The organism is Pseudoneobacillus rhizolycopersici, from assembly GCF_054786815.1.
In genome coordinates this window covers 115,344-230,686 of record NZ_JBTOOE010000005.1, presented here as the reverse complement: position 1 = coordinate 230,686, position 115,343 = coordinate 115,344, and the positions used below count along the sequence as shown (strand labels likewise).

121 protein-coding genes, 1 pseudogene and 1 riboswitch (2 of these 123 cut by a window edge) are annotated in these 115,343 nt (G+C 37.3%); of the genes and pseudogenes, 84 read left to right on the top strand and 38 right to left on the bottom strand.

The annotated features are described in order from the left end of the window. Positions 1 to 781, top strand: the 3' portion of a protein-coding gene (locus tag ACX9YW_RS08215) for a DUF6615 family protein (protein ID WP_460344617.1). Its footprint begins 146 nt before the window's first position; 781 of the gene's 927 nt are visible here — the last part of the coding sequence; its start codon lies off the left edge, out of view; it ends in the stop codon at positions 779 to 781. A 542-nt stretch (positions 782 to 1,323) separates the two neighbouring features. On the opposite strand, the gene ACX9YW_RS08210 is transcribed toward ACX9YW_RS08215, so the two are convergent. The 3 genes from ACX9YW_RS08210 to ACX9YW_RS08200 form a co-directional block, all read right to left on the bottom strand. Beyond that, positions 1,324 to 2,211, bottom strand: coding sequence for a hypothetical protein (locus ACX9YW_RS08210; protein WP_460344614.1), 888 nt, complete (start codon positions 2,209 to 2,211; stop codon positions 1,324 to 1,326). 671 nt (positions 2,212 to 2,882) lie between these two features. Beyond that, on the bottom strand, positions 2,883 to 3,155 hold the full coding sequence (locus tag ACX9YW_RS08205; RefSeq protein ID WP_460344611.1) for a hypothetical protein: 273 nt from the start codon (positions 3,153 to 3,155) through the stop codon (positions 2,883 to 2,885). Further along, positions 3,136 to 3,939: a ParA family protein gene (locus ACX9YW_RS08200; protein WP_460344608.1), complete on the bottom strand. Its 804-nt coding sequence runs from the start codon at positions 3,937 to 3,939 to the stop codon at positions 3,136 to 3,138. Before ACX9YW_RS08200 ends, ACX9YW_RS08205 begins: the two co-directional genes overlap by 20 nt. Before the next feature lie 309 nt (positions 3,940 to 4,248). Between ACX9YW_RS08200 and ACX9YW_RS08195 the strand changes: the two genes are divergently transcribed. Then, the gene (locus ACX9YW_RS08195) at positions 4,249 to 4,851 is read left to right on the top strand and encodes a hypothetical protein (protein WP_460344605.1); all 603 of its coding nucleotides are present in this window, start codon (positions 4,249 to 4,251) and stop codon (positions 4,849 to 4,851) included. 147 nt (positions 4,852 to 4,998) lie between these two features. Continuing rightward, positions 4,999 to 5,889, top strand: coding sequence for a hypothetical protein (locus ACX9YW_RS08190; RefSeq protein ID WP_460344602.1), 891 nt, complete (start codon positions 4,999 to 5,001; stop codon positions 5,887 to 5,889). A 325-nt stretch (positions 5,890 to 6,214) separates the two neighbouring features. Here ACX9YW_RS08190 and ACX9YW_RS08185 read toward each other — a convergent pair whose 3' ends face one another. Next, on the bottom strand, positions 6,215 to 6,598 hold the full coding sequence (locus tag ACX9YW_RS08185; RefSeq protein WP_460344599.1) for a PdaC/SigV domain-containing protein: 384 nt from the start codon (positions 6,596 to 6,598) through the stop codon (positions 6,215 to 6,217). Positions 6,599 to 6,975: 377 nt separating this feature from the next. Then, complete coding sequence (locus ACX9YW_RS08180; protein WP_460344596.1) at positions 6,976 to 7,107, bottom strand: hypothetical protein; 132 nt, start codon at positions 7,105 to 7,107, stop codon at positions 6,976 to 6,978. Positions 7,108 to 7,362: 255 nt separating this feature from the next. On the opposite strand from ACX9YW_RS08180, the gene ACX9YW_RS08175 reads away from it, so the two are divergent. The 12 genes and pseudogenes from ACX9YW_RS08175 (at position 7,363) to ACX9YW_RS08120 (ending at position 18,985) form a co-directional block, all read left to right on the top strand. After that, positions 7,363 to 8,157, top strand: a complete 795-nt coding sequence (locus tag ACX9YW_RS08175) for a hypothetical protein (RefSeq protein ID WP_460344593.1) — start codon at positions 7,363 to 7,365, stop codon at positions 8,155 to 8,157. Between the two features lie 73 nt (positions 8,158 to 8,230). Continuing rightward, positions 8,231 to 9,049, top strand: a complete 819-nt coding sequence (locus tag ACX9YW_RS08170) for a hypothetical protein (protein WP_460344590.1) — start codon at positions 8,231 to 8,233, stop codon at positions 9,047 to 9,049. A gap of 816 nt (positions 9,050 to 9,865) precedes the next feature. Then, positions 9,866 to 10,108, top strand: a complete 243-nt coding sequence (locus tag ACX9YW_RS08165) for a hypothetical protein (protein WP_460344587.1) — start codon at positions 9,866 to 9,868, stop codon at positions 10,106 to 10,108. A 992-nt stretch (positions 10,109 to 11,100) separates the two neighbouring features. Then, positions 11,101 to 11,265, top strand: a complete 165-nt coding sequence (locus ACX9YW_RS08160) for a hypothetical protein (protein WP_460344584.1) — start codon at positions 11,101 to 11,103, stop codon at positions 11,263 to 11,265. Positions 11,266 to 11,312: 47 nt separating this feature from the next. Further along, a pseudogene (locus tag ACX9YW_RS08155) lies at positions 11,313 to 12,365 on the top strand (protein prkA); the annotation flags it as partial. Between the two features lie 326 nt (positions 12,366 to 12,691). Then, entirely contained in the window at positions 12,692 to 13,861 is a 1,170-nt protein-coding gene (gene yhbH / locus ACX9YW_RS08150; protein ID WP_460344581.1) for a sporulation protein YhbH, read from the top strand. Between the two features lie 450 nt (positions 13,862 to 14,311). After that, positions 14,312 to 14,452 (top strand): BA3454 family stress response protein, encoded by a 141-nt coding sequence (locus tag ACX9YW_RS08145; protein ID WP_460344578.1) that lies wholly within the window; start codon positions 14,312 to 14,314, stop codon positions 14,450 to 14,452. A 629-nt stretch (positions 14,453 to 15,081) separates the two neighbouring features. Further along, on the top strand, positions 15,082 to 15,465 hold the full coding sequence (locus ACX9YW_RS08140) for a protease inhibitor I9 family protein (RefSeq protein WP_460344576.1): 384 nt from the start codon (positions 15,082 to 15,084) through the stop codon (positions 15,463 to 15,465). A 19-nt stretch (positions 15,466 to 15,484) separates the two neighbouring features. Further along, positions 15,485 to 15,802 carry an MGMT family protein gene (locus ACX9YW_RS08135; RefSeq protein WP_460344573.1) on the top strand — a complete coding sequence of 106 codons (318 nt, stop codon included), beginning with the start codon at positions 15,485 to 15,487 and terminating at the stop codon, positions 15,800 to 15,802. Positions 15,803 to 15,885: 83 nt separating this feature from the next. Then, positions 15,886 to 16,719, top strand: a complete 834-nt coding sequence (gene speD / locus ACX9YW_RS08130) for an adenosylmethionine decarboxylase (RefSeq protein ID WP_460344570.1) — start codon at positions 15,886 to 15,888, stop codon at positions 16,717 to 16,719. Positions 16,720 to 16,844: 125 nt separating this feature from the next. After that, a complete protein-coding gene (locus ACX9YW_RS08125; RefSeq protein WP_460344567.1) occupies positions 16,845 to 17,291 on the top strand; it encodes a DUF6376 family protein in 447 nt (148 codons plus the stop codon). 257 nt (positions 17,292 to 17,548) lie between these two features. Then, positions 17,549 to 18,985, top strand: a complete 1,437-nt coding sequence (locus ACX9YW_RS08120) for an amino acid permease (RefSeq protein WP_460344564.1) — start codon at positions 17,549 to 17,551, stop codon at positions 18,983 to 18,985. Between the two features lie 46 nt (positions 18,986 to 19,031). Here ACX9YW_RS08120 and ACX9YW_RS08115 read toward each other — a convergent pair whose 3' ends face one another. After that, positions 19,032 to 19,478 (bottom strand): Dps family protein, encoded by a 447-nt coding sequence (locus tag ACX9YW_RS08115; protein WP_460344561.1) that lies wholly within the window; start codon positions 19,476 to 19,478, stop codon positions 19,032 to 19,034. 297 nt (positions 19,479 to 19,775) lie between these two features. Between ACX9YW_RS08115 and ACX9YW_RS08110 the strand changes: the two genes are divergently transcribed. The 6 genes from ACX9YW_RS08110 to ACX9YW_RS08085 all read left to right on the top strand — a co-directional run bounded on the left by ACX9YW_RS08110 (position 19,776) and on the right by ACX9YW_RS08085 (position 23,673). Next, complete coding sequence (locus ACX9YW_RS08110; RefSeq protein ID WP_460344558.1) at positions 19,776 to 20,096, top strand: hypothetical protein; 321 nt, start codon at positions 19,776 to 19,778, stop codon at positions 20,094 to 20,096. A 209-nt stretch (positions 20,097 to 20,305) separates the two neighbouring features. Continuing rightward, a complete protein-coding gene (locus ACX9YW_RS08105; RefSeq protein WP_460344555.1) occupies positions 20,306 to 20,983 on the top strand; it encodes a P-loop NTPase family protein in 678 nt (225 codons plus the stop codon). Between the two features lie 64 nt (positions 20,984 to 21,047). Then, on the top strand, positions 21,048 to 21,281 hold the full coding sequence (locus ACX9YW_RS08100) for a 4Fe-4S binding protein (RefSeq protein ID WP_460344552.1): 234 nt from the start codon (positions 21,048 to 21,050) through the stop codon (positions 21,279 to 21,281). A gap of 33 nt (positions 21,282 to 21,314) precedes the next feature. Further along, entirely contained in the window at positions 21,315 to 22,379 is a 1,065-nt protein-coding gene (locus ACX9YW_RS08095; RefSeq protein ID WP_460344550.1) for a 3-methyl-2-oxobutanoate dehydrogenase subunit VorB, read from the top strand. Continuing rightward, positions 22,376 to 23,125: a thiamine pyrophosphate-dependent enzyme gene (locus ACX9YW_RS08090; protein ID WP_460344547.1), complete on the top strand. Its 750-nt coding sequence runs from the start codon at positions 22,376 to 22,378 to the stop codon at positions 23,123 to 23,125. Before ACX9YW_RS08095 ends, ACX9YW_RS08090 begins: the two co-directional genes overlap by 4 nt. Then, positions 23,125 to 23,673 carry a 2-oxoacid:ferredoxin oxidoreductase subunit gamma family protein gene (locus tag ACX9YW_RS08085; RefSeq protein WP_460344544.1) on the top strand — a complete coding sequence of 183 codons (549 nt, stop codon included), beginning with the start codon at positions 23,125 to 23,127 and terminating at the stop codon, positions 23,671 to 23,673. Before ACX9YW_RS08090 ends, ACX9YW_RS08085 begins: the two co-directional genes overlap by 1 nt. Positions 23,674 to 23,712: 39 nt before the next feature. Here ACX9YW_RS08085 and ACX9YW_RS08080 read toward each other — a convergent pair whose 3' ends face one another. Next, on the bottom strand, positions 23,713 to 25,386 hold the full coding sequence (locus tag ACX9YW_RS08080; RefSeq protein ID WP_460344541.1) for an ATP-binding protein: 1,674 nt from the start codon (positions 25,384 to 25,386) through the stop codon (positions 23,713 to 23,715). Positions 25,387 to 25,581: 195 nt separating this feature from the next. Between ACX9YW_RS08080 and map the strand changes: the two genes are divergently transcribed. The 11 genes from map (at position 25,582) to ACX9YW_RS08025 (ending at position 39,843) form a co-directional block, all read left to right on the top strand. Continuing rightward, positions 25,582 to 26,322 carry a type I methionyl aminopeptidase gene (gene map, locus ACX9YW_RS08075; protein WP_460344539.1) on the top strand — a complete coding sequence of 247 codons (741 nt, stop codon included), beginning with the start codon at positions 25,582 to 25,584 and terminating at the stop codon, positions 26,320 to 26,322. 466 nt (positions 26,323 to 26,788) lie between these two features. After that, positions 26,789 to 27,463 carry a deoxyribose-phosphate aldolase gene (gene deoC, locus ACX9YW_RS08070; protein WP_460344536.1) on the top strand — a complete coding sequence of 225 codons (675 nt, stop codon included), beginning with the start codon at positions 26,789 to 26,791 and terminating at the stop codon, positions 27,461 to 27,463. Between the two features lie 27 nt (positions 27,464 to 27,490). Then, positions 27,491 to 27,661 carry a XapX domain-containing protein gene (locus ACX9YW_RS08065; protein WP_460344533.1) on the top strand — a complete coding sequence of 57 codons (171 nt, stop codon included), beginning with the start codon at positions 27,491 to 27,493 and terminating at the stop codon, positions 27,659 to 27,661. 23 nt (positions 27,662 to 27,684) lie between these two features. Beyond that, positions 27,685 to 28,083, top strand: coding sequence for a cytidine deaminase (locus ACX9YW_RS08060; RefSeq protein WP_460344530.1), 399 nt, complete (start codon positions 27,685 to 27,687; stop codon positions 28,081 to 28,083). Positions 28,084 to 28,251: 168 nt separating this feature from the next. Then, positions 28,252 to 29,382: a response regulator gene (locus ACX9YW_RS08055; RefSeq protein ID WP_460344527.1), complete on the top strand. Its 1,131-nt coding sequence runs from the start codon at positions 28,252 to 28,254 to the stop codon at positions 29,380 to 29,382. A 1-nt stretch (position 29,383) separates the two neighbouring features. Further along, the gene (locus ACX9YW_RS08050) at positions 29,384 to 30,421 is read left to right on the top strand and encodes a HEAT repeat domain-containing protein (protein ID WP_460344523.1); all 1,038 of its coding nucleotides are present in this window, start codon (positions 29,384 to 29,386) and stop codon (positions 30,419 to 30,421) included. A 1-nt stretch (position 30,422) separates the two neighbouring features. Continuing rightward, positions 30,423 to 31,835, top strand: a complete 1,413-nt coding sequence (locus ACX9YW_RS08045) for a glycosyltransferase family 2 protein (protein ID WP_460344520.1) — start codon at positions 30,423 to 30,425, stop codon at positions 31,833 to 31,835. Then, positions 31,832 to 35,065 carry a hypothetical protein gene (locus ACX9YW_RS08040; RefSeq protein ID WP_460344517.1) on the top strand — a complete coding sequence of 1,078 codons (3,234 nt, stop codon included), beginning with the start codon at positions 31,832 to 31,834 and terminating at the stop codon, positions 35,063 to 35,065. The genes ACX9YW_RS08045 and ACX9YW_RS08040 overlap by 4 nt, the downstream gene beginning before the upstream one ends. Further along, a complete protein-coding gene (locus tag ACX9YW_RS08035) occupies positions 35,062 to 35,430 on the top strand; it encodes a response regulator transcription factor (RefSeq protein WP_460344514.1) in 369 nt (122 codons plus the stop codon). Before ACX9YW_RS08040 ends, ACX9YW_RS08035 begins: the two co-directional genes overlap by 4 nt. Next, positions 35,420 to 38,290: an ATP-binding protein gene (locus ACX9YW_RS08030; RefSeq protein WP_460344511.1), complete on the top strand. Its 2,871-nt coding sequence runs from the start codon at positions 35,420 to 35,422 to the stop codon at positions 38,288 to 38,290. Before ACX9YW_RS08035 ends, ACX9YW_RS08030 begins: the two co-directional genes overlap by 11 nt. A gap of 170 nt (positions 38,291 to 38,460) precedes the next feature. After that, positions 38,461 to 39,843: an L-cystine transporter gene (locus tag ACX9YW_RS08025; RefSeq protein ID WP_460344508.1), complete on the top strand. Its 1,383-nt coding sequence runs from the start codon at positions 38,461 to 38,463 to the stop codon at positions 39,841 to 39,843. 43 nt (positions 39,844 to 39,886) lie between these two features. Here ACX9YW_RS08025 and ACX9YW_RS08020 read toward each other — a convergent pair whose 3' ends face one another. From ACX9YW_RS08020 to ACX9YW_RS08010, 3 genes are all read right to left on the bottom strand, one after another. Continuing rightward, positions 39,887 to 42,922 (bottom strand): efflux RND transporter permease subunit, encoded by a 3,036-nt coding sequence (locus tag ACX9YW_RS08020; protein WP_460344505.1) that lies wholly within the window; start codon positions 42,920 to 42,922, stop codon positions 39,887 to 39,889. 165 nt (positions 42,923 to 43,087) lie between these two features. Beyond that, positions 43,088 to 44,389 (bottom strand): NCS2 family permease, encoded by a 1,302-nt coding sequence (locus ACX9YW_RS08015; RefSeq protein ID WP_460344502.1) that lies wholly within the window; start codon positions 44,387 to 44,389, stop codon positions 43,088 to 43,090. 101 nt (positions 44,390 to 44,490) lie between these two features. Further along, complete coding sequence (locus ACX9YW_RS08010) at positions 44,491 to 45,411, bottom strand: RluA family pseudouridine synthase (RefSeq protein WP_460344499.1); 921 nt, start codon at positions 45,409 to 45,411, stop codon at positions 44,491 to 44,493. A 99-nt stretch (positions 45,412 to 45,510) separates the two neighbouring features. Here ACX9YW_RS08010 and ACX9YW_RS08005 point away from each other — a divergent pair, with 99 nt between their 5' ends. Then, positions 45,511 to 45,909: a YhcU family protein gene (locus ACX9YW_RS08005; protein WP_460344496.1), complete on the top strand. Its 399-nt coding sequence runs from the start codon at positions 45,511 to 45,513 to the stop codon at positions 45,907 to 45,909. A 45-nt stretch (positions 45,910 to 45,954) separates the two neighbouring features. On the opposite strand, the gene ACX9YW_RS08000 is transcribed toward ACX9YW_RS08005, so the two are convergent. After that, positions 45,955 to 46,428 carry a thioredoxin family protein gene (locus ACX9YW_RS08000; protein ID WP_460344493.1) on the bottom strand — a complete coding sequence of 158 codons (474 nt, stop codon included), beginning with the start codon at positions 46,426 to 46,428 and terminating at the stop codon, positions 45,955 to 45,957. A 5-nt stretch (positions 46,429 to 46,433) separates the two neighbouring features. Continuing rightward, positions 46,434 to 46,853, bottom strand: coding sequence for a disulfide oxidoreductase (locus ACX9YW_RS07995; RefSeq protein WP_460344490.1), 420 nt, complete (start codon positions 46,851 to 46,853; stop codon positions 46,434 to 46,436). Between the two features lie 232 nt (positions 46,854 to 47,085). Here ACX9YW_RS07995 and ACX9YW_RS07990 point away from each other — a divergent pair, with 232 nt between their 5' ends. The 6 genes from ACX9YW_RS07990 to ACX9YW_RS07965 all read left to right on the top strand — a co-directional run bounded on the left by ACX9YW_RS07990 (position 47,086) and on the right by ACX9YW_RS07965 (position 53,450). Next, positions 47,086 to 48,831, top strand: a complete 1,746-nt coding sequence (locus tag ACX9YW_RS07990; protein WP_460344487.1) for a phospho-sugar mutase — start codon at positions 47,086 to 47,088, stop codon at positions 48,829 to 48,831. 22 nt (positions 48,832 to 48,853) lie between these two features. Beyond that, positions 48,854 to 49,576, top strand: coding sequence for an SDR family oxidoreductase (locus ACX9YW_RS07985; RefSeq protein WP_460344484.1), 723 nt, complete (start codon positions 48,854 to 48,856; stop codon positions 49,574 to 49,576). A gap of 199 nt (positions 49,577 to 49,775) precedes the next feature. Continuing rightward, positions 49,776 to 50,888 (top strand): GAF domain-containing sensor histidine kinase, encoded by a 1,113-nt coding sequence (locus tag ACX9YW_RS07980; protein WP_460344480.1) that lies wholly within the window; start codon positions 49,776 to 49,778, stop codon positions 50,886 to 50,888. Positions 50,889 to 50,900: 12 nt separating this feature from the next. Further along, positions 50,901 to 51,545 (top strand): response regulator, encoded by a 645-nt coding sequence (locus tag ACX9YW_RS07975; protein WP_460344477.1) that lies wholly within the window; start codon positions 50,901 to 50,903, stop codon positions 51,543 to 51,545. Positions 51,546 to 51,682: 137 nt separating this feature from the next. Further along, entirely contained in the window at positions 51,683 to 52,237 is a 555-nt protein-coding gene (locus ACX9YW_RS07970; protein WP_460344474.1) for an NADPH-dependent FMN reductase, read from the top strand. Further along, positions 52,221 to 53,450, top strand: coding sequence for an MFS transporter (locus ACX9YW_RS07965; protein ID WP_460344471.1), 1,230 nt, complete (start codon positions 52,221 to 52,223; stop codon positions 53,448 to 53,450). The genes ACX9YW_RS07970 and ACX9YW_RS07965 overlap by 17 nt, the downstream gene beginning before the upstream one ends. Before the next feature lie 13 nt (positions 53,451 to 53,463). On the opposite strand, the gene ACX9YW_RS07960 is transcribed toward ACX9YW_RS07965, so the two are convergent. Next, entirely contained in the window at positions 53,464 to 53,718 is a 255-nt protein-coding gene (locus tag ACX9YW_RS07960) for a YhdB family protein (RefSeq protein ID WP_460344468.1), read from the bottom strand. Positions 53,719 to 53,882: 164 nt separating this feature from the next. Here ACX9YW_RS07960 and ACX9YW_RS07955 point away from each other — a divergent pair, with 164 nt between their 5' ends. From ACX9YW_RS07955 to ACX9YW_RS07940, 4 genes are all read left to right on the top strand, one after another. Beyond that, a complete protein-coding gene (locus tag ACX9YW_RS07955) occupies positions 53,883 to 54,875 on the top strand; it encodes a M14 family metallopeptidase (protein ID WP_460344465.1) in 993 nt (330 codons plus the stop codon). 16 nt (positions 54,876 to 54,891) lie between these two features. Then, a complete protein-coding gene (locus tag ACX9YW_RS07950) occupies positions 54,892 to 55,206 on the top strand; it encodes a DUF3889 domain-containing protein (RefSeq protein WP_460344462.1) in 315 nt (104 codons plus the stop codon). 100 nt (positions 55,207 to 55,306) lie between these two features. Then, positions 55,307 to 56,722 (top strand): SpoVR family protein, encoded by a 1,416-nt coding sequence (locus tag ACX9YW_RS07945; protein ID WP_460344459.1) that lies wholly within the window; start codon positions 55,307 to 55,309, stop codon positions 56,720 to 56,722. A gap of 161 nt (positions 56,723 to 56,883) precedes the next feature. Continuing rightward, the gene (locus ACX9YW_RS07940) at positions 56,884 to 57,621 is read left to right on the top strand and encodes an urease accessory protein UreH domain-containing protein (RefSeq protein WP_460344456.1); all 738 of its coding nucleotides are present in this window, start codon (positions 56,884 to 56,886) and stop codon (positions 57,619 to 57,621) included. Positions 57,622 to 57,647: 26 nt separating this feature from the next. Here ACX9YW_RS07940 and ACX9YW_RS07935 read toward each other — a convergent pair whose 3' ends face one another. Genes ACX9YW_RS07935 through ACX9YW_RS07925 form a run of 3 tightly spaced genes read right to left on the bottom strand, consistent with a single transcriptional unit; the run spans position 57,648 to position 59,869 of the window. Further along, a complete protein-coding gene (locus ACX9YW_RS07935) occupies positions 57,648 to 58,394 on the bottom strand; it encodes an amino acid ABC transporter ATP-binding protein (protein WP_460344453.1) in 747 nt (248 codons plus the stop codon). A gap of 16 nt (positions 58,395 to 58,410) precedes the next feature. Continuing rightward, positions 58,411 to 59,070: an amino acid ABC transporter permease gene (locus ACX9YW_RS07930; RefSeq protein ID WP_460344450.1), complete on the bottom strand. Its 660-nt coding sequence runs from the start codon at positions 59,068 to 59,070 to the stop codon at positions 58,411 to 58,413. Positions 59,071 to 59,092: 22 nt separating this feature from the next. Beyond that, positions 59,093 to 59,869, bottom strand: a complete 777-nt coding sequence (locus ACX9YW_RS07925; protein ID WP_460344447.1) for an amino acid ABC transporter substrate-binding protein — start codon at positions 59,867 to 59,869, stop codon at positions 59,093 to 59,095. Positions 59,870 to 60,157: 288 nt separating this feature from the next. Here ACX9YW_RS07925 and ACX9YW_RS07920 point away from each other — a divergent pair, with 288 nt between their 5' ends. Continuing rightward, the gene (locus ACX9YW_RS07920) at positions 60,158 to 60,922 is read left to right on the top strand and encodes a FixH family protein (protein WP_460344444.1); all 765 of its coding nucleotides are present in this window, start codon (positions 60,158 to 60,160) and stop codon (positions 60,920 to 60,922) included. A gap of 20 nt (positions 60,923 to 60,942) precedes the next feature. On the opposite strand, the gene ACX9YW_RS07915 is transcribed toward ACX9YW_RS07920, so the two are convergent. Next, entirely contained in the window at positions 60,943 to 63,075 is a 2,133-nt protein-coding gene (locus ACX9YW_RS07915; protein ID WP_460344441.1) for a putative bifunctional diguanylate cyclase/phosphodiesterase, read from the bottom strand. Between the two features lie 490 nt (positions 63,076 to 63,565). Between ACX9YW_RS07915 and ACX9YW_RS07910 the strand changes: the two genes are divergently transcribed. Beyond that, the gene (locus tag ACX9YW_RS07910; protein ID WP_460344438.1) at positions 63,566 to 64,876 is read left to right on the top strand and encodes a hemolysin family protein; all 1,311 of its coding nucleotides are present in this window, start codon (positions 63,566 to 63,568) and stop codon (positions 64,874 to 64,876) included. 84 nt (positions 64,877 to 64,960) lie between these two features. Beyond that, positions 64,961 to 65,347 (top strand): YbaN family protein, encoded by a 387-nt coding sequence (locus tag ACX9YW_RS07905; protein ID WP_460344435.1) that lies wholly within the window; start codon positions 64,961 to 64,963, stop codon positions 65,345 to 65,347. A gap of 35 nt (positions 65,348 to 65,382) precedes the next feature. Here ACX9YW_RS07905 and ACX9YW_RS07900 read toward each other — a convergent pair whose 3' ends face one another. Beyond that, complete coding sequence (locus ACX9YW_RS07900) at positions 65,383 to 66,438, bottom strand: M42 family metallopeptidase (protein WP_460344432.1); 1,056 nt, start codon at positions 66,436 to 66,438, stop codon at positions 65,383 to 65,385. A gap of 131 nt (positions 66,439 to 66,569) precedes the next feature. Next, positions 66,570 to 67,601: a sporulation integral membrane protein YtvI gene (gene ytvI, locus ACX9YW_RS07895; protein WP_460344429.1), complete on the bottom strand. Its 1,032-nt coding sequence runs from the start codon at positions 67,599 to 67,601 to the stop codon at positions 66,570 to 66,572. 178 nt (positions 67,602 to 67,779) lie between these two features. Between ytvI and ACX9YW_RS07890 the strand changes: the two genes are divergently transcribed. Beyond that, entirely contained in the window at positions 67,780 to 68,088 is a 309-nt protein-coding gene (locus ACX9YW_RS07890; RefSeq protein ID WP_460344426.1) for a hypothetical protein, read from the top strand. Beyond that, on the top strand, positions 68,085 to 68,189 hold the full coding sequence (locus ACX9YW_RS23900) for a hypothetical protein (RefSeq protein WP_495994931.1): 105 nt from the start codon (positions 68,085 to 68,087) through the stop codon (positions 68,187 to 68,189). The genes ACX9YW_RS07890 and ACX9YW_RS23900 overlap by 4 nt, the downstream gene beginning before the upstream one ends. A gap of 33 nt (positions 68,190 to 68,222) precedes the next feature. Here ACX9YW_RS23900 and ACX9YW_RS07885 read toward each other — a convergent pair whose 3' ends face one another. From ACX9YW_RS07885 to ACX9YW_RS07875, 3 genes are all read right to left on the bottom strand, one after another. Beyond that, positions 68,223 to 68,765 (bottom strand): GNAT family N-acetyltransferase, encoded by a 543-nt coding sequence (locus ACX9YW_RS07885; protein WP_460344423.1) that lies wholly within the window; start codon positions 68,763 to 68,765, stop codon positions 68,223 to 68,225. Positions 68,766 to 68,791: 26 nt separating this feature from the next. Further along, positions 68,792 to 69,916, bottom strand: a complete 1,125-nt coding sequence (locus ACX9YW_RS07880) for a histidine kinase N-terminal domain-containing protein (protein WP_460344420.1) — start codon at positions 69,914 to 69,916, stop codon at positions 68,792 to 68,794. Between the two features lie 177 nt (positions 69,917 to 70,093). Further along, entirely contained in the window at positions 70,094 to 70,975 is an 882-nt protein-coding gene (locus ACX9YW_RS07875) for a cation diffusion facilitator family transporter (protein ID WP_460344417.1), read from the bottom strand. Positions 70,976 to 71,157: 182 nt separating this feature from the next. Then, positions 71,158 to 71,262, top strand: a riboswitch (TPP riboswitch). Between the two features lie 119 nt (positions 71,263 to 71,381). On the opposite strand from ACX9YW_RS07875, the gene thiT reads away from it, so the two are divergent. The 6 genes from thiT (at position 71,382) to ACX9YW_RS07845 (ending at position 75,364) form a co-directional block, all read left to right on the top strand. Beyond that, entirely contained in the window at positions 71,382 to 71,954 is a 573-nt protein-coding gene (thiT, locus tag ACX9YW_RS07870; protein WP_460344414.1) for an energy-coupled thiamine transporter ThiT, read from the top strand. 180 nt (positions 71,955 to 72,134) lie between these two features. After that, the gene (locus ACX9YW_RS07865; protein WP_460344411.1) at positions 72,135 to 72,359 is read left to right on the top strand and encodes a FeoA family protein; all 225 of its coding nucleotides are present in this window, start codon (positions 72,135 to 72,137) and stop codon (positions 72,357 to 72,359) included. Continuing rightward, entirely contained in the window at positions 72,359 to 74,365 is a 2,007-nt protein-coding gene (gene feoB, locus ACX9YW_RS07860; RefSeq protein WP_460344408.1) for a ferrous iron transport protein B, read from the top strand. The genes ACX9YW_RS07865 and feoB overlap by 1 nt, the downstream gene beginning before the upstream one ends. Positions 74,366 to 74,390: 25 nt before the next feature. Then, entirely contained in the window at positions 74,391 to 74,546 is a 156-nt protein-coding gene (locus ACX9YW_RS07855; protein WP_460344405.1) for a FeoB-associated Cys-rich membrane protein, read from the top strand. Positions 74,547 to 74,610: 64 nt separating this feature from the next. Continuing rightward, on the top strand, positions 74,611 to 75,063 hold the full coding sequence (locus tag ACX9YW_RS07850; RefSeq protein ID WP_460344402.1) for a helix-turn-helix transcriptional regulator: 453 nt from the start codon (positions 74,611 to 74,613) through the stop codon (positions 75,061 to 75,063). Between the two features lie 133 nt (positions 75,064 to 75,196). Further along, on the top strand, positions 75,197 to 75,364 hold the full coding sequence (locus ACX9YW_RS07845; protein WP_460344399.1) for a hypothetical protein: 168 nt from the start codon (positions 75,197 to 75,199) through the stop codon (positions 75,362 to 75,364). A 475-nt stretch (positions 75,365 to 75,839) separates the two neighbouring features. Here the strand turns inward: ACX9YW_RS07845 and ACX9YW_RS07840 are convergent, their stop codons facing one another. Continuing rightward, positions 75,840 to 76,721, bottom strand: a complete 882-nt coding sequence (locus tag ACX9YW_RS07840; protein WP_460344396.1) for a nuclease-related domain-containing protein — start codon at positions 76,719 to 76,721, stop codon at positions 75,840 to 75,842. A gap of 245 nt (positions 76,722 to 76,966) precedes the next feature. On the opposite strand from ACX9YW_RS07840, the gene ACX9YW_RS07835 reads away from it, so the two are divergent. From ACX9YW_RS07835 to ACX9YW_RS07800, 8 genes are all read left to right on the top strand, one after another. Then, a complete protein-coding gene (locus tag ACX9YW_RS07835) occupies positions 76,967 to 78,250 on the top strand; it encodes an MFS transporter (protein ID WP_460344393.1) in 1,284 nt (427 codons plus the stop codon). Positions 78,251 to 78,377: 127 nt separating this feature from the next. After that, complete coding sequence (sigY, locus tag ACX9YW_RS07830; protein WP_460344390.1) at positions 78,378 to 78,941, top strand: RNA polymerase sigma factor SigY; 564 nt, start codon at positions 78,378 to 78,380, stop codon at positions 78,939 to 78,941. Further along, positions 78,895 to 79,242, top strand: a complete 348-nt coding sequence (locus tag ACX9YW_RS07825; protein ID WP_460344388.1) for a YxlC family protein — start codon at positions 78,895 to 78,897, stop codon at positions 79,240 to 79,242. The genes sigY and ACX9YW_RS07825 overlap by 47 nt, the downstream gene beginning before the upstream one ends. Further along, positions 79,232 to 79,444 (top strand): sigma-Y antisigma factor component, encoded by a 213-nt coding sequence (locus ACX9YW_RS07820; RefSeq protein WP_460344385.1) that lies wholly within the window; start codon positions 79,232 to 79,234, stop codon positions 79,442 to 79,444. Before ACX9YW_RS07825 ends, ACX9YW_RS07820 begins: the two co-directional genes overlap by 11 nt. 18 nt (positions 79,445 to 79,462) lie before the next feature. Continuing rightward, complete coding sequence (locus ACX9YW_RS07815) at positions 79,463 to 79,666, top strand: hypothetical protein (protein ID WP_460344382.1); 204 nt, start codon at positions 79,463 to 79,465, stop codon at positions 79,664 to 79,666. Beyond that, complete coding sequence (locus ACX9YW_RS07810) at positions 79,647 to 79,961, top strand: YbjQ family protein (protein ID WP_460344379.1); 315 nt, start codon at positions 79,647 to 79,649, stop codon at positions 79,959 to 79,961. Before ACX9YW_RS07815 ends, ACX9YW_RS07810 begins: the two co-directional genes overlap by 20 nt. A 384-nt stretch (positions 79,962 to 80,345) precedes the next feature. Beyond that, positions 80,346 to 82,109 carry an ABC transporter ATP-binding protein gene (locus tag ACX9YW_RS07805; RefSeq protein ID WP_460344376.1) on the top strand — a complete coding sequence of 588 codons (1,764 nt, stop codon included), beginning with the start codon at positions 80,346 to 80,348 and terminating at the stop codon, positions 82,107 to 82,109. Further along, entirely contained in the window at positions 82,106 to 84,121 is a 2,016-nt protein-coding gene (locus ACX9YW_RS07800; protein WP_460344373.1) for an ABC transporter ATP-binding protein, read from the top strand. The genes ACX9YW_RS07805 and ACX9YW_RS07800 overlap by 4 nt, the downstream gene beginning before the upstream one ends. A 295-nt stretch (positions 84,122 to 84,416) precedes the next feature. Here ACX9YW_RS07800 and ACX9YW_RS07795 read toward each other — a convergent pair whose 3' ends face one another. Then, positions 84,417 to 84,620, bottom strand: coding sequence for an alpha/beta-type small acid-soluble spore protein (locus ACX9YW_RS07795; protein WP_460344370.1), 204 nt, complete (start codon positions 84,618 to 84,620; stop codon positions 84,417 to 84,419). A gap of 258 nt (positions 84,621 to 84,878) precedes the next feature. Between ACX9YW_RS07795 and ACX9YW_RS07790 the strand changes: the two genes are divergently transcribed. Further along, the gene (locus ACX9YW_RS07790; protein ID WP_460344367.1) at positions 84,879 to 85,118 is read left to right on the top strand and encodes a hypothetical protein; all 240 of its coding nucleotides are present in this window, start codon (positions 84,879 to 84,881) and stop codon (positions 85,116 to 85,118) included. A gap of 35 nt (positions 85,119 to 85,153) precedes the next feature. On the opposite strand, the gene ACX9YW_RS07785 is transcribed toward ACX9YW_RS07790, so the two are convergent. The 4 genes from ACX9YW_RS07785 to ACX9YW_RS07770 all read right to left on the bottom strand — a co-directional run bounded on the left by ACX9YW_RS07785 (position 85,154) and on the right by ACX9YW_RS07770 (position 89,010). Beyond that, positions 85,154 to 86,251, bottom strand: coding sequence for an ABC transporter ATP-binding protein (locus tag ACX9YW_RS07785; RefSeq protein ID WP_460344364.1), 1,098 nt, complete (start codon positions 86,249 to 86,251; stop codon positions 85,154 to 85,156). 110 nt (positions 86,252 to 86,361) lie between these two features. Further along, the gene (locus tag ACX9YW_RS07780; RefSeq protein ID WP_460344361.1) at positions 86,362 to 87,270 is read right to left on the bottom strand and encodes a PucR family transcriptional regulator; all 909 of its coding nucleotides are present in this window, start codon (positions 87,268 to 87,270) and stop codon (positions 86,362 to 86,364) included. Positions 87,271 to 87,360: 90 nt separating this feature from the next. Next, a complete protein-coding gene (locus ACX9YW_RS07775; RefSeq protein ID WP_460344358.1) occupies positions 87,361 to 87,543 on the bottom strand; it encodes a hypothetical protein in 183 nt (60 codons plus the stop codon). A 108-nt stretch (positions 87,544 to 87,651) separates the two neighbouring features. Then, on the bottom strand, positions 87,652 to 89,010 hold the full coding sequence (locus ACX9YW_RS07770; protein ID WP_460344355.1) for a YheC/YheD family endospore coat-associated protein: 1,359 nt from the start codon (positions 89,008 to 89,010) through the stop codon (positions 87,652 to 87,654). Positions 89,011 to 89,333: 323 nt separating this feature from the next. Between ACX9YW_RS07770 and ACX9YW_RS07765 the strand changes: the two genes are divergently transcribed. The 5 genes from ACX9YW_RS07765 (at position 89,334) to ACX9YW_RS07745 (ending at position 94,396) form a co-directional block, all read left to right on the top strand. Next, positions 89,334 to 89,684, top strand: coding sequence for a YlbF/YmcA family competence regulator (locus ACX9YW_RS07765; protein ID WP_460344352.1), 351 nt, complete (start codon positions 89,334 to 89,336; stop codon positions 89,682 to 89,684). A 130-nt stretch (positions 89,685 to 89,814) separates the two neighbouring features. Continuing rightward, positions 89,815 to 90,684 (top strand): Cof-type HAD-IIB family hydrolase, encoded by an 870-nt coding sequence (locus tag ACX9YW_RS07760; RefSeq protein WP_460344349.1) that lies wholly within the window; start codon positions 89,815 to 89,817, stop codon positions 90,682 to 90,684. A gap of 105 nt (positions 90,685 to 90,789) precedes the next feature. Then, positions 90,790 to 92,292, top strand: a complete 1,503-nt coding sequence (locus ACX9YW_RS07755) for a coproporphyrinogen III oxidase (RefSeq protein ID WP_460344655.1) — start codon at positions 90,790 to 90,792, stop codon at positions 92,290 to 92,292. Positions 92,293 to 92,502: 210 nt separating this feature from the next. Next, positions 92,503 to 93,909, top strand: coding sequence for a protoporphyrinogen oxidase (hemY, locus tag ACX9YW_RS07750; protein WP_460344346.1), 1,407 nt, complete (start codon positions 92,503 to 92,505; stop codon positions 93,907 to 93,909). Positions 93,910 to 93,994: 85 nt separating this feature from the next. After that, entirely contained in the window at positions 93,995 to 94,396 is a 402-nt protein-coding gene (locus ACX9YW_RS07745; protein ID WP_460344343.1) for a cytosolic protein, read from the top strand. 125 nt (positions 94,397 to 94,521) lie between these two features. Here ACX9YW_RS07745 and ACX9YW_RS07740 read toward each other — a convergent pair whose 3' ends face one another. Then, positions 94,522 to 94,707 carry a YhzD family protein gene (locus ACX9YW_RS07740; RefSeq protein ID WP_460344340.1) on the bottom strand — a complete coding sequence of 62 codons (186 nt, stop codon included), beginning with the start codon at positions 94,705 to 94,707 and terminating at the stop codon, positions 94,522 to 94,524. A gap of 169 nt (positions 94,708 to 94,876) precedes the next feature. On the opposite strand from ACX9YW_RS07740, the gene ACX9YW_RS07735 reads away from it, so the two are divergent. The 4 genes from ACX9YW_RS07735 to ACX9YW_RS07720 all read left to right on the top strand — a co-directional run bounded on the left by ACX9YW_RS07735 (position 94,877) and on the right by ACX9YW_RS07720 (position 98,522). Beyond that, entirely contained in the window at positions 94,877 to 95,938 is a 1,062-nt protein-coding gene (locus ACX9YW_RS07735; RefSeq protein ID WP_460344337.1) for a M42 family metallopeptidase, read from the top strand. A 168-nt stretch (positions 95,939 to 96,106) separates the two neighbouring features. Then, entirely contained in the window at positions 96,107 to 96,646 is a 540-nt protein-coding gene (locus ACX9YW_RS07730; RefSeq protein ID WP_460344334.1) for an NfeD family membrane protein, read from the top strand. A 12-nt stretch (positions 96,647 to 96,658) separates the two neighbouring features. Then, positions 96,659 to 98,197 (top strand): flotillin lipid rafts scaffold protein FloT, encoded by a 1,539-nt coding sequence (gene floT, locus ACX9YW_RS07725; protein ID WP_460344331.1) that lies wholly within the window; start codon positions 96,659 to 96,661, stop codon positions 98,195 to 98,197. 130 nt (positions 98,198 to 98,327) lie between these two features. Continuing rightward, positions 98,328 to 98,522 (top strand): sporulation YhaL family protein, encoded by a 195-nt coding sequence (locus ACX9YW_RS07720; RefSeq protein ID WP_460344329.1) that lies wholly within the window; start codon positions 98,328 to 98,330, stop codon positions 98,520 to 98,522. 38 nt (positions 98,523 to 98,560) lie between these two features. Here the strand turns inward: ACX9YW_RS07720 and ACX9YW_RS07715 are convergent, their stop codons facing one another. After that, positions 98,561 to 99,409 (bottom strand): peptidylprolyl isomerase, encoded by an 849-nt coding sequence (locus tag ACX9YW_RS07715; RefSeq protein ID WP_460344326.1) that lies wholly within the window; start codon positions 99,407 to 99,409, stop codon positions 98,561 to 98,563. Between the two features lie 364 nt (positions 99,410 to 99,773). Here ACX9YW_RS07715 and ACX9YW_RS07710 point away from each other — a divergent pair, with 364 nt between their 5' ends. Further along, positions 99,774 to 99,860, top strand: coding sequence for a YjcZ family sporulation protein (locus ACX9YW_RS07710; protein ID WP_460344652.1), 87 nt, complete (start codon positions 99,774 to 99,776; stop codon positions 99,858 to 99,860). A gap of 52 nt (positions 99,861 to 99,912) precedes the next feature. On the opposite strand, the gene ACX9YW_RS07705 is transcribed toward ACX9YW_RS07710, so the two are convergent. After that, the gene (locus tag ACX9YW_RS07705) at positions 99,913 to 100,098 is read right to left on the bottom strand and encodes a hypothetical protein (protein WP_460344323.1); all 186 of its coding nucleotides are present in this window, start codon (positions 100,096 to 100,098) and stop codon (positions 99,913 to 99,915) included. A 76-nt stretch (positions 100,099 to 100,174) separates the two neighbouring features. Beyond that, positions 100,175 to 100,720 carry a DUF3267 domain-containing protein gene (locus tag ACX9YW_RS07700; RefSeq protein WP_460344320.1) on the bottom strand — a complete coding sequence of 182 codons (546 nt, stop codon included), beginning with the start codon at positions 100,718 to 100,720 and terminating at the stop codon, positions 100,175 to 100,177. Positions 100,721 to 100,862: 142 nt separating this feature from the next. Here ACX9YW_RS07700 and ACX9YW_RS07695 point away from each other — a divergent pair, with 142 nt between their 5' ends. Continuing rightward, positions 100,863 to 101,198: a DUF1878 family protein gene (locus tag ACX9YW_RS07695; protein ID WP_460344317.1), complete on the top strand. Its 336-nt coding sequence runs from the start codon at positions 100,863 to 100,865 to the stop codon at positions 101,196 to 101,198. Position 101,199: 1 nt separating this feature from the next. On the opposite strand, the gene ACX9YW_RS07690 is transcribed toward ACX9YW_RS07695, so the two are convergent. Continuing rightward, positions 101,200 to 101,775, bottom strand: coding sequence for an HTH-type transcriptional regulator Hpr (locus tag ACX9YW_RS07690; protein ID WP_460344314.1), 576 nt, complete (start codon positions 101,773 to 101,775; stop codon positions 101,200 to 101,202). Positions 101,776 to 102,074: 299 nt separating this feature from the next. On the opposite strand from ACX9YW_RS07690, the gene yhzF reads away from it, so the two are divergent. After that, positions 102,075 to 102,266: a membrane protein YhzF gene (gene yhzF, locus ACX9YW_RS07685; RefSeq protein WP_460344312.1), complete on the top strand. Its 192-nt coding sequence runs from the start codon at positions 102,075 to 102,077 to the stop codon at positions 102,264 to 102,266. A 38-nt stretch (positions 102,267 to 102,304) separates the two neighbouring features. Here the strand turns inward: yhzF and ACX9YW_RS07680 are convergent, their stop codons facing one another. After that, positions 102,305 to 102,826, bottom strand: a complete 522-nt coding sequence (locus ACX9YW_RS07680; RefSeq protein ID WP_460344309.1) for a tryptophan transporter — start codon at positions 102,824 to 102,826, stop codon at positions 102,305 to 102,307. A 145-nt stretch (positions 102,827 to 102,971) separates the two neighbouring features. Next, positions 102,972 to 103,391, bottom strand: coding sequence for an HIT family protein (locus ACX9YW_RS07675; protein ID WP_460344306.1), 420 nt, complete (start codon positions 103,389 to 103,391; stop codon positions 102,972 to 102,974). Positions 103,392 to 103,987: 596 nt separating this feature from the next. On the opposite strand from ACX9YW_RS07675, the gene ACX9YW_RS07670 reads away from it, so the two are divergent. The 3 genes from ACX9YW_RS07670 to ACX9YW_RS07660 are packed head-to-tail and all read left to right on the top strand — an operon-like array spanning position 103,988 to position 106,657. Continuing rightward, positions 103,988 to 104,728, top strand: coding sequence for an ABC transporter ATP-binding protein (locus tag ACX9YW_RS07670; RefSeq protein ID WP_460344303.1), 741 nt, complete (start codon positions 103,988 to 103,990; stop codon positions 104,726 to 104,728). Beyond that, positions 104,721 to 105,926: an ABC transporter permease gene (locus ACX9YW_RS07665; protein WP_460344300.1), complete on the top strand. Its 1,206-nt coding sequence runs from the start codon at positions 104,721 to 104,723 to the stop codon at positions 105,924 to 105,926. The genes ACX9YW_RS07670 and ACX9YW_RS07665 overlap by 8 nt, the downstream gene beginning before the upstream one ends. An 8-nt stretch (positions 105,927 to 105,934) precedes the next feature. Then, positions 105,935 to 106,657 (top strand): EcsC family protein, encoded by a 723-nt coding sequence (locus tag ACX9YW_RS07660; RefSeq protein ID WP_460344297.1) that lies wholly within the window; start codon positions 105,935 to 105,937, stop codon positions 106,655 to 106,657. 48 nt (positions 106,658 to 106,705) lie between these two features. Here ACX9YW_RS07660 and ACX9YW_RS07655 read toward each other — a convergent pair whose 3' ends face one another. Further along, positions 106,706 to 107,908 carry a M20 family metallopeptidase gene (locus ACX9YW_RS07655; RefSeq protein ID WP_460344294.1) on the bottom strand — a complete coding sequence of 401 codons (1,203 nt, stop codon included), beginning with the start codon at positions 107,906 to 107,908 and terminating at the stop codon, positions 106,706 to 106,708. 99 nt (positions 107,909 to 108,007) lie between these two features. Here ACX9YW_RS07655 and ACX9YW_RS07650 point away from each other — a divergent pair, with 99 nt between their 5' ends. After that, the gene (locus tag ACX9YW_RS07650; protein ID WP_460344291.1) at positions 108,008 to 108,652 is read left to right on the top strand and encodes a phosphatase PAP2 family protein; all 645 of its coding nucleotides are present in this window, start codon (positions 108,008 to 108,010) and stop codon (positions 108,650 to 108,652) included. 34 nt (positions 108,653 to 108,686) lie between these two features. Here the strand turns inward: ACX9YW_RS07650 and ACX9YW_RS07645 are convergent, their stop codons facing one another. After that, positions 108,687 to 110,081: a hypothetical protein gene (locus tag ACX9YW_RS07645; protein ID WP_460344288.1), complete on the bottom strand. Its 1,395-nt coding sequence runs from the start codon at positions 110,079 to 110,081 to the stop codon at positions 108,687 to 108,689. 250 nt (positions 110,082 to 110,331) lie between these two features. Between ACX9YW_RS07645 and liaF the strand changes: the two genes are divergently transcribed. The 3 genes from liaF to ACX9YW_RS07630 are packed head-to-tail and all read left to right on the top strand — an operon-like array spanning position 110,332 to position 112,870. Next, a complete protein-coding gene (liaF, locus tag ACX9YW_RS07640) occupies positions 110,332 to 111,141 on the top strand; it encodes a cell wall-active antibiotics response protein LiaF (RefSeq protein ID WP_460344285.1) in 810 nt (269 codons plus the stop codon). Positions 111,142 to 111,151: 10 nt separating this feature from the next. Continuing rightward, on the top strand, positions 111,152 to 112,186 hold the full coding sequence (locus ACX9YW_RS07635) for a sensor histidine kinase (protein ID WP_460344282.1): 1,035 nt from the start codon (positions 111,152 to 111,154) through the stop codon (positions 112,184 to 112,186). A gap of 39 nt (positions 112,187 to 112,225) precedes the next feature. Then, positions 112,226 to 112,870: a response regulator gene (locus ACX9YW_RS07630; RefSeq protein ID WP_460344279.1), complete on the top strand. Its 645-nt coding sequence runs from the start codon at positions 112,226 to 112,228 to the stop codon at positions 112,868 to 112,870. An 18-nt stretch (positions 112,871 to 112,888) separates the two neighbouring features. On the opposite strand, the gene ACX9YW_RS07625 is transcribed toward ACX9YW_RS07630, so the two are convergent. Next, a complete protein-coding gene (locus tag ACX9YW_RS07625; RefSeq protein WP_460344276.1) occupies positions 112,889 to 113,389 on the bottom strand; it encodes an antibiotic biosynthesis monooxygenase family protein in 501 nt (166 codons plus the stop codon). Positions 113,390 to 113,589: 200 nt separating this feature from the next. Here ACX9YW_RS07625 and hemE point away from each other — a divergent pair, with 200 nt between their 5' ends. Next, positions 113,590 to 114,636 carry a uroporphyrinogen decarboxylase gene (gene hemE / locus ACX9YW_RS07620; RefSeq protein ID WP_460344273.1) on the top strand — a complete coding sequence of 349 codons (1,047 nt, stop codon included), beginning with the start codon at positions 113,590 to 113,592 and terminating at the stop codon, positions 114,634 to 114,636. A 14-nt stretch (positions 114,637 to 114,650) separates the two neighbouring features. Continuing rightward, positions 114,651 to 115,343, top strand: partial view of a ferrochelatase gene (hemH, locus tag ACX9YW_RS07615; protein WP_460344270.1) — the 5' portion only. Its footprint extends 237 nt past the window's final position; 693 of the gene's 930 nt are visible here — the first part of the coding sequence; its start codon is at positions 114,651 to 114,653; its stop codon lies off the right edge, out of view.

Below are 115,343 nucleotides of genomic sequence, written 5' to 3'. Positions count from 1 at the left end.
CAAAGGGGTGAATGAGGGGAAGATAGGAGCGGACATCGAATGGTGGATTGTTTTTCCTGGGAATGATGATTTTGAACTAGAAGCTGTACATATGAGGATCCAAGCAAAGCGGTTGCATAAAATGGATGATGAATACCGTTATAAGGATTTGGACCATAAAGATGGTAAACAGTTAGAAAACCTGATAAAGGAAGCTTCCATTGTAGGAGCTATTCCCCTTTATTGTTTTTATAATTATTATACAAAAGATGATTCCGCGTATGACAAGGTGCCTGTTGAAGTTGAGGATGGATGGCGTTATGCCTATGCTTCTGATATTAAAGAAGCCAGAAATAAAAACTTTTCGACATATAACCATTTAAGTACCATCGACCCATTGACCATTGCAATGTATGAATTAGCCATACTAGCAGAAAAGAATCCAAATGCGATTCTTTTGGAATATAAAGATCGTGATGGTAGCATCTCAATTTCTGAATTGGTGAAAAAGGAACTTCCTGAGTATGTATTCGATGAATTGGAAGATTATGAATATCCAAACGGAGCGTTCTTTAAGGATAGAAATTGGTTCCCTAAAATTACTAAGAGGAGAAGAAAAAATAAAACCGAGAAAAGTAATCGAACGATTAAGGGGAGGATAAGGCAATATCTTGATCAACTACTTTCCTACATGTCTTTCAATAAAGTCAACCGACCAAATTTAATTATCACGATTACGAGTGAGCCAATAGACCTAGACGGGAATAGACGGAAAAAAAATCACTCCAAGGATTGGGATTGATTTGCCAGATAAAAGATTCCCGTTAAATTTCGAATGGGAAAAGCGAATTATGATCGCAAACATGAATTCATCCCTTGTTTCAGAGTTTAGATATTTTTATGGTTTGCTCCTTTTTTTAACAAGTGACTTTTTTGTTCGGGATTATTTAAACTATGGTATAGAAGTTTATAAATAATCACAAGGGTCAGAAAATAGTGCTACATTATGGTTGAGAAAAGCATGGTAGCACCGTGCTTTTTTCTCTTATTAATTTCTGTCAAAAAAAATGCGAATTTTTATACTGTTTCTGGTGTCATTTAGTGTTTGCCATCTCTAAACCGAACTCGTTAATGGTTAACTATCCTTTTTTATACCTAAATAAAGTCAAACTATCCGTTTTGCACAAAATAAGTTATTCTCTAATAATTGTTAGTGCGATTGACTTCGTTGACCCGACCAATAGCATACAACAGTTCGTAAAAATTCACAATGAAGGAAAAGGATTCAAAAACAAACGAAAAAACACTTAGTTTCCCAAGTGTTCTCTTTTTTTGAAGACTATATTAATAATCATCTTCGATTTTATACTTATTAAGATATTCTTGTTCTAACATAATTTCTAAGATGTCTTTCGGTTCTATTTTCACTTTTGGATGTACATAAGAAAAGAGTTCATAAACCCCGTATCTCAAAATATTAAGACATTTTTGAATCAGCCATCTTTTTACTTTTACTTCAATTACATCATTAGGTAAATAATCCCGATTGTCTTTCGTAATTCCGTAATAACTATCCTCATATTCAACCTCAAATGTCCAATATTTATAATAATGAAGGGGTTGCATAAATTTTATAATATAATGTTCCTTGTTTTTATCTTTAACCCAATCACTCTCAATTGTAGCATCTTTTAGGAATTGGGCTAAATCAAGAAGTATCTCAGGTCTATCTCTAGTATAGCCTCCATATGAAACTACATTTGTATGGCATAAAAATGCATTAATTTGGAAATCTCCATAAAATTTATGTATTATACGATTTAGATACTCTTCAGCATCGGTTAAAGAAAAACCATGAGTTTTCTCACTAATATCAAGTTTGTTGCCTTTATATAAAATGTACTTATCCTTAATATTAATTTGGATTTCTTTTTTACTTAAATAATCCTTTAATGGTGTTTCATGTGATACTGCATCTTGCAAATTAATGATTCCTAACTCTGTAATGGATTTACAATTATCAAAACTGGTAGTGCTATGTAAACTAACAAGTTCAACATCCTTTTCTAACAAATGTTCATCTTCAATTTCGAATGATTCTAAAAAATCCTCTACATCTGTACTTTCAAGATAAACGAAGTCTATAATATTCTCTTTATCTTCTTCATTTAAGTTTAATAACTCTAATAGTGATTTTAATGTACTATCATAATCCGTCATATCAAATATCAAAATTAAACACCTCCGAATAAGATTTTACTAAATAGTAATAGTTTTTTATACACAAAAATATCCAAAAGTAGCCTTCAAAAATTACGGTGATGATTGTGTAAATAGGGGTACGAAGGGAGTAGCAAGGAACAACTATACCAAAAACTGATTGGACAAAACTAAATACTTTACAAGTAGCAAAATACTCAGAGTATATTGCAAAGATGGAGTTTGCATAATATGGATGCGATGTTTATACTTCAGAAGTGAATGATCATGGTATTGATTTTATTATAAAAGACAAAAATGGGCGCTTTTGTGAGATTCAAGTAAAATCTCCTAGAGGAACAGGCTATGTTTTTGTACCAAAAAGCATGCCATTACCAATAAAAATCTTTACCTTGTTCTTTTGGTTTTTGAAGTTGGCAGAAAACCAGATGTTTTCCTAATCCCAGCACAAGCATTGGAAATGCCTAATGAAGTATTTATTGACAGAATGTATGATAAACTAGGGCAAAAAAGTCCCTAGAATATGGAATAAATATACCAAAAAAGAATTACTCAATACTAGAAATCTTTAAATTTGAAGGTGCAATTAGAGATTTTTTTATTTCAAAATTATAGAATAAATAATGCCGTATCTTGCTTAATTTACTGTCTAGTGTCAATACTTAATCCAATTAATTTATTAACTACCCTTTTTTTATTTGTTCTAAATAATTTTTGATTGCATCTTCCAACATAATATAGATATTTATGCCTTTAATAGTCGAAAGGATTTTTAATTCTTTATGTAGGTCGGTTCTTAAATCAAATGAGACCCGTTTTCGTTCAAAACTTTCTTCCTTGCTTCCAACGTTTATTTCTTCATTTAATGGAACTAATTCCTCACTTATAGCAGTCAAAGGTGAGACAGTCCTACTTTTTTTTAAGTTTTTTATATCATCAATATTGTTTTTTGACACGATGCAACAACTCCTCATAAAACCCTTGAAAATGGCTTAATGCATGATTAAGCTCTTGGTTATTATTAAACCCAAACAATGAGATTCTCCCAATAGATGCTCTACGGTGAATAACTGTGCCAAAAACAACTTGGGGATAATCTTCTTCGATAAGCTGTTGAAATGCAATTGCATCCTTCCTCTTTACATCAGACATGAATCTTAATATTCCGATCACTTCAACGTTTCTATTTCCTACTTTTTTAGCCGCCTTAACGGAATCCATAAAATTTGGAATACATGAATAGCACCAACTGGAACAATCGAACATTAATATAACAAAATCACTAGAACATAAAGCATTTGTCGTTTGCTCAGAAAGAGAGGGTGGAGTGTCAATCAGAATAAAATCATATTTGTCCCTGACAGATTCTAACGCTTTGTTCAAAACTAAGCTAGGGTTTTTCAAACTCAAAGGTTTATGTTCTCCTAAGTATGTTTTGCCTGTATATATCCATCGACTGAAGGTAGCAAGAAAGTTATTTGCTGGGAGTAATTCAAGATTTTCCTTAATGGGATATACAAATTTTTCTATGTCGTTTTCCTGCATAGCTTCTAATACTGACTTACCGACGAATTCATTTGATATTTTTCCTGATAATAATTCTGTAATATTTCCTTGCGAGTCCATATCTATAACCAAAGTTCTATAACCTTCATTACTTAATAAATGAGCGAGAATGCCTGTGGTTGTTGATTTGCCACATCCGCCTTTTTGATTTCCAAATGTAATTGAAATTGCCAAATTGGTCACCTCCTAGTAAACGTTTTAACGAAAGTAGAAACGTTTATTACTTTATTGCGTGAAAAAATATTAAACCCTTCTAGAAATATTCTATTTTATTTACTTGAGAAAATATTAAAAATATTTTTCCTTGGTTTCTTTGAGATTCCATTTTTGTAGTGTATAAAAACAATAAGAAATAATTAGATAGTATTCTTGTTGAGGAGGGTAAAGATGAAAGAGATTATTATTTAGGAATATGATGGGAATCGATTTTTAATTGACCCAGAAGATATAAAAACAGAAGTTCAGCTGGGTGATGGGGAGCAATTGGTTATTAACGGTATTGATGTTAACAGCATTAATACAGAGAAGTTGAAAAAACAATTAGAAAAATACGGAGATTCACAAGAGGATTTTGATAAGGATACCTATTACGGTATTGAACAGTTTCTTCACCATTTAGGTTATAACGATTTAGAGATTCGGTATTCGAAAGAAACCATGCCATCCGACGATGTGCTAATGTACGATATGTATAATGATGAGTTTTATAATTTAAAAGACGGATATGAGGTTCGACTTTATCGGTGGATGAAAGGAACAAATCTTGAGGTGATTTATGATGAAGTAAGCATTGAAACGTCATTAATTGTTTCTGAAGAATCAGTCTGTTTAGATGTATGGGATGGACGGAATTATTCAACTGGTTCTCAATTTGAACATGAAAAAGTTTATAAAATATTTGAAGTCGATGGGATAAAAGTTGAGGATATGTATTTAGTTGAACATTGGTCACAATGGCAAGGTACCCATACAGAGGGCATCATCATGTCACGCAATGATTTAAATAATCATCTAAAATCCTTAGATTATGATGTAATAAAATATATGAATAAAATAGATAACACCTTTACTGATTCCAAATGGTAGCAAATTACGATGGTCTAAATGAACGTTTATTCAAAACAAGAAACGTTCATTCTTCGTACCGAATTAACTATCCTTAAAAAGGATTTATTATTTTTCTCAAAAATCTAAAAACTCAGATATAATAGATTAAATTTAGGGGGGATAAAAATGAAACAAATAATTAGTGAGAGATTAACAATAAAGGTGATTAAAAATAAGCCATATTTATACACTTGGTGGTATGATCCAACGGGTGTAAGAAATAAAAATGAAAAAGCAAGAAAATTACGTTCGCAAGGAGTTAAATCAAGAGAGGCATACGCTTCGCCATCATCAAAATTTAAATGGCTATATCTGGGGCCAATAGATTTTTTTAAGGAGTATTCGAATTCACCGACAGTATTACTAAAAGAAATTGAAATTAGATTTAATCGTGAACAAAATAGAATATTAGAAAAGTACATTTTTCAAAAAGACAAGATTATTGAAGAAATCAAATCAACATATACCTTAGATTCGATACAATCCAGGCTTGAAGAAGAAAAAAATAGAGTATTGAACGGGTTGGTAAATGACGAACAATTTACGGAACAAGCAGTGAGGGATATTATAAAGGGCTATAATAAAAAGTATAAAGAAATTCGAACCTTGGCTTTACAGGATAGAAGTAGTACGGAAGACATTGGTAAATTTGCATATTATAAAGAGAAATACGCAACTGATATTACGGATGAAGTAATAATGGTTGAGCTAGAAAATCAAAAATTAGAGGAATTAAAAGAGTTAGAGGTTACATTCACTATTATGGAAAATACTTTTAAGGAAAAGAGAAACTATTTACCCATACTTCAAGTAGTGAATGAATATGTAGATGCCTATAATCGTAGAAAAGAAATAGAATGGTACTTCATGGAAAATAAAACTAAAATTAAGGAAAATATTTTTCAAGAGTTAGTAAATAATTTGAACAATATTCCCACGGAAATTCAGTTAGAGGAACAATTCAACAAGCTGATGAAAGAGGAGATGGAAAAAATAAAAGTATATCGTGCTACATAAGTAAGAAATTTACAAACTTTTATTGTTCTTTTTCTAAAAGCTACTGTCAAGATATTAACAAAAAGACCTCAAAATTCATTTTGAGGTCTCTTTTTTCCATTAAAAATGCTGGATTTGTTTTTTAATTGCAGAATACGGAATATCAATATCAATTCCACCAGCAGCATGATCGTTACCTGGATAGTTAGGGCTAAAAAGGACAGTAAATCCATTCTTACAGTATACAAAATCTGTGTCTATATCTAATTGTAAATCTGTTATAAAAGCTTCATATCCTCGTTCTTTATTCTCTGCTTTAAGAATTTTGGATATGTAAGACTTTGCCTTACATTTTGGTTTTGGTATCTAATACGTTAGTTAAATAGATTCTTTTACCAGTTTTGAGATTTACGTTATAAGAATCATAATAATATTCTCTCTGAGCCCCACCTGTATACCAATTAATTACATACTTTAAAGATAAAATATTTTGGTTTAAAACCATTATTTTGTAAACAGATGTATTTCCACATTGCTTGCATTCAGGATCGTCTAACTTAATTTGTTTATCTTCTCGATCTATTTCTAATGCAAGTTGTTTTAAATATTTATTAACATCGTTCATGATTTTTTTATTCGATAAATTTACTAACTGAGGATACGAACTTGAACCTAATTTTACTTGTTTAATTGAAGGTGTGCTTTGAGTTGCTGCAAAGGAAATGGGCATTGAAAAACTTAATGTAAAAAAAAATATGGCTATGAAAAATAGAGTTTTTTTAGTTTCACGTATTTTCCCTCAGGTACTTATTACTTCGTTTGAGATAGTATAGTCTATTGGAATTTAACCTAATTTATGTATTCATTTACCTTTTGATAAAGGCAGCAGGGAGCAAGCTATGACCCTACCATTGAATTCTGTTGAACTGTTTTATTTGAGCAATTAAATAAAATGAAAGTACGTTAATACGAATCCTGCATAAAACAGGAAAGTGGCTACTTGGGTTTATGTACAAATAGACATAGTGGAAAAATAAGGAATAACCATTTGTAAGCCCCTATATGTAATGTTTTCAATTATCTCTGTATGGAAAACTAAGTCTACTTCTAAACTTTCCCTGACCCTTTACATTCCTCAAATGTTCTACTACCTCCACCTATCACGATGTCAAAGTAAACTCTTCCATCCCCGTCACATACAGGACAAGTTTCTTCTCTAGAAAGAATCGGTTTAATCATTTTTCAATCCTCCTTTTAAAAAAATTTGGTACAACCTACTATATGATTGGTATTTTTATTTCATTCATTTAGATTGATTTGTATGAGCACTTTCAGAAATATCTTGCTTTGTTAACAATGAATTTAACCATCCTTAAAAGGATTTATTAAAATTCCTTCTTGGTATAAAAGTTTTATATCGACGATTGTTTTCAGGAATATATACCAATTAAAGGGAATAATATCCACTATTGAATTTAGAAAGTGGGAAGATAGATGAAACTAAAATTAATTATTCTTACCTTATCAACTCTTATAGCAGTTACGGCAGGTTGCAGTGAAACCACTTCGAGAAAGTTAACAAAAAATCCAGAGGTACTTTCTAATGAAAGTAAGAAAGAATCAGAAGAGAAATTAAAGAGTCCTTATTCATATAAAGAATTGGGAAAATATGAGGATTTAATTGAATTGGGTATTCAATCTAACATCGGAAAACATCCAACAATTGGTAATAACTTTGATACATTCAGGCATTATTTTGGTGAAAAATTTGTTATTGATTATGGATACAAGAATAAAGCTTTAATGGGAAACGTAGAAGATTTTAATGGTTACAAAATCCATATAGGTGCAACAAATGGAGTAATTACAGCCATGAGAATTTCTAAACCTAATGAACAGTATTTTGATAATCCACAAGAGGTTTTAGCTCTTTTTGAAGATTTTTTACCTTCGGATTCAAAAATGCTACTAGAATACTATTATGATAAGCAAGATCAAATGGATGGGCAATATTACATATATAAAAGTGATAAAGTACAAGAACCGTTTCTAAAAGCTATTAAAAATGGAAAGGAGAATTTTTATGTAACTCAACATGAAAAGATTGGCAGCTCTTTTTCGTTTGAAAATTTCACAATAAGATTACATGACAATCCAAATGAAGAAGGTACTTTTTGGAATGAGATTACTGTTACATTAGGTAGTTCGTCACACCTTGATGATTTTCTTAATGGTTGGTTCGTTACACGTTTTGATAGTTGGATTTTTGAAGATGGTCATACTGAATAATTCATAATTCATATTAATCACTCATAATTATTAAGAAGAATAGTATTAGAGATTGTTAATTTGAGGTGAGAGAATGTTAAAAAAACTAAGTTTAATTATTTGTTTCTTAATGTTTGCTACATCCGTGCAAGTTCATGGAGCGGCACCAGATTTTAAAAAATACAAGGGTGACTGGTACACCGATGCTTATAGAGAAAAGTCTGGTTTAGGGTTAAAGCTTAATTTTAGTTCTACAACAAAGGGTAAAATAAAACTTTTCGCAGAAGTTCTTCAAGTCGGGGATCCTACCTTAACTACTAGGGTCTCAGATACACCAACATATAATATAACATTTGATAAAAACGGAATAGGGAAGTTTGGATTTACTGACGGAAATAGCGGTGAAAAAGGAACAGCGATAGTTTCATTAAAAGGCTTAAACATTAATTTAGAAATTAAATACCTGAAAAAGTTTGAAACAGCGCTATATCCTGGTAAGTATAATTTGGTCAGATCCGATTTTGTCACCTATAAAGGTACTAAAACAGGAATGAAGTTAACCTTACCAAAAGCGATTAGAAATCAATTGGTATTTAAGGAAGTCAAAAATAAAGAGTTTGAAACATATCAATTAATGGTCTATTTCCATGATACGCTATTCCTAAAAAAGGATTTATTTATCGGAGAAATAATAAAAATGCCATTAAAAGAATTTGAAAGTGAGGGATATTCAGATTGGTATAAAGAAATAGCAGTTGATCCTAAAAATACATATGTTTATGTATTTGCTGGTATAAGTGAGGGTCCATATGCAGAATACAATAGTGCTATTGCAAAGAAAGCTAATGACGCTTGTTCAAAAGTCCAAGAACATCTAGCAATATTTATGAAGAGAATATTTAATGTAAAATAGGTTTTTAAGAGCATTAATTTTTTAATTTAATCACCTTCATAGAAGTGTTTATTATTACCATGACTCAGTGGCATCTGTGACTTAGTTTAGTGACACTAGTGGTTTGAAGAGCCACCGAGAAAAAAACTTTCTCTAGTAGACAATGCAATTTATCACTTTACCAGGAGTCTCTACGTGTATAATAGCCTCCTGGTATAAAGAGCTAGTCGATTTTCCATTTTAAAGGGCTTTGTAAGGGGCAGTGGTTTCATTAACTTATGTCCTAAGTGTCACTACAATATGGCAGAGCTACCACTTTTTCATGGTTGTATTTAAAGGAGCTGAAGTGGATGATCATCAGTATTCTATTACAAACTTTGCTTATTGTTACATTACTGTTTTGGGGAAAAGAAAATAAATCAATTGTACATTTATTTATATTCCTAAATCTATTCTATGGAATGTTGAACAATTATACAGTTTATAAGAGAATTAAAGAAAATAAGCCAGAATTCTCACAAAATAAATTTATATTTACTAGGCTAAATTTCTTTTGTTTTGCTTTTGCTATTTTTGCAGCACTTTATTTGATTAAACCATGGATAGGATTTTTATTTATTCCCATTGGAATTTTATATTATTTAGGCTGGAGCTCAGGACAGAGCGAAAGAAGGAATAAACCCATTGAACTTCAAAAGTATATAAGTGATACTACGAATTATCGAACAGGCAACTATTCTTCAGTAATAGATACATCCGAATCAAATTCATATGAAGAAAGAATTCATTATTCAAAAAAATCGTCAAAAAAACATTATTCTTATGAAGATAATGACGATGATGTTAACTATAATAATTCGGATGAATGTAGTACGTGTGGAAGTTATCCGTGTAATTGTTGCAGTAGATGTGGATATTCAAGTTATGATTGTAGATGTTGTCCACATTGTCATCAATATTCCTGTATATGTTGCAACGGAAACGATCCTGACGATGAGTGTAAGGTATGTGGTTCACAAATCGGAACTTGTTATCATTAGAAATTATTTGTCAACAACCAAAGCCATCTATACTAGATAACTTAACAAATATATTATCTTTATTTTTGGTGCTAGAAAAAAGTCAGGATAGTTAACATAGCTAATGTTAACTATCCTGACTTTCTTTTTCTAAGGATAAATTAGTGAACTAAATTCGTGTCATTAATGAATAAGAGAATTATTTGTCAATTGTTCATCTTGAATTTTGAGTCTTAATATGTTTGAAAAAAATTAGTTACAAAATGACCACGCCTATTATTTGGTAGAGAGCCACCTGTCCTTTTGTAAATGGGAAAAGTTAAAGTTATTAGTTCATATAAATATAAGGATAGTTAACCGATACCTAGTTAACTATCCTTATATTTATTTTAGAAGTAATTGGAATTTATGTTGAAAAGGAAAAATACAAAATGGTTGGATTTTTTTCTAAAGATAACGATTTCCATTTATTAATGATCAAAACCCAATTAAATTCATTCTTGATTCATAAATCACCAATGGCGTTGAAGTGGTAACTTCAACCCCTTGAACGCAAATCACTATGATAAATATCAAATAATAACCCCTTTTCAATTAAATACATTCAAAACTCTTATAATAGGGTCATTTTTGCCTAAAAAGTGCAATTAAATCAAAATTCCCATAAACATAAAAAACACCTAAAAGGTGATGTTTAGGTGTCGGTTTGTGACCTTAGAGTACGAAGGAGGTGACCTAAGGTCTAGGTTTGTTAAAACCTATCTTTAAAAAAAGAAAGGGTGATCCGAATGGAATTGTAACCCAACCTAAGTTGTCTTACATTCCTATCTATATGTAATTGGTTCCATTTTATTCCAGTTAAATTTCCTCTTCTAAAAAAATTTCTCATTTTTCAAAAATAAATTTGGAAATCCCCTTTTTCGTGTGTATACTACTTGAGCCAATCGAAATGGCAGTAATGGATAAATATAGTAATCAATGAATCTATAAATTTATACATAGGACAAGCCAATACATACATAAAGATAAAATACAGAGATGGGGGAGAGGGACATGGAAATGAAAATAGAGAAAGGACAACAGATAGAGATTGAAAATGGTTGGATTACATTTTTAGCACCGACAGAGAAAAAGGAAAAGCCAATGGAAAGTCTTTCCCAATTACTAGCACGAATATATTTGCAAGATCTAGAACTTTCAACTCAAAAAACGGGTTGAGAGTTCTTTTTTGTTGTCAATAAATTTTTTTATCTGAATTTTTGAGTGCCTTTTTTATCGCTAGTGAACTGATTGTCGCGCATACGAACGAAACGGAGTACCGTTCGTTTATTTCCAATAAGAAGAACGAGGCGCTCCATTCGCGGATTATCGTTATGCCAATTCCTTATAACTTAAAGGTTTCACAGGAAGAGCGAATTTATGAAAAAATGATTCGTGAGAGTGATGTCGCCGATGTGCATATTGCTCCACATACGCTCCGTGTGGCTGCGATGTTCACTATATTGACGCGTTTGAAGGAGCCAAAAAAAGGCGATATTGATTTAGTGAAGAAAATGAGATTGTATGATGGTGAGGTTGTCGAGGGCTATAATTCCGCAGATGTCGATGAGTTGAAGAAGGAATATACGGATGAAGGAATGAGCGGAATCGATCCTCGCTATGTGATTAACCGAATCTCTTCAACGATTATTCGAAAAGAAATTCCATCAATTAATGCTTTGGATGTACTAAGATCGCTAAAGGAGGGTCTCGACCAGCATCCGTCCATTACGGCTGAGTTGCGGGAGCGTTATATGAATTACATTTCCTTGGCTCGCAAAGAATATGATAATATCGCCAAGAAAGAAGTTCAAAAGGCATTTGTGTACTCGTATGAAGAGTCTGCGAAGACATTAATGGATAATTACCTAGATAATGTTGAGGCGTACTGTAATAAGAATAAATTACGTGATCCGTTAACAGGTGAAGAAATCAATCCTGATGAAAAGCTAATGCGTTCCATCGAGGAGCAAATTGGCATTTCTGAAAATGCAAAGAAGGCATTCCGTGAAGAAATCTTAATTCGCATTTCTGCCTATGCACGAAAAGGGAAACGGTTCGATTATAATTCACATGATCGTTTACGCGAAGCCATTCAAAAGAAACTATTTGCTGACTTAAAAGACGTTGTCAAAATTACGACATCAACGAAAACACCAGACGAACAGCAATTAAAGAAAGTAAACGAAGTCGTAGCCAGACTCATCGACGAATATGGCTACAACTCCACATCCGCAAACGAACTCCTACGCTACGTAGGAAGCCTCCTAAACAGATAACAACAAAGGACTGACGAAACCCCATCGTCAGTCCTTTAACACTTTACAGCTTTAAATTAAATGGGGACAGTCCCGCACCCCTTTAATGCGTTAAAGCAGTCGGGGACTGTCCCCACTTGCTTTAAGGTGCTAAAGCATCACGCACTGCTTGTCCATCATTGGGCGAACGTACAATTATCGAAATTATTTGTAAATTATTTTGTATTTCTGCATAGGATAAAGTAATCCATTTTTTATTTTAGTCTATTAGCATTGTGTTATAGTATGTTTTATTTGTGAAAAGTGTGCTTGTCAACAATAATTTAATTGAATAGGAGGGTACAGAAATGACCGATGTGAACAATCATCAGTTTGTGATTTCCAAGGAAGATTGGTCCCTCCACCGTAAAGGCCACGATGACCAACAACGACATCAAGACAAAGTCCAAGAGGCAATTCGCAATAACCTACCCGACTTAGTAACTGAAGAGAACATTATTATGTCCAATGGTCGAGATGTGGTGAAAATTCCAATTCGCTCATTAGACGAATACAAAATCCGCTATAACTACGATAAAAACAAACATGTTGGCCAAGGAAACGGGGACAGTCAGATTGGGGATGTCGTTGCTCGTGATGGCTCAAGCGGCCAAAAGGGACCTGGAAAAGGTCAAGGTGCAGGAGATCAAGCCGGTGAAGATTACTTTGAAGCAGAAGTTTCGATAATGGAAATCGAAGAGGCGCTGTTTAAACAGTTAGAGCTTCCGAACCTTAAAAAGAAGGAACAGGCCGAAAATATTGTTGAAAACATAGAATTCAATGATATTCGCAAAACCGGTCTGATGGGAAATATCGATAAAAAGCGGACGATGATGACAGCATTCAAGCGTAATGCGATGACTGGTACTCCATCTTTTTATCCAATATATCCGGAGGATCTCAAGTTTAAAACCTGGAACGAAGTAAAGAAACCAGATTCGAAAGCCGTTGTGATTGCCATGATGGATACCAGCGGTTCGATGGGAATTTGGGAAAAGTACATGGCGCGCAGTTTCTTCTTCTGGATGACGCGTTTCCTCAGAACAAAATACGAAACAGTCGAAATTGAATTTATCGCCCATCATACCGAGGCAAAAGTCGTATCAGAAGAGGATTTCTTTTCAAAAGGTGAAAGCGGTGGAACTATTTGTTCTTCAGCCTACCGAAAAGCGTTAGACATCATCGATGCCAAATACGACCCAGTTCGTTTTAATATCTATCCATTTCATTTCTCTGACGGTGATAATCTTACATCAGATAACGCCAGATGTGTAAAATTAGTCGAAGAATTAATGAAAGTATCCAATATGTTTGGCTACGGAGAAGTAAACCAATACAACCGCCACTCGACCCTCATGTCCGCATACAAAAACATCAAAAATGAACAATTCCGCTATTACATCCTAAAACAAAAACCCGACGTCTTTCATGCGATGAAGAGCTTCTTTAAAAATGAAGAATCTAAAGTGTTGTCATAAAAAACGACAGGTGCATGGCACCTGTCGTCTTTTCATTTTAGTATACTATTCAAATATCGGATAATCTCTTCTGGCTTACCAGAAACTTTCTCTTCTCTATTCTTCCAAGAATTTTCTACTAAGTGACTATATATTCGATTTTAAAAACATATTATAAAAAGAAAATCGACAAGGTGCCAGGCATCTGTCGATTTTTTTCATTTCATCCTGTCATAGCCACAAACCACTTCTTAGCAGCCCACAACCAGAGTCAAATGGATGAATAAAATAATTTTACAAGAATATACTATTAATTCCTTAACAGGATGACAATGGATAAATTATGAATGTTTATCATCGACAAAAGGTCACAGCAGTTGTCGAAATATTGTGATTTTTATTTGTTCCATTAGAGCAAAATCAATTGTAAGATTATTAAATAACACTATTAATGAAAGGGTTATGTATTATATGTGTCAATATACGGTTTCCATCCTTTTTCAAGGAAAACAATATCAGACGAATGTCATTGCCGATAAAAGTATCTCTGAAGATGAAATTTATCAATTAGCCTTGGAACAAGTCCAAAAGCAATGGGGAGAAATATCATAAAACACGACAGGTAAATGTTACCTGTCGTGTTTTTTTGTTTGAGTTATCTTGGAGTTAGGTTACTTGCTTGTTATGTTGAGCTAGCTTAAAGTATATAGAAGAAATTGTATCTCGTTTAGACGATAAAAACGGGAAAAATAAGCGAGTACTTGCAAGCATTTTTAAAAGGAGGGATAGGCTTGGTAAAAGTAACCCACTCGGCAATTACAACGATTAAAAATGAAGTCCAGGACGTTATCGCTGAGGGAAAAAAGCCCCTTATCCGCCTCACAATGGGTATTGGTTGAGGTGGCCCAAAGCTGCACCTGGCTCTGGAAGAGTCAGCTTTAAAGAATGATGAAATCACCGAAATTGAGGACATTCAATTTCTAGTCAATGAGCGCGACAAGGTTTATTTTGATAATGTAAAGGTTGATTATACTCAATCACCTCTTGGTGGTGGACAGTTTACTTTATTGCGGGTATAACCTGTTGGAAAGGAAGAGAGGGGCTAGTTTTAGCCTCTTTCTTTTTTGTACTTGTTCTATTAGTTTTTCTCCATTTAGTCCATAGTAAGAAATTTTTTATAACGTCAACAAATAGACAGAAAATTCATGTAAAATAAAGAAAAGGGCGAGGAGGAAATTGATATGAAAAAAGATATTTTTGTTGACCCACTGATAAATATGAGCAGTTCGGACATGATTACGGTGATAATCCAGTTTAAGACTAAACCAGCCCAAGAGGCAATGGCCATTTCGCAGAAAAGTGGTCAACCAATCACATTAGAAAAAGCTAAATGGGCAGTGGAGCAAAGCCATCTGCGATTTCAGGAGGACGTAAAAAAACATCTTGTTTCAAAAAAAATTCCCTTTACAATTAATCATGTATATAAGTCTGCCCTAAATGGTGTATCTATGAGTCTTCCTGCTAATAATATCAATACCTTGCTCCTTTTTAATGAAATAGAATCCATCCATGCGAATCAGGAATACCATATAGACCCACCAAATATGAAAAAATTTTATCAGTAGTTTTTTGGAAGGAAAATACATGCAACCATTTACAGAGAGAGTCATAGAAATTATTAAAAATATACCTGAGGGAAAAGTGATGACATATGGACAAATTGCCGCTCAAGCGGGAAGCCCACGGGCTGCAAGGCAAGTAGTCCGGATCCTCCATTCCATGAGCCAAAAGCATCAATTACCTTGGCATCGGGTCATCAACTCCAAAGGAGAAATCGCCATCAGCGAACAAGAAATCTTCCAAGAGCAAGTCTTTGCACTCCAACAAGAAGGAGTAGTCGTCCAAAACAACCGTTTTGTTGATTTAAAGAAATACCAATGGTGCCTGTCACCGAACCACTAAATATTTCCATCAAGAATATCGAATATAATCCCTTCAATCTTACAACCCTAATTGTAAGATTGTAATATAAAGGGGACGATTTTATGACGATAACTCCAAAGCAGACCATTGAATTGCATGGGTTTAATAATCTAACTAAGTCCTTAAGCTTTAATATGTATGATGTTTGTTATACAAAGACGAAGGCTGAGAGGGAAGCTTATATTGATTATATTGATGAGCAGTATAATGCTGATCGGTTAACGCAGATTCTCACTTCGGTAACGGATATTATTGGTGCCCACATATTAAATATCGCGAAACAGGACTATGAACCCCAAGGGGCTAGTGTAACCATTTTAGTATCCGAAGGACCTGTTGGTGAAAAGCCGATTGAATCCTTTGAAGAGTCACCTGGTCCAGTACCGGTAGGAACTGGAGGGGCTGTAACAGCTGCATTGGATAAAAGTCATATCACCGTTCATACTTATCCGGAATACCATCCAGATGACGGGATTTGTACGTTTCGTGCAGATATCGATGTCTCCACCTGTGGTGAAATTTCTCCACTTAAAGCATTAAACTATTTAATTCATTCTTTTGAAACGGATGTAATGGTTATTGACTATCGCGTCCGAGGTTTCACAAGAGATGTCATAGGACATAAATTATTTATTGATCATGAAATCAGCTCTATTCAGAATTACATTCCTGAAGAAGTCCAAGAACTTTATGATATGATTGATGTCAATGTTTATCAGGAAAATATTTTTCATACTAAATGTAAGTTGAAACAATTCGACCTCGACAATTACTTGTTTGGTTATACGAAAGAAAAGCTAACGACGGAAGAACAAGCCCTCATTACCAAGGATTTGAAATTGGAAATGGACGAGATTTTTTATGGGAAAAATATCGTCCCAGCCATTCAAAAATAACCAGCAGGCAATGTTCCTGCTGGTTTTCTCATGGACGCCCCAGGTTAGAAAGGATTCATCATAAGAGTATTTTTTCTAAATTCCGATTATAATGGTATTATCACTGTAATCGGAGGTTTAATAGGATGAAAAAATGGTTTTCGGTTATCGCAGTCGGTCTCCTGCTTATGATAAGTGGCTGTTCCTTACTAAATGAAGCAACAAACACCGTTACATATATTAAAGAAGCAACCGAATTTCTAGGCAAAACGACGAAGTTTGCCAATGATGCCCCAAAGCTGGCTCAAAAAGCTGTAAACGACCCAAATGCAGCAAAAGAACTCGAAAAGATGTTGCTTGCTATGAAGGAAGATATGGATGCCTTTAACGGACTCACTGCACCGGAAGTTGCTGCTGATTTACATCAGCAAATTATTTCTAATAATACAACCATTGCACAAGGAATAGACCTATATTTAGCCAATATCAAAAACGGAAAACTAGACCCCAGCATCTTAGAAAACACGGAACTTTTCCAAACCGTCCAAGACATCTCAACCATCATCGACCAAATCAAACAACTTGGCCAATAAACTAAAAACAAAACCAACACACTTTAGCGCTTTAAAGCATGTATATTTTTTAAAGCACTAAAGCAATTTAACGCTTTAGTGCTTTAAAAAACTCGGGGACAGTCCCCACATGCTTTAAAGCGCTAAAGTTTTTAGTACGTGTGGATCGGCCATTTATTACCTTTGACACGTTTCGACATGGGTTGTATGATTATGAGCGTCGTTTATTAGATTTCAAGTAGTCCGATAATATCGACTTACAAGTGGAGGTTACAACTATGAGTCAAAACAACAAACTTGGATTCTGGATTTTAACGGCACTTGTTGTCGGAAATATGGTCGGATCAGGGATTTTCATGCTCCCACGTTCTTTGTCGGAAGCAGCAAGTCCTGGGGGAGTGATGGGTGCCTGGCTATTAACAGGTCTTGGTGTTCTTATGCTAGCATTGGTGTTTGGAAATCTAGCGATTCGTAAGCCAAATCTGTCAGGTGGACCACAAATCTACGCAAAAGAGTTATTTAAAAAAGACTCAAAAGCATCGATTCTTTCTGGATTTATGGCTTCTTGGGGATACTGGATTGGTACCTTCGCAGGAAATGTTGCCATTATTACAACGTTTGCTGGTTATTTATCAACATTCTTCCCAATTTTAACGAGCCAAGCAGAACTGCTAACAATCGGAACGTTTTCCCTAAAAGTAGGAAATGCTTTAACTTTTATCGTATGCACGATCCTTTTATGGGGAACTCATTTTATAATTCTTCGTGGCTTAAGCCAGGCTGGGAAATTAAACTTTTTAGCAACTGCTACAAAAGTCATCGGTTTTTTTCTCTTCATCGTTGTCGGTGTATTTGCATTCAATAAAGCGAATATCCTACCTTTTGTTGCACCAAGAGTCGACGAAACAGGGCAAACCTTCAGTATGTTTGGGCAGATCAATAATGCCGCATTAGCAACCCTTTGGGCATTTTGTGGTGTCGAATCGGCCATGATTTTTGCTTCAAGAGCTAAGAAGAAAACAGATGTTAAACGAGCTACAATCGTAGGAGTCATGATTACGTTGGCCATCTATATCGGAATTAGTACGCTAACAATGGGGATGCTCACCCAGGATGCCATTATTGCATCTGATAAACCTCTAATTGACGCGATTCAATCCGTTTTAGGTCCTGTTGGTGGTAAAATTTTAGCAGCAGTCGGATTAGTAAGCTTACTAGGTTCAACAATTGGCTGGGTTTTACTTGCCGGTGAAATTCCGTTCCAAGCCGCAAAACAAGGATTATTCTTAAAGTCCTTCGAAAAGGTAGACAAAGAAGGGACGCCGGTTTTTGCTTTAGTTGTGAGTAATGCCTTAGCGCAAGTTTTTATTTTCTCAACAATTTCAAGTTCAATTTCGGCAGCGTTCGATTTTGTTATTTATATTGCAACATTGTCTTACCTAGTCCCATATTTCATTTCAGCAGTTTACCAGCTAAAACTGGTTATAATAGGAGATACCTACTCATCAATGATGAAAGATCGCTGGGTTGACGGAATTATCGCATCACTATCAACCGCCTATTCTTCTTGGGTCATCATTGCCGGAACTTCTGACTTAAAAACATTTATTTTTGGGGTAGCTTTATTAGCAAGTGGAATTATCTTTTATAAACAAATCTTAGGAAATTCACAAAAAAAGCCTAAGAAATCAGCTTCTAAAGAAATTCCTGCTTAATGAACAAGGACTAGTTCAAAATATTTGAACTAGTCCTTACGTCTTTTTACACTGATCTTCCCAGGAATGCTTTTAACATCCACACATGTTTCTCAAGGCTTGAGTGAATAGCCAAAAGCATATCACCGGTAATTTCATCATTTTCCTGTTCAGCAATCGCCATTCCTTCTTTTAACTCACCTACTAAAATGGAAAAATCACTTGCAGTGGCTTGAACCATTTCCTCTGCCGTTTCATTTCCATTCGCCTCTTTGATTGAAGCCATTTGTAAGCAATCGTTCATGGTGGCAACAGGTTTTCCACCGATTGCAAGCAAGCGCTCTGCAATTTCATCAATATGTAAGCTTGCTTCATTGTAAAACTCTTCAAACTTTGTATGTAAGGTAAAAAATTGATTTCCTTTTACATACCAATGAAAATTGTGAAGCTTGATAAATAAAACAGACCAGTTTGCAATTTGCTTATTAAGAACTCCGGATAATTGATTCTCCATAATAGCCCTCCAATCCTTTTTACCAATTTCAGTTTACCCTAATCTACACTTTCCATTCTCACTACTTAAAATGGATAAATCGCTTTAGTACTTTAAAGCATGTGGGGACTGTCCCCACATGCTTTAAAGTACTAAAGTGTTTAGATGATTGTGTTGATGCTTTATGGTGTTCATTGTTTTTGCCACTTTGTTGTCATAAAGATTTGAAGATTAATTGAACTTCTGCCGAATTTGCGGTACGAGTTAAGGATATTTTTTATAATGGAAATATAAAAAAACCGAAAGGTGCGATATAGGATGAATGTGACAACTATTATTGAATTGGAAAATAAAGAGGTTGAGAGAATTACTGGAGCGAAGCTTGTTTTTACTCAAGAGCAAATTGAAGAAAATATTGTAGAAACCTGTGTGGAGTGCTTGAAAAAAGAAGGATCGGAAGAATGTCTGGATAACGACGAGGCGATGGAGCTTGTATTCCAGCAACTAAAAACAGAAGGCACAATTCCAGAGCATGTTGAGGATTACTCTTTCCAAATGCCTTCCTGTGAACGGATTAAAAAAGATGTTTACAAGGAAGAAGATATGCCCCAAAAGGTCATTATTACTTTCATGTCATAAAAAGTTCCCATGGGGAGCTTTTTTTTGTAAATTTGCCAATTTAGTGAACTGTGATTAATATCAACGCAATGGATTTAGTATGAACTATAAAATAAATAGGTATAGGAAAATCTAACCTTCTGTAAACGCTTACAACATGAAGCGCAATCAAACAAAGTCAAAAAATCAAACTCGACAAATTCAAACCCCCAACCAAAAGGAGGGTCAACGTGCAGACGAAAATTACCATCTTAACCGGCCATTTCGGCAGTGGTAAAACCGAAATCGCTATTAATCTTGCACTCCAAGAACGCAAACAACACATTAAAGTTGCTATCAATGATTTAGATATCGTTAACCCTTATTACCGCACACGAGATGTCCATCAGGAATTCATCAAACACGATATCGAATTAATCGCACCGAAAGGTCATCTGGCAACGGCTGATTTACCAATTGTGTCTGGAGAAATTTATCGGGTCCTTCACGACCCATCTTACCGAATTATCATTGATGCAGGTGGTGATAAAGACGGTGCAACAGCCTTAGGACAATACTACAATGAATGGATCAACATGAAGCCGGAAATGCTATTTGTTTTAAACGCTAACCGTCCATATGTAAGCACCCTAGAAGGGGCACTGGCAACGATGGAAAGAATTGAGGAGGCAGCGAGACTGAAAATTTCCGGAATCATTAATAATACTAACATCGGCTCTGCAACTACACTTATAGAGATTGAAAAAGGACTCAATCTTGCAAACCAAATTTCCATCAACACGAAAATACCATTACTCTGCACCACGATTGATCATCATTTGAAAGAGCAAACCGCTGAATTTGCCAATCACAATCGAGTTACTTATATCCAGCGCTACATGAAGCTACCGTGGGAAACAGTCATTTAGTAAAATATCAGTTTTACTAGAAAAATTGTAGCTTCTCTCAATCAATAAAAGGAGGAACCACCACATGGAAAAACGCGTTATCTTTAACGAAGATACTTGCAAGTCCTGTAGTCTCTGCATCAATGTATGCCCCACAAACGTCATTTTTCTAGCAGACTATTTAAACGGTAAAGGCTATCGTCCTGCCACCGTCATCGACCAAGAGAAATGCATCAGCTGTGCAAAATGTGCACAAATTTGCCCTGATTCCGTTATTACCGTATATCGTCCTGAAAAGAAAAAGACCACTGTGGTTTAAATGAAACCACAAACCAATAAGGAGTTGACTCAAATGGCAAAAGTTTTAATGAAAGGAAATGAAGTGATTGCAGAAGCGGCTGTCCATGCTGGTTGCAAATACTTCTTTGGCTATCCCATCACACCGCAAAGTGAATTAGTTGCCTATATGGCCAAACGTTTACCTGAGGTTGGAGGACTTTTCCTTCAAGCAGAAAGTGAAATAGCTGCCATCAATATGGTGTATGGCGCAGCGGGAACAGGTGTTAGAGTCATGACATCCTCCTCAAGTCCAGGTTTTAGCCTCAAGCAAGAAGGGATTTCCTTCTTAGTTGGTTCTGAGCTACCAGCGGTTATTTGTAATATCGTCCGTGGTGGACCTGGGCTTGGGAACATTCAACCGGCACAGTCTGACTATTTCCAAGTCACAAAAGGCGGTGGACACGGTGACTATCATATCCCGGTTCTTGCTCCCTCCTCACTACAGGAAATCGTGGACTTAACTCAGGATGCCTTTGACATTGCTGACAATTACCGAACACCGGTCATTCTAATGGGGGATGGCATGCTTGGACAGATGATGGAGCCCGTTGAATTCACGGAGCCAAAACCAAAACATCTGCCTAAAAAAGATTGGGCCACAACTGGGACACGTGGTGACGGTGGTCCAAAGATTATCACATCCTTAGAACTTGATGCCGAAAGCTTAGAAAAACGCAACGACCATCTTCAAGCTAAATTCCGTCAAATCAAGGAAAAAGAAGTCCGCTACGAAACTTTCCAGACAGAGGATGCCGATTATATCATCGTCGCTTTCGGTACAGTCGCAAGAATCGCCATGAATGCGATTTTAAAGGCACGCCAAGAAGGATTCAAAATCGGTCTCATCAGACCAATTACCTTATGGCCATTCCCGGTGAAACCGTTCCAGGACACTCGAGACAAAGTGAAGGCCTATATTACGGTGGAAATGAGCGCTGGACAAATGATTGAAGACGTGCGTCTCGCAGTAGACGGCCGTACACCTGTCGAATTTTATGGTCGAACTGGTGGCGTCGTGCCTACTCAAGAGGAGATTTATCAAAAAATCATTTCGGTTGTGGAGGGGGTGGAGGTATGATTACTGTTTATGAAAAAACTAAAGGCCTCACGGATAAACCGACCCACTATTGCCCAGGTTGTACTCACGGAATTATCCATCGTGTTGTTGGTGAAGTTTTAGAAGAAATGGGAATTTTAGAGGATACAATCGGTGTGGCTTCGGTGGGCTGCTCGGTGCTTTCCTATGAATATTTTAATTGCGATATGACCCAAGCAGCACATGGTCGCGCACCTGCTGTTGCTACCGGCATTAAGCGTGTACTACCAGATCGCTTTGTTTTTACTTACCAAGGAGATGGCGACCTAGCCTCTATTGGGATTAGCGAAGTCATCCATTCGGCAGCTAGAGGTGAGAACATTACGGTCATTTTCGTCAACAATGCCATATATGGCATGACTGGAGGGCAAATGGCTCCGACAACGTTAATTGGTCAAAAAACGGTCACATCGCCGCAAGGCCGTAATCCGAATATTCAAGGCCTACCAATCAGAATTAGTGAAATGATTGCTACTTTAGATGGGGCAGCATATATTGAGCGGGTTTCCTCTCATGATGTTCCCCATATCGCAAAAATGAAAAAGGCTATTCGAAAAGGGTTTGAAACACAGAAAAACGGTCTAGGTTTCTCGTTAATCGAAGTGCTATCAACCTGTCCAACTAACTGGGGTATTGACCCATATGAATCATTGGATTGGGTCAAGCACAATATGATTCCCGCCTATCCTCTAGGGGTTTATAAACAAAGAGAGGGGCGTGCTTTCTAATGCTAGAAGAAATGATTATCGCCGGTTTCGGAGGACAAGGCGTTATGTCGATGGGGCAGCTGCTAGCCTATGCAGGTATGTATGAAAGAAAACATGTATCCTGGCTGCCATCGTACGGACCGGAACAGCGTGGCGGTACAGCCAATTGTGCCGTTGTCATCAGTCATGATCCAGTTGGCTCTCCGCTCGTATCAAGGCCAACGACAGCTATTGTGTTAAACAACCCCTCGCTTGAAAAATTTGAGCCAAAGGTCAGAGCGGGAGGGTTACTAATCATTGATACGAGTCTGGTAACACTGGATTCTAACCGAGAAGACATTAATGTAATTAGAATGGATGCCACCCAATTGGCAATCGAACTAGGCAACAAGCGAATCGCAAATATGATTTTACTTGGAGCCTTTCTAGAAAAAACACAAATACTTGGCATGGAAGCGATCATGGAATCTTTGAAAAAAGTTCTTTCAGAAGATAAACACCATCTCCTAGAAATCAATCGACAAGCCTTGTTAAAAGGTACTACCATCATTCAAACACAGTCAAATTAAAAAATAAAGCCTGGTCTAAATGTTTAAAGACCAGGCTTTTTACTCACGTATTAACGGTAAAGTAATTTCAACTAAAGTTCCTTCATGGATCTTACTCTGATAGTTGATAGCTCCATGATGCTGTTTGATAATTTTATGACATATCATTAATCCTAGCCCAGTACCCTTTTCCTTTAAAGTGTAAAATGGCTCACCAAGTCGTGGAAGTAGGTCTTCTGGTATCCCACAGCCATAATCACGGATGGAAATAATACAGGCATTGTGATTATTTTTTCGTAGGCTGATTTCAATATTCCCGCCACTTGTCATAGCTTCCATTGCATTTTTTAAAATATTTAAGAAAACCTGTTTCAATTGATTTTTCTCACAAGTAATCATAAACTGGGAGGCATCATAGCTTAATTGAAACTGAATATTACTCATGTAGGCCTGGGGTCGCAGAAGCTCTAGCGTATTTTCGACAAGTTCAAGTAGGTTAGTCCGTGTTAATTGAATCGCTTGCGGTTTGCCAAGGGATAGAAGCTCACTAGTAATCGTTTCAATCCGTTCTAATTCATTTAAGAGCAAATCATTAAATTCAATTGAACTATTTTCTTTTTTATATAATTGTACGAAGCCTTTAATAGTCGTTAATGGATTTCTAATTTCATGGGCGACACCAGCTGCCAATTCCCCGACAATCGAAAGTTTTTCTGATTGTAGTAAAATTTCTTCGGCTTTTTTTCGTTCGGAGATGTCACGGCTGATGATAACGGAATGTTCAATTTGTCCGTTCTCACCCATTACAGGGACGCAGCGTGATTCAAATTCAATCCAACGGCCGCTCACATGCTTCAAACGGTACTCCATCGAGTGTAATTCTTGATTTTTGAAAATACGTTTAATTGTTTCGGTAAAAATCGGTACATCATTCGGGTGAATAAACTTGCATAGTTCAGCATTCTCCACTTCATCTTCCCGATAACCTAGGATATTCCGATGCGAAGGGGAGAAGTAACTTATCGAATAATCTTTTTCCATTACCATAATTAAATCAGAGGTATTTTCAGCAATTAAACGGTATTTCGCTTCACTTTCCTCCAACGTCACTAGCGTTTCCTTTAATTCCTGCTGATAATTAGCCATCATCTTATAAAGGTCTGCAAACTTTTTATTTAGACGGTGAAGTTTTTCGTAGGATTCAATGACTAATCCACCAATAATGACACCAAACATCACAAAAATGAGATACTGAAGGTGAAACACGGGATTATCTCGAAATACATTAAAAATAATCGGGACGGTAATGATATAGATAAAAACATAACTAACAAAGTAAATCATGACTTTAGGCACATAGGTGAGGCGTGTTTTTAAACAAGAATGAATGATTAAAAACACTATCAAAATGATCAGCCAGCCAGTTATTGCCGGAAACCAGTTCCCAGCTTCAACTAATCTTGCGATAAGTGCAATACTTCCAGTGAGAAAACCTGCTAAAGGTCCGAGATAAACAAATGATAAAATAACAGGGGCATAACGGATATCATAACTATAGTCGTTGACATGAAAGGATATGTTTACAAGAATAACTGAAATCACACCGCCGTAGATACCACCCCAAAAGCGAAAATGCTTAGGAATGCGAAAGTTATAAAAGGAGCGGACGATTAAAGGGATACTTACTAATAGCGAAAATATTGAAAGATTGATAATATATTCTAGTAAATTCAAAAATCTCCCACCTAAACATATTCTATTTCTATAATCATAAACCAGATAACCACTTATTTCCATAGATAATTTTTAGTAAACAAGACTAAAACATTCCAATAGTTACCGTTACATGAAAATGTCGCTCTAGATTTTTCTAACCAATAAAGTGTACAATTTATTTCGTGAGAATAAAATTTCGGTGGTGTATAAATCATGATTGCAAAAACAGAAGAGGATTTTCAAGGTTTAAAAGAGATAGGCAGGATCGTCGCGTCTATTCGAGATAAAATGGTCGCAAAAACGACACCGGGGGTAACAACGAAAGAACTGGATGAATATGCAGCAATGCTATTTGAAGAAGCTGGAGCGATTTCCGCCCCTAAAGGGGTATATGACTTTCCAGGATACACTTGTATTAGTGTTAATGAGGAGGTTGCCCATGGTATTCCAGGTAACCGCGTGATAGCTGAAGGGGATCTTGTGAATATTGATGTTTCCGGTTCGAAAAATGGTTATTTTGCTGATACAGGCATTAGTTTTGTTGTTGGCAATGGCGATGAAATTCTGACAAAGGTTTGTCAGGTAGCCAAGGAAGCCTTTGATGCCGGCGTGAAAAAAATTAAGCCAGGAGCGAAAAAGAGTAATATTAGTAAAGCGGTGTTTCAAACAGCCAAAAAACACGGACTAACTGTGATTAAAAACTTAACTGGGCATGGAGTAGGCCGCTCTATTCACGAAGAACCAAATCATATTTATAATTACTATGAGCCATGGGATGATGAGTTATTAAAAGAGGGAATGGTTATTGCGTTTGAACCATTCATTTCCTCTAAGGAAGAAGAAGTCCTCCAATTGGATGATGGCTGGACATTTGTTACAAAAAGAAGCGCCGTTGCCCAGGTGGAACACACGATTATCATTACTAAAGATGGTCCCATTCTAATTACAGTATAAGCAAAAGCAGGTAAAGTTCTACCTGCTTTTTTTTATTAAAAAACCTTTCTCCTGAATAATTGCCTCTTTTGCTTTTCTTGTTGTCCCTCAGGGATAAATTTCTCCTTATTCTTTATGAGAACAATTCTGGATTCATAAAACTTTTTTTATTGATGTCATCTTTAATGTGTCCGTAAACGTATGTATTTATTTTTTTACAAATGTTAAATAATTGTTTTACAAAATTTCAACGTACGAGTAAAATGAATAGTGATAAAGACAAATAATATGACAATATTGTGAATGTACGCTAAGTTTATTTACAGATTGTAAAATATTTCTGTTACAAATGTTCAGTTTTTCTGTTATAGTTAATATAGCTAAACTAAGAAGATATTGACACTGGTTTAAAAGTGATTTTTAGTGAAAGACGGAAACAATAAAGTGGAGGATAGTAATTCTCTCAATGGAAAGGAATAGATTAAAAATGACGACACGAATCGCTAATATGATTGATCATACAGCCTTAGCTGCAACTACTTCGAAAGAAGATATTATAAAATTGACTCAAGAAGCAAAAGAATTTCAATTTGCCTCTGTTTGTGTGAATCCCACGTGGGTAAAGCTTGCAGCGGAACAATTAAAAGATGCAAAAGATGTGAAGGTATGTACAGTTATTGGGTTTCCATTAGGAGCCAATACACCTGAAGTGAAAGCTTTTGAAACAGTCAATGCTATTGAAAACGGAGCGACTGAAGTGGATATGGTAGTGAATATCGGCGCTCTAAAAGATGGCGATGACGAGTTGGTAGAACGTGACATTCGCGCTGTTGTTGATGCGGCGAAAGGAAAAGCCTTAACAAAGGTCATCATTGAAACTTCCTTATTAACAGATGAGGAAAAAATTCGCGCTTGCCAACTTTCAGTGAAGGCTGGAGCAGATTTTGTGAAGACCTCTACTGGATTCTCAACAGGTGGAGCGCTCGTTTCTGATGTCGCACTTATGCGTAAAATTGTTGGTCCTGACATTGGTGTCAAAGCATCTGGTGGAGTCAGAAGCCTTGAAGATGCTCAAGCAATGATTGAAGCAGGGGCAACAAGAATTGGGGCGAGTTCAGGAGTATCTATCGTAAAAGGTGAAATCTCGCTTGCTTCGTATTAAAATAAAGATAAAAGAGGTAATACTATTATGAAGGAAATTTTATTAGCGACTGTAGCTGGTTTTTTAGTTGGTGTTTTATTTAAATTCTTAAAGCTACCTCTTCCTGCTCCACCAGTTCTTTCGGCTGTGATGGGTGTGTTCGGAGTTTGGTTAGGTGGAGCTGTTTTTGAATACATCATGAAAATGCTACAGCAATAACGTAATCTTGGGAGGTTGAACCGATGGAAGAAACTCAATTAATTAAAGAAGCGATTACAGCCATGCAAAGAGCCTATGTCCCTTACTCCAATTTTAAGGTTGGCGCGGCCCTGCTAGCGAAAGATGGTACCGTTTATCATGGCTGTAATATAGAAAACGCAGGTTATAGTATGACCAACTGTGCGGAACGAACCGCTTTTTTCAATGCCATTTCGGAAGGTGTAAAAGATTTCGAAAAATTAGTGGTCGTTGCTGATACAGAGGGTCCTTGTTCTCCATGTGGTGCCTGCCGCCAAGTAATCTCCGAATTCTGTGACCCAAGTATGGAAGTAATCCTAACTAATTTAAAAGGGGATACCACACATACAACGGTAGCTGAGCTGTTGCCATTTGCCTTTTCTCCAAAGGATTTAAATAAGTAAGAAGAGTGAGTCTAAATTGGCTCACTCTTTTTTTTAGAAATGCAACAATGTTTGCCAAAATACCCTTATATAAACAAAATTGTATAGTCTGTATAATAAAACCATGATTTAATTAAAAACATATATATAATCTACTCGTATTTATGTAACCTTGATGAGGTGGTATTCATGCAATTTGATCAATATAAAAATTTGTTAATTGAAAAAATAAGAAAGCAATTAAGCGATTGGTTTGATAACCGTTTAGAGGAACAAGTGCCGCGCGAAGAGTTATATCGTTTTCTTCATTCTATAAAAGGTACTGCAGGTACGATTCAGCTAGGCGGTATCCTACAAATTACTGCTGAGCTTTTAGATAGATTAGATCAAAACAGTGATCCATACTGGTCCAAAAGTGACCTAAGAGATTTTCTGTATCATTTACTAAGGGTATCATACGAATACGAACACTACAAAGAAGAGTCTGGCAAAACTTCGAAACTGCCAAGAGAAGGAAAAGTGCCTTTAATTCAAATTATCGATGAAGATGTTTCGATGTTAATCTTGTTAAGAGAAGCTCTAGGGGATAAAGGTTGGTTGGTTATTGTCCATAACGATTTCAAAAAAGGAAAAGAACAGTTTCTAGAATTAAAGCCGGATTGTCTTATTATCGATCGTCCATTTACTAAATCTAATGAATTTGATTCTTTCGTACAATTCCAAAAAACATCCTTTGTTCCTTTAGTAGTGACAAGTATAGATCAAGATAGAAAGTCAAGAATGGAAGCGTACCAAAAAGGGGCGGATGATTATATAGAAAAGCCTCTAAATCTGGAAGAACTAGTCATACGAATTGAAAGACTCTTACAACGTAAAGAGTTATTTGATCAAAACTTTACGTCAATAAGCAAATTAACTCAACCAGTTCAAAAAAGGTTAAATGTGTCTGTATTAGATGATGATCCTATTATTCGTACTATGCTCATAAAGGTTCTTCAATCCATCCGCATCGACCACATTGAATTAAATATACAAGCATTTGATGATGGAAAAAAATTCTTGGAATCAAATTGGTTAAAGGAGCAAGGAGAGCACTTTATTGTTTTGGATGGTGTGATGCCGGTTATGGATGGGATTGAGGTTTTACAAAAAGTAAAGCAAAGAAAAGAGAAGGTATCTGTCTTAATGCTGACAGCTAGAAAATCAGAGCATGATATCGCCCGAGCATTACAGCTTGGTGCAGATGATTATGTAACGAAACCATTTAGTATTTTAGAGCTTCAGGCAAGGATGGAGAGATTAATCCAGAGGATGTTTTAATATGTGGAGCAAGGAATTATTTTATTTGGCTATTATGACTGGTGGAATTGTTAGTTTATTATTTATCATTTTATTTTATCTAATCATTAGAAAAGCCATTGAAAACAATCGAAATAATAAGATTAATCAACAAAAAGAAAAATATCGTGAACCGTTGCTTTCTTATATATTAGATCCCACATTATCAAGAAAATTAAGACCAAACACATCTATAAAAAAACAGGCCATTGAAGAATTGCTCGATAGGTATATTGATGTACTGGAAGGGAATCAAGAAAAACAAAATGTCTATTATTTGGCCGAACTATATTTGGCTGATTACTACAAAAAAATCCTTCACAGCCGAAAATGGAGTAGGAGATTTAATACTCTTCATCATATTGAAGATTTTTACGTCCGTTCATTACTGCCCAATATTGTCTTCTTAGTTAAAAACGAAAAAGTAACAAGAGAAGAAAAAATATTGGCCTTAAGAATATTGGCCCTATTTGAATATCCAGATTTAGTAAGAGAATTACTCTCTAATCATTCAAATTTATCGGAGTTCGAATACCGTGGGATATTTATGAAAGCATCTGGAAAGTTGTTAGATTTATTTATATTGCACTTCCAGCAAAGCCCTACTAATATGCAATTAGCCTTGATTGATAGCCTGGCAAATAACCGCGAATTAAGATATGTTTCCTTTATTGAATCTGTGTTTCAAACTTATCGGGGAGAAATTCGAATTAGGGCCCTTAAAGCATTGGGAACGATTGGCTATGTCAATAATATCGATACCTATTTGCCGCTTTGTCAATCACCCCATTGGGAAGAAAGAGTGATGATTGCCCGGTTGTTGGGGATTATACAGGTCGATGAAGGGACTAACTGTCTAGAAGAATTGCTCCAAGATCAAAGTTGGTGGGTAAGGTACCAAGCTGGCTTATCATTAAAACGATATCCTAACGGAATTGACATCCTTAAGAAGGTTTTTCAGACATCAAAAGATCCATTTGCTCAAGATATGGCTTGGGAATGGTTAAATAAAGGGGATTAACATGTTAATGTCTTTATACAGTAGTGTCATGATAGGCTATGGCTGGTTTATTACCATTTTTATGGTCGTCGTCATTGCCTTTTATTCGATTATCCTTTTGATCTCAGCCTTCCAGCTAAGAAAGGAATATCGTTTGGATAGAAAACAAACTTATGATGATTATCTTAATGAATTTAATAGCAAACCCATTTCAATCATTGTTCCTGCGTACAATGAGGAGGCAGGAATTATTCCAAGTATTCGCTCTCTCCTAAGTATCAATTACCCAGTATATGAGATTATTGTCGTCAATGATGGATCGAAAGATGACACATTAAAAAAAGTAATTGAGCAATACGAGATGGTGGAAATTCAGAAAGTAGTACGAAAGCAACTTTCTACAAAAGCGATTAAGAAAATTTACCAATCGAAACTCCTGTCACATTTATACTTGATTGACAAAGATAATGGTGGCAAGGCAGATGCTCTAAATGTCGGTTTGAATTTTTCCCATTTTCCTTACGTTTGTTCACTGGATGGAGATTCGGTTTTAGAAAGTGACGCCTTCTTAAAAGTAATGAGGCCTATCATTGACTCGAATGAACAGGTGATTGCTTCTGGCGGTAGTATTCGGATTGCAAACGGTTGCCATATTGAAAATGGTACCCTTATGAAGGTTGGCCTGGCGCAAAATCCTCTCGTCATTATGCAAATAATTGAGTATTTACGCGCTTTTCTCATGGGAAGAGTTGGCTTAAGTCGCCACAATCTATTATTAATTATTTCAGGAGCCTTTGGAGTATTTTCAAAACATTGGATTTTGGAAGCAGGTGGATATAAGACTGATACCGTTGGTGAGGATATGGAATTAGTTGTTCGAATTCACCGAATTCTTAAGGAAAGAAAAGCTAACAAAAAGATTGTCTATGTCCCTGACCCTGTTTGCTGGACTGAGGTCCCGGAACAAATGAAGTACTTAAGGAGGCAAAGAAGTCGCTGGCATCGCGGATTATTTGAGAGTCTTTGGACACACCGTAAGCTCACCTTTAATCCAAAATATGGTTCGATTGGTTTTATTTCGTTTCCTTATTTTTGGGTGGTCGAATTTTTCGGTCCAGTAGTTGAATTATCAGGATATTTATATTCAATTCTATCTATATTCCTAGGCGGAATCTATATTGAATTTGCGATATTGTTTTTTTTCTTATCTTGCTTATATGGTTCTTTCTTCTCTATGGCAGCTGTCCTATTGGAGGAATGGAGCTTACGACGTTATCCTCGAATTGGACAAATCATTAAGCTGTTTCTATACTCATTAACGGAAACTTTATGGTATCGCCCGCTAACTGTGTTTTGGAGATGTGAAGGAATATGGCAAACCATAAAAGGGGAGAAAAGTTGGGGAGAAATGAAAAGAAAAGGTGTATCACAATGATCAAATGGTTAATAGGTAAGAGTGGATACTTATTATTTGTCTATATCCTTGGTTTGCTTATCGTCATTCTCAGTCCTTTTTGGTTATGGACGTTAAAAGAGAGCAGGCCATTAGATGTTTTAATCGTTGATAAAACAGTACCTGATGAAACTTATCGTGAGCATAAGGGGTTAGTTTGGCTGCTAAATAATGAGAAAGTTGTCAAGTCAAATAAAGAGTCATACTCCTTAAATAAAGATTATATTGGATTTTTTCCGAAGAAAAATGAAAAATTTGAAATCAAAAGTTTTCCGGAAAATTTAGAGGATTATCAGGTTATCTATCTAGCTGATCAATATGGGGTTTATCAAGAAGAGTTTTATGGGAAGAACCCGTTGGGTAAACGTTCGGAAAGCATCTATGGAGGTCTCCAGCAGTCCGAGGTAGAGCAACTAGAGGATACTCTTTTCAAAAGCCCAGGTAAAACGTTGATTGCTGAATTTAACACGTTTGGAAGTCCCACGACCATTGAGGCTAGAACAAAGATTTCAAATCTCCTAAATGTGAATTGGACAGGGTGGATCGGTCGTTATTTCCCTAATCTTGCTACCAATGAAGTCCCCGTTTGGGTAAAAGAAAGTTATGAGGGAAAATGGGATTTTCATGGTGGAGGCATCATTTTTGTCAATGAGAATGATTATGTTTATGTCATCCAAGAAAAAGACCTTACTCAAAAAGGAATTCCCATCAAGTTTACAGAACGAGGAAATGATTACTTTAGGCAAGAATTAGATTCAAACTATCAATATTGGTTTGATATTCTTGAACCGCGCAACGACGATGAGGTTTTAGCCACTTTTCATCTCCCGGTTAAAAAAAATATAGGTGAACAGCTTGCGGAGATTGGGATTCCTTTGACCTTTCCAGCTATAAATCTTCATCAAAATGCCCAATATACTTCCTATTACTTTTCGGGCGATTTTGCAGATGAAGAGGAGGTTCCTGGTATTTACCAAACTAGGGGTTTATCACTATGGAAGCAATATGTTAGCGGGAGAGATTCTTTCTATTGGAAAACGTACGTTCCAATGATGAGATATATACTTAAATATGGTCTGCATAAAGAAGTTGAGCGGGAAAATGTTGAACTCTTTCAACAAAATGGTATTACTTATAACAGTCAAACGGGAGACCAATTTATTCAAATTCTAAAGGATGGTAAATGGGAGAACATCATTATTAAAGGTGTTAATATGGGTATTGCGAAGCCGGGATATTTTCCAGGGGAAGCAGCGATTACAAAAGATGAGTACCTTCGTTGGTTTCGTGCAATTGGAGACATGAATGCAAATACATTCCGTGTATATACATTACACCCTCCCGCATTCTATGAGGCATTGTATGAATATAATCAAACCGCCAAAAAACCATTATATTTATTCCATGGTGCTTGGGTGACGGAAGAGAAATTAATCCATCATCAAAATGCTTTCGCTAAGGAAGTGATTGATGATTTTCAACTGGAACTAAGACAGATGATCGATATTATTCATGGAAACATTACCATACCAGAACGACCAGGTCACTCTTGGGGGGAGTATAAAACCGATGTATCGCGCTATGTTCTCGGTTTTATCATTGGTACCGAGTGGGACCCGAATGTAGTATTGGAAACGAATAATAAAAATAAAAAGGTCGGCCAATGGAATGGAAGGTATTTTGTAACTGAAAGTGCGAGTCCATTTGAGATATGGCTAGCGCAAATGATGGATTATACAGCCAGCTACGAAGCCGAACATTATGGATGGCAACACACAATGAGTTTTACCAATTGGGTCACAACCGATTTATTGAAACACCCTGCTGAACCTTCAGTGGATGAAGATTTAGTTTCGGTCAACCCGAACCATATCCATAGTACGGAAGCCTTTAAGGCAGGACTATTTGCTTCCTATCATATTTACCCTTATTACCCTGATTTTTTAAATTATGAACCAAACTATTTGAATTATAAGGATCAAGATGGAAAACCAAATAATTATGCAGGTTATTTGCACGAGCTCATTTCGGAACATGATATGCCGGTTCTTGTTGCTGAATTTGGTGTACCAAGCTCGCGCGGTTTAACTCATCTAAATGCTTACGGAATGGACCAAGGTCACCATTCAGAGCAGGAACAAGGTGAGATTAACACACGTTTATACAAATCAATCTTACACGAAGGCTATGCCGGTGGATTGGTATTTACTTGGCAGGACGAGTGGTTTAAAAGGACCTGGAACACGATGGACCTGGATAATCCAGAGCGCAGGCCGTATTGGAATAATGTCCAGACAAATGAGCAACACTTCGGTCTACTTAGCTTTGAACCGAGTGCAATTGAGAAACAGATTTATGTAGATGGAAAAGAAGGTGACTGGAAAAAGGTTAAAGCTGTTCCGATTTATCAATCATCAACTAAAAACTCAGCCATCAATGGAATCGATCTATTTTCTGATTCGGGTTATCTTTATACAAAACTCCGCTTTAATCAACCGATTGATTGGCAGAAGGATGATATCTACTTACTTTTAAATACCATTTCCGATCAAGGACAGAACAAGGTGACATTATCGAATGGGGAGACCGTCGAAACAAAAGGCGTCGATTTTATGGTTCAAATAAAGGATGAACATTCCGCTAATATAATGGTGGATAGTTATTATGACCCGTTTTATTTCCAGTATGGCGAGCTTTTAAAGATGATAAGGGTAGCTCCATATGCTAACAAAAAAGCAAATGGGATATTCCATCCAATTCGATTAGCCTTAAATAAGGAAATGGTAATTCCATCAACTAAAAAGAAGTATCCGTTTACTGCATATGAAACAGGACAGCTAATGTTCGGTGACGGTAATCCGAATCATAACGAATATAACAGTTTAACGGATATAAGCTTGAGTAAGGATGGTAAGTTGCTGGAGTTGCGGATTGCTTGGCAGCTTCTCAATGTAAAAGACCCTAGTATGAAGGAAGCCTTGGGAGATCTTTGGTCAATGGGATTAGAAGGTTCGCAAAAAATAGATACAATTCAAATGAATGCCCTTCTTTTGAATAATGGAAAAATCTTAAACACTGATTGGGTTAACCAATCGATCCATTATAATTGGAATGAATGGGAGCAGCCAATTTTTGCGGAACGACTAAAGAAATCTTATTATATTATGAAAAAAACTTTTGAATCTGTAGATGCTTGGGAGGGAAAAAAGTGAAACGAATTTTATTAGCGGAAGACGAAGAGATTATCCGAATGCTCATCATGGATACGCTTGAGGATGAAGAATATCAAGTGGATGAAGCGGCAGATGGAGAAGAAGCAATGAAACTTTTTGCGGAAGACAAATATGATTTGCTCATTCTTGATTATATGATGCCGGGGCTCACCGGGATTGAAGTGATTGAAAAAGTCCGTGAGGGCCATCACAATCAGACGGTAAAGATTCTAATGCTATCTGCTAAAAGTCAACAGTATGAACAGGATAAAATTCTTTCAGTTGGTGCAGATGAATTTATGGCAAAACCATTTAGTCCCTTGCAGCTAATTGAGAAAATAAAGGATATTTTCAATGAATATTAAAGGCTATGTGAAAAAAAGTCTATCAACTAAGTATGCTACTCTAGTCGGGATATCGATTGTCTTCTTTCTCATTGGAACAGCGGTTTTATGGCTGTTCCTCCATTCCTTTAAGGTCACATACTCTACACAAATAGAGCTTTTAGAGGAAAAGCAGAACCTGGCCCAAGAAATCAACGATAGTTTCAATAGTGCCATTTCTGATGCGCGAGGGTACTATGCATACGGTAATCCAGCATTAAAAGAAAATGCCTTGCAGCAAGCGAAAGTCATCATTCAATTGGAGGACCGTTTTGCCCATAAAGCTACCACAGCTGAGGATCAACAATTTCTAAAAAGCGCTCAACAATTTACAAGTTTCTATTTTGGGGAAACATTACCGGTTGCGATAGCCGACTTTGAGAATGGTCATTTAGATAATGTAGCACAGCAAGCTAATCGAGAAATTACAGCAAAAATAAAAAACTTTCAAAAAGATTCTAAAGAATATATTACAAGGTTAAATAAAGATTTGGAAGATAGTTTTAACCGGTTAATTCAGCTACAAAGCTATGTTCAAATCGCTTTTACTGTATTCATTTTGTTGATTTTAGTAACGATCCTACGAATTACAAGAATCATGTTTCGTAATGTGGGACAACCATTAAGTCAATTAGCGATGGCAGCAAATGATTTGGCAAATGGAAAGGAAGTTCCGATGGAACAATTGATTTCGGGCCGGGAAGATGAAATTGGAGCACTTTCAATCGCGTTCCGTAAAATGCTAGAGAAGGTTCATGAAAAGGAAGAAAATCTGATTTCACGTAATGAAGAACTATTTCATCAAAAGGAAGAGCTACGCTTCAAACAAACTGAATTGGAAGCCATCTTGAGTGATTTAAAAAATAGTCAGCTAAATCTGCAGAAAAGGAACGATTTGATTAATAAAATTTCCAATTCACTTGATAAAAAGGAAGTGATGGACAGTATTGTCGTCAATATGTGTTCCATTATCGAGGCAGATTGTGGGATGCTGGTATTGCTAAATGAAGACAACTTTTCATCTTATGGGATTACAAATGAAGCTGCTCATCAATTTAAGAATCATCTGCATCAAGGGCTAGGCAGCCGGTTAAAGGTTAATAAACAGCCATTTGTAGTAAAAAGAGAACTTGCCAATAATGAAAAAGGATATCATCAACATATCGGTTATAGTTATGATTTATATTTGCCGGTGTTAGCCTCTGATAATGATTTAATGGTTATTTTGTTATTAAGTAGATTTGCCGGAAATTATACTAGTGAGCAAATCGATGATTACATGGCCTTGACAAAGAATATCGCCCTCTCACTTGAAAAAATACGCATCTATGAGCAATCAGAGGAAGCAAGGCGCCTAAACCAAGACATCTTAAATACCATTCAAGAAGGTATTCAATTAGTAGATAGCAGTGGCAAAATTGTTAAGGTTAATACACAACTATCCGATATGTTCCATTGGAATGGAAGAGAGCTAGTTGGTTGTCATTTCCATGATTGGTCGATGGTCTTAGCGAAACAAGTCCAAGAATCAGAAGGATTAATTGATTTTCTTCAACATTCCATTCAATCAGTGGACTTTAACATAAGTCAAAACACCTATATTTATAAAAAAGTAAAACCCTATCAGGTCATTAAGGTGTATTGTGAACGATTATCCTATGGGGATGAACAATTAGGTACCGTTATTGTTCATCGTGATATTACGAAAGAATACGAAGTAGATCAGATGAAATCTGAATTTGTTAGCACCGTAAGCCATGAATTAAGGACACCTTTGGCAAGCATACTTGGCTTTACCGAGCTAATTTTGAATCGAAAATTACAACAGGATAAACAACAGAAATATTTATCAACTATCTATAATGAAGCGAAACGTCTTACCGCCTTAATTAATGACTTCCTGGATGTACAAAGAATGGAAAGTGGTAAGCAAACATATGAAAAGAAATTTATCCAGCTACAGCCAATTATTGAAAAAGTCATAGACAACCAAAAAATTAATACAAACCAGCATGTTTTTCAAATAATCGATGAAACGAATGGTGAATTAATTTTAGGTGATCGCGACAAGATGGAGCAAGTTTTTATGAATCTCATCAGTAATGCAGTCAAATACTCTCCATCTGGTGGAGAAATCAATATTCGCCTGTTTACCAATGAGGAGAAAATTTGTGTTTCCATTGAAGATCAAGGGCTCGGGATACCCGAAGAGTCTATGAAATTGCTATTTACCAAGTTTTTTAGAATTGATAATACAGACCGCCGTCGCATAGGAGGTACTGGATTAGGTCTTGCGATTGTTCAAGAAATCATAAAAGCTCATAATGGGGAAATAACCGTTCAATCAACATATGAAAAAGGAAGTACTTTTACCTGTTCTTTCCCACTGGTACCTGCTCAAAAAGAATCAAATCCATCAGTAGTGATGAAAGAAAATGGTTATCAAGTTTTAGTTGTTGAGGATGACCTAAGCTTAGGCCAATTGATTAGCCAAGAGCTTAGAGAAAACCATTTTCAGGTTTCGTACTTCAAACGTGGTCAAGATGCCTTAGATTCGTTACGTCATGAGATTCCTGATGCAATTGTTCTTGATATTCTTTTAGAAGAGGATGAAATTGATGGTTGGGGAATAATGGAAATTATCAAGAAAGACGATACCCTTAAGGATATTCCCATTTTTGTGTCAAGTGCCTTAGATGAAAAGGAAAAGGGATTTGCTCTAGGAGCAATAGAGTACTTAATCAAACCTTATAAACCAAGCCAACTCTCTAAAACGATTATGCAAACCCTATTAAAAAACGGCAAACTTGGTCAAGTGTATATACCTGAGGATGGAAAATAATCTATATAATCGAAAGCTGTCTCATAAATATTGAGACAGTTTTCTTTTTTTACATATTTACGTTGTTTAGCTCATAAATTGGAATAAGGCATATGCTATTATCTAATCTTAATTCCGACTTGCCGCATTGGAGAACGTGCCTTGAATAATATTCTTAGGGGGGAAATCAGATGAACGTTGGGTTTTGGCTTAACATTATCGTGATGGGATTGCTCATTTATGGCCTATTTTTTCTCCAGAAAAAACACGTTTCTTTCTCCAAAAGGGTCTTCCTAGCCTTAGCAGTAGGTATTATTTATGGATTTATTCTTCAGTGGCTTTACGGACCGATCCATCAGACAGTGGTGGATTGTATTCAATGGTTTAATCTAGTCGGTACGGGTTATATCAAACTGCTACAAATGATTGTCATGCCACTTGTCTTCATTTCAATCTTAGCAGCGTTTACAAAGGTGAAACTGAGCAAGAATGTTGGAAAAATCAGCGCGCTTATCATTGGATTATTGGTAGGGACAACGGCCATTGCCGCTACGGTGGGGATTGTAACAACCTTAGGATTCGATTTAGAATCTGTTCAAATTCACGAAGGTCAGGCGGAACAAGTTCGTGGTGAGCAACTGGTACAACGCTCGGCTGAGGTTGCAGATAAAACGTTTCCACAGCAAATGTTGGATTTATTGCCGGCTAATCCGTTCCTTGATTTAACGGGGGCACGGCCAACTTCGACTATTTCAGTGGTTATATTTTCCGCATTTATTGGCATTGCCTATTTGGGAGTCAGAAGGAAAACACCGGAACATGCCGAACTGTTTGAAAAATTGATAGATTCGTTGCATGCCGTCATAATGCGGATTGTTACAATTATTTTAAGACTAACTCCATATGGTGTGTTAGTGATTATGACAAAAGCGGTTGCTTTAAGTGATATTGATGGCATCCTAAAACTAGGAAAATTTGTTGTCGCCTCCTATGTCGCGTTAATTGTGATGTTTATCTTTCATTTAATTTTGTTATCAGTAGTCGGTTTAAATCCACTTACCTATTTGAAAAAGGCATTCCCTGTGTTGACTTTTGCCTTTACATCGAGGACTAGTGCGGGTTCACTACCTATTACGATAAAAACACAGCAATCATTAGGGGTGCCAGAAGGCATTGCTAACTTTGCAGGTTCGTTTGGATTAACGATTGGTCAAAATGGATGTGCTGGGGTCTATCCGGCGATGCTCGCAATAATGATTGCACCTACAGTAGGAGTAGAAATTAATGCGACCTTCATTGCGACTGTAATCGCTGTTGTTGCCATTAGCAGTTTCGGAGTTGCCGGGGTAGGGGGGAACGCCACTTTTGCTGCCATTCTTGTTCTATCAGCCCTTAACCTTCCAGTTGCATTAGCTGGTCTATTAATTTCCATCGAACCGCTAATTGATATGGGTCGGACTGCGCTAAATGTGAGCGGGGCCATGACATCAGGTATATTAACAAGTAAAGTAACCGGAGAACTGAACCCAGAATCTTATCAGAGCTTGGATAATCGCATAGAAGCAGAAGTCTAACAAAGAAGCCAGCCCTTTCGCAAGTCGGGCTGGCTTTTTCCTATTACATATTTAATTCAGTAGATTGTGATTGCTTCAAACGCTGTTTCTTAGATTTTTTAAAATGGAACATTTCATACACAACTGGAATGACCACAAGTGTTAACAACGTCGCTACACTCAGTCCACCGATGACGACAACAGCGAGGTTTTGCGAAACTAAGCTTCCTGTTTCCGCTTTTTTAAATAAAAGCGGAATCATCGCACAGATGGTGGCGACGGCTGTCATTAAAATCGGACGCATCCGGACCGCTGCTGCTTCGATCAGAGCATCGCGAATAATCATCTTTTCTTCATTTTGTTTCACACGGTCAAGTAATACAATCGCGTTCGTAACAACGACCCCGATTAACATTAACGCTCCTAATAAAGAGGTAATATTGACTGGAATTCCACTGATAAGTAAAGCTAAGATTGCTCCGATGGCTGCCAATGGCAACGAGAAAAGAATCGCAATTGGTGCCCGGATTGTTTTAAATGTAATCACCATGATGAGGAATACAATTCCAACTGATAAGAGCATCGTCATAAACAAGTCAGTAAAGTCGCTTGCCTGCTGAGCACTTGCACCGCCCATTACCACATCAATATCTTCCGGAAGATCCATTCCTTCCACTTTAGCTGGCTTGTTTCCAAAAATCGCTAGGTTAATCTCTTTGGAGACTTCAGAAAGCTTTTTCGAATCCACATTAGCTGTTACCCGAACATAAGGGTCGCCATCCTTGTGGAACTGGCTTGTCGGTTTTTCTTCCGATTTTAATGTTGCAACTTGAGAAACTGGAACCATTCCACCAGCTGTCATCACCAAAATATTTTCTAAATCTTTTGGCGTGCTAGGATCAAACATTGGTTCGACAAACACATTAATATCTTGCTCGTTCAATTGAACTTTGCCAATCGGAATTCGATTGATCATTGCAGAAACTTGCCCGGCAATCTGAGCCGTTTCAGCTTTCTTTGGATCAACGTTTAACGAGTAAACGGTCTTTTTCTCTTCTTGGTTCGTTTCAACCGTCTCGACACCGTCAATTCCTTTGATTTCAGCTTTGATTTTGTTTGCCGTTTCTTCCAATACCTTTAATTCAGAGCCTAATACATCAATGGTAATTTGAGAAATACCTACTGCTCCCATAAGTGATGCAGCGGCAACACTATATTTCGCATCTTTGTATTCGGATTTCTTCTGCTCCATTTTATCGATAAACTGTTTTGAATCTTTTTTATCTTTCAAAATGACTAGGACAGCGGCAGTTGTAGGTGAACCAACTTCTCCAAATTGAGCTTGGTCAGCATTGTTTCCAAGCTGGGTAACAACTTCCTTAATTTCAGACTGGTTTAGTACATATTTTTCTAGTTCCAACGTTTCTTCTTTTACTTTGTCGATTGGTGTATTATTCGGATAGTCTAGCGTTATTTGGATAAAATCGGCCGAAGCACTATCAGCCGCACCCTTTGGCATCATGAAATATGTTGCAATGGAACCGACAAATAAAACGAACGATGTTAGTAAAACGATCCATTTATGGTCAAGTGACCAGGAAAGCAGCTTCGTGAATTTCTTAGATGGCTGATGAGTTGGTAGTTTTGTATTTTTTAATAATCCCGCACTCATTAATGGCACTACTGTTAAAGCTACAATTAATGAGCTTAGTAGAGAATAAGTTACCGTTAAGGCAAACGGTAATAAGAAGTCTTGCAATGCTCCGCTGACTAAGCCAATTGGTAGAAATACAGCCACAGTAGTCAACGTTGATGCAGTAATCGCTGCACCAACTTCTTTTACGGCCTCAACAATCATGCCAATCGAGAACGATTCCTTTTGCATTTTTCGGAAAATATTCTCGATAACTACGATACTATCATCTACTAAACGACCAACCGCAACGGCAACCCCACCAAGTGTTAAAATATTTAAAGTGATGCCGGAGCGTGATAATAGGAATAACGTAAATGCTAACGATAATGGGATCGAAACAATTGTGATGAACGTTGATTTAATATTTCTTAAGAATAACATAATGACAATTGTCGCGAAAAATGCTCCAAGTAAAACTTCCTTCATCATTGTTTTAACAGATGTTTCAACCATATCGGCAGTCGAAATAACGACATTTGCATTCACATTGTCATATTTTTTATTAACTTCCTTAGCAGCCGCCACGATATTTTTACTAATGGCAACTGCATTTGCTGCGCTTTCCTTTTGAACGATTAAATAAAGTCCTTCTGCGCCATTGACGCGATTAATCGAGTTTTCAGGCTTCTTTTCTTCAATGGTGGCAATGTCTTTTAAAAGAACACCTGGTGCCACCGGCAAATTTTTCACTGTTTCGATTGAATCAATTGTACCAGCCACTTGAATATTACTTGCTTTGCCGTCAATCGTTTTTTCGCCTACAGCCATGGCCAGATTTCTACCTTGTAAAAGCGTCGTAATCGCTTGTAGCGATACCTGTTTTTCCGCCATCTTCGCATTATCGAGTTTCACGGATAAATAGGAATTCGCTGTCCCATATGCTTGAACATTGGCGACACCGTCGACATCTTTAAAGTACGGAAGGATTTTCTGTTTAGCAAAAGCCAAGTTCTCAGCTGTTAATCCTTCATCAAAGGTAACGGCAATTTGTGAGATCGGGATCATGGATGTGTTAAGCAATACGACAATCGGTTTGGAAACGTTTTGCGGTAGCTGAATTCCATTAATGAATTCTTGAGCTTCTTGTTTAGCTTCTTTCATAATGATTCCAGATTCGTAGAAGATATCGATCTTCGTGAACCCGTCACCTGTTGTAGAAAAAATGTTTTTCTTACCCTTTACTCCACTAAGGGCGTTCTCTAGTGGAAGAGTTACTTGTTCCTCCATTGTTTTCGAATCTGTCCCTTGCCCCATGACAACCACAGTAATCTGTGGATTATCCGCTGCCGGGAGGAACTCCATTGGCAAAGTGAAATAACTGATGACACCCATGACGAGGATGAGAAGCGACATGATGGTTACAGCAGCTTTGTTACGAAAGGCCCATTTGGTAAACCATGACATTTAATTAACACTCCATTCGTAGTAAAAATTTACTATAATTACAACAGTAAATATTACCACTAGTGGAAAAAATAACAAGGAGGGCTGTTAAAACTTTAGAAAAAATTTACATTTCGACAAAAAGAGAGATATTCTGACGATATCTCTCTTTTGCAAAATAATATTTTAATGTGGTAAAAACGCCAATTGATAAAAGAATAGTACTGCAAAAAGATAAAGTAACGGATGAACCTGGCGCCACTGGCCTTTCACTATTTTTAATAGTGGATAGGAGATAAATCCTAAGGCAATGCCTGTCGCAATGCTTGATGTTAGTGGCATGCTTAAAATGATAAGGAATGCCGGAAAGGCTTCATCTAGTTGATCCCAATTAATATGAGAGATGCTTCCCATCATTAAACTACCAACAATAATAAGGGCTGGTGCGGTAATAGCTGAAATTCCAGAAACCGCACTGACAAGTGGTCCGAAGAAGGCTGCAATGATAAAGAGAATGGCTACAGTAACTGAAGTTAAACCAGTTCTCCCACCTGCTGCAACTCCGCTTGAAGATTCGATATAAGCAGAAGTTGGGCTCGTCCCAAACATCGCGCCAATCGTTGTCGCAATCGAATCCGATAGTAAAGCTTCCCGAGCTCGTGGCATTGTTTTACCCTTCATTAATCCTGCTTGCTGAGCAACACCAATCATTGTCCCGGTTGTATCAAAAATCGTTACCAATAAAAAAGAGAACACTACTGCATAAAGGCTATGTTGAAACACTTCAGCAAAAGCGGTAATCGGATTTAATACGATTAGACCTTCAGGCAATTTTGGCAGCGAAACAAAACCTTGTTCAAATTGAAGCTGACCAGTAAAAAAGGCAATCACACCTGTAATAATCATTCCAAAGAATAACGCTCCATTGACGCGTAATACCATTAATATAAGTGTTACTGCAAGACCGACTAATGCCAAGATCGCTCCCGGCCTATGCAAATCCCCAAGTGCAACTAAATTAGTTGGATGTGCTTGAATGATTCCTGTTAAGCGCAGGCCGATAAAGGCGATAAAAAGCCCGATTCCGGCAGTTATTCCGTGCTTGAGATTGTCGGGAATCGCTTCAATTAATTTACTTCTGAAAGGCGTTAACGATAAAGCAATAAATATTAAACCAGCAATAAACACTGCGGCAAAAGCAGTTGTATAAGAAATATTTCCATGTGTACCAACAACTGAATAGGCGAAATAGGCATTTAAGCCCATTCCAGGAGCAATTGCGATTGGATAATTGGCGAACAATCCCATCCACAATGTTCCGATGACAGTGGCGATGATTGTCGCCGTAAAGACTTGATCAAAAGGCACGCCTGCATCAGCTAAAATAATTGGGTTAACGATGACGATATAGACCATTGTTAAGAATGTTGTAATCCCTGCTAGTACTTCTGTTTTCGTATTTGTCTGATTTTCTTGCAGTTTAAACACTAATACCCCTCCGTTAAACACGAACAATTTTTATCACGTTCTTAATATTATTCGTTTTTATTCGGATGTTCAATAGTTATTTATAAAAATGGTGACTATTTTTATATTTTATCCAATGTTATCATCGGAAAAATAGCAGGAATATCGTTAGGAGGTTCTAAAACCCGAATATTATCCTTTGTAAAGGGGTGGCAAAGTTCGAGTTTTACCGCATGAAGCGCTTGCCTATCGTAAATAAGTTTCCCTCCATAGAGTTTGTCTCCAATTAGTGGGTGACCGAGATGATTGAAATGAACACGAATCTGATGGGTTCTCCCTGTTTCTAACCAACACTTTATCAATGATAGGTTTTCCTTTGGTAAATGTTCAATCAACTGATAGTGGGTAACGGCCAATTGACCGGTTGGAGAAACCCTCCTTCTCGTTGGATGATGGCGGTCGCGGCCAATCGGTTCACGAATGGTCCCCTTTTTTGTTTTTAAACGGCCTTCCACTAAGGCCAGATAGGTTCTTGTAATTTTTCTTTGCTCCAACATTCCGTCTAAAATCGCTGCTGCTAACGGATGCTTTGCGAAAAGAATCGCCCCGGACGTATCGCGGTCAAGCCGGTGAATATGCCTCGCCCAGTTGGACTCTCCATTCATTTGTAAATATGAGCTTACCCCATTTAATAGTGTACCATCTTGATTTGGTTCGTTAGGGTGAGTGTCGATTCCCGCAGGTTTATTGACAATTAACACATGGTCATCTTCATATAGGATAGCGATATCCATATAGGTCGGAGTGATTTCTGCCTCATAGCCTTCAAAAAAATTGATGGAAAGAGTGTCTTCAGGTTTAAGTGGGGTCAGCCAGTTAGCCGCTGAATGGTTGACTAACACCCTTTTTTCCATGCGATACTGATGAGTCAGCTTCTTCGGTGCTTGCCAATCCTGCTTGAAAATGTCCTCCACCGTTTTACCTAGCCATCCTTTAGGTAGAGAGAATTCAATCCAATTGCCTTTTCTTTGTGTTTTAATCATCGATAAATCTCCTTAAATTACCACGGTCTTTATTCCGTGTTTTATGATATTCTAATTGTATATTATTCGCAGAGAAGAGCAATAAAAGGTGGTTATACTGTGAGAGTTGTATATGCATCTACTCCAGAACAGGAGGAAAAAATTAAAGAATTGATCCAAAAGTTTTATACCGATGTATTTCCTTTGTATTTTACAGATGAGGAAATTAGAGAATTTGAGCGACTAAACATTCTCAATACTTTAGACTTGAGTTTTGAGTATTTTGGAACACTGAAGGATGCTTATCAAGTCATTACTAGTCTACACACTCTCTTGTCTATTTTAGAGGGAAGCCATTTTACCCATCAATATGAATCGGTATTTAATCGCAATGTACAAACATTAAATGAATTTGGTTTATCTTTCCCATTTTCATATGAAAACTTTTCCTTTTCCAGGCATATTAAAGCAGAAAACTTAAGTATCTACACAAGAGCAGACAACCAAATGCTTATTTAAAGAAAACGCCTACTGTTATTCGTTAACAGCAGGCGTATTCTTTAATCATTTTTTTACATATTGTTCGAGCCATTGGCGGTATTGTGCTGCATCACGCGCACCATCGATTCGTGCTACTTCTTTTCCGTCTTTATAACGGACAAGGGTTGGTGTCCCGTCAATTCGATATTGATCCCAGCCTTGTTCAAATTCTAAAATATTGTACTGATCAATATGAATACTCATTTCATCAGCAAGCGGCATTAGAATTGGCGTTGCTACCTTACAATGAGAACATTCAGGTGAGAAAAAGTAAACTGTAAGGTCCTCCTTATTGGCTAGCTTTTTCTCCAAATCTTCGGGAAGAATGATATTTTGGTAATTCGGATCATTCAGTTGGTCAATGGTAGATTGCTTCAGCTTTTTTGTTTTATAAGGATTATTTCCTTCCACTTTTTGATTGTTTTGCAGATTATTGACAACGGCCAAGGCAACAAACAAAGCCACGATAACCCCAATAAAAACCAACATTTTTTTCATATAAGTTAACCTCTCTTTTTCCAAATAATAAAACTGCAAATAAAAATAATCATAAAGGCAGTTAAGGCTAAAAACGGAATCGTAATAAATCCTAGCCAATTGATGTATTGACCTGTGCACGGTACTCTCCCACAGGAAGGGGCCATATCGGCAAAGAAGTCTACCTTTTGTAGTAAATAATGATAAAAAGATATCCCTCCACCAATTGCCGATAGAATCATCGTGTAGAGGGAGATCTTATAATCCTTCTTCATGTAGGCAATTCCCAGTACCACCACAATTGGATACATCAGGATTCGTTGATACCAGCAAAGCTCACAGGGCTCATATCCACGAACTTCGGAAAAGTAAAGGCTCCCAAACATGGCGATAACGGATGCTGCCCATGCGGTAAACAATAATGATTCTTTGTTTTTTTCGCTCATTGTTAACTCCTTTATATTGAAGCATTTTTATAGTTAATTTTAAGGGAAAAGTGGAAATATCTCAAATACGAGATTTAGTCAAAATACATATTTATTAAAATGGAAATTAGCGGTATTATGTAGAGGTATCATTTGATTAAATCCTACGAAAATTGTCGGATATTGTATGAAGGATTCGTTACCGTGTGAATCGAAATTATTGGTAAGGAAATCGTTTGGAGGGAATGCTGAAATGGTTTGGAAACAAAAAGCTGAAAAGTGGCAACAATTTGCCGGTCTAGAACCGGAACTAAAGGAACAGCTTCAAAAACTACAAGCCGATGAAAAAGGGTTAGAAGAAGCTTTTTATAAAAATCTTGAATTTGGAACAGGTGGAATGCGCGGCGAGATTGGTGTCGGCACGAATCGGATGAATACTTATACAGTTAGAAAAGCATCCGCAGGGATGGCTGCTTACATAGAAGCCGCAGGAGAAGAGGCGAAAACCCGCGGAGTCGCCATCGCATACGATTCACGTCATAAATCAAAGGAATTTGCGTTAGAGACTGCCAAAACGTTTGCTTCAAGCGGAATTAAAGCTTATTTATTTGAAAACTTGCGGCCGACACCGGAACTTTCCTTTGCGATTCGCCATCTAAACGCTTATGCCGGAGTGGTGATTACCGCAAGTCATAACCCTCCTGAATACAATGGCTATAAGGCCTACGGACAGGATGGGGCACAGCTGCCACCTGCCGTTGCTGATATTGTGATTGATTATGTTGATCAGATAGAAGATGAACTGGTTATTGCGGTTGAGGATGAAAAGAGCCTATTCGAAAAGGGATTAATTGAAATAATTGGTGAAGAAGTCGACAAAGCCTATATTCAAAACCTATTAACGATTTCGGAAAATCCGATGCTAGCTGGTGAATCGGATATCACCGTGGTGTTCACACCATTACACGGTACCGCCAACCTACCTGCGCGTGAAGGTTTACGGGCCTTGGGCTACCAAAATATCCATGTAGTCGCAGAGCAGGAATTGCCGGACCCGCAATTTTCAACGGTCAAAAGTCCAAATCCAGAAGAACATGCCGCCTTTGAACTGGCGATTCGCGATGGAAATCGCTTAGGTGCCGATCTACTCATCGCAACAGACCCTGATGCCGACCGGTTAGGGATTGCTGTTAAAAATGAAGCTGGCGAATATGTCGTATTAACCGGAAATCAAACAGGGGCGCTGCTGCTCGATTACATCCTTTCACAAAAGAGTGAAAAAGGAGCGCTCTCTAATAACGGAATCGTGTTTAAAACGATTGTCACTTCTGAATTAGGTCGAAAGGTTGCTGCTGCGTTTGGAATCCCAACCGAAGATGTCTTAACCGGCTTTAAATTTATCGCTGAAAAGATTGAAGAATATCAACGCTCTGGTAAACATACCTTCTTGTTTGGCTATGAGGAAAGCTACGGATATTTAATTGGCGATTTTGCCCGAGATAAAGATGCCATCCAGGCAACAATCCTAGCAACGGAGGCTTGTGCATTTTATAAGAAAAAAGGCATGACCCTGTATGAGGCGATGCTAGATGTCTATAATCGCTATGGCTTCTACTTAGAAGGACTTAAGTCACTTACCCTAAAGGGGAAGGAAGGCGCTGAAACGATTGGGGCGCTCCTGTCAACGTTCCGTGCAGATCATTTACAGCAAATCGGTTCATGGAAAATTGTTGCCGCTGAGGACTATTTAAACAGTGTACGGACTAGTGAAGCAGGCGAGGAAGCCATTTTACTGCCGAAATCAAATGTTCTAAAATATATCTTAGCTGATGGCTCATGGGTTTGTTTACGTCCCTCAGGTACGGAACCGAAAGTGAAGTTTTATTTTGGCGTAAATGGTCAAAATATGGATGAAACCAAAGGCAAGCTTTCCGAATTAGAAAAGGCCTTTATGAATTTAGTGGATGAAAAGCTAAAGCTTGTTTCAAGCAAGGAATAGCAGCATGAAAGGAAGATTTTATATGTTAAAAAATCAAGTTGCCATCGTGACAGGTGCGTCGCGTGGCATTGGCAAGGAAATTGCTAGGAAGTTGGCTGGTGAGGGTGCCCGCCTAACCTTAGTAGGCAGTTCAGCAGACGTGATGCAGTCTGCAAAGGCTTTAAATTCGGAGGGCTTTGCAGAGGTAATCGGAGTGCAAGCCGATGTCGCAAATGAAACGGATATGAAGCGGGTCGTTCAAACAACTTTAGATCAGTTTGGGCAAATCGACATTTTAGTAAATAATGCGGGAATCGGTTTTTTTAAGATTGTAGAAGAAGTGACCCTAGAAGAGTGGAAAAAGGTATTTGAGGTAAATGTGCAAGGCGTGTTTTTAGGGGCCAAGTCTGTTCTACCTCATATGAAGGAGCGTCGCTCTGGGACTATCATCACGATTTCCTCTGACGTTGGTCGTTATACCATCCCAAATGGTGCTGCCTATACATCTACCAAGTATGCGGTCCAAGGCTTTTCAGGATCATTGGCCCAAGAGGTTCGTGAGTTTGGAATCCGCGTGGGCACGATTAATCCGGGGATGGTCGATACCTATTTCGCCAACTCCACCCAAGGCCTCCCAGAAAAAGAGGAATGGCTAAAGGTAGAAGACATCGCAAACGCTGTTGTTTACATGGCATCGGCTCCAAAGCATATGCTTATCGACGAAATTATCCTCCATCCATTAGTGCAGAATTATCCGATAGCTTAACATCGCTAGTCGTGGCCCGGGAGTTTTTTGTGACTCCCGGTTTTTTGTGTTTGGTTGATAAAATAGGGGAAACAGTTGATAAACTTCTAACGCAACACTACAACTTTAGTCTGACTCCAGTCTCAAACCTTTTTCTAAGGCAACACACCGCAAAAAAAGTTATAATATTAGAAAAACGCTAAAAATTCGGGGGAATTGGATGGAAAATCGTCATTCTGAATTGTTAATTTTAAAAGAAATTGCCGAGTTATTAAACACGGGAACGAACCTAGATGAAATGCTGGTTGGTGTCTTAAAAAAACTGTTGCAAGTGACGGGGATGGAGACGGGCTGGATTTTTCTCATCGACGAGAAGGGAAACCATCAGGTGGCAGCTAAAGAGAACCTGCCACCTGCGCTTTGCTACAAAAGCCTCAAACCGTTGTGTAACGGAAAATGCTGGTGCGTCGACCGTTATAATGACGGAAGATTATTGAAGGCGACCAATATTATTGAATGCAAACGAATTGAGGACGCCATTGAGTACAAATGGGGAGATACGAATGAACTTACCCATCATGCCTCAGTCCCCTTGAGGGCAGGCGAGGAAAAATTCGGAATTCTAAATGTTGGTTCGCCACAGAAAACCTATTTCCAACAGGACGAATTAGCATTACTTGAGTCGATTGCCTTCCAAATCGGGTCTGCCATTAAAAGGCATTACCTCATCCAAAAAGAACGGCAAATCGCCTTAACGGCGGAGCGAAACCGCTTGGCACGAGATCTTCATGACTCCGTCAATCAGCTACTATTTTCACTAAGCTTAACGGCTAGGGGCGGGCAGGAAATGATCGATCAGCCTGAAATAAAGGATACCTTCGCATTTATTCAAGACTTAGCTCAAGAGGCGCTTAACGAAATGAGAGCCCTTATTTGGCAGCTGCGGCCACAAGGCTTAGAAAATGGGGTCGTTTCAGCATTAACCAGCTATGGCCAAATGTTAGGGCTCAGCTTGGTTACAGAAGTCAAAGGGTTACTATCTTTGCCGGGGAAAGTTGAAGAAATTGTCTGGCGCATTGGACAAGAGGCTTTGGCGAATTGTAAAAAACATTCCGGCCAATCGGAAGTGAAAATCGTACTCACGGTCGAAAAAAGTCAGCTCCGCATGCTAATCGAAGATGCTGGCTGCGGCTTTTTATACGATGAAGCAAATGAACTTCCATCTTTGGGGCTAAAAAGCATGAAAGAGCGTACCGAAGCAATAAATGGTATGTTCAACTTAATCAGTCAACCGGGCCAAGGGACGAAAATTCAAGTCATGATACCAATTTAAGGGGGGACCCAAATGACAATAAAAATCTTAATTGCCGATGACCATCATGTGGTGCGGCGTGGGCTTGTTTTTTTTCTAAAAACCCAAAAAGATCTTGAGGTAATCGGTGAAGCGAAAAATGGTCAGGAAGCAGTTGAACTGACAAAAACATTAAACCCTGATATTGTGCTAATGGATTTGGATATGCCGGTAATGGACGGGATTGAGGCGACCAAACAAATCAAAACTGCGCAGCCGGAAATGAAGATCATGATATTAACGAGCTTCTCCGACCAAGACCATGTGATTCCGGCCATTGAAGCGGGAGCGTCCGGCTACCAGTTGAAGGACATTGAGCCGGATGAATTGGTCCGTTCCATCAAACGGATTCTTGCCGGTGAAAACCAGCTACACCCGAAGGCAACAACCCATCTATTATCGCATTTAGCCAATAAAAACCGTGATGTTAAATCACTGACCGATGATTTAACGAAACGGGAGCTTGAGGTCTTATTAGAAATAGCCAAAGGTAAAAGTAACAAAGAAATTGCCTCGTCATTATTTATTACCGAAAAAACCGTCAAAACCCATGTTTCGAATGTGCTGGCAAAATTAGAATTGCAGGATCGGACCCAGGCCGCACTGTTTGCCGTTAAAAATGGTTTACTTGAAAACTAATCTACGACTAAAGGCTGAGTCCTAAAAGAAGATTTTTCTACCAAAATACTGAGACGATTATCAAGCATTATACGGATTTAAGCTTTGATTGCTTTTCCTATAATGAAACTATCGAAAAGCAAAGGAGCGAATATTAAATGAAATTACTCATTATCAACGGAAGCCCAAGAAAAAATGGCCGCACTGGCAGAGCGATGAGAAATATCGTCAGAATGTATGGTTTCGATCAAATCGATTTAAGCAGCGAGGACGCAGTACCATTATTCAATGGCGAGGATGAGCAAGATCAGCTAAACAGCGTAATCGACCTCCGACAAAAGGTAAAGGAAGCTGATGGAATCATCCTTGCTTCACCTGAATATCACAGTGGCATGAGCGGTGTCTTGAAAAACGCCCTAGACTTTTTAGGCAGTGAGCACTTAAAGCATAAACCAGTGGCACTACTTGCGGTTGCCGGTGGAGGAAAGGGTGGCATTAATGCCTTAAATAACATGAGAACGGTGATGCGCGGATTATATGCGAACGCGATTCCTCGTCAGCTAGTGTTAGACCCAAAAGCGTTTGATTATGAAAATGACCATTTCCATGAAGACTTTGTTCCTTTAATCACTGCATTAGTCGAAGAATTACACCTCTACGCTCATGGCTACCAGGCAATGAAAGAGGTGTTATACGGTGAGCGTACTTTATAAGGACCGACGCTTTTATTTTATCCTGATGGCGAACTTGTTATCCTCAATTGGTTCGGGGATTACGATGATTGCCGTTCCTTGGTTGCTTGTCTCAAAAGGTGATGGAGCCGTCATTTTTGGCTATGCGACTATTGTTATGACCTTGATTAATTTTATCATGGCTCCTTTTATTGGTCAGTGGGTTGATCGCTATTCCCGGAAAAGGCTGTTAATGATCGGGGAAACAGTTGGCTTTGTGCTAATTCTGGGTTTCGCCATCCAAGGCATCCTTGGAGTCGAATACACAAATTGGCATTACATGATTTTATATGGAACCGGCAGCTTTTATTACAATTTGTTTTATCCTGGCATGTTTGCTTTTAATCAGGAAATCTTCCCAAAAAGCGCTTATAAGTCTTTAAATGGGGCGATGGAAATTCAGGGTCAGCTTTCAAGCGTCATTGCCGGGGCTGTGGCGGCAATGCTCCTTGGGAAAATCAATCTTGAATGGATTCTCCTCTTTGATGCTTTTACTTACATTAGTGCTTTCTGCTTCTTCTGGGCAATTCCCTATACAGCTAGAACATTCACTATAACAAGGGGTGATTCTTTTGGGCAGAAGCTAACCGAAGGCTATCGCTATATGAAGCTGAGACCGAAATTGTTCTTATTCTTACTAGCGTCATTTGTCCCATTTATTGGTGTAATGGTAACCAATTATTTATTTCCGGTTTATTTAGTCGATGTCTTAAAAGTGGAAGGTTCGATTTATGGTGCGCAAAGCATGGTGTATGGAATTGGTGCCGTATTGGCGGGCATAATGATTCCGTATATGGTAAAAAAATTTGGTAATGAAAATTCGATTGTCATAACAACCTTACTATATACGGTCGGAATTAACATTATCCTGATGACAAAAGCGATTCCTGTTTTCCTTGTCATTATTGCTCTTTTAGCATTCGGAAATGCAGGTACACGGGTAGCCCGGAATACCTATTTAATGGACCATATTCCAAATCAAATTGTCGGCAGGGTCGATAGCCTATTTCGAACAATCGGCTTGGCAATTCGTGTAGTTTTATTAAGTACATTTACCTTGATAAATTCAAGCTTTGATGTTCACTATAGCTTTTACCTGTTAGCATTTATTTTAATCCTTTCATTTTTCGTGGTTATTTTCACGAAAAATTCAACTACTACATTGGCAAAAGAAGGGCTGAATCAACCTGTTTGATTCAGCCCTTCTTTTATTCAAATATAGCCATATCGTAGTCCGTTTCGGTAACCCCTAAACTAGCGTTCGCATGGTCGATGTATCTTAATAATGAATATAAATGTTTTTCCAGGACGGAATAATCTTTTTCAAAATGGTAAGAATGGAGGAAATGCTCAATTTTTTTTGCCAAAAATTGATCTTCTGTGCGCACCATTAGGATTAATAAATTATCCCATTGTGACCGGTGTGTATAATATAACGCTCGGTCATAATCAACAATATTCATCTTCTCTCCTCCTTACTAGGAGTTGAGATTATTGTATGACGCTACCCTTCAAAACTTACTAAACAAAAGTTGGGCATGTTGATTTTATCAGGTTTTCAACATTTACATGTATATTTTTGTTTATTTTTGAGCAAATAATCACATGCTAAACAAAAGGAGGAAATATGAAAAAATACATCAGTTTATTTATTGTTGGCTATTTTATGCTCACTAATCAAACTTTTGCGAACGTTGTCAATCCGGAGCAAACCTATACATATGAAAGAATGAAGGATGATATTTGGCAGCTCAAGGAAAAATACGATGATGATCTTTCTGTCAAAACGCTGGGTTACTCCCATTTTGGTCGAAAAATTTATGGAGTGAAACTAGGTAACGGAGAAAAAAACATCCTCATGATCGGCAGTCATCATGGTCGCGAATGGTTAACTAGTTCTTTATTAATGGAAATGCTCGAGACATATGCTGACGCATATCATAAAAAGGAAGACATAGGTCCATTTTCTTCCAGCCTTCTTGATGAAGTTTCGATTTGGTTTGTACCGATGTTGAATCCTGATGGAGTGACGATCCAGCAGGGAGGAATAAAAAAATTTCCCAAATATCATCGGGATAACCTTGTTGAAATGAATTTAAATTCATCTGATTTTTCAAGATGGAAGGCAAATGGAAAAGGAATTGATTTAAATCGTCAATATCCGGTTGGCTGGGGAGAACTGGATGATGAAAACGTCGATGTTCCTGCTTATCAATTCTATAAAGGTAAAAAACCTGTTGTCGCACATGAAACAAAAGCCATCGTCCGATTTACTAAAAAAATCAAACCGGAAATGGCTGTTTCCTATCACACGGCAGGAAGAGAAATTTATTGGAATTACAAAAATGGCAAGCATACACAAAGGGACCGTCAAATTGCTGAAAAGGCAGCACTGTTAACAGGATATAAACTGGAAACACCACCTAAGGAATCGATTGGAGCAGGATACACCGATTGGTTTATTAGCACATTCCATCGTCCTGCCTTAACAATGGAGATTAGCTATTTAGTAGGTGAAACGAGCCCGCCCCTTAGTGTTTTTGAGGAAGAATGGCAACGAAATAAATTTGTTGGAATGATGCTCGTCAAAGAAGCTAAAACTATCAGTAATTCTAACTAAGAAAGTGGGGTTGTTGATGAGGAGACATACTTTAGCATTGATGACAATGTTTATGTTTTTTATTAGCGGGTATTTTCAGGTTCAAGCTGAAAAAATTGATTACGAAAAATATGGCTCCATTGCCATTTCCATTGTAAAAGCGGACTACCCAGGAGAGCCAGTCACCGAGTATCAATTTTTAGGACGCGAAAATTTGACGGATGCGATTGTGCAAGACTCTTTTAAATTCATTGTCAAAGAAAACGGCAAAAACCTTAATGTTCTCGTAAAAGTCAAGCATAGCATTCAAAACAACAAACTAGTAAGCTTAACCGTTGAAGAACAGAAGTAATAACCAAGTCAGGCTTAAAGCCTGTCTTGGTTATTTTATTTCATCTTTCCCTTTTATTTTTCATACATTGTGTATAAGAAGATAAAGGGGGGATAGACAGATGAATGAGCAGGATCATAAGGATCTCGAATATGCAATTACGGAAATCACCGAAATTGCTAAGGGGTTTGGGTTAGACTTTTACCCAATGCGATATGAAATTTGCCCAGCAGACATCATTTATACATTTGGTGCCTATGGAATGCCAACGCGATTTTCCCATTGGAGTTTTGGGAAACAATTTCATAAAATGAAGCTCCATTATGATTTAGGGTTAAGCAAAATCTACGAGCTCGTGATTAACTCCAATCCATGTTATGCGTTTTTGCTTGATTCGAATTCATTAATACAAAACAAACTCATTGTTGCTCACGTTTTAGCTCACTGTGATTTTTTCAAGAATAATGTTCGCTTTCAAAACACAAAAAGAGATATGGTCGAGAGTATGGCTGCTACAGCTGAGCGAATTCGTCAATATGAAATCCTGTATGGTAAACCCGAGGTTGAGTCCTTTTTAGATGCTGTATTGGCCATCGAGGAGCATATCGATCCGTCGTTGATGCGTCCAAAATTAGCATGGTCGATGGATGATATCGAGGAAGATGCAGAGGAAACAAAAACACAGTCAACTCCATACGATGATCTTTGGAATCTAGATGATCGAAACAAAATGAAAGTGGAGCGAAAGAAGACTAAAAAATTTCCGCCACAGCCAGAAAAAGATATCCTCTTGTTTATTGAATCGTATAGCCGTGAACTAAAGGACTGGCAACGCGACATTCTCACGATGATGCGTGAGGAAATGCTGTATTTCTGGCCACAGCTCGAAACAAAAATTATGAACGAAGGTTGGGCTTCGTATTGGCACCAACGAATACTAAGGGAAATGGATTTAACAAGTGGTGAATCGATTGAATTTGCTAAGTTAAATGCCGGGGTCGTACAGCCTTCAAAAACGGGAATCAATCCTTATTATTTAGGAATAAAAATATTCGAGGACATTGAAGAAAGATATAATCATCCAACAGATGAAATGATTCGCCGCGGAGTAAAACCAGGCTCTGGTCGTGAGAAAATGTTTGAGGTTCGCGAAATCGAATCAGATATTTCCTTCCTAAGAAATTATTTAACGAAGGATCTTGTCATGCGCGAGGATATGTACCTTTTCCAAAAGCAAGGGAAGGAATACAAAGTGGTCGATAAAGAGTGGGAACACGTCCGTGACCAACTTGTCGGCATGCGTGTCAATGGAGGATTTCCATATATCACCGTAATCGACGGCGATTATTTGAAAAATGGGGAACTTTACCTCAAGCATTGGTACGAAGGAATTGAGCTAGATTTAAAATACCTTGAAAAGGTTCTACCTTACATTTATCAACTATGGGGTAGACCAGCTCATATGGAAACGGTCATCGAGGGCCGTAACATGTTATTTACCTATGACGGTAAAGGAATCCATCGGAAGTATTTATAATGAATTGGTGGCTACTGTGATAGTAGCCATTTTTTTTTGTGGGATCAAAGCGATTTTAGTAAATGTCGAAAAAATTTCAACAAATCTTGATAGTTTCTTGAAAAATAAGCGATATAGTTACAATAGAGATTGGCTAAGAGTTGAGGAGGGATCAAGACAATATGTATGAATGGTTCAGTGCAATAAGTCAGTTCTTAAGCCAGCCGTTTCTTACTTTAAAGCAATCAACGGAGGGCATTCCAATCGTATCAGCATTTATCCTAGGTATTATTGGAGCCCTAGCACCATGCCAATTTACAGGTAATTTAGGTGCAGTTACGATATATGGAAATCAGTCCCTGCAAAAGCGAATTGCCTGGTTAGAAATGCTCTATTTTATTTTAGGTAAAATTGTCGTTTTTACCTTCCTTGGTTCCATCGTATGGATTCTTGGGAGTGAGGTGCAAACGAGTTTAACACTAGTATTTCCTTGGGTCCGCAAAGCATTTGGCCCGCTGCTAATATTTATCGGACTGTTTATGATTGGAATAATCATGATACGAAAAACACTAACTCTGGGCAGCATTCCGGAGCGGTTCTTAAAGAAAGGGAAATTAGGGGCTTTTCTATTAGGAGTTAGTTTTACCTTAGGTTTTTGCCCAACCATGTTTATTTTATTTTTCGTTACCCTTCTGCCGATTTCTTTATCGGTATCTTACGGGGCGGTTCTACCTATTATTTTCGCTATAGGGACATCCATACCACTCATCCTGGCCATTACACTCATTTGGTATTTCGGCTTAAGCGGGAAGTTAATGAAAAAAAGCGGTAGAAAACTCGGGGCTTTCGTTCAAAAGATAGCGGGTGCTATTATGCTAATTTTAGGATTTTTAGATACAATAACCTATTGGAGCCTGTAATAAAAAATCCCCTTGAAGGGGATTTTTTATTGATATGCTTTTGATAAAAATGCTCTTGTTCGCTCAACTTGCGAATCATTAAATAATTGTTCTGGTGGCCCCATTTCAATGATTTTCCCCTGGTCAACAAACATGACCTTGTTAGCTACCTCTTTGGCAAAACCAATTTCATGGGTAACAATGATCATCGTCATCCGATCATTAGCAAGCATTTTCATCACCTTTAACACCTCACCAGTTAATTCAGGGTCAAGAGCTGAGGTTGGTTCATCAAATAGAAGAATCTCCGGGTTCATCATTAACGCTCTCGCAATGGCAACCCGTTGTTTTTGTCCACCTGAAAGTTTGGAAGGGTACTCGTAAGCTTTACTAGAAAGTCCAACCTTTTCTAGTAATTCTTCCCTCTTTTTTTGGATGATTTCTTTAGCCTCACTTTTAACGAATTTTGGAGCAACCTCAAGATTATCTTTTACCGTTAGGTGAGGGAAGAGGTTAAAATGCTGAAAGACCATCCCCATTTTTTGGGTGATTTGTTTGATTTCCTGCTTGCCAACATAGTTGCCATTTTGTACGAGAAACCGATCAAAAATACGAATGGAGCCATTGTCAGTCTTTTCAAGATTGATTAGACTTCTTAGCATCGTACTTTTTCCAGAACCAGAGGGTCCAATAATGGCTAGACAATCGCCTTGATTGACTTGAAAGGAGATATTTTTTAAAACATCAATGCCGCCATATGATTTTTGTATATTTTCCACTTCGATGATTGTCATATATGCCAGTCCTTTTTTATGCAAAAATTAATTTTTTCTCGATCCATTTAAATAAACCGGAAAGTATTAGAGTCATCAGCAAGTAAATGATTCCTGCGATAAAAAATGGCAGGATCGTAAAATCTCGGTTAACAGCGGTCTGTGCAAAATGAAGTAGTTCAGGAACTGCAACAGCGTAAAGCAATGCTGTATCTTTGATAAGGGTAATCGATTCGTTTGCTATAGCAGGAAGAGCTACTCGAACCATTTGTGGCAGGATGATTTTTACCATCGTTTGCCACTTGTTAAAACCAAGCACTTGGGCTGCCTCATATTGACCTTTATCGATTGCTAGCAGTCCGCCGCGAAAAATCTCTGCAAAATAAGCGGCATAGTTTAGAATAAAACCTAGGCATGCGGCAACAAAACGGTCCATTACTAAATATTCACCGACGAAAGGTAGCATTGGTAAGCCGAAACAAATCAACAATAATTGCAACAACAAAGGTGTTCCGCGCATGACATAGATGTAACATCTTGCAACCGATGCAACAATCCGATGGCTACTTCCTGAAAGTAATGTAAGAATAAATCCTAACGGAATAGATAGGACAATGACAATCAAGAATAATAGGATTGTCATTTGCGCTCCTTCTAGCATCGGTTTCGTAATAGTAATTAGGTAATCTATATTCATCACGCTGTTCACCTTCGTCTAATTATTTTAAAATGCGATCTTCTCCAAACCATTTTTCGGAAATTTGCGCAGCGGTACCATCCGCATTTAGTCCATCTAAACTTTCCTGTAGTTCTTTTAACAATTTTTCATTGCCTTTTTTGACACCAATTCCATATTCTTCCGGAGAGAGCGATTCTTCTAACATTTTAAAAGTATCCTGTTCTTGTGTTAGGTAATAATCTGCCACAACCTGATCAATGATAACGGCGTCTATCCGACCAATTTTCAAATCATTCAGTGCAAGGACATTATCCTTATACTCGGTGATCGAGTTGACTTTGGTACTTATTTCATTAGCATTTAATGCATCAAGTGCAGAGGATAATGATTGAACACCTACGACTTTCCCTGCAAGTTTATTCAAACTAGTAAGTTCTGAATCTGATTTTGTTACAATTACTTGAGCATTTTTTAGATATGGCTTCGTAAATAGGACCTTTTCTTTGCGTTCTTCCGTAATCGTATAACCATTCCAAATTAAGTCGATGCGGCCACTAGAAAGCTCAGATTCTTTGGCGCTCCAGTCAATCGGTTGGAAAACGACTTTTTTCCCCATCTTATCGGCCGTGGCCTTAGCATAATCGATGTCGAAACCGACAATTTCATTATTTTCATTCCTGAAACCCATTGGAGCAAATTTATCATCGATTCCGATGACTAATTGGTTTTTCTCCTTCGATGAAGCCGAATTTGAACAACCTACAGCTGAAACAAGTATCATTCCTACAATTGTAAACAAAGTAATCCAGCGTTTCATTTTACATCCTCCTAAAATCCTTTAGTTTATTAAAGTGGCAACGTGTTAATATGGTAGTATGATAACACGATAAAGTAAATTGGTCGACTCTTTTTTTAAAAGAAAGATTATTCTGAAAAATAATAGTGGATCTTCACATATCGTTCACAATTAATTCTATTTCGATATTGTTAATGAAAATAATTCAGCTTATTCTTAGATAGGGTTAAGTTTGCTTTAATAATCCTAAACTAATGGTTATAATCGAGGTGAAAGTGGTTCACCTAATAACTTAAAGGAGAAGTCGTTATGAGGAAACTAGCATTTCTTGTTATGTCATTATTACTGGTCATGGTAGGTTGTGGTAAAGATAAGGAAAGTGATCAATCTAATGGAGCCGTCAGTCCACCAGCGCTTATAGAAGTTACCATTCATACACCCGAAACTATTAATATCAATGAGGAAGTAAAGCTCGAAGCAACAGTTACACAAGGCGATGAGTTGGTTGACGATGCAAACGAAGTAAAATTCGAAGTATGGAAGATTGGCGAAGAAGAGCATGAGAAAGTGGATGCGACAAACGATGGAAAAGGTGTATATTCAATCAAAAAGACCTTTACCGAAGATGGTCATTATTCTGTTATCGCCCATGTTACGGCAAGAAGTATGCATTCGATGCCAAAACAAGATTTTACAGTTGGAACTCCTGCAGAAAATACGGTAAGTGAAGAGAATACTGGAAACTCTCATCACGAAGATAGTGGTCATGGGCATCATGAAACCGCTTTGAAAATAGAGTCAAACCAGGAAAATGCCACTGTAGCTATTAATCAAGATATAGAGTTATCAACTACGTTAACACTTGAAAATACTCCATTATTGGGTGCAACAGTTCGTTTTGAAATTATCCCTGAAGATGAAAGCAAAAAGGAATGGATTGATGCTACTGAAGATGGAGCAGGGGTCTACACGGCTAAGGCAATATTCAAAACAGCCGGCATGTATCACGTGCAAATTCATGTCAATAAAGATGAAATCCATGATCACAAAATTTTGATGATTGAAGTGAAATAAAGAGAAGGCAGGCTTATTTTTTATGATAAGTCTGCCTTATTATTATTCAGCAGATTTAAAAAGTGAGAACGAGATATGGGAATACCGACATAATAGCCTTGGGCATAGTCACAATGCTCTTGGTGTAGAAATTTTAACTGTTCTTCATTTTCAACCCCTTCTGCGACTACTTGTAAATGTAAGTTGTGGGCAAGAGAAATAACTGCCTTAGCAATCATTGCATTTGTTTGATCGGTATCTAAATTCATAATAAACGATTTATCAATTTTTAACGTGTCAATTGGAAAAAGCTTCAAATAACTAAGCGAGGAAAAGCCTGTACCAAAATCATCAATGGAAATTTTTACTCCAAGTGATTTTAAGTTTTTTAAAGTCAACTTTGCTTCATCCGGTGATTTCATGACGGTACTTTCCGTTAACTCAAGTTCTAAGGCATTGGGAGGTAATCCCGTCTCTAATAAAACCCTTGAAATGACCTGTTCTAGATTCTGTTTATGGAATTGAGAAGCAGAAATATTGACACTGACGGTTAATTGATTAAAACCGAGATCATGCCATTCTTTACAGCTTTCACAAGCCTTACGAATCACCTGTTCTCCAATTGGGACGATGAGCCCAGTCTCCTCAGCCAGTGAAATAAAGGAACCGGGATAAATTAAGCTGTTATTTCTCTGCCAACGAATAAGAGCCTCCGCGCCACTAATCGCTCCCGTTAATAAGTTAATTTTTGGCTGATAGTGAAGAATAAACTCCTGTTTCTCCAATGCTTCACGTAAGTTCATTTCCGTTTCCATTCGTTCATTAATATGGTCCATCATGGATGAGCTAAATTGATAATAGCCGTTTCTCCCTTGGTCCTTAGAACGATACATGGCTATATCAGCATTTTTGATTAATGTATCGATTGAATCCCCGTCATTCGGATAGATGCTAAATCCAATACTTGTTGTGATGCTTATTTTTTGATCATGAATCAAAAAGGGCTGCTCCATTGCTTTCATAATTTGATGGGCAAACCTCTTGGCCGTTTCATCTAACGCGTTCGGGAGAATAAATATAAATTCATCGCCACCCAATCTTGCTAGAACATTATTCGTCTTTTGTAATTTCTTTAATCGATTTCCGACTTCCTGGAGTAACGAATCTCCGGCAGAATGACCAAGACTATCATTGATAAATTTAAAATGGTCTAAATCTAAAAGTATGATACAAAAAGTAGGTCCAAAGGATTTCTTCAAATCCATCTTCCTGAATGATTGTAAGTACCAACGATTAGGTAGGCCGGTCAAGGCATCATGATAAGCCATATGTTTGATTTTTGCTTCCACTTTTTTCTTTTCACTAATATCTCTGCAAACGGCTAAATACGCCTTTGTTTCGGAGATTTGAATTAATCGTAGATTAATGTCGACTGGTATTGCTGTCCCGTCAACTTTTTTCATTAAGTCTTCAAAATGAATGGACTTCCTATTCGTAGACGCACGTTTCATTTTTTTAGTAAGTGATGTAAATAAATAAGCTCCATTTAGAAAAAGTAATTCTTCCTTCTTATGACCGATTAATTCACAAGCATTCGGATTAATGTCAATAATCAGGCCGTTTCTATCAAAGAGGAAAATACTGTCAGCTGCTTGCTCAATTAAGTTCCGGAATTTTTCTTCACTCTCACGTAAACGTTTTTCAGCGATTACTCGGTCCGTAATATCCAATCCAAAACCAAGTAAAAATTCTTCATTTGTCTCTTCGGAACGGATAATCGTTTTCCCAGTGTACATATAGGATTCTTTCCCTTGAAAGCCAACCATTCCCTCTTTCGTAATCAGTTCTTTTCTCTGCCATACTTCTAAATCATCGGCTCTATTTTGGTTTGCGATATAAAGGGGGAAAAAATCATAGACGGTTTTACCGACCAGCTCCTCAAGTGTTAAGCCATTGCATTTACAAGCTTGTTTATTGGCAAATAGGGTTCTTCCTTCGCGGTCTTCCAAAAAAATATTAATTGGAAGCGTATCGAGAATTTTTAAATTAAGGGATTCGTTGTTTTTAAGTTTATTAATAAATTCTTCTGTCTTGTGTTCAGAGTTAACCACAGTCCTGCGAAGCCTGTCTAATTCCCGTACATAGACCTCATAATTCTCTAAGGTATATTTCATGATTTCCCTCCCCTGGTTTTGTGTATGGATTATAAAAAAATGCTCTAAAACTATTGTATAAGTTGTTCAGGTCAATGGGTCACGGACTTTTTACAAATTAGTGAAAATAGCATACTGGAATAATCTGACATTAGTAAATTAAAACATTGACGCAGGGAATCGTTTTCATATACATTAGTAATAACTATATAAAAATTGGGGTGAGACTATTGGGAAGTACATTCAAAGATGTAAGTTAGCTGTGACTAAATTGGAGTATCAAAACCAATCTACCCAATTAGGCCTTTTATCCCTTTCTATAAATGGCATTGGGTAAATTTTTTGCGGTTATTACTTTAACAGGTTGATTTGTAGAAATTTGTCATATATTTCTTACAAGAGAACATTTTATTACAAAGCATAAATAAACCATTACATTAATAAATAACTATTAACAAATCTCTAGGAGGTGTATTCCTTCGCTGCAGGAATTGTGGAGAAGGAGACTTATTTGGACATATTTAATTTGATCATGGTGGCAATTTTAATTGCTTTAACAGGTTTTTTTGTGGCAACAGAATTTGCGATTGTAAAAGTAAGAGGTACCCGGATTGATCAGCTCGTATCAGAGGGGAATAAAAATGCAATTGCGGCCAAAACTGTGATCTCAAATTTAGACGAGTATTTATCCGCTTGTCAGCTCGGCATTACCATTACAGCTTTAGGACTTGGTTGGATTGGAGAAGAAACAATCGAAAGTATTTTACATCCTGTGTTTGAAAAACTGCAACTATCAGAATCGGCTTCTAGCATTCTATCCATTTCTATTGCCTTCGCAACAATCACCTTTTTACACGTTGTTGTTGGTGAACTGGCACCAAAAACAATGGCCATCCAAAAGGCAGAAGGAATTGCGCTAGTATTCTCTAAACCAATCATATTTTTCTATAAATTAATGTATCCTTTTATTAAGACTTTAAACGGTTCGGCACGACTTTTGTCTGGACTGTTCGGGCTAAAACCAGTTTCGGAACATGAGATTGCCCATACAGAGGAAGAATTGAGGATGATATTATCTGAGAGCTATAAAAGCGGAGAAATTAACCAGTCGGAATATAAATATGTAAATAATATTTTTGAATTTAATGATCGACTTGCCAAAGAAATAATGGTGCCACGGACTGAAATGGTGGGTTACGATAAGGAAATGACCATTGAGGAGTTTATTACGAAGGCAACTGAGGAAAATTATACTCGGTATCCGATTTTTGAGGGTGACAAAGACCATATCATTGGCATGATTAATATGAAAGAAGTTTTATCAGACTTTGTCAAGAAAAAAGTGGCAAGAGAGTCAATTGTCAAGTATTCTCGACCGGTCATTAAGGTTATGGAATCAATGCCGATACATGATTTATTATTACGCATGCAAAAAGAACGTGTTCATATGGCGATCCTCGTTGATGAATATGGTGGTACCGCAGGGCTTGTGACGGTCGAGGATATTATCGAGGAAATTGTCGGCGATATCCGTGATGAATTTGACCATGATGAGGTTCCCGATATCAAGAAAATCAATGAGCATAAAACAATCATCGATGGGAAAGTGCTTATCGAAGAGGTTAATGACTTATTTGGACTCGATATCGATGATACTGATGTTGACACCATTAGCGGTTGGATTTTAACCGAAAAGATGGAAGCAAAAGAGGGCGATAAAATCACCTTAGGTGACTATGAAATTAAAATCCTGGAAATGGAAGGTTACCATATTAAATCGCTCGAAATTGAAAAAATGCTTGGCCAAAAGTCGCTTGCGTAAATTCAAAAAGGAACCCTTGAAATGCCAAGGGTTCTTTTTTATTTGAAAAAATGGTATCTTTCTATATAAGGGGGTTTTGCGAACTTGAAGGGATTGCTTAAACCATTTTTAATTGTAGCTGGATCCATTTGTGTTTTTATGGGAATTGTTGGAATTGTTGTTCCTTTAATCCCTACTACTCCTTTGCTATTATTGGGTGCTTATTGCTACGCACGTTCTTCGGAAAAACTTTATCAGTGGCTTCTTAACACCAAATGGCTTGGTGACTATATTAAGAGCTTTCAAGCTGGACAGGGAATTCCAAAAAGGGCAAAATATACGGCCATCCTTGTTCTTTGGCTTACGTCTAGTTATTCGATTTTCTTTTTGATTCCGATTATTTGGGTAAGGTTGTTAGTTTTAGGAGTAGTTTTATATATTACTTATTTTATCTGGTCTATTAAAAATAAAGAGGTTGAAAACGAAACATAAAAAAGGAAGGGAATCCCCTTCCTTTTTTGCATGAATTAATTTTTTATAATCAATTCTGATTGTACATAGTGGTATAAAAGCTTTGCTGTATTTTCAATCGATGATTGATGTGTGCGCTCAAAGGCATGCGAGGAATCGATTCCTGGGCCGATTAAGCCATGGACGATATCATGTCCAGAGCGAATAGCAGCAGAAGCATCAGATCCATAAAAAGGATAAAGGTCAACTTTGTATTGAATTCCATGATCCTCGCAAAGTTGCGTTAGTTTTTTGCGTAATTCATAATGGTAAGGACCGCTCGCATCTTTTGCACAAATAGATACCGTATATTCATCGGTCGATTGTCCGTCACCCATTGCACCCATATCGACAGCTAGATACTCAACTGTCTCTGGAGTGATATTGGAATTGCCCCCATAGCCAATTTCCTCATTGTTTGAAATAAGGAAATGAGTCGTATAAGGTAAGACGATACCTTCTGACTTAATTTGTTTAATTAATTGTAATAAAATTCCAACACTTGCTTTATCATCAAGATGACGTGATTTGATATAACCCGATCCAGTGATTTCCACTCGTGGGTCAAAGGCAACAAAATCACCGACCTCAATTCCAAGCGCTCGAACCTCTGCAGCGGTATGTACTTTCTCGTCAATTCGGACTTCAATATTATCAATATTACGCTCTGCCTTTCCAGCATCCTTGTAGACATGTACAGATTGCTGATGCATGAGAATCGTACCACTAATAGATTTCCCTTGTGTTGTTTCGATTTGGCAGTATTCACCTTCGATCGAGTTATACTTAAAGCCACCAATTAAATCGATTTTTAAACGCCCACTTGACTTAATTTCCTTGACCATTGCTCCAAGTGTGTCGACATGGGCTGTAAGCATGCGATGATTAGCTGTGTCTGTACCTGGAATGGTTGCAATGAGACCGCCTTTTCGGTTTCTTTTAGTCTCGACATTTAATTCCTTCAAATAGTTTTCAACAAACCAAATGACTTTTTCTGTATTTCCTGATGGACTTGGAATCGAAACTAATTCTTTAATTAATTGAATCGTTTCCATTGTGTTCGAATTCAACATGTTCAAACCTCTTTTCTGATGGTGTAATCAATTTTTCAAAAGAATAATACATTCTATTACTTTATTTTTAACAGTAAAAAGATGCTAAAAGTAACTTATACTGAAAACCACGGTATGGACTTTTTGAAGAGCTAAATCTTAAAGTTCATTTTAATAATGTTGGCTTTGACAAGTGTGTTCCAAACGATGACAAGGCCCGGACCAATGAACATACCAATAAATCCTAATAGTTTAAAGCCAATAAATAGGCTGATAAGGGAGGCAAGGGGTGAAATACCTAAACTTTGGGCAAATATTTTTGGTTCAATGGTTCTCCTAATCACTGTTATCACAAGAAATAATATGATTAGTCCATACCCCAGGAAAGCATTTCCCTGGAAAAAAGCGACTACTGCCCATGGCACCAATACGGAACCTGTTCCAAGTATTGGTAAAATATCGACGAGAACAATTAATAATGCCAAGAGTGATCTATGGGGAGCCTGTAAAATCCATAAACCAGCATATGCCATAATAAAGGTGGCAAAACTTAATATAATTTGGGCTCTTAAAAATCCAAAAGATGCACTTGTAAGCGGCTTTAGGACTAAATTAATTTTTTCTTTCGTTTCTTCCTTTAGATGGGAAGATATTTTCGCAATAATATTGGGATACTCTATACTAATAAGAAACAGAGCGATTAGATAAATTAAAAATTCAACTAAAAAGCTAGGAATCGTTGTTAATAAGGAAATCAGGCCTTCCGCTGTACTTTGGAGGAAGGTTGTCAATCCTCGTATGGTATTTTCAAAAGATTTCTCAACTGAAGAGATAACATCAGGAGGTAAATTACTTAAATATTGCTCCCATTTTTTAATCAATGGACGAACCCCAGAATCGTAAAGACTAATCACTAATTGAGGAGTTTGCTTTGATAATTTCGTAATATTCTGCGCTAATGTTGAAACAGCATAATAAAACGTGAAAAATAATAATATTAAATAGCTTAAATAAGTTATGAGAACGGCCTGAAAACGTTTAAACCTCAGCTTATCTTTCAGGAATCGAATAATAGGCTCTAATAGAAAGGCCGTTATCCAAGCAAAAATAATCGGTAAAATATATGGCAAAATCAAAAAGATAGTTAATAGAACAATTCCAATAAACAACCATTTTTTCCACATTTATGTACAAACTCTCCTTACACACCAAATCAACTTACAAAACAACTACCTTTATTATAAAGTCTTATCCCCAGAATGTATATTTTTATATTGTTACTGTTTTTGTAACATCTTAATAGTAAAAAAGTTGTTATGATAAATAATATAAATAACGAGTTCGCAATGGGAGGGAAACAGGATGGAAGAGTTAAAAAAGGCTTTTGAAGAAATGAAGAAGGTCATCATGATGAATAATGAGAAGCTTGAGCATATTGAGCATCGATTGGATCGCCTTGAGAAAGTAGATAGTATTGAACATCGTGTGGCTGTGAATCAAATTGATTTATCTGATATTAAAGAAGCATTAGAAGAAATAAAGGAAAATTATATATTTAATGGAAATGATGAATTTAAATCCATCCATAAAAGATTGGATTCCCATTTGATTCGAATAGCGAGAGTAGAGGAAGATATTATCATTTTAAAGGAAAAAGAGAAAGATAGATAGTTCCACCTAAATGGGTAAGGGGAGTTACCAATGGTGTTCAAATTAAATATATTGACCAGTGTGGATGTGGCGGTCATGTTTTACGAGTGTGGAAACAATAAAAAGTCGGGACAATATCTCCCGACTTTTATTTATTATTTTATCCAATCTCTTGCTAACAAGCTGTAGACCATTAAGTCGTGATAATGGCCATATAGGTTTTCACCATCACGAATGGTTCCTTCATGATAAAATCCCAGTCGCTCAGGAATGGCTCTACTCTTTCTATTTGCAACACCACAGCGTATTTCCACCCGATTAAGCTTCAGTTCAAAAAAAACATAATTCAACAGAGCCTGCACGGCCCTTGTAATAATCCCTTTTCCTTGATAGCCTTCACCAAGGTAGTAACCAATCGAAGTTAGTTGATTTTGCCAATCAATCTGGTGAAGACCGATTGCCCCGACCAATCTTCCTCGATAACGAATTCCTAAATTAACTCCCTGATTATCGGCAAATTGCTTTAACCAAATAGGAATAATGGAATGATATTGTTCGGGTCCTAACATAGCGTCGACCCATGGCAGCCATCTGCGTAAATGATATCGGTTATTATCAACTAACTGAAATAACTCATTAGCATGATGAACCTGGAATAATTGCAATTCTATTTCATTATCTACTTTTAACGTAAACAAAATTCTACCTCCTCTTTATTGATTTTCTATTGGTGTAATGGCAGAAGTATCGAAAAAGTTGTTTTGTCGGCATTTGATTTGCAAGTAATCAGACCTTTATGTTTTTCAATAATTTCACTACATACAAATAGTCCTAAACCAGTTCCAAGTTTTTTGGTAGTAAAAAATGGTTCAAAGATTGTTTGTTGGTACTCTTCCGGAATCATTGGACCATTGTTTGTGATATTTATTTGGATAAACGAATTTGGAATAAATCTTGTATCGATTTCGATCAACGGTTCCTCGGTTGGATGATGGCAAATAACATCAGTCGCATTAAAAATAATATTGATGAGGACTTGGCGGATTTCATCTATATAGCCGTGAAGGTTAACATCTCTCTCAAAATTCTTAATGATTTTCGCCTTTGAATCGAGGATACTTGGATATAAAAAGACCAAAACTTCCTCTATTAGTGTATTTAAACTAAAGGTTGTCTTTTCTTTTCCAATCAGCTCTTTTTTCGATAACAATAAGAATTGGGAAATCCTAAAATTTAATTGCTCAAGCTCATTAGTAATAATGTCTAAATATTTCATCTTAGGATATTCCGATTGTATTAACTGAATAAACCCTTGAATAGAGGTTAGCGGGTTTCTAAACTCATGAACGAAACTAGAAGTCATTTGGCCTAATAGAGTTAAGCGGTCCTGATGCGTGGAGTCAATTACCTGTGTTTTTTCTGCAATAATTTTGTTTTTTATATCAGTATATGCGGACACAGCATAAAACAAAAATCTATCAAATGCATAGTTAATCCGATTGATTGACTCCTGTAATTCAACCCAGTCCAGTTCAGATTCTACAATATGTTTATACACGATTGATCTACCTAAACTGACATTAAAGACAAAATCCCCGATATTAATATTGGCTTGAACTCGTTCTGTGGCTGTTTCGGTAGCCAATTTTTTTAACAGCTGTTCAAGATGAGTTTCAGGTACTATTAGTATTTGATACAAAATGTCAAACATCGCTTCACCATTTTTATAAATATGGTCCATAAATGGATCTTCAGTTGAGACGATAATTTGACTGTACCATTCATTTAAAAGCTGTTCTTTCCGGCTTAATAAAAAGTCCACTAAGTTCAATCTCGTTTCCGATTCCATGTTAAACCTCCAAATATTGCGAAACAATTTAATGTTTCTACGTTAGTAATACTATTCGAGCAAATTACGCATTTTCCTTTATCGACTTTTGTAGAATTTTAAGAAGTTATGGCGAAAGTCGATAAATACTTTCTTTATAAGCAACTTTTTGTTGAAAAAAAGAAAAACAACAGAGAATTACTGTTGTTTTTCCTCGAAAAATGGCTCAATATGGATAAAAGCATTTTGAACCTGATGTTTTTCTTTGAGAATCTTTTCAATTTTTTCAGTAATTTCATGGCTCTCGATGACATCTAGACTTGGATTGACATGAATGGTTGTCTCGAGAAAAATATGATTCCCATGCATTCTCGCTTTCGTATCTGAAACATTTTTTACCCCAGGAGCCTTCTGAATGGTTTTTTCTATTTCAGTTAAGTGTTCCTGGTCAAATCCGTCGGTTAAGGTTAATGTGGCATCATGGAAAATACTCCATGCTGTCTTACAGATAATAATACCAACAACTACTCCTGCTGAGCTATCTAGAAAGGGAATCCCAAGATATGTACCAATAATCCCAATAAAAGCTCCAATGCTCACAAAGGCGTCTGAGCGATTGTCATAGGCTACTGCCTTAATGGAAGGACTTTGGATTTTCAACGCTAACTTAAGGTTATATCGATATACTCCATACATGATTAGTGCAGAGACGATTGCTGTCCAGGCAGTAATCCAGTCAGGAGTGGTATTCCCTTCATCGAATAAGCTCTTAAATCCACTAATAATAACATTTAATCCAACAGACATCATGATAAAAGCTGCAACAAGTGAAGAAATTGATTCAGCTCGGTTATGCCCATATAAATGATTTTCATCAGGTGGTTTGCGAGCGATTTTTAATCCTATCAAAACTGCTACGGAGGCTACGATATCGGTTGAATTATTTAAACCATCAGCCCAAAGTCCTTCCGAATGACCTATTTTTGCAATAATTAGTTTGAATAAAGCGAGGAAAATATAGGCGAAAATACTTAACCACGCTCCACGTTCCCCAGCTTTCAGTTGGTTTGATGCTTCCATAATGAACCTCCAATAATTTTTCGCATCTAAACTTTATCAAAATAATACTAAGTGGGTCTATAGAAACAATGTCACCTTATGGCATGTCTATTGTAATCAGTAAAATAATTTGACTGGGGTAAACAAACTTTTTGCTTGTAAAATAGCCCCATTCATTGTATAGTCAATATGTTAATAAAATATGATTCCACTAGGGGAGCCTTTTTAAGGCTGAGAGTGAGCGTTTGAGTTCTAACCCTTTGAACCTGTTAGTTAATGCTAGCGTAGGGATGTGGTTTGATGGATAGAAACAATGTGGACCATCTAAACCGTCCAGCATTGTTTTTTTTGTTGGACAAAAAACTTAAGCCGTTACAACAGTGGGTTTGCCAAACGTTTCTCAAGGAATAAGGGGGAAACGAGAAAAATGAAACAAAACAAAACATTATTTTTAGTAGAGATTGCCATTTTCACAGCGCTTGCATTTTTATTAGACTTAGTTTCTAACTTTGTCTTTTCAAGAATCTGGCCGCAGGGTGGTTCAGTGTCGATTCAGATGGTACCTGTGTTTTTAATGGCATTTCGCTGGGGAATTAAAGGCGGCGCTTTAACCGGATTTTTATTGGGATTATTACAATTTATCCTTGGCTATTCACAAATTTATACACCTATCCAGGGAGCAATCGATTACTTAGTAGCCTTTACCGTTCTAGGTCTTGCTGGCCTTTTGTCCAATAAAGTGAAGGCTGGATTAGAGTCACAAAATAAAGGAAAATGGATAGCTACTGCAACTTTTGGAGTATTCATTGGAAGTGTCTTAAGATTTTTAAGCCATTACTACACCGGAATTGTCTTTTTCGGAGAATATGCACCTAAGGGGCAGCCGGTAGCGCTTTATTCATTAATTTATAATGGAACCTATATGTTACCAAGCTTTATATTATGTGCAATTGTTGTTGTTCTTGTAATCAGTGCAGCACCGAAAAAGATGCTAAATTAATGATTAGGAAGTCAAACTACGGTTTGGCTTTTTTATTTTATGACAATTTTGCAACATTTTAATTATACAATCGATTATTGCATGCTATCTAAGAAAAAAAACATTGAATATCATTCTCATTAGTGTTATAAAGAAAGAGAATCATTCTCATTTAATTAAAACACAAACAAGGTGATTAGGATGTTAGCGCAATTAAAAACAGGTGAAAAAGCCATTATTTCTGATATATCTAATACGGATGCCCTCGTGCGTCGACGTTTACTTGATCTAGGTATTATGGAGGGCTCGCTGATTTGTATTAAATGTATTATGCCCTTCGGTGGACCTTATATGTTAGAGTACTGTGGCCAATGTGTCGGAATTCGTCGTAAAGAAGCGAATCAAATTGAAGTGGAGAGATTATAATGGAAATTGCGCTTCTAGGAAATCCTAATACTGGCAAAACCTCATTGTTTAATCATCTAACCGGTTCCTATGAATATGTAGGCAATTGGAGCGGCGTAACGGTGGAGAAAAAAGTCGGTTGGTTTAAGAATAAGAAAGATACCTTGATTGACCTACCCGGTATATACACGTTAAACCCACTATCTAAGGATGAAGGGGTTGTGACTAACTACTTTCTTTCAGAACATCCGGATAAATTATTAAATATTATTGATGCTTCGCAGATGGAAAGAAATCTTCATTTAACTATTCAGCTTTTGGAATACGAAAAACCGCTTACTATTGGCCTCAATATGATGGATGTTGCCAAGAACCGAGGTATTCATATCGATGTTGAGCGCTTATCGAAACGACTAGGAATACGAGTGACTCCTGTTATTGCTCGCAGTGGAAAAGGCTGCGAAACATTGGCGGAAGTCCTTCTAAATAAACATTCGAATAAAATGAACAAGTCATTGATCTTTTATGGTAATACAATGGAGGAATCCATTCTCGAGCTTGGTGAAATGCTTAAAGGAGAAGAAAAGCCTCCAACAAGATGGTTGGCACTCCAATTGTTCGAAGGTAATCCTTATGTAAGAGAATATCTGGAAAAAAGAATAGATAAGAAAGTGTTGAACCAATTTGTTCAAAAGGTCGAGCAGGCAGTGACAACAATCGAAAAGGCAAAATCGCTTGACCAATTTATTTATCAAAAAAGAAAAGCAGTCATTCAATCAATATTAGGCGAAGTCATCTCAGTTGCGAATCCTAACCATACTCCGTTATCCGAAAAGGTCGATAAAATTGTCACGAATAAATTTTTAGGTATGCCGATTTTTTTATTGCTGTTGTATTTGATGTTTATGCTGACCTTCAACTGGCTTGGATTTCCGCTTTCAGACCGGTTAGATGCTTTAATTTCCGGTCCGATCACCGATTGGACCATTAGTCTATTAGATTTCCTTGGAGCATCTGCCTTTTTACATTCCCTTATCGTCGATGGAATTATTGCTGGTGTAGGCGGGGTTATCGTCTTCGTGCCACAAATTTTTATCCTATTTTTCTTTATATCGTTATTGGAAGATTCGGGTTATATGGCGCGTGTAGCTCTCGTTATGGACCGCATAATGGAGCATGTTGGTCTGAACGGAAAAGCATTTATTCCGATGATGATTGGTTTCGGTTGTAACGTACCCGGAATCATGGCAGCGAGAACGATCGAAACACCGAAAGAACGATTATTAACCATCTTGTTGACACCTTTAATGTCATGTTCAGCTCGCTTACCTGTTTATGCGCTATTTGCTGGATCATTTTTTATGAAACAAGAAGCGTTAGTTGTATTATCCTTATATGTGTTAGGTATTGTGGTTTCACTCATTCTAGCAAAACTTTTTTCTAAAACTATCTTAAGCTCTGAAAGTTCGTTATTTGTTATTGAACTTCCACCATACCGTTTACCACAAGGGAGAGCCTTATGGCGAAGTACATGGGACAAAGGAAAAAGTTTTGTGAAAAAAGCCGGAACATTCATTTTTGCTGGTTCTGTTTTTATTTGGCTCCTTTCCTATGCTGGACCTGGCGGATTGGATGTTGCGATGGACGATAGTTATTTAGCGGCAATTGGCGGTATTTTTGCACCCCTTTTAGAACCGATAGGCTTTGGCACTTGGCAAGCAGGTGCATCCCTTTTAACAGGTTTTCTGGCAAAAGAAGCGATTATTTCAACGATGAATATCATTTATTTTGTACCTGATGAAGCCTCCTTACAGGGCATTTTAGCAACAACTTTTACACCATTGGCAGCATACAGTTTTATGGCCTTTATTTTATTATATATTCCTTGCTTAGCAACGGCTGCAACGATTTACAAGGAAACTGGCTCGAAGAAATGGACTGGTTTCTCCATTGGCTATGCATTAGTGATAGCCTATATTATTGCATTAATCATTTACCATGGCGGAAAGCTTTTAGGTTTTTCATAATTTTTTGTAAGGTGGGGAAATCCTTATGTTAGGAAATATTCTGATTGGCGGCGCAATTTTTGGCTATGCTAGCTATGCCCTCGTTCGTTTTATTAAAAAAGCACAAAAAGGCAAATGTGCGGCCTGTGATATACGTGAATCCTGTCATAATCCTTGTGGGAAAGAAGATTTTATGTCTTAAAAATTGATACGATTGTTTTTCTTGGTGTAAAATTACTCTAAAAGCGCTAAGGGATTGAGATTAAATGACTAGAGATGAAATAATCGATCTAGTAACCGAACATTTACGTTTAATCCGGTTGGAGGCAGATTACACCCAAGATAAGATGGCTGAGATTATCGGATTATCGAAAAAAACATTGGTCCAAATTGAAAAGGGTCGGGTTCCGGCAAGTTGGTCAACAGTGGTGACTGTATGTGCTTTGTTCCGTGATTCCGAAACGGTTAGAAATTTCCTTGGAGATCAACCTTTAGAAGTACTGGAGACTTTAGCCAGATCAGATATCGAAATTCGTAAAGAACGGACTCTCGGTGGTAAAGTGTGGTGGAAGGAGCTGGCCAATCATGGAGGCTTTATCCTTCAACAAAACCTTATAAGCCAGCATTATCGGATTATCGATGAAGAAGCGTTTCGAATCTTCAGCAGCTTCGATGAGGAATCGGCACGAAAGAGATTTGCTGAAATTAGTAAGAAATGAATATTATTGAGATGATGCCAAATGACTAGTTTGGCATCATTTTTTATTTCGTTATGCCAATTGACCATTAACCCCCATATCAGTAGTGGATAATTCGAACTATTTAGAAAACGAATACGCAGAGGTGATTTCTATGGAAAGCAATAATAAGATTCGGGTCCATCCAATTATCAAAAAATGCATGAAGCATCTCGATATTCTCGAAACCGATGATAAAACAAAACAAATTGTCTATATGTATATGGAAACTCTGCACCGGGAGCTAGTGCAGAGGGAGAAGGATCGGGTTGCAGGAGAGTAGTGTATGGGGAATGGAAAGGGGGCAGGTATGGTCGAGATGAATAGGGGTTAATTTGTGCCCGTCCTCAATAATACTGTGACGAATAGGGGGTAATTGTGCCCGGCAGTAGCTAATGGGGTCACGAATAGGAGCTAATCATACCCGACTCCAGCTAAAGCGGTCACGAATAGGAGCTAATCATACTCGAAATCCCTTCAACTGGCCGGGAAAAGTCCAATAAAGACGGTTTATTAGACAAAACGAGTCCAAAGTGTTCGCTACCGGTCACGAATAAAGGTTAATCGTGCCCGTCCCTAGCAAAATCGGTCACGAATAGGAGCTAATCGTGCCTGACCCCAGCTAAAGCGGTCACGAATCAAGGCTAATCGTACCCTACCATAGCAAGGGCGGCCAAGTATAACATCTAGCCCTTAACTTTCCATAGAATTACGGATGACCTGTATTGCTCCACAAAACTATAAAAATCAAATAGACATTAATCTTCAATATAGTAAGAAGACCTTCCACATTCTACAAGCTTAAAATTTCGAAGCAATACCTTTCGAATTACCTTCTTTAAAACACCCCCACCAGACCAATCAAAAATAATGCTAGTTGTCATCTTAATCTCCGGAAATAAGAGGCGGAACGCTACAATATTTCTTAATATAGCAGAATCAACATCCTCAGCATGACCACAATTCTTACACCCAAATGTACATACATTAATTTGAACTAAATGAAAAGAACTACATTTAACACATTTGAATCCTTTTTTTATCCTTTCAAATCTGTACTTTGGTAATAGGTAACTTAATGGTGGTTTTGCTTGAATAGATAATAACTCTTCAATCATCATTTTGTGATTTTCTGTTAGGTCAGGAGTATACTGATTGAGTTTTCTTATATACCCATTTAGCTGGGTTGGTAATATCAGTTGTTTATTGACTGGGGCTTTATACAGATTAAAGTTGGGGTTAATAAAAACAATATATGAGTCTATTGGAATATTATAGCCAATACTTTGAAGTAATTTTTGAAGAAAATATTCTCTTTTTTGTAACTTGTGTAAAGGATTATCAATTTGAATATGAGTGAATTTGTACCATTTTTCTCCTTTTATATAGTAATCTCCCTCTTCATTAATAACTAAAAAATGAAACAATGTTTTTCCCGAATAGGCAAGAGCATCGACACTAAAAAATTGGTCTTCCATTCTAAACCAAAGCTTGTAAAAAATGCACCAATTAATAGAAAGATTTTTCAACCAGTTCTCACAATTTCTTCTCCCATCCAATTCCTTTAAAAGTTTTGGAAAATGCCTAATTTCTAAATCAGAAAGATTCCACCGACCGTTTAAAACCTTAAACTTCCTCAACTCCTCCGACTCTTCACAAGCAGTAACTAGCATGGCCCACACCCTCCCCAAAAATGTCCAGATAAGTACATATTATGGAAAGCCCCGTGTCCAGACAAGTGATTCAATAGATGTTCAATAAATCTACAAATATCTCATATCCCCTCAGCCCCTAGACCGAGTAAAAAACCATCACCAGTCGCTATTTTGCATTCAGCCCCTTTAGTATGATTAAGCTACCATATAATGAATAGGGGTATTGAAAAATGAAAAAATTCCGCGAAATTTTTCAAAATCGCACGTTTCGCCATCTTTTCTTTGCTACGTTTACGTCGCAGATGGGGAGTACGATTGGTTTAACGGCGTTTATGTTTTATTTGCTTGACCGCTTTTCCGACCAACCGGTATATGCATCAATCACTGAGTTAATGTTTTCTTTGCCAACGCTGGCTGTCTTTTTCTTAGTGGGGGTGTTTGCGGACCGAATGGATCGCCAAAAAATTGCCTATTATTGTGATTGGCTCAGTGCCGGACTTTCGTTAACTTTTCTGGTAGCCATCATAATTGGATGGATGCCATTTATTTTCTTTGTGTTGTTCACCCGAAGTGCTATCCAAAAATTCTTTTTTCCAGCTGAAAGTGCCATTGTCCAGGGAATTTTGAAAAAGGATGATTACACAACAGCAGCGGGCTTAAACCAACTAGTGATGAGTTTATTTATGTTATTCGGAAATGCGTTAGGTATTTTTGCTTATTGGTCTGTTGGAATATATGGGGCGATTATCGTTGATTGCATTACGTTTATCATTAGTGCCCTATTAATAAAAACCATCAATATTCCAGAGGAAGTTCGTTTACCGAATGGAAAGCATACATTTAAGGATTTAAACCTTAAATTAGTCATTAAAGACTTTAAGCTTGGGATCAATTATATATTTTCTAATAGACTGCTTAGAACATTATTAGTAGGATTTATCGTATTTGGGGTCGTCAATGGCGGTTTCTCCGTTATTCCGATCTTCATCTTGAAATATAAACTGGCACCAAACAGCTATGAGGAACTTTCCATTTGGGTAGGAGTAATCTTTGGCGTCGGTGTCCTCCTAGGGAGCTTTATCGCCTCCACACTATCTCAGAAGATAAAACTTTATCAAATGGTAATTTTTGGTCTATTGGTGACAGGCACCTTCGTCGTCCTTGCATCATTTGCAGAGAATATTTATTTATATTTGGGCTTACTGTTTGCCGCTTCGTTGGGGTTGCCGTTTGTGAATATTGGGATTGGCGGCTGGATGCCGAGTATTGTTGATCCAAAGATGATGGGGCGGGTCCAAGGCTGGATTAATCCATTGATGATGTTTGCGCAATCATTGACTTTAGGCGTAATTGCCGTTACCTATCCGAAAATGGTTACTGTGGAGATGTTATATTGGATGGTTGGTGGGTGTTTAATGCTTGTTGGGCTTTATTACTTAATTTCACTTCCAAAATTTTCACCTTCTGAGAAAAAATCCAAAAAAACCTCGCTATCTGAACAAAGTGCTATATAATATAGAGTGACCTCAGAGTCACTCTTTTTTTGTCATAAATTTTTTATCAAAAAAAATGAACGAAATGAAAGAACTAGCCGTTATATAAGGGAGAAACCAATGGATAGCGGGGAAAGCGAGGATGTAGATGGATGAGAAGAACCTAATTAAGTCAGCCTTGAAGGGGGATGCGACGTCATTTGCTCTCCTTTTTCACGAGAACTATCCATTTTTGGTAAAATACTTAGTTAAGATTTCCCTAAATATTGACTTGGCCGAGGAGATTGCCCAAGAAACAATGGCAAAATGTATGGAGAAACTCCATTTATTTAACGGGAAATCTAAGTTCTCGTCGTGGCTGATAACGATTGCCACTAACGTTTATTTTGATTATTTACGTAAAGAAAAACGGGAAAAAAATTGGCAATTACAAGAGCAGGCTTTTCGAAAAATTAAATGGCAGTTTGAAAGTCGTAATGAGGAATGGAACGATGTGTTATCTGCCCTAGGAAAATTATCTGAAGAAGTAAGAATTCCGATTATTTTAAAACATTATTATGGTTATTCTTATGAGGATATTGGTCATATGATGAAACTCTCTGCTGGAACAATCAAATCAAGAGTACACAACGGGATTTTAGCAGTTAGAAAGGAGTTAAAGCTTGATGAAGAGGTCAAAAATCATTCCCTTGAAAACCGATCAACTAATTGACAATCATACAATAAATAAGATTTCGGAAGGACTTGATTCTTTAGATCGTTTGCCTGTAGAGACTCCAAGCCAAAAATGGTTCGAGCAATTTGTCATCGAACAGCAACGGTTAGCCAAGGAAAAATGGCGCAAAGAGCTCTTGCTGTTTTCGCTAATAGCGATTTTTATCTTATCAGTAGTTATTTTTTCACTATATCAGATGCCGATCATTTTTATTGTTCTTCAAGGTATCGGAATTGCCACCATCATTATTTACAGCATGATTTACATCAAAAAGCAGGTGAAACCTGATGAACGTTGAACCAACTATTGGGTTAATTTTCATTGTTGCCGTTATTTTACTAAGTCAAAGTATCTTTTTGTTTTTAAATGCCAGAAGGTATCAGCATAATTATTGGTTATGGGGGATATTGGGGTTAATCCAGGCGCCATTCCCGACCATTGTTTATTTAGTATTTGTAAGGAGAGTATGGGATAAAGAACGTCGTTTTGGCAATGGGTAAAGGTTGGTGAAGGGTGTAATGGAAAAATTAAAGGTACTACTTGTGTTTATTGCCGTTATCGGGCAAATACTAGGAATTATTTTGTTGTTTATTAATGTAAAAGTGGCGATTGCCGCTTATATTTTATATGCAATTGCGATTTTTGCTGTATTTTTTCTACTAGTAAAAGATAGACGAAAAGAAAAAAAGGAGGACGAAGAAAATGATTATCGTGACTACTGATTTTGTACCAGGTAAAGAAATTAAGGAATTCAAAGGGTTTGTAAGGGGAAATACGGTTCAATCGAAACATATTGGGAAAGATTTGCTTGCAGGATTACGAACAATTGTCGGTGGGGAAATTAGTGAATATACGGAAATGATGGATGAGGCTAGACAAAAGGCTATTGCCCGTATGGTGCAAGATGCGGAGAGCAAAGGTGCCAACGCAATCGTTGCCATGAGATTACAATCAGCTGCCGTTATGCAAAACACTTCTGAAATTATTGCCTATGGAACAGCGGTTGTAGTTGAATAAAAAATAGTTTGACACTTCAACTTGTTTGGTGATAATCTAACAAAGGAAGAAAAAAAAGGAAAAGGAGGGTTACAAAATGTTGTTAATTAGATCAAAAGCAGTAAAAAATTCATACAACTTAACAAACGTAACCTTATCCTTCATGTTTCTCTAAAATGGACTTTTTTGGTATACATAAGGGCACAGGTTTCGTTCAAGCGTGACGTGTGCCTTTTTTATGTCTATTTTTGGTTTTCCAAGACATACCGCATACAAGCGGTGTGTCTTTTTTTATTATAAAAAGGAGTGAACACACATGAAACTTTTAACCATTTGTTTATTAATTTTTAGAGCTAGGAATCTAGATAGTGGGTAGTTGTTTGATTATGAGAGGAGTGAGGAAAAATGTTATCTGTATTTAGGAAATTAAGTTGGTTTTTTAAAGAAAATTGGAAGCGATATACAGTTGCAATTATTTTATTAACGATTGTTGGATTTATTGAAGTGATTCCGCCAAAGCTCATCGGAATGGCAATAGATGATATTCATCTTGGGTCAATGACGACGACCAAGTTATTTCAATATATCGGAATATTTATTGCCATTACGGGTTTTACTTATGCGATTACCTACACTTGGATGTACCAACTGTTTGGTGGAGCATTTTTAATCGAAAGAAAGCTGCGCTCCAAATTTATGGGACATTTGCTAAAAATGACACCGACTTTTTTTGAAAAAAATCGTACTGGGGACTTGATGGCACGGGCGACAAATGATTTAAAAGCGATATCGGTGACAGCGGGGTTTGGAATTTTAACTTTATTAGACTCCAGCGTTTGGATGCTGACAATTCTTTTTACAATGGGGTTTTTCATTAGTTGGAATCTTACCCTTGCAGCAATTATTCCACTGCCGTTAATGGCCATTATTATAAAAATTTATGGCGAAAAAATTCATGCACGCTTTATGGCTGCCCAGGATGCCTTTGGAGACTTGAATGACCGTGTATTAGAATCGGTTGCCGGTGTCCGTGTGGTCCGCGCCTATGTCCAGGAAAAGGCTGATCAAAACCGTTTCCACACGATGACTGAGGATGTTTATTTTAAAAATATAAAGGTTGCCCAAATTGATTCGTTGTTTGATCCGACGATAAAAGTGCTTGTCGGGTTGAGTTATATTATCGGTTTAGGTTATGGGGCTTATCTTGTATTTAATCAGGTGCTAACTTTAGGTGAACTCGTTTCATTTAATGTTTACTTAGGGATGCTAATTTGGCCGATGTTTGCCATTGGTGAACTTATTAATATTATGCAAAGAGGAAATGCATCACTAGATCGTTTGACAGAAACCTTGTCCTATAAAGAAGATGTCGCAAACCCAACAGAACCGGTTACGATCGATAATCCAGATATAATTCGTTTTCAGGATGTTACGTTCAGATATCCATCTTCGAAGCAGGATAATCTGGTTGGCGTTAAAGTTGACCTACTTCAAGGAAAAACTCTTGGGATTGTGGGGAAAACAGGTAGCGGTAAAACAACCTTTATCAAGCAACTGTTAAGGGAATATCCTACTGGAAGTGGTGAAATTTCGATTGCCGATGTTGATATTACCGATCAACCGTTGGAACAAGTTCGAGGATGGGTCGGTTATGTCCCACAGGATCATTTTCTTTTTTCAAGAACGGTAAGGGAAAATATCTTGTTTGGGAATGAAGCGGCAACAGGAGCTGAGCTTGAGAAAGCTATTGATTTAGCGGCATTCCGTAAAGACTTGGAAAATTTACCTGAAGGCTTAGCTACTTTAGTTGGAGAAAAAGGAGTTGCTCTTTCCGGTGGACAGAAGCAGCGGATATCGATTGCGCGAGCATTAATAAAAAATCCAGAAATTCTTATTCTTGATGATTCCTTGTCTGCCGTAGATGCAAAAACGGAAAAGAAAATTATTGAAAATATCCGGGATGAAAGAAGTGGTAAAACGACTATCATTACGACTCACCGGATGTCGGCTGTTTCACATGCAGATCATATTATTGTGTTGGATGAAGGGAAAATCATGGAGGAAGGTACACATGAGCAATTAATGGCTGGGGGCGGCTGGTACAAGGAGCAATATGTTCGCCAACAAGCCGAAAGTGAAGTGGAGGAAGAGGAGGTGCACTCTTCATGAACAAAGGAAAACGCTTATTACAATATGCGTTAATTTATAAAAAAATTATCATCGCTGCATTAGTGATGTTGACGATTTCAGTTGGGACTGAACTCGCCGGACCATTTGTTGCGAAACGAATGATTGATGAGCATATTTTGGGGATTGAGTCAAAATGGTTTGAAACGACCAGTGGAAAGTCATCGGTTGAATTCAACGGAAAGCTTTATAAACGAGAAAAATATTTCAATTCAGGTGAGGTGAAAGGGGAGGAAGCCCGAATCCTTCAAGTTGGTCGCCAATTTGTTTTTGTAGATGGCGCTATCGCTTTTGACGGAGAACGATCCTTAAAAAACAACTCACTCACGATTAAAGGAAAACAAGACACAGCCCATTACCAGGTACAGATAATCGAAGGAAAAAGCTTGTTTTCCTTTTATCAGCCGGAAATTTCAAAAATTATTACGTTATTAAGTATTTATTTTGGCTTACTAGTTGTGTCTGCATTTTTTCAATATTGGCAACGATATCTTTTGCAAAAATCCGCCAACCGAATTATTCAAAAAATGCGCGAGGACGTTTTTGCGCAGATACAACGTCTGCCAATTCAATATTTCGATAATCTTCCTGCTGGTAAAGTTGTCGCCCGCGTGACCAATGATACGGAAGCGATACAAAATCTTTATGTAACGGTGCTGTCGACGTTTTTTACAAGTACGATTTATTTAACCGGAATCTATATTGCCTTGTTTATTTTAAATGTTAAGCTAGCAGCTATTTGTTTATTTTTAATACCGATATTATTTATCTGGATGCTCGTTTATCGAAATTTTGCTTCGAAATATAATCACGTTATTCGCTCGAAGGTAAGTGACATCAATGCGATGGTTAACGAGTCTATTCAAGGAATGAATATTATCCAAGCATTTGGGCGTGAAAAGAAAACCGAAAAAGAATTTGAAACATTAAATCATGAGCATTTTACGTTTCAAAATAAAATGCTACGCTTAAATTCGTTAACCTCACATAATTTAGTTGGGGTTTTACGAAATATCATTTTTGTGGCGTTTATCTGGTATTTTGGCGGTGAAGCCATCTCGACAACTTCTGTCATCTCTTTAGGGGTGCTGTATGCATTTGTTGATTATATTAACCGTTTAATTCAGCCAGTTCAGGGTATTGTTAACCAATTGGCCAATCTTGAGCAGGCACTTGTTGCCGGTGAGCGCGTGTTTAATCTACTTGATGAACCGGGAATCGATGTAAATAAAGAGGAATTGGCTCGTTATAAGGGGAATGTTAAGTTCGACCATGTTTCTTTTGGCTATAAAGAAGGGGAATATGTGTTAAAGGATATTGATTTCGAAGCGAAACACGGTGAAACGGTCGCGCTTGTTGGTCACACTGGCTCTGGTAAAAGTTCCATCATGAATTTGCTATTTCGTTTTTATGATTGCCAAAAAGGGAAGATCGTCATTGATGGTCAGGATATAAAAGAGATGTCGCGCCAAACCCTGCGTCAACACATGGGAATCGTTCTACAGGACCCATTCCTGTTCACCGGAACAATTGCTTCAAATGTTAGCCTGGATGATCCATCTATCACTAGGGATATGGTTGAAAAAGCATTAAAGGATGTTGGCGCTGATAAAGTGTTCAAACATTTGGAAAATGGATTTGATGAACCGGTGATTGAAAAGGGAAGTACATTATCGAGTGGGCAACGACAATTAATTTCGTTTGCGAGGGCGTTAGCGTTTAATCCTGCCATTTTAATTTTAGATGAGGCGACTTCAAGCATTGATACGGAAACGGAAACCATAATTCAGGAAGCGATGGATGTGTTGAAAAAAGGGCGAACTACCTTTATAATTGCTCATCGACTATCAACGATACGTCATGCTGATCAAATATTAGTTTTAGATCGTGGTAAGATTGTAGAAAAAGGGAACCATGATGAACTAATGGAAAAACAAGGTAAGTATTTTCAAATGTATCAGCTTCAACTTGGTGGTGCAACGCTAGCCGGATAAAATAGGATTTCACAAAACTTTCACCTTTTGGACACTAAATTGAAATATTTTCATATTTTTAGCCTTGATTATTATGGTAATTTTAAAATGATAATGGGATAATTTTTGACCAAGGGGTGGAAGTAATGGAGCAATTCTCAGTTACATTAGTGATTTCAAGTATTATGATTTTAACTTATTTTATTGGTTATACAATTATTAAAGCATAATGAAGCTGTGAAACGTAAATCATGATAAAGCCCCCTATTGCTAGGGGGCTTTAGCCATTTGTATTCAGTTTTTGATTTTTATATAATTATCTTTGGTAGCCGCCTAATTGTTGCTCAGCCATTTGAACTAAACGCTTAGTGATTTCTCCACCTACAGAACCGTTAGCACGAGAAGTTGTGTCTGCGCCAAGATTAACTCCGAACTCAGTTGCAATTTCATACTTCATTTGGTCTAGAGCTTGTTGAGCACCGTTTACTAAAAGTTGGTTTGAGTTGTTGTTACTTGCCATAATCTGAACACTCCTCTTGATGTTTTTTGGGGTTAGTATGGAATTGAACCATAGGTTTTGAACCTTGCCACCTTGGCCTAACCCGTAATCTCATGTAGTAAGCTGCTTGGATGGATGGGCTTGTGTTGCTTTGTACTAACTATTATGCTAAGTTTTTTCAATGCTATTCACGAAAATAAATAGGTAATTTCTTCCGTATTGGAGTTTCTTAAAATTACACAACCTAACTGTAAATAAATAAAAAGGGGATTGTGTATAATGGCGATTTGTCCTCTATGCAACGGTTTTGAACAAATTATCAAACAGTGTCAATGTGGTGGTAGTATGATGGATACTGGAAGAGTAATGGATTATTATGATGATTACAGTGCTTATATGGAGATTGATCAGCTTAAACTCGAGGATGGATACCGGAACAGTTACTCACAACATCAATGTCCACATTTATTTACTTGTGAAAAATGTTTACAAGATGAAATTATTTTTATTAAAGAATAATAAAAAACAGCCAGAATGCCTGGCTGTTTTTTAATTTAACGGATTCGTAGTTCCGTTTCTGTGTCAAAGAAATGAGTTTTATTCATGTCTATGGCTAAGTCTAGGACATCACCTGGTCGAATTGTAGAGCGTGCATCCACACGAGCAATAAAGTCTTGACCGCTGATGCTTGAATATAACATGGTTTCCGCACCGGTTAATTCTGCTACTTCAATTTTGGCACTGATTTTTGTACCCATAGAGGCCTCGATGAAAACCGGTTCATCATGAATATCCTCGGGTCTTACACCTAAAATAACCTCTTTACCAACATATCCTTGGTCACGCAGAGCTTTCATTTTTCCTTCCGGAATGGCGATGGTTGTATCGGCTAAGATAAATTTGCCGTCTGCTACTTTTCCTTTTAAGAAATTCATCGCTGGAGAACCGATAAAACCGCCAACGAATACATTTTCAGGTTTTTCATAAACGTCCTTTGGTGAACCAACCTGCTGAATGATTCCGTCCTTCATGACGACAAGACGAGTGGCCATTGTCATTGCTTCGGTTTGATCATGCGTTACATAAATAGTAGTTGTTTGTAAGCGTTGGTGTAGCTTTGCAATTTCTGCACGCATTTGTACACGTAATTTAGCATCTAGGTTGGAAAGTGGCTCGTCCATTAAGAATACTTTAGCGTTACGAACGATGGCACGACCTAAAGCAACACGCTGACGTTGCCCCCCCGATAGCGCTTTTGGTTTTCGATCAAGATATGGTTCTAGACCAAGAATTCTAGCCGCTTCATTTACCTTGCGATTGATTTCATCTTTTGGAATTTTACGAAGCTTTAAACCAAATGCCATATTATCACGGACGGACATATGAGGATATAAAGCATAGTTTTGGAATACCATCGCAATGTCACGATCTTTTGGTGCAACATCGTTGACACGTTTACCATCGATGTAGAAATCTCCTTTGGAGATTTCCTCAAGACCAGCAATCATTCGCAGCGTTGTGGATTTACCACATCCGGAAGGACCAACGAAAACGATAAACTCCTTATCCTGGATATGTAGATTGAAATCACTAACTGCTGTAACCTTATTATCATAAATTTTATAGATATGCTCTAATTTTAATTCAGCCATTTAAAAACCTCCTAGAAGAGTATTTTTCATAGTTCTAGTGTACCTAAATAAAATTTTTACCAATATAGACAAAGTGCACAAACTTGCTTTGGCTACTTTTATGCACTTTGTCATCTTTCTTGTTCAAACAGGATACAAGCTAAATATACGGTTATAGTGGAATAAAACTCCTTTAATGGAATTCCAGTTTTGTCAGTAAATTTATCAAGACGATATTGAAGGGTATTCCGATGAATGAATAAGTTTTTGGCTGTGAGACTGGCATTCATATTATTTTGTAAGAATTCCTTTATCGTTGAAAATAGCTCTGGATCATCCTTGAAAACTGGAAGAATTTCTTTTTCCATCATTAATCGTAAAGGATTTGGTAAATAATTTATGATAAAGTATGGAGTCACCTTTTCAAAATAATAAAGTTTTTCTTTTTTGCTGGAGGTGATCGCGAAATGAAACAGGGCCATTTCCTTTTGGACTACCTTTAATAATTCGTGAGTAACGGGACGAAATTTTCCTATATAGAAATAGGGATCAACAAAAAAGTCAACTTTAAGAGTTTCATTCATCGAGATGAAGTCTGTTTCAGTAAGGGATAATTTATTCTTTGGCTCAATAATTATTCCTTTCCTTGTATTCTCCCAAATTACCGTAATGTTTGTACTAAAAAAAGCTTGAAGAGCCGCTTCAAAATCCAATTGGCTAATTTCTGTATTTATCCATTGAAAATAAATCAAGCGATATTCATCAGTTATTTTGCTGGGAGGAATTGGACCGTTTCCAAATAAGAAGGAATACCAGTGTTTCGCCATTTCGTTAGAAAAAATAGTCGTATGACCGGTCTTATAATAATTAAAAAGCGAACAAAGGAGAATGAATTGATTTTCTAACAAATCGTTTTTAGGAATACCAACCCAATGGTTTTGTTCGGAGTCTGTAAACCAATGGTAGTTACCAAAGTAATCATCTGGTTTTTCAGTCGATGTAATTGCATTAGGGTATAGTGAATAAAGTTTCTCTAACATATATGCCCTCAGTTAGTTTTTTTAAATCTATTATATCAATTTTAACAAGAAAAGAGGACCTCACCAAGAAAGTGGGTCCCTCATTTGAAATTATCTCGGGGGTTCCTCCGGATGGAGGTCCCTAGCTTCTTCAATATTTGTGGAATCTTCCCGCATATGAACGGAGCCTCCCGACATTCCTTCATTAATCATTCTGTCGACATCTAGAGCGACTTTATCCTTACCTTCAAAAAGTGTATCCGGAATAAAACCATCACTATGCTTCTTTCCCAAATGAATAACCTCCTTTTCATTAGCTATTTTCTCAAAGAAGAGCAAATAACATACAAAAAGAATAATCCCCTTAAGTACTTTTCTGTTTTTTTTTAAAATATACATACCTTAAAGCGCTAATGTGAGGATGTGTTTTTCGGTAAGATGGATGGCGTAGGCTAGTGCCATTTTACGGGTTTGTAGGTCGTATTCTTTTAGGTTTGGATGGTTGAAGATGGAGCGACCTGGTTTTGAGTTGGCTTCGAATAACCATATTTGCCCATCCTTATCGACGCCTAAGTCAAAGCCAATTTCGCCTAGGTTTCCTTCTATCCTTTTTTCTAATGAATAACTAAGCTTTAGAGCTGCTTCCTTTAGTTTAGGGAGTAGGCGTTTCTTTTCCTCATTATTTAACACTTCATCAATGGTTTTAACCTCTCCGCCAGTATTAACATGTGTTGTCACACAACCAGGTCCGGCCATCTTTGCCGCAATAGCTGTTACAAGCCATTGCCCATTTTCATCTTTATTCGTATGAATACGGAAATCAATTTGGCGATTATCAATCTTAATCAATGATATCCCTTGTTGTACCAACATGTTTTCAAGATGCTTATTGTGAAAGACATAGTTCATTAGGTTTTCCAAGGTTGAAAACTTTTGTAATCTTTTCGTCCCATCTTTTTCATGATAGCGGCAATAATACAGGTTCGTATCCTTATCAAATAAAATTTGGTGCACCCCAAACCCTAAGCTTCCGTTCGTCGGTTTAATATACACTGAAGTATAGTCTGAAAGCATTGATTCAATATAGGCAAATGAAGTGAAGGGAACAGTCTCGGGAAGGTATGTGTAAACATTAGCATCATTATAAAGCTTCTCATAAATGTCCAACTTATTAAAGAACCCCGTGTTATACCAAGGGATGGAATAATCATTTGTAAATCGTTGCTTAACCATTTGATTTTCCTTTTGTTTTTCACTGCGCCGATTAGGCAGGCGGTCATAACAAACATTTGGGAAGGGAACCGTATAGCTTTCCCAACGGTTATCGTGGTAGAATAGTCCATCAATTGTCTGCTGATCCCAATTTATGTGTTGTTCACCGAAAACAAAGGAAGAAATGCCTACCACTGGTTGAGCATTCAATAGCTTTGAAAAAAACATCGAGCGGTTCCCCAATGGCCTTAGTGGAAACGGTGTAAACCCTGATGTGAAAATTCCAACTAACGGACCTAGTATTAAGGTACTATTTTCGTAAAATACATGAATAGGCATATTTATGTTCGGAAAATGAAGGGACTCTTGTAAGTCTGAACTAATAACAATCCTATTTTTATGTTCAGGATGCACTGTAATGTTTGCCTTACAACTAGAGCTTCCAAAAGATATTTTTTTTGCATCTCGCAGTAAAGGTTGTAGTTCTACAGGATAGTAAACCGTATTAGTTAGTTGCGAGACGATTTCTATCGGATAATGTTTTCCCATTCCTCTCATCCTCTCGTACGATTCTTTTTAGGCAATTAAAATGTATGATAGACATTGACATTTCATTTCAATTAATTTAATTCATTTATTTGGCTAATTGGCTGTAATTTTTAATGTAAGGGAAATTTTGATATAGTATCCTATGTGCAGATGCCTAGTTTGGTTCGACTACCATCAAGAAAAGCGGGTACTAAGAAAGGTAAAGGAGCTGGGGCTCTTTCAAAGCATTCTTGTGATGTTTATTTAAAAGGTCGAACATTTTCATTTTCCTTCGCATAGGTTGTGATAGTGGAAGTGCCTAGATGAAAAAAGGAGTGGTACAAATGGCAAATTTATATGATTTAGCCTATGAAATGGAAAGAGCAATTCGTGGAAGTAATGAGTATACTCAGCTAAAACGGGTGTATGATGAAGTAAATCGTGATGATGCGGCAAGAAGAATGTTTGATAATTTCCGAAAAGTTCAAATGGATCTTCAACAAAAACAAATGATGGGGATGGAAATTAGCCAAGAGGAAGTGGAGCACGCTCAAAGAACAGTTGCTTTAGTTCAGCAACATCCAACGATTGCACGATTAATGGAAGCAGAACAAAGAATGAGCATGTTTGTGGCTGATTTAAACCGGATTATTTTAAAGCCGCTTGAAGAGATATACGGAAATATGATGCCATAGTTCCTTGTAGATGAAGCTGACTAAAGTGTCAGCTTTTTTGATACCATTTCGTGGCATTCGTTCTATTCAAGGGATCCTGTTCATAAATTGATATGAGGAAATTTTTCATCAAGAACAGGGGGCCACAAGGATGATTTATCGCTTACTAGCTTTAAATATTGATGGAACACTTTTACAATCAAACGGACGGCTTCACCGATCAACTAAGGAAGCTATTTCCTATGTTCAAGAAAAGGGAGTGAATGTCACTCTTGTTACGTCTCGTAGCTTTCCGTCTGCCCAAAGAATAGCCAAAGTTTTAAAAATTGAAACACCAATTGTTTCGAATAGAGGAGCCTTTATTGCGAAAGAGCTTGAAAAACCAATCTTCGAAATGAAAGTGGATGCAGATGTTGCTTTTGAAACAGTCCGATTTCTTGAAGGTTTTGATTGCCAATTCCGTTTAATTAATGAACAATATTCGTTAGGAAACCGATCAAAACTATCGAATAACCTGATGTCTAGAACATTTTTTTCATCCGCTGACCCTGCTTTTTATTCGCATCAATTTGTTGATGTGGTAAGTGAAGCATTATCTGAGGCTGCGATGAGTCCGTCAAGAATGGAAGTCATTTTTGATAATGAGCACGATTTAGACGATGCGGTAAAAGCGTTAAAAGGTATGTTTACCGAAATTTCTTTCTTGAAAATCAATAAACTACGGTTGGATATTGTTCCTGTAGGTGTTTCTAAACTAAACGGACTCCTAAAGGTTGCTGAACATTTAGATGTTTCATGTCAAGAGATCGTTTATATCGGGGATGAAGTTGATGATATCCCGATCATTGAAGCGGTCGGTTTAGGCGTTTCAATGGGAAATTCGCCATTCGAAGTTAAAAAGGCCTCAAATTGGGTGACACGTTCTAACAACCAGCATGGCGTTACTTATATGGTAAAGGAACATTTCCGCAAACAGCCACCAATTGAATTCTTGCGGAAAATGAATATAATAAAAAATTAAAAATAGGCTAAACCCTGTCATTTACTGGGTTTAGCCTATTTTTATTGACCTGAATTTATTCATTTGTGTACACTTAAGAAAGCAAATTTTAAAAAGGTGATTATGGTGCGTATAAAAATTACAGGACTTAACGATGAACGATTTGTTCGGCCGTTGCAATTAATTGCGAATTTATTTTTTGAGGAAACGGAGCTATTGTTCGACTCAGCTGCCGAAACAGACATGATAATCCATTTAAACTTAACTATTGATAAAAACATTCATGTAACTGCTAGCCTTTTTGCTGACGATAAGAGTTATACGGAGACCTTGGAAAGGCAACTACTAGCAACGCAAGTGGAAAAAGGGGAATGGAAACAAATTAAAAATGCAACTCTTTCCGTCTATTTAAAGGTGCTTCAGGATTATACAGGAATGACGCAAAAGTGGGGAATCTTGACCGGAGTCAGACCGACTAAGTTACTCCACAAAAAGGTCCAAGAAGGTATTCCAACAGATGTTGCTCATCAAGAATTAAAGGAAGATTACTTAATTTCCGATGAAAAAATTAAGCTTATGCAGGAAATCGTTGATCGCCAGCTTGCAGCAGTACCAGATCTATATGACTTGAGAAATGAAGTCAGTATTTATATTGGGATTCCTTTTTGTCCGACCAAGTGTGCGTACTGCACTTTCCCTGCCTATGCGATTAATGGACGCCAAGGTTCGGTTGATTCGTTTTTGGGCGGTCTACACTACGAAATGAGACAAACCGGAAAGTGGCTTAAAGAAAAGGGGATTAAGATTACTACGGTCTATTATGGAGGTGGTACTCCAACAAGCATTACGGCGGAAGAGATGGATATGTTATATGAGGAAATGTATCGGTCATTTCCTGGGGTAGAGAATATTCGTGAAATCACTGTGGAGGCAGGTAGACCGGATACGATTACCCCGGAAAAATTAGATGTATTGAAAAAGTGGAATATTGACCGCATCAGTGTCAATCCACAATCGTATATTCAAGAGACATTAAAGGCGATTGGGCGTCACCATACAGTGGAAGAGACGGTTGAAAAATTCCATTTAGCAAGGCAAATGGGGATGAATAATATTAATATGGACTTAATCATCGGCCTGCCTGGTGAGGGGGTTTCAGAATTCACGCATACCTTGAATGAAACTGAAAAGCTAATGCCGGAGTCATTAACGGTGCATACTTTATCATTTAAACGCGCCTCTGAAATGACACAAAATAAACAAAAATATCGCGTCGCCGAACGAAGTGAGGTTGAGCGCATGATGGAGCTAGCAGAATCCTGGACGAAGGAACATGGTTACCATCCTTATTATTTATATCGTCAGAAAAACATTTTAGGCAATTTGGAGAACGTGGGCTACTCTTTACCTGGACAGGATAGTATCTATAACATCATGATTATGGAAGAAGTTCAAACGATTATCGGTCTCGGCTGTGGGGCATCAAGCAAATTTGTCCATCCTGTAACAGGGGAAATCACCCAGCTCTTCAACCCGAAAGACCCAAAATCCTACAACGACAGCTACATCGAATACACAAACAAAAAACTGCAAATCCTAGAAGAACTCTTTAGCACATCAACGCTTTAAAGTAATTGGGGACAGTCCCCACATACTTTAAAGCACTAAAGTGTAAATATAGATATTTTTTAACATTTTTTAATCTATTATTTCTTTTTGGAGAAAAATAGATAAACTAAAACTAGAGAGAAAGGTTGCTCCTTTCTCTTTACTTTTTTAAGGAGTAGTTATGTGAAAGAATTAACAAATATATTAATATCTTGAAACAGGTGAGGAAGCATGGAGAAAAAAACAGTGGCCATTATTGGTGGAGGTATTACCGGCTTAGCGACAGCATTTTATATACAAAAAGAAGCAAAAGAAAAAAATCTGCCAATTAAGATTAGATTGATTGAAGCAAGTCCACGGTTAGGTGGGGTCATTCAAACTGTGAAGAAGGATGGCTTTATTATTGAAAGAGGTCCGGACTCGATATTAGAGCGGAAAAAGTCAGCTCTCAAATTAATTGAAGATGTTGGTCTTGCCGATAAGGTTGTACACAATACCGCGGGTAAATCATATATTCTCGTAAATGGAAAGCTTCATTCCATCCCGGAAGGGTCGTTTATGGGGATACCAACAAAAGTATCGCCATTTGTGTTTTCCCGGCTTTTTTCACCACTAGGAAAAGTTCGGGCAGCATGTGATTTTATTTTACCAAAAGGAAAGCCACAGGCAGATCAATCGCTAGGTCGATTTTTCCGTAGGAGACTTGGGGACGAAGTGGTCGAAAACTTGATTGAACCGTTGTTGTCAGGAATTTATGCCGGCAATATTGATGAACTTAGCCTAATGTCGCTGTTCCCTAATTTTTATCAAATTGAACAGGAACATCGCAGCCTAGTCATCGGTTTGAATAAAACGATTCCAACCCCCCCTAAAAATGTTCAAAAGCAACCTACTAGAAAAGGGATGTTCATTTCGTTAACAACTGGTCTAGAGGAATTGGTACGGCGGGTAGAAGAAAGTTTAGAAACAGGTACTGTCAGTAAGGGAGCTGGAGTGGACCGGGTCAGCCGTGAAGGGGATGGCTATTCGATTTTTTTAACAAATGGAGAGGTAGAAAAGGTAGATAGCATCGTTCTAGCCGTGAACCACTTCCAAACGAAAAAAATTCTCGCAGACTATGCGCTCATCTCGGCTTTAAATGAAATGTCATCTGTATCGGTTGCAAATGTTGCTATGGCTTTTCCAAAAAGCGCCATTAAACAAGATATCGACAGCTCTGGATTTGTTGTGTCAAGAAATAGTGATTTCCAAATAACGGCCTGTACTTGGACCCATAAGAAATGGCCAAATACAACGCCAGAAGGAATGGCTTTATTACGTTGTTATGTAGGAAAACCAGATGATCAACAGGTTGTTGATTTGAATGATGAGGAAATCATTGAGATTGCCTTGAACGATTTAAATAAAACAATGAATATTACAGAAAAACCAATTTTTCATGTCGTCACAAGGTGGAAAAAAACGATGCCACAATATAATGTTGGTCATAAAGAACGAATGGAGCGATTAAAGAAATCGCTTTCTGAGGAACTTCCCGGGGTATTCTTAGCAGGAAGCTCTTTTGAAGGTGTTGGAATCCCTGATTGCATTGACCAAGGGCATGCTGCTGTAAAAAAAGTAATGGATTATTTATCATAAAATATCTAAAGTTTATGACAAATAACATGAATCTACGATAAAATGGGCATGTTAAACAAGTCAAAAACCTTTAGGAGGTACTGTGATGCAATCTTTTACCGTTAATTTTCATAAGGAAGATAATGTCGATACCATGCAGGTTCAAAAATTAAATGAAGATGATTTTACGAAAGCAACTGCAGGAGGAACAAGACATTTATTCGAACTGGATACCAATGTTGGTTTTTTTGTCTTCTTTGATGCAGAAGATGAAGAAGGCACTGTCTCACATATGGTGTTGCAATACGAAGAGGATAATGAAGACCCGACAGCTTGCTATGCGTTTCAAATGCGCGACTTTTATGAATTTATGGCACTTTACTTAAATGACCTACAATACAATGACGAATTAGACGAAGAAGAGGACGATGAAAGCTATGGACCGATTCATCATCTAGCACATTTGTTGTTTCATGTTGTGGAAGAAGGACAATCGGTTCAACCATAACTCGAAAAACAGGAACTCTTAAATAAAAGAGCTCCTGTTTTTTATTCATGGGGCGTCTTAGGCAGAGAAACGGAATCTGGAATTAAGCGGATACGGCTTACTTTTATTAAGTCAGCCTTTAGAAATTAAACATGGAATAACACAAGCTTCCCAGTCGGTGAAACACAACGATGCGTTTTTTCTAAGTATCCTTTTTCATTCAGAATTTGTTCCCCTTTATTTTTTGCATCAGTATCATTAGTAGCTTGAAACGATTCATCTAAAAGCTTTTCTCCCGTGGGTTCAAAGGCGGTAATTTTATAAGTTAACATTTGCTCTATTTCTCCTTTTTTGAAAGATTCAAATTAATACCATTTTTGCATAATTTATTAGAAAAATCACTACATAATGAAAAATATATTGATATCTGAAAATTCCATCATATATAATTAGATATTGAGATATTTCGAGTTTAGAAATAAGTTGATAAGGAGTAATTTTATGATTGATTTATTAAAGAAATTAACCAGCCTCTCAGGGCCATGTGGATTTGAGCATTCTGTCAGCTATTTTTTAAAAGAGTACCTAGAGGATAAGGTTGATGAGGTGAAAATTGATCCAATCGGTAATGTAATCGCTCGAAAAAAAGGGGACAAGCCCGGTCCTACAATTCTATTAACCGCACACATAGATGAGGTTGGTTTTATTGTTAAAAAGGTAGAGGCAAATGGCTTAATACGCTTCGAAAAGCTTGGGGGTCACGATGATCGGATATTATTGGCTCAGCCTGTTAAGATTATGGGGCAGCAAGGAGAAATTCCAGGTGTAATTGGTACGATATCAGCCCATTTTGCCAAGTTTGATGATTCATCAAAGGTTAGAAAACATTCACAATTATATATTGATATCGGCGTCAATTCGAGAGAAGAAGCTTATGAGATTGGGGTTGAGGTTGGTGCTCCGATTGTTTGGGGCACTGAATTCCAAGTATTCGGGTTGGAACATCAACGAAGAATTCGTTCAAAAGCTCTGGATGATCGCGCTGGCTGTGCAGTCCTCCTACAAGTATTAGAAGAACTACAAAATGTTTCTTTTGGCGGCGAATTAGTATTTCTATTTGCGGTCCAAGAAGAAGTCGGTTTGAGGGGGGCGAAAACTGCATCGGAGCATATTGATGCAGATGCTGCTATTGCCCTTGATACGACAGCAGTGAGTGATACTCCCGAGGAAACTATGGACCAAACATTAGCCCTTGGGAATGGTACAGGCATCAAGGTCCTCGATTTTAGTTTAATTGTCCATAAGACGATGAGAGATCTTCTTATTAAACTTGCCAGGGAAAATAGTATTTCTTATCAATTAGAGATTTTTCCGGGAATCGGAACGGATGGTGGTGCTGTTAATTATGCGAATAAAGGTATTCCAACCGGGGTACTTTCAATTCCGTCCCGATATGCACATTCCCCTGTAGAAGTGGTTGACTTGGGAGATTTGATTGCAACTAAAGAATTACTAAAGAGTTTTATTCTACAGCTTCATGAAGGGCAAACCTTCCCTTTTTAATTCAAAAGTCCCGTGGTTATTCCAATGACTGCGGGGTTTTTTTGTTTTAAAATGAAATGAGAGTTTAATTAACCTAAAATGTCATTAAATTCCCTTAAAATTTTGAAACTTTTATTCTATTCGTTCGTAAATATAATACCCGGAAGTTGAAAGGTAGGTGATAAGAGGATGGAGATATTTGGTTTATCCATTGAGTCATTTTATTTAACTGTATTAATTATTTCTGGTGTGATTACGCTATTATACCTCTTGTTTGGCGATATTGTGGAGGGGCTAGCTGAGGCAACTGGATTCTTAAATCCGATTTTAATTTTGACATTTGTTACATTTATATCGGCTTCAGGGTATTTGTTTGAGATACTTTCTAACATAAGTCATTTATTAATTTTAATTATCTCCATTATTATTGCACTAGTATTGGATATCTTGCTGAATGTTTTTGTATTAGTTCCTTTATCCAAGGCAGAAGAGTCTCTTGCCTATACAACACGGTCTCTAAAGGGGCGTATTGGTGAGGTCATTATCCCAATTCCGATGGATGGATTTGGTGAGGTCGTTATTAAAAATACGAGTGGTACAATTGCTAAGGCTGCTACAAGTTTCGAAAATAAAGAAATTTCCGAAGGTGAAAAGGTATTAATTGTTGAAGTAAAGGATGGGGTTCTTAAGGTAATACCTTATGAAATAAAAGATCCATTTTCAATTTAAAGGGGGATAAATATGTTTGAACCGATTTATATTGTTATCGCTTTAGTTGTCTTCATTTTACTAGCTTTTCTTGGGGTCTTTATTACCAAGTACCGCACTGCCGGTCCAGACGAAGCTATGATTATTACTGGAAGCTACTTGGGAAGTAAAAATGTCCATATTGATGAATCTGGCAACAAAATTAAAATTATCCGCGGTGGTGGGGCGTTTATTCTACCTGTGTTTCAGCAAGCCGAGCCACTAAGTTTATTATCCAGTAAACTCGATGTTTCAACGCCTGAAGTGTACACTGAGCAAGGGGTCCCGGTTATGGCTGATGGTACAGCTATCATCAAAATTGGCGGCTCTATCGAAGAAATTGCAACAGCGGCGGAACAATTCCTTGGCAAACCGAAGGATGATCGTGAAAATGAAGCACGTGAAGTTCTAGAGGGTCATTTGCGATCGATTTTAGGCTCGATGACTGTCGAAGAAATTTATAAAAATCGCGATAAGTTTTCACAGGAAGTACAACGAGTCGCATCCCAGGACTTAGCGAAAATGGGCTTAGTCATTGTTTCTTTTACAATAAAGGATGTTCGTGATAAAAATGGCTACCTCGAGTCACTTGGTAAGCCGCGTATTGCTCAAGTAAAACGTGATGCTGATATTGCTACTGCTGAAGCAGAAAAAGAAACGCGTATTAAGCGGGCTGAGGCTGACAAAGATGCCCAAAAGGCTGAGTTAGAAAGAGCAACCGAAATAGCCGAAGCAGAAAAAGAAAATCAAATGAAAATTGCTGATTTCCGTCGTGAGCAAGATATTGCAAAGGCGCGTGCTGACCAAGCATATGATTTAGAGACAGCAAGAGCGAAGCAAGAAGTAACCGAGCAAGAAATGCAAATTCGCATTATTGAGCGACAAAAGCAAATCGAGTTAGAGGAAAAAGAGATCTTACGTCGTGAAAGACAATATGACTCAGAGGTAAAAAAGAAGGCAGACGCCGACCGTTATGCGGTAGAACAAGCTGCTGCCGCCGATAAAGCAAAACAATTAGCGGAAGCGGATGCCAACCGTTATCGAATTGAGGCACTAGCTAAAGCGGAGGCAGAAAAGGTGCGCATGGATGGATTGGCAAAAGCGGAAGCAGAAAAGGCTAAAGGGGAGACCGAAGCCGAAATTATCCGCTTAAAAGGACTTGCAGAAGCGGAAGCGAAGCAAAAAATCGCCGAAGCGTTTGAATTATATGGTCATGCAGCTGTGTTAGAAATGATTGTTAAAATGCTTCCTGAATATGCGAAACAGGTGGCGGCTCCATTGTCAAATATCGATAAGATTACGGTTGTTGATACTGGTGGCGGTAATGGAGAAAATGGCGGTGCCAATAAAATTACCGGCTATGCAACTAATTTGATGTCCTCCTTACAGGAATCCTTAAAGGCATCTTCCGGAATCGACGTCAAAGAATTGCTAGAATCCTTTGCCGGTAAGGGTAATGTTCGCCAAAGTATTGATCAACTATCAAATGAACTAGCCAAAACAAAATCACTACCAACTGAGGAAACTCTATAATAATTGAAGTACATGGGGATACCCCATGTACTTTTTTCGTATATTTCAATTTAATAGAATAAGCATTTGGATGTTCGAATATGATTAATAGAGAAGGTAGACAAGTTATAAGTGGAAAGGGGAAATTTGTATGTTTGAGATTCCAATTTGGGTATTTGCTGTTTTGGCTGGGATTATGGTTAGTGCTTATATGGCTGTTAAAACAGGGAAGGAGGAACGACGTTTAGAGCAGGAAAGCATTGAACGCGAGGGTGAAATCTATATGAATCGTTTGGAAAGGGAAAAAGAAACAAGAGGCAAAAAAGAACATGTATATGAAGGATAAAGAAACAGGACTGATGGAACATCAGTCCTGTTTAATACTTATTGGGCAGACGCAGCTGCTTTATTCTCAAGAACACCTTTTAGGTCCTTATCCTTTATTTTCACTTTAGCGTCTTTCATTTCCCGTTCCATTGCCTTTTGGACCAAAGAACCGTCCAATTTTGAAATCTTAGTTTCACGCTCTAATTCTTCTCTTGGTAAATCTGATTTTTTTCCGGTTAATTGAATAATGTGGTAGCCGTGTTCAGTTTTAATGGGTTGACTAATTTCATCTACCTTTAATGCATAAGCAGCTTTTTCAAACGGTTCCACCATTTTTCCAGGTCCAAACCAACCTAGATCGCCACCTTGGGTTGCTGAGCCAGGATCTGTTGAATATTGCTTAGCTAAATCTTCGAATTTTTCGCCCTTATCAAGCTTATCTTTTACTTCTTTTGCTGTCTTTTCATCTTTCACTAAAATATGTCTAGCTTGGATTTGCTTCGCATATTCATTAATTTCTTCCTCGGTTACCTTTACATCCTTAACAGCAGCTTTCTCTTGTAATAGACCGATTTTAATGGTTTCCTTTAATTCATCTTCACTACTATACCCGTATTGGGATAGAGCCATTTCAAAGTTTGATCCTAAATCAGTTTTAATCTGACTTAATTTCTCATCTATTTCTTTATCTGATACCTTATATTCCTTTGTGAGAACTTTTTCAAATACCAATTGTTGTAAGGCTTGTTCTCCAATTTTAGCCTTCATCGCTTCATAAAGCTCGTCCTTTGTGACATTACCCGCTTTTGATTCGGCGACTACTTCTGAGCCTGCATTGTCCTGACTACATGCACTTAATCCAATTACACCTGCCGCAATAGACAGGGAAATCATCCATTTTTTCATGATGAACACTCCTAAAATTTAAGTCTTATTGCAAAAAATTTTCCACAAAGCTTACTATAACATATCTTTAGGTAAGAACAAAAATAATAAGCGGCACAAAAACAACTTGCCTTAAATTTGGGCTTATTTTTTTATCCCATTTGCCTAGTCCCAGACATAGTATATTTGGAAGAGATATTAAGGAGGTAATAGATTAGGTTACGAAAATTTCAGGATTTGCTCTATTCGTCATGTTATTCATTTTATTCATTATAGTAAGGGTAGCATTTTGATGCTAAAAAAATTGGAAAGGCTAAGGACGACTGCCTAACCAAATCAGCCTTACTGTGAATAGGATAAGGTAAAGAATAAAGGAGGTGTTACCATGGGTGGAGTACACGGCGGAGGATTTGCTTTGATTGTTGTATTGTTCATTTTGTTAGTTATTGTAGGTGCGGCTTGGGTATATTAAAATAAAAAGAAGAACATGGGGGAGACCCTCCATGTTCTTTTAGTATTTATTTTTAGTTCGTGCTGTACAAAATCTCAATATAAGAAGAGATTAAAAGAATTGTAACTAAAATATTAATTGTTTGAAATACTTTAGGTTGTTTTTCCTCGGGAATTTCTTTTTGAATACATAAAGCATTGGTTAGTTTATTTATGTAAAATAAAATTAAAACCGCAAAGATGATATAAAGGGAGATCATCTCACCGATTCCCTCCTTAGAGTGGAAAATTTGAATAAAAGCGGCATTTAGGGAAAATGCCGCAGCAGAACACTTGTTAACTTGCCTTACGTACTAAAATTTCAAACCCCTCATCATTTTCTTCAATATATGAGTGATGAGGTGCAAATAATACATTTTTGGCACGAATAAAATCAGGTACACACATACCAATATGATAAGAGAGTAAAATCGTTAAATAATGGTTGTAATTCGGCAATAAAATAAACCCGCTTGAAATAATCATACCGATTAGAAAAAAGGGACAAAATAATGCCAATAGAAATGTCCATTTTCGAAGTGGCTCATGTACCCGAACTGAAATAATAGGCATCACTCCACCATAAAATTTAACCGTTTTTTTCACCCGATTTCTTAAGTGTAAAATCGGTAAATAATGGAAAAGTTTATGAAGTGGGTACATAAAAAATAAACTTAAAACTAATAATAAAAAGTGATTACTCTTTAATGGTGATACCGTTAAGTATGCAACTGGAACATAAAGAAAAATAAACGACAACAACATAGTAAATAAAGACATAATTAACAGTTTGTTCTGTCCATATTGCTGAGAAAAATTAATTGTCTTCCAACAATTCATCATTACATGCCTCCTCTACAGGAGTTATTCCTTCTACACTCAAACTTACTAACATACTTTACGATGAATGCGAAAAAAATGCAATATGTAATTTGAATTAAACTGGAAATGGTACCGAATATCCTGATTTAATGAGGTGTGACCATTGGCAGAGTTAGAATTCTTGAATGAATTAGCGGTCATTCGATATCATCAAAGACTTATTGTGCAAATGTTAGAAAAATCGGACGAACAATTTTACAAACTAATCATAAAATATGGGTTATCCGAAGCGGAAGTACATGAATTTTATCAATTATGTGAAAAAATGAACATGGAGCTAGAAAATCAAAAAGCGGAGGGATTTGTCTATTTTCATCCGCTTTATCATCAATTTAAAGCCAAGATCAATCCAAAACTTCCTGCCGTAGAGGTCATAAAGGCATGTATTACTCAAAACATATATTTAGATTTAATGCATGAATTAATCAAATACGTTTAAGTTATACTAGTTCATGATTGATATCTGGTTTTTTTTTAAGCATTCCACTGTCATCAGAAAATTCAGATTCAATATTATGGAAGGACTTTTCGAAAATTTCCATAAAATCATCACCGTAAATATTACGAACAATCGCCATCATCTCGATAATATCTGGAAATTTCCCATATAAATCTCTTAACGGCATAGCTCCAGAAAGGACTGAGTTTTTGTCCGGCTCATAATTCTCCATTAAAGCTAAAAGAATCTTTTCGCCTTCTTCAGTTAGCTCTATGTAGGTATTACGTTTATCGTTTTCCTTTTTTGAAAACTTTAACAGCCCGCGTTCCTCTAACTTTTTGGAAAAGTTAAAAGCGGTTGAAACATGCATAACGCCAAATTTTGCTACATCGGAAATAGAAGCACCTTTTAAATGATAGGAAATCCATAAAATATGGTGTTCATTAATATTTAAGTCAAATGGCTTAATCCATTGCTGCCAATCTTTCTCGATTGACTTCCATAACGCTTTACTTAATTGTGCAATTCTTTGTGTAAAAAGCATGGCTTCCTTCATCGAATAAAGCTTTTCAGTCATCCCCATTTTCACCTACTTTATTTAGTCTAGCACCAGCGCCCAAAACAGGCACTTCCACTTTTTATCTCTCTATTAACATTATGCCAATAAAACAAAAATTAATAAAGATGTAAATTTACAAAATATTGAGAAATAAAGAAAAAATAATATTTTATAAATGATACTATTCCTTCCTATTGTTAATTCGTTAGTAAAATATAAAAATCCTTCCACATGGAATGGAAAATTTTTGATTAATAAGAATAAATGATTCTTTTTGACATAGGATGGTTTTACGATGGGAATTTAGTGGAGGGGCTGTGATTGGGATTCTTCAAGTAATGTTTGGAATTAGTTTGCTACTGTTTATTGGAATGTTCCATTACTTTATAGCCTCCAAACGTCCAGGGGTGTATCCACCTAAACATATCATGCGAAAACGGGCAGCAACTTTAGCCTTTGGGGCTTTAGTATTTTTTATACTCGGGCTTTTTGTCTATGTATTAAAATAATTAAAGCCTGACCAGTAAAAATGGTCAGGCTAACTTGATTAATTTATTTGAGAAACAAAATTTGTCCGTTTAAGAACTGTCGTGGCAACTGGATACATTACAACCATTGTAAGGGTATTGACAACTATTGTTGGTAAAACTACTCCAGCAAAAAGCGCAACGAATGGACCAGGTAATCCGACGATTAGGTGCGCCGATGTTAAAAAAACAACTCCGGATATAAGAGTACCAACGGCGGCTAAAGCTCCTATCGATAGGATGGACTGTTTGAATTTTTTCACCACAAGGAAAAGTCCAAAGATGGCATATCCAGTGACAAATTTATCTATGATGTTTGGAAATAATCCGCCTGGGAAGGTTGTAGTCATACCGGAAATAATTCCGGTGACAAGTCCTAACAGGAGGACATTTTTTTTATCAGGGAATAAAAAAATCCCTAAAAACATCATGACCAGCATCATATCTGGTTTCATTCCGAAAAAGATGCCTGGCACAACAGCATGCAACACCGCTCCAATCCCAACAAATAGGGCAAGAGCTACAAGGTTTTTCGTATTCATTTTTCTCAACTCTCCTATCTCTTCTCTGCTAAATTTTCACTCCTCCAACAGTGCACTTATTGCCTGTTGCGAAAAGCTTGTTGTCATTATAGCACGCTTATGGAAATTGTAAAAGATAATTTTCTGAAAAATTTCATTGAATATCCTACAAATGTTTACCAATGCTTTCTGCTATTTTCTGTAATTCTTCCTTTGAATATTGGTCCTGATGCGATTTCCAAACGGCGCCAAATCCATCGCCTTGTCCATAGCGAGGGATCAGATGTAAATGGAAGTGGAACACCGATTGGCCAGCTTTTTCCCCGTTGTTATTAATCGAATTTAAACCAATCGGCTCAAATTCAGTACGGATTGCCCGCGCAATCGCAGGGACAACCTCATAAAGCTTCGCTGCTATTTCTGGGGTTAACTCATATAGGTTTTCTTTATGTACTTTTGGAATCACTAGTGTATGCCCTTTTGTGACTTGACTAAGATCAAGAAAGGCGAGAACATCGTCATTTTCAAATACTTTTGCACAGGGGATATCGCCACTTACGATTTTACAAAAAACACAATCGCTCATCATATTCATCCTTTCGTATTTCCAAAATTGTCCTCTTTATTTTATCATAAATTGACAAGGAACATAAAGAAAGGCAGGATTCGCGTAGAATCCCACCTTCTTGTAGGGGTGTAACTGCTTCATTTAGACGTTTAAATCGGGAAGTTTTCTTTGATAAACACCTCATTTAGAGTTTGTTTTATCAATGGAAGAAACTATTTACATTGTTCAAGCTAACCATCCCCTATTTCTTTATAGGTTTCACAACTTATAAAGCGGTATGATAGTCTGCGACAAACACCTCATTTTTTAAATTAAGTGTTTTGACAAGTAAATTGATGGATTATTTAGCACCGTTGCGCATGGTAACCATCCCCTTATTTTTTAAAACGTAGAGAAGCTATGAATTGAAACGGATATTGTCTTTGACAAACACCTCATTCAATTAATCGATTGGTTATCCCCTACAAAGATTATAATAACCATTTTAAAGGGTTATATTCATTAATACGAAAATAAATTTGCCACCCTTTAAAAGGGTTATTTCTATTATGATGAAACCTAATTTGATAAAATAAATAATTATGAACAATTATTTCAAGAAAGGACGACCATTCATGTCTTTATTAGAGATACAGGGTTTAATTGGGGGATACACGAAAAAACCAATCCTCCAAAATGTTTCATTTTCAGTTAAGCGAAATGAGCTAGTCGGCTTAATCGGTCTAAATGGGGCCGGAAAAAGTACAACCATCAAGCATATTATCGGGTTAATGGAGCCTCATCAGGGCAAAATCACGATTAATTCAAAAACATTTTTACAAGATAAAGAAGCATATCGGAAGGAATTTACTTTTATCCCGGAAACACCGATCCTTTACGATGAATTAACCTTAGAAGAACATTTGGAATTAACCGCTATGGCCCATGGGTTAGATAGAAAGGTTTATCAGGAGCGAATGAAGGAGCTTGTCAAAGAATTCCGAATGGCTAAAAGGCTAAAATGGTTTCCTGCCCATTTCTCAAAAGGAATGAAGCAAAAGGTGATGATCATGTGTGCCTTTTTAGTACAACCATCTTTGTACATAGTTGACGAACCATTTGTCGGCCTAGACCCGTTAGGTATTCAATCCTTATTAGATCTGATGAATAAGATGAAGGATGATGGCGCGGGGATTTTAATGTCAACCCATATTTTGGCAACTGCAGAACGATATTGTGATCGCTTTGTTATTTTACACGAAGGTAAAATTCGTGCTACAGGAACCTTATCGGAGCTAAGGGAGCAATTTAATATGCCAGAAGCAACATTGGATGATTTATATATTCAACTAACAAAGGAAGAAGATTATGTTTGATGTTGTAAAATTATGGTCTGAACGTTCAAAGAAAATGAGTAAGGAATTAGGCCGCTATTTAAAATATATTTTTAATGGGCATCTTATGATTGTCGTCATTTTTCTTATTGGCTCACTTGCTTTTTATTATCAAGAATGGATAAAGACATTAACTGAAAGTTTTCCAGCCGCTGTGATCATGGCTGTGATTTTGGCTTTTCTATTAACAATAAGCCCTGTGTTTACGTTTTTAAGAGATGCTGATAAAGTATTTCTGTTGCCTTTAGAAAATAAACTCTCCAGCTATTTTGGACGTTCGGGTGTGGCAAGCTTTTTCTTACAAGCTTATCTCCTTGTAGTCGTTCTAGCGGCTTTTATGCCGCTGTATGTTCAAGTTTCCGGGAGTTCCTTTAAAGATTTTTTACCATTTATCATTTATTTGCTCTTACTAAAAATTTGGAATTTAGCACTCAGATGGCGGATTCAATATTACATTGAAAAATCAGTTCTGTTAACGGACACACTAGTCCGCTTTTGCTTGAATTTAGTATTTTTGTACTTGCTTTTTGTTTCAGCTATGAAAGTGTTTTTGTTCGCCCTAGGCATCGTGATGCTCGGTTTGTATGTATTCTTTTTCCAAAAATCTAAGCAAAAGGGCCTGAAATGGGAAGAGTTAATCCTGGCGGAACAAAATCGTTTGATGGGCTTTTATCGTATTGCCAATCTTTTTACAGATGTACCGAAATTAAAGGATGAAGTGAAAAGAAGAAAATGGTTGGATTGGCTAACAACAAATATCCCCTATCAACAGAAAAATACACATTTATATTTGTTAACTAGAACATTTCTACGATCAGGGGACTATTTTGGCTTAGTTTTAAGACTAACAGTCATTGGTGGGTTAATTATTTATTTTTGGGATTTTGTTTACGGACAATTTTTATTCCTAATCTTGTTTTTATATTTAACCGGCTTTCAGCTTTTACCATTAAAAAATCATCATCAAAACGTATTATGGATTGAATTATATCCAGTTCCAGAAAAACAGCATGAACAAGCCTTTAAAAAGATTATGTTGGTCGTCCTCACTATACAATCGTTTATTTTCTCGCTCATGTTTGCCATTGGGGGAGATTGGTTATCAGCAATGATTAGTTTAGCAAGTGGGTTAGTCTTTACGTTATTATTTGTCCGCTATTATAGCGTGAAAAAGGTGTGAGAACAGCTGTGAAAGATTATGAGCAAAAAGTCTTCGATGAACTAATGGTTTGGAAGCATGAGATTATGAAAAAACCTAGCATTTTAGACCGCGTTTCCAAACAGGCCTCGAAAAAGGTGAATGAAATGATACCTGAAAAGGTTCATACCGCTCTAACCGAAGCGATGAAAGGGATGGTTCATGCCACCTTGACGGGGTCTAATTTTACAACTAAAAAGACCCAGGGGGTAGGTCTAACATTATTTGAAAAGGACGAAAGGCTAAGGGAAAAATTAAATACATACAGACGTACCGCTACGATTGAAGGGGCAGGAACAGGGGCGGCTGGTTTTTTAGTTGGTTTAGCCGATTTTCCGTTATTTTTAACGATTAAAATGAAATTCCTTTTTGAGGTAGCGTCAATTTATGGTTTTGATACGCGTGAATATCAGGAGCGCCTTTTTCTCTTGTATGTATTTCAACTTGCTTTTTCTAAAGATGAAGCTAAAAAAAATACCTTTGATATCATTGAACAATGGGAGCAACAGAGAAATCAAATGAATGAACTGGACTGGCGCACCTTCCAGCAGGAATACCGAGATTATATTGATCTTGTTAAACTGTTACAAATGGTTCCAGGTCTTGGTGCTATCGTTGGTGCCTTTGCTAACTACAGGCTAACCGAACACCTTGGCGAAACCGCGATGAATGCTTACCGACTGCGAATATTATCCTCAGCGCCGAGGGGGTAACAAATAAAAATCCCCGGTCACTTGATCGGGGATTTTTCCATTACTAAATTATTTCACTAATACATCTCCATCAACGCTGATAGATTGGTATTTTAATGCCACTAATCCTAATGTTTTAGCTGCTATGAGCATTGCTTTTTCGTTGATATCAAATTTAGGGTGGTGGTGCGGGTAACTGGTTTCTACACCTTCCGGTTGAGCACCGGTAAAGAAGAAAGTACCTGGCACATGCTGAAGGTAATAAGCGAAATCCTCTCCGCCCATATGTGGCTCACATTCTTCGACTAAATCTACCTCAGGAACAAAGCTAGCACATTCGACTAAAAACTCAGTTTCCTTTTTATGGTTTACAACCGCTGGATATCCGCGTTCAAACGTATATTCGTAGGAACTGTCAGAGCTATAGCAAGTTCCTCTAGTGATTTTTTCAATCTCAGCTTCAATATCGGAGCGAACCTTTTCATTAAAAGTCCGAACTGTTCCAAGTAATTTAGCGCGGTCAGCAATGACATTGAAAGCATTTTCGGCGACAAATGAACCAACCGTGACAACTGCTGAGTCAATCGGATTGACTCTTCTACTTACGATTTGCTGTAAATTCATCACAAGCTGAGATGCTATTACAATCGAATCCTTGGTTGTATGAGGAGCAGCTCCATGACCACCTCTTCCTTGTATCGTAATTTCGAAACGATCGGCCGCAGCCATGACTGGTCCAACGCGGTATTGAATCTTTCCTGTTGGTTCGCCCGCCCATAAGTGAGTACCAAAAATTACATCTACACCTTCTAAGCAGCCATCTTGAATCATCGAAACGGCGCCACCTGGAGCATACTCCTCGGCGTGCTGATGAATCATGACATAATTACCTTCAAGCTCCATACGGTTCTCATGTAAAACCTTCGCCAATACTAAAAGAGTAGCTGTATGGCCGTCATGTCCACAAGCATGCATAACACCAGGTACAAGAGATTTATATGGAACATCCTTTTCATCTTGAATTGGTAGGGCATCAAAATCAGCTCTTAAGGCAACTGTTTTTCCGGGCTTGCCACCATAAATCTTTGCTACGACTCCGTTACCACCGACATTCCCCTTTACTTCAACCCCTAATTTTTCATAAAAGGTTTTTATGTAACTAGCGGTTTGGACCTCTTGAAAAGAAAGTTCTGGATGTTGGTGTAAATAACGGCGAATCTCAACCATTTCATCGTAATAGTTTTCTAAACGATCTAAGATGGATTGATACATTTCAAAGCCACTCTCCTTAAAGAATTATTTGAATATGCTTAAAATTATATCATGAATTGTTTATACTAGTCTTAAAATCTGTTTTTGCTGGAGGAGAAAATGAGTAAAAGTATAGAAAAGCTTTTTTTTATTGCAAGTTTGATTGCAGGTATTATTGGTGTTTTTCTTCTGTATTTAGTGACAAGATTTCAAGATTTATGGATTGATAGGTGGGGAGCGAAAGTATTCGTAACGAATAATAAATCCATCCTTACGTTTGCTGACTATATTACCGAACTCGGCTCTAAACCGGGAATTGTCGTTGTCGCTCTTATTAGTGTTATTTTATTATGGTTATTGAAACGCGATTATACCGCGATGGCCATAATTGCTCTAGCGATTGCATTAGGCAATGAGGTGAATAAACTACTGAAAAACTTGGTTGGACGAGAGAGGCCGTCACTTGAACATCTAGACCATGATTCTTTAAGTTTTCCAAGTGGGCATGCCATGGTTGGAATCATACTCTATATGTTAATCGCTTATTTTCTGGCAAAGTACATTCCAACTCAAAAAGGGAAATGGCTCTCCGTAATTGTTTGTTTGATCCTTGTCCTAATATTGGGGATGAGTAGACTCATTTTAAACGTTCATTATCCGTCAGATGTCATCGCTGGCTATGCCTTTGGGTTTATCTGGGCCTTTTTGTGGATACAAATTTACGGAATTGTAAATAATTGGATGGCTAGAAAGAAGAAAGTATAGAAAGGGTGGACCTATTGTCCACCCTTTCTAATTATCATATTAAAAACATTGCAACAATCGTGGTAACGATGAGTCCAATTGTTACAGGCAAGAGGTTGCGTCGTGCCAATTCAAAAACGTCCACATTACAAATCGCCGCAACAGGAATGATTGCCCAAGGAACTAAGGTCCCACCACCAACCCAAATGGCAGCAATTTGCCCTAAAGCTGTCAATGTTGCTGTACCGGCACCAATTGCAGTACCAAATAAATTAGCTACTGAACCCGCTAATGAAATTCCCGAAAACCCTGATCCATCTAAACCTGTAATGGCCCCTACTATTGTTAAGGTCATGGCTCCGACTTCTTTTCCTAATGGAACTACATGGGCTAATGCCACCCCTAAGTCATTAACAATACCGTGGGAGTTTCCCGGGAGGTATTCGCCAATGATTTTCGCAAACCCTGAGTCACCTAAATAAAAGAAAGCCGCAATTGGAATCACTGGACCAAAGACTTTAAAACCAAAAGTAAACCCATCAATTAGGTAAGCAGTAGTTTTTTCAAGTCCTTTATTTTTGTGTGTAACAAGGGTAATAAGGATAAGAATAAATATCGAGGTACCCCCGATGAGAGCTGTGGCATCGCCACCTGTCAGATTAAGGATTGACATGGCTGCAACATCCAGAGCGAATAATAATGGAATTAATAAAGCAAATATCCGTTTCTGGTTTATGGTTAGAAGGGTGGAATCCTCACCAGTTGTTGTTTGCTGTAAATGATCTAAGCTTTCCACCTTTAATGTTCCTTTTTTCATATCTCTCTTCAAAAAGTAAAATGCTACTATTGTAGTCACAATCCCCATCGTAAATACTAATGGAATACTAGCTTGAAAGACATCGCTAACCGGCAGTCCAGCAGCATCGGCAGTCAGCTTAGGTGCAGCTTGGATGACAAAATCTCCCGACAGTGCGATTCCATGCCCAAATAGATTCATGGCCACGGCTGCTCCAAGAGCTGGAAGTCCCACTCTCAATGCAACTGGCAATAGAACAGCCCCTAAAAGTGCAACTGCTGGTGATGGCCAGAAGAACCATGAAATGGCCATCATTAAAATACCAATTGTCCAATATGCCATTGTTGGATTGCGAATTAATTTTGAAAAAGGCGAAATCATCACATCATTGATACCAGTTGTCGTAAGCGTTCTGCTCATCGCAACAATGATAGAGATTACTAATATCGTTGATAATAGTTCCGTAATGGCAAAGATAAAACTATTAAAAATGCTGCTGACCGACTGGCTAAGTGATCCTGTCGCCGTGATTGCCAGTATAAAGATTCCAATAATACAAATAAGGGAAGTATCTCTCCTGATGACCATAAATCCAATGATTAACGCAATGAAAACAACATAAATCCAGTGTAGAGCGACTAATTCAACCCCCATATTAAGCCCTCCTTGGTAACCGAATTCATTTTGGGCAATTGCCCTTTCGATGTATTACAGAATATGAAGGTTAAAAGGTTTGGTGAGAGATATAAATAGAAAAATATCCGTCTATAGACGGATGTAAAAGCGTTCCCGGGAATGTCCTCTTTTCTTAGAAAAAAGATAAAATAAAGTAATCAAGTTATAAAGGATTTTCAGTTTGCGATATAGAATTGTTGACAGTACGGTAGAAAAGAGGGGATAAACTTTGCGTCAATCGCTTAATCAAATTATTTTTGCCGGAGGATTATTATTTGTCGGTATTTTCCTATTATTGTTGAATATTGGGGTCATTTCCTTGGAAATAAAGGAGGTTATTGTAGAATCCTATCCTTTTTTATTCCTTTTTATAAGTAGTTTATTTGTAATTAGGGCTATTAAACGTCATAAAAAAGGCAGTTTGTTTTGGTGGTTTTTCCTAACAGCTTTGTTCCTCATGCTCAGTTTGGACCGCTTACGTTTGATATCATTTCACATAAGTGACTTTTGGAAATTGTGGCCGGTTTTATTTATTTACTTTGGTTTAAACATGTTATTTGGTAAGTCCAAGGTAAAAATTTATTTTCATCCGGAAATACCACCAGAAGCCTATAAAAATGAGAATGAAGAGAATCTAGACGAGCACAGCCTCCTAATTTATCGTCCGAAAAAAATAAAAAAAAGCTTCTCAATTGGAGATGTCGAATATAAAAAAGCAAATTGGGCCTTAGAGCCAATGAATCTATATAATTCAATTGGAGATTACTTTATTGATTTTAGTAAGGCCTACATTCCTGAGAAAGAAACACCAATTATCGTTTCTGGTTGGATTGGCGATGTGAAAATGATTGTTCCGGAAGGTATCCCAGTCAAGGTCGAAGCAAAGGTTAAGGTGGGCGATATTCGTGTGTTTGAATTGCGTTCAAATGAAATGAATCGCCATTTAACCTATACAACCCCTGGATATGACGAAGCGGTGAAGAAATTAACGATTACGATTGCACTAAAAGTCGGTTCAGTTCGAATTGATAAAGTATAGGGGTAGTGATATGAAACAGTTATTAAATCGATTTTGGATTTTTCGCAGCTATCTCATGTCCGGATTAATTAGTTCATTGCTTTTCTTTGTTGGGTTACAGATTTATCTGTTTTTGGCAAAAAAACCGGTTATTTCGGCTGAAATAACTTTTTGGCTTTTTGGTTTGATATTAATCATTCAACTTTTAGTTGCCGGCTATTTTGGGGTCAGAAATAGCACGTATTTAAATGGGCAATTTAGCGATCTCCATTTATTTATTTCTGGGCTTAGAGGCGGAAAAGTAACCGAGCGAATCAAACGAGCTGAGATGGAGGAATTGTCGCCTATCTTTGAGGAAATCAATCAGCTTGCTCACTTTTTGGAAGAACAGGCCCAGTCGTTTCAGCGATTAGCTGATGAAAAGGTAACGTTAGCACAAACGGCCCATACAGCAGCTGTCATGGAAGAGCGCCAGCGTTTAGCCCGGGATTTACATGATGTTGTTAGTCAGCAATTATTTGCCCTAAGCATGCTAACATCTGCGACACTTAGAATGATTGAAAAACAACCTGAACGAGTGAAGGAGCAAGTGGAACAAATATCTGATATTGCCATTAAGGCACAAGGGGAAATGCGCGCTTTGCTGCTCCATTTAAGACCAATTGAGCTTTCCGATGATTCGTTATGTGAAGGAATCATTAAATTAATCGTTGAGTTAAAGGAAAAGACTAGTTTAGAGTTTCAAGCAAGTATCGATGAAATTGACAATCTTTCCAAAGGAGCCGAGGAGCACCTTTTCCGGATTGTACAGGAGGCGCTGTCCAATATCCTCCGTCATGCCGAGGCAACTAAGGTGAAGATTACCTTAACGGAAAGGGATCACGATATCCATTTATATATTGCTGATAATGGTACAGGCTTTGACCCCTCAAAGGAGAAAATTGCATCATATGGTTTAAAAACCATGCGTGAACGCTGTGAGGAAATTGGTGGGATTTTTACGATTCGCTCTAAAGAAAAGGAAGGCACCTATATTGATATTAGATTACCGAAAAAAACGGCGTAATTTGGTGAACTTGATGATTTTTAAAGGAGGGAAGCGGTAATGAGCAATATTAGAGTCATGGTAGTGGATGATCACGATATGGTGCGTAAAGGGATTATCTCTTATTTATTAACAGAATCTTCGATAGAGGTTGTCGGGGAAGCGAATAGTGGAACGGAAGGAATTAAGCTCGCTAAAAAAATCATGCCTGATATCATTTTAATGGATCTATTAATGGAAAACGGTAATGGAATCATGGCAACAAAAGAAATCTTAAGCTTTCATCCAAACTGTAAGATTATTATTATTACAAGCTATTATGATGATCAACAGGTATTTCCCGCGTTAGAGGCTGGTGCGTTTAGTTATTTGTTAAAAACAGCTTCTGCAAATGAGATTGTTCAGGCCATTTTTAAAGCGGTAAAGGGCGAAACCATTATTGAACCAAAGGTTGCGAATAAAATGTTAAATCGATTCCGTGGAACGGAACGTAAACCCCATGATGATTTAACAGAAAGGGAATTAGACGTTCTGAGATGTCTGGGGGAGGGGATGACTAACCAAGAAATTAGTGAAGATTTATTTATTGGTATTAAAACGGTTAAAACCCATGTCAGCAATATTTTAAGTAAACTGAATGTAACGGATCGTACGCAAGCTGCCGTTTATGCAAACAGAAATGGCATAATAAAATCAAAAGGATGAGAGGTGTACATTTCCCCCTCATCCTTCTTTAATTAGGAAATAAGTGCTTACATACGATTGTGGAGAAAAGAGTTTTGTATTTAAGTCGACTGATTTTTGTTGAAACACATCCTGATAGGACGCTGTTTTTTGCCAATTTCGGTAAGATATCTCGTTCTCCCATAAGGTTATCAACAAATAGGTGAGTATTTTTTCGGGCTTTAAAAAGCGATAGGCTTTGAAGCCTTTGTAGGATTCAATAGGTGCAAGAATCTTTTTCGTCCTTTCTACAAATATCGGTTGTTCCTCATCCTTTATGGATTCATGATTCATGGCAACAAAACCTATTTGATTAAGTTCCCCGTTAGAGTCTATCAACTCATATCTCCTCGGAGCCTGAAAAATGGTTTTACCATTGGTTTCGTGATAGAGTAAAGCCTGTTCTTGGTTTTGCATTAGCACCATCGATTCAGTCGCTTTTTTTTCCTTCATCCCCATTAAAAATTCAATTGTGCCCGTTGTAATATACACTTTCATCATTATTCCTCCTTGAAGTATCATGAAATTTAATGAGCATTAAAACGTAAATCCGACATTTTTTTGACATTTGATAGTGTTATCTATACATTCCTAGTGAAAAACGGCTATAGTGGATAGAGACCATACGTTTAGTTTCTAATTTATAAAGATATATATTACAATGAAAAACAGACATATGTTTGAAAGGTGGAAAAGATTTAATGACTAGACCAATCAATGAAACATTTTTGAAAGCAGCAAGAGGAGAGAAAACGGATTATGTTCCTGTTTGGTATATGCGTCAAGCTGGGCGTTCTCAACCGGAATACCGTGCGATTAAGGAAAAGTACTCATTGTTTGAAATCACGCATCAGCCTGAGCTTTGTGCTTATGTAACAAGACTTCCTGTTGAACAATATAACGTCGATGCAGCGATCCTTTATAAGGATATTATGACTCCACTTCCTGCTTTAGGTGTAGATGTAGAAATTAAGGCGGGGATTGGTCCGGTAATTTCTAATCCAATTCGTTCCCTTACTGATGTAGAAAAGCTCGGTGAAATCAATCCTGAACAGGATGTCCCTTATGTATTGGATACAATAAAATTATTAACTCAAGAACAATTATCTGTACCGTTAATCGGATTTGCCGGCGCACCTTTTACGCTTGCGAGCTATATGATTGAAGGTGGCCCTTCTAAAAATTATAACAAAACAAAAGCATTTATGTATGCGGAACCAAAAGCATGGTTTGCCTTAATGGATAAATTAGCTGAAACGACGATTACTTATGTAAAAGCTCAGGTTGGAGCAGGAGCACGTGCCGTGCAAATTTTCGACTCTTGGGTTGGTGCCTTAAATGTCGAGGATTATCGATATTTTATTAAGCCGACTATGGAACAAATTTTTACCGCATTACGCGAAGAAAATGTTCCATTAATTATGTTTGGAGTGGGAGCTAGCCATTTAGCCCTTGAGTGGAACGATCTCCCAATTGATGTTGTAGGTCTTGATTGGCGCTTACCAATTAAACAAGCAAGAGAAATGGGCATTAAGAAAACCGTTCAAGGAAACTTAGATCCTGCAATTTTATTAGCTCCATGGGAAGTCATTGAGGAAAGAGCGAAAGCGATTCTTGACCAAGGGATGGCAACACCTGGCTATATTTTTAACCTAGGTCATGGTGTATTCCCATCTGTTAACCCTGAAACGTTAAAAAGACTGACAAGCTTTATTCATGAATATTCCGCAACGAAGCTTAGCAAATAGAATGAGGTGTAACAATGGCAAAAAAACAAATGGGTTTACTAGTAATGGCATACGGAACACCGTATCAGGAAGAAGATATAGAACGTTATTATACCCATATTAGACATGGGCGAAAACCTTCAGAGGAAATGATTCAAGATTTAAGAGGCAGATATCTAGCAATTGGCGGGATTTCTCCGCTAGCAAAAATTACCTTAGAGCAAGCCAAAAGCCTTGAGGCACATTTAAACCGAGTTCAAGATGAAATTGAATTTAAAATGTATCTAGGTTTAAAGCATATTGAACCTTTTATTGAAGATGCCGTAAAACAAATGCACACGGATGGGATTAAAGAGGCTGTTAGTATCGTATTGGCTCCCCATTTCTCAACTTTTAGCGTGAAGTCCTATAATGGAAGAGCGAAGGAAGAAGCCGAAAAATTAGGTGGGCTCAGCATTCATTCGGTGGAAAGCTGGTATTTAGAGCCGAAATTTATAGAGTATTGGGTCGAAAAAGTAAAAGAAACATTCTCCTCCATGTCAACGGAAGAAAGGGAGACTGCTGCTCTAATCGTTTCGGCACACAGCCTTCCTGAGAAAATCCTTTTATCAGGGGATCCTTATCCGCAACAACTTCAGGAAACAGCTGATTTAATTGCTAAAGGAGCGGGAGTTAAGCATTATTACGTAGGCTGGCAAAGTGCTGGAAATACACCTGAACCTTGGTTA

Coding starts and splice junctions, on each gene's coding strand:
- ACX9YW_RS08190 (WP_460344602.1), top strand. CDS start 4,999: ATGAAACAAATAATTAGTGAGAGATTAACAATAAAGGTGATTAAAAAT.
- ACX9YW_RS08185 (WP_460344599.1), bottom strand. CDS start 6,598: ATGCCCATTTCCTTTGCAGCAACTCAAAGCACACCTTCAATTAAACAA.
- ACX9YW_RS08180 (WP_460344596.1), bottom strand. CDS start 7,107: ATGATTAAACCGATTCTTTCTAGAGAAGAAACTTGTCCTGTATGTGAC.
- ACX9YW_RS08175 (WP_460344593.1), top strand. CDS start 7,363: ATGAAACTAAAATTAATTATTCTTACCTTATCAACTCTTATAGCAGTT.
- ACX9YW_RS08170 (WP_460344590.1), top strand. CDS start 8,231: ATGTTAAAAAAACTAAGTTTAATTATTTGTTTCTTAATGTTTGCTACA.
- ACX9YW_RS08165 (WP_460344587.1), top strand. CDS start 9,866: ATGATGTTAACTATAATAATTCGGATGAATGTAGTACGTGTGGAAGTT.
- ACX9YW_RS08160 (WP_460344584.1), top strand. CDS start 11,101: ATGGAAATGAAAATAGAGAAAGGACAACAGATAGAGATTGAAAATGGT.
- yhbH (WP_460344581.1), top strand. CDS start 12,692: ATGACCGATGTGAACAATCATCAGTTTGTGATTTCCAAGGAAGATTGG.
- ACX9YW_RS08145 (WP_460344578.1), top strand. CDS start 14,312: ATGTGTCAATATACGGTTTCCATCCTTTTTCAAGGAAAACAATATCAG.
- ACX9YW_RS08140 (WP_460344576.1), top strand. CDS start 15,082: ATGAAAAAAGATATTTTTGTTGACCCACTGATAAATATGAGCAGTTCG.
- ACX9YW_RS08135 (WP_460344573.1), top strand. CDS start 15,485: ATGCAACCATTTACAGAGAGAGTCATAGAAATTATTAAAAATATACCT.
- speD (WP_460344570.1), top strand. CDS start 15,886: ATGACGATAACTCCAAAGCAGACCATTGAATTGCATGGGTTTAATAAT.
- ACX9YW_RS08125 (WP_460344567.1), top strand. CDS start 16,845: ATGAAAAAATGGTTTTCGGTTATCGCAGTCGGTCTCCTGCTTATGATA.
- ACX9YW_RS08120 (WP_460344564.1), top strand. CDS start 17,549: ATGAGTCAAAACAACAAACTTGGATTCTGGATTTTAACGGCACTTGTT.
- ACX9YW_RS08115 (WP_460344561.1), bottom strand. CDS start 19,478: ATGGAGAATCAATTATCCGGAGTTCTTAATAAGCAAATTGCAAACTGG.
- ACX9YW_RS08110 (WP_460344558.1), top strand. CDS start 19,776: ATGAATGTGACAACTATTATTGAATTGGAAAATAAAGAGGTTGAGAGA.
- ACX9YW_RS08100 (WP_460344552.1), top strand. CDS start 21,048: ATGGAAAAACGCGTTATCTTTAACGAAGATACTTGCAAGTCCTGTAGT.
- ACX9YW_RS08095 (WP_460344550.1), top strand. CDS start 21,315: ATGGCAAAAGTTTTAATGAAAGGAAATGAAGTGATTGCAGAAGCGGCT.
- ACX9YW_RS08090 (WP_460344547.1), top strand. CDS start 22,376: ATGATTACTGTTTATGAAAAAACTAAAGGCCTCACGGATAAACCGACC.
- ACX9YW_RS08085 (WP_460344544.1), top strand. CDS start 23,125: ATGCTAGAAGAAATGATTATCGCCGGTTTCGGAGGACAAGGCGTTATG.
- map (WP_460344539.1), top strand. CDS start 25,582: ATGATTGCAAAAACAGAAGAGGATTTTCAAGGTTTAAAAGAGATAGGC.
- deoC (WP_460344536.1), top strand. CDS start 26,789: ATGACGACACGAATCGCTAATATGATTGATCATACAGCCTTAGCTGCA.
- ACX9YW_RS08065 (WP_460344533.1), top strand. CDS start 27,491: ATGAAGGAAATTTTATTAGCGACTGTAGCTGGTTTTTTAGTTGGTGTT.
- ACX9YW_RS08060 (WP_460344530.1), top strand. CDS start 27,685: ATGGAAGAAACTCAATTAATTAAAGAAGCGATTACAGCCATGCAAAGA.
- ACX9YW_RS08055 (WP_460344527.1), top strand. CDS start 28,252: ATGCAATTTGATCAATATAAAAATTTGTTAATTGAAAAAATAAGAAAG.
- ACX9YW_RS08050 (WP_460344523.1), top strand. CDS start 29,384: ATGTGGAGCAAGGAATTATTTTATTTGGCTATTATGACTGGTGGAATT.
- ACX9YW_RS08045 (WP_460344520.1), top strand. CDS start 30,423: ATGTTAATGTCTTTATACAGTAGTGTCATGATAGGCTATGGCTGGTTT.
- ACX9YW_RS08040 (WP_460344517.1), top strand. CDS start 31,832: ATGATCAAATGGTTAATAGGTAAGAGTGGATACTTATTATTTGTCTAT.
- ACX9YW_RS08030 (WP_460344511.1), top strand. CDS start 35,420: ATGAATATTAAAGGCTATGTGAAAAAAAGTCTATCAACTAAGTATGCT.
- ACX9YW_RS08025 (WP_460344508.1), top strand. CDS start 38,461: ATGAACGTTGGGTTTTGGCTTAACATTATCGTGATGGGATTGCTCATT.
- ACX9YW_RS08020 (WP_460344505.1), bottom strand. CDS start 42,922: ATGTCATGGTTTACCAAATGGGCCTTTCGTAACAAAGCTGCTGTAACC.
- ACX9YW_RS08010 (WP_460344499.1), bottom strand. CDS start 45,411: ATGATTAAAACACAAAGAAAAGGCAATTGGATTGAATTCTCTCTACCT.
- ACX9YW_RS08000 (WP_460344493.1), bottom strand. CDS start 46,428: ATGAAAAAAATGTTGGTTTTTATTGGGGTTATCGTGGCTTTGTTTGTT.
- ACX9YW_RS07995 (WP_460344490.1), bottom strand. CDS start 46,853: ATGAGCGAAAAAAACAAAGAATCATTATTGTTTACCGCATGGGCAGCA.
- ACX9YW_RS07990 (WP_460344487.1), top strand. CDS start 47,086: ATGGTTTGGAAACAAAAAGCTGAAAAGTGGCAACAATTTGCCGGTCTA.
- ACX9YW_RS07985 (WP_460344484.1), top strand. CDS start 48,854: ATGTTAAAAAATCAAGTTGCCATCGTGACAGGTGCGTCGCGTGGCATT.
- ACX9YW_RS07980 (WP_460344480.1), top strand. CDS start 49,776: ATGGAAAATCGTCATTCTGAATTGTTAATTTTAAAAGAAATTGCCGAG.
- ACX9YW_RS07975 (WP_460344477.1), top strand. CDS start 50,901: ATGACAATAAAAATCTTAATTGCCGATGACCATCATGTGGTGCGGCGT.
- ACX9YW_RS07970 (WP_460344474.1), top strand. CDS start 51,683: ATGAAATTACTCATTATCAACGGAAGCCCAAGAAAAAATGGCCGCACT.
- ACX9YW_RS07960 (WP_460344468.1), bottom strand. CDS start 53,718: ATGAATATTGTTGATTATGACCGAGCGTTATATTATACACACCGGTCA.
- ACX9YW_RS07955 (WP_460344465.1), top strand. CDS start 53,883: ATGAAAAAATACATCAGTTTATTTATTGTTGGCTATTTTATGCTCACT.
- ACX9YW_RS07950 (WP_460344462.1), top strand. CDS start 54,892: ATGAGGAGACATACTTTAGCATTGATGACAATGTTTATGTTTTTTATT.
- ACX9YW_RS07945 (WP_460344459.1), top strand. CDS start 55,307: ATGAATGAGCAGGATCATAAGGATCTCGAATATGCAATTACGGAAATC.
- ACX9YW_RS07940 (WP_460344456.1), top strand. CDS start 56,884: ATGTATGAATGGTTCAGTGCAATAAGTCAGTTCTTAAGCCAGCCGTTT.
- ACX9YW_RS07935 (WP_460344453.1), bottom strand. CDS start 58,394: ATGACAATCATCGAAGTGGAAAATATACAAAAATCATATGGCGGCATT.
- ACX9YW_RS07930 (WP_460344450.1), bottom strand. CDS start 59,070: ATGAATATAGATTACCTAATTACTATTACGAAACCGATGCTAGAAGGA.
- ACX9YW_RS07925 (WP_460344447.1), bottom strand. CDS start 59,869: ATGAAACGCTGGATTACTTTGTTTACAATTGTAGGAATGATACTTGTT.
- ACX9YW_RS07920 (WP_460344444.1), top strand. CDS start 60,158: ATGAGGAAACTAGCATTTCTTGTTATGTCATTATTACTGGTCATGGTA.
- ACX9YW_RS07915 (WP_460344441.1), bottom strand. CDS start 63,075: ATGAAATATACCTTAGAGAATTATGAGGTCTATGTACGGGAATTAGAC.
- ACX9YW_RS07900 (WP_460344432.1), bottom strand. CDS start 66,438: ATGTTGAATTCGAACACAATGGAAACGATTCAATTAATTAAAGAATTA.
- ytvI (WP_460344429.1), bottom strand. CDS start 67,601: ATGTGGAAAAAATGGTTGTTTATTGGAATTGTTCTATTAACTATCTTT.
- ACX9YW_RS07890 (WP_460344426.1), top strand. CDS start 67,780: ATGGAAGAGTTAAAAAAGGCTTTTGAAGAAATGAAGAAGGTCATCATG.
- ACX9YW_RS07880 (WP_460344420.1), bottom strand. CDS start 69,916: ATGGAATCGGAAACGAGATTGAACTTAGTGGACTTTTTATTAAGCCGG.
- ACX9YW_RS07875 (WP_460344417.1), bottom strand. CDS start 70,975: ATGGAAGCATCAAACCAACTGAAAGCTGGGGAACGTGGAGCGTGGTTA.
- thiT (WP_460344414.1), top strand. CDS start 71,382: ATGAAACAAAACAAAACATTATTTTTAGTAGAGATTGCCATTTTCACA.
- ACX9YW_RS07865 (WP_460344411.1), top strand. CDS start 72,135: ATGTTAGCGCAATTAAAAACAGGTGAAAAAGCCATTATTTCTGATATA.
- feoB (WP_460344408.1), top strand. CDS start 72,359: ATGGAAATTGCGCTTCTAGGAAATCCTAATACTGGCAAAACCTCATTG.
- ACX9YW_RS07855 (WP_460344405.1), top strand. CDS start 74,391: ATGTTAGGAAATATTCTGATTGGCGGCGCAATTTTTGGCTATGCTAGC.
- ACX9YW_RS07850 (WP_460344402.1), top strand. CDS start 74,611: ATGACTAGAGATGAAATAATCGATCTAGTAACCGAACATTTACGTTTA.
- ACX9YW_RS07845 (WP_460344399.1), top strand. CDS start 75,197: ATGGAAAGCAATAATAAGATTCGGGTCCATCCAATTATCAAAAAATGC.
- ACX9YW_RS07835 (WP_460344393.1), top strand. CDS start 76,967: ATGAAAAAATTCCGCGAAATTTTTCAAAATCGCACGTTTCGCCATCTT.
- sigY (WP_460344390.1), top strand. CDS start 78,378: ATGGATGAGAAGAACCTAATTAAGTCAGCCTTGAAGGGGGATGCGACG.
- ACX9YW_RS07825 (WP_460344388.1), top strand. CDS start 78,895: ATGAAGAGGTCAAAAATCATTCCCTTGAAAACCGATCAACTAATTGAC.
- ACX9YW_RS07820 (WP_460344385.1), top strand. CDS start 79,232: ATGAACGTTGAACCAACTATTGGGTTAATTTTCATTGTTGCCGTTATT.
- ACX9YW_RS07815 (WP_460344382.1), top strand. CDS start 79,463: ATGGAAAAATTAAAGGTACTACTTGTGTTTATTGCCGTTATCGGGCAA.
- ACX9YW_RS07810 (WP_460344379.1), top strand. CDS start 79,647: ATGATTATCGTGACTACTGATTTTGTACCAGGTAAAGAAATTAAGGAA.
- ACX9YW_RS07805 (WP_460344376.1), top strand. CDS start 80,346: ATGTTATCTGTATTTAGGAAATTAAGTTGGTTTTTTAAAGAAAATTGG.
- ACX9YW_RS07800 (WP_460344373.1), top strand. CDS start 82,106: ATGAACAAAGGAAAACGCTTATTACAATATGCGTTAATTTATAAAAAA.
- ACX9YW_RS07795 (WP_460344370.1), bottom strand. CDS start 84,620: ATGGCAAGTAACAACAACTCAAACCAACTTTTAGTAAACGGTGCTCAA.
- ACX9YW_RS07790 (WP_460344367.1), top strand. CDS start 84,879: ATGGCGATTTGTCCTCTATGCAACGGTTTTGAACAAATTATCAAACAG.
- ACX9YW_RS07785 (WP_460344364.1), bottom strand. CDS start 86,251: ATGGCTGAATTAAAATTAGAGCATATCTATAAAATTTATGATAATAAG.
- ACX9YW_RS07780 (WP_460344361.1), bottom strand. CDS start 87,270: ATGTTAGAGAAACTTTATTCACTATACCCTAATGCAATTACATCGACT.
- ACX9YW_RS07770 (WP_460344355.1), bottom strand. CDS start 89,010: ATGGGAAAACATTATCCGATAGAAATCGTCTCGCAACTAACTAATACG.
- ACX9YW_RS07765 (WP_460344352.1), top strand. CDS start 89,334: ATGGCAAATTTATATGATTTAGCCTATGAAATGGAAAGAGCAATTCGT.
- ACX9YW_RS07760 (WP_460344349.1), top strand. CDS start 89,815: ATGATTTATCGCTTACTAGCTTTAAATATTGATGGAACACTTTTACAA.
- hemY (WP_460344346.1), top strand. CDS start 92,503: ATGGAGAAAAAAACAGTGGCCATTATTGGTGGAGGTATTACCGGCTTA.
- ACX9YW_RS07745 (WP_460344343.1), top strand. CDS start 93,995: ATGCAATCTTTTACCGTTAATTTTCATAAGGAAGATAATGTCGATACC.
- ACX9YW_RS07740 (WP_460344340.1), bottom strand. CDS start 94,707: ATGTTAACTTATAAAATTACCGCCTTTGAACCCACGGGAGAAAAGCTT.
- ACX9YW_RS07735 (WP_460344337.1), top strand. CDS start 94,877: ATGATTGATTTATTAAAGAAATTAACCAGCCTCTCAGGGCCATGTGGA.
- ACX9YW_RS07730 (WP_460344334.1), top strand. CDS start 96,107: ATGGAGATATTTGGTTTATCCATTGAGTCATTTTATTTAACTGTATTA.
- floT (WP_460344331.1), top strand. CDS start 96,659: ATGTTTGAACCGATTTATATTGTTATCGCTTTAGTTGTCTTCATTTTA.
- ACX9YW_RS07720 (WP_460344329.1), top strand. CDS start 98,328: ATGTTTGAGATTCCAATTTGGGTATTTGCTGTTTTGGCTGGGATTATG.
- ACX9YW_RS07715 (WP_460344326.1), bottom strand. CDS start 99,409: ATGAAAAAATGGATGATTTCCCTGTCTATTGCGGCAGGTGTAATTGGA.
- ACX9YW_RS07710 (WP_460344652.1), top strand. CDS start 99,774: ATGGGTGGAGTACACGGCGGAGGATTTGCTTTGATTGTTGTATTGTTC.
- ACX9YW_RS07705 (WP_460344323.1), bottom strand. CDS start 100,098: ATGATCTCCCTTTATATCATCTTTGCGGTTTTAATTTTATTTTACATA.
- ACX9YW_RS07700 (WP_460344320.1), bottom strand. CDS start 100,720: ATGATGAATTGTTGGAAGACAATTAATTTTTCTCAGCAATATGGACAG.
- ACX9YW_RS07690 (WP_460344314.1), bottom strand. CDS start 101,775: ATGACTGAAAAGCTTTATTCGATGAAGGAAGCCATGCTTTTTACACAA.
- ACX9YW_RS07680 (WP_460344309.1), bottom strand. CDS start 102,826: ATGAATACGAAAAACCTTGTAGCTCTTGCCCTATTTGTTGGGATTGGA.
- ACX9YW_RS07675 (WP_460344306.1), bottom strand. CDS start 103,391: ATGAGCGATTGTGTTTTTTGTAAAATCGTAAGTGGCGATATCCCCTGT.
- ACX9YW_RS07670 (WP_460344303.1), top strand. CDS start 103,988: ATGTCTTTATTAGAGATACAGGGTTTAATTGGGGGATACACGAAAAAA.
- ACX9YW_RS07665 (WP_460344300.1), top strand. CDS start 104,721: ATGTTTGATGTTGTAAAATTATGGTCTGAACGTTCAAAGAAAATGAGT.
- ACX9YW_RS07655 (WP_460344294.1), bottom strand. CDS start 107,908: ATGTATCAATCCATCTTAGATCGTTTAGAAAACTATTACGATGAAATG.
- ACX9YW_RS07650 (WP_460344291.1), top strand. CDS start 108,008: ATGAGTAAAAGTATAGAAAAGCTTTTTTTTATTGCAAGTTTGATTGCA.
- ACX9YW_RS07645 (WP_460344288.1), bottom strand. CDS start 110,081: ATGGGGGTTGAATTAGTCGCTCTACACTGGATTTATGTTGTTTTCATT.
- ACX9YW_RS07635 (WP_460344282.1), top strand. CDS start 111,152: ATGAAACAGTTATTAAATCGATTTTGGATTTTTCGCAGCTATCTCATG.
- ACX9YW_RS07630 (WP_460344279.1), top strand. CDS start 112,226: ATGAGCAATATTAGAGTCATGGTAGTGGATGATCACGATATGGTGCGT.
- ACX9YW_RS07625 (WP_460344276.1), bottom strand. CDS start 113,389: ATGATGAAAGTGTATATTACAACGGGCACAATTGAATTTTTAATGGGG.
- hemE (WP_460344273.1), top strand. CDS start 113,590: ATGACTAGACCAATCAATGAAACATTTTTGAAAGCAGCAAGAGGAGAG.